This is a genomic window from Pseudoalteromonas sp. 3D05 (genome assembly GCF_002723455.1).
In the GTDB taxonomy this organism is placed as follows: Bacteria; Pseudomonadota; Gammaproteobacteria; order Enterobacterales; family Alteromonadaceae; genus Pseudoalteromonas.
This window is the reverse complement of the sequence record NZ_PDUS01000007.1, coordinates 518-115,860: the sequence shown is the minus strand read 5'-3', so window position 1 is coordinate 115,860 and position 115,343 is coordinate 518. Positions and strand designations below refer to the sequence as shown.

Annotated in this window: 113 protein-coding genes (1 of these 113 cut by a window edge); 40 read left to right on the top strand and 73 right to left on the bottom strand. The window is 41.0% G+C overall.

Going from position 1 to position 115,343, the window contains the following annotated elements:
* Positions 1 to 517 carry the beginning of a biosynthetic arginine decarboxylase gene (speA, locus tag CSC79_RS09515; RefSeq protein ID WP_099295581.1) on the bottom strand. The gene continues 1,361 nt to the left of window position 1, outside the view, so the window shows 517 of its 1,878 coding nt (coding positions 1-517); it begins with the start codon at positions 515 to 517; its stop codon lies off the left edge, out of view.
* A gap of 200 nt (positions 518 to 717) precedes the next feature.
* Here speA and speE point away from each other — a divergent pair, with 200 nt between their 5' ends.
* Positions 718 to 1,581, top strand: a complete 864-nt coding sequence (gene speE, locus CSC79_RS09510) for a polyamine aminopropyltransferase (RefSeq protein ID WP_099295580.1) — start codon at positions 718 to 720, stop codon at positions 1,579 to 1,581.
* 83 nt (positions 1,582 to 1,664) lie between these two features.
* On the opposite strand, the gene CSC79_RS09505 is transcribed toward speE, so the two are convergent.
* The 3 genes from CSC79_RS09505 to CSC79_RS09495 all read right to left on the bottom strand — a co-directional run bounded on the left by CSC79_RS09505 (position 1,665) and on the right by CSC79_RS09495 (position 5,173).
* Entirely contained in the window at positions 1,665 to 3,266 is a 1,602-nt protein-coding gene (locus CSC79_RS09505) for a methyl-accepting chemotaxis protein (RefSeq protein WP_099295579.1), read from the bottom strand.
* A 67-nt stretch (positions 3,267 to 3,333) separates the two neighbouring features.
* Positions 3,334 to 4,563 carry a hypothetical protein gene (locus tag CSC79_RS09500; RefSeq protein ID WP_099295633.1) on the bottom strand — a complete coding sequence of 410 codons (1,230 nt, stop codon included), beginning with the start codon at positions 4,561 to 4,563 and terminating at the stop codon, positions 3,334 to 3,336.
* The gene (locus CSC79_RS09495; RefSeq protein WP_099295578.1) at positions 4,553 to 5,173 is read right to left on the bottom strand and encodes a methylamine utilization protein; all 621 of its coding nucleotides are present in this window, start codon (positions 5,171 to 5,173) and stop codon (positions 4,553 to 4,555) included. Before CSC79_RS09495 ends, CSC79_RS09500 begins: the two co-directional genes overlap by 11 nt.
* Positions 5,174 to 5,351: 178 nt before the next feature.
* On the opposite strand from CSC79_RS09495, the gene CSC79_RS09490 reads away from it, so the two are divergent.
* On the top strand, positions 5,352 to 7,394 hold the full coding sequence (locus tag CSC79_RS09490) for a glycoside hydrolase family 97 protein (protein ID WP_099295577.1): 2,043 nt from the start codon (positions 5,352 to 5,354) through the stop codon (positions 7,392 to 7,394).
* Positions 7,395 to 7,984: 590 nt separating this feature from the next.
* On the opposite strand, the gene envZ is transcribed toward CSC79_RS09490, so the two are convergent.
* Positions 7,985 to 9,283 (bottom strand): two-component system sensor histidine kinase EnvZ, encoded by a 1,299-nt coding sequence (gene envZ, locus CSC79_RS09485; protein WP_099295576.1) that lies wholly within the window; start codon positions 9,281 to 9,283, stop codon positions 7,985 to 7,987.
* A 6-nt stretch (positions 9,284 to 9,289) separates the two neighbouring features.
* Positions 9,290 to 10,009 carry a two-component system response regulator OmpR gene (ompR, locus tag CSC79_RS09480; protein WP_058561494.1) on the bottom strand — a complete coding sequence of 240 codons (720 nt, stop codon included), beginning with the start codon at positions 10,007 to 10,009 and terminating at the stop codon, positions 9,290 to 9,292.
* A gap of 163 nt (positions 10,010 to 10,172) precedes the next feature.
* Here ompR and greB point away from each other — a divergent pair, with 163 nt between their 5' ends.
* The 4 genes from greB to CSC79_RS09460 all read left to right on the top strand — a co-directional run bounded on the left by greB (position 10,173) and on the right by CSC79_RS09460 (position 14,229).
* Entirely contained in the window at positions 10,173 to 10,652 is a 480-nt protein-coding gene (gene greB / locus CSC79_RS09475) for a transcription elongation factor GreB (protein ID WP_099295575.1), read from the top strand.
* Between the two features lie 143 nt (positions 10,653 to 10,795).
* A complete protein-coding gene (locus CSC79_RS09470; RefSeq protein WP_099295574.1) occupies positions 10,796 to 11,107 on the top strand; it encodes a hypothetical protein in 312 nt (103 codons plus the stop codon).
* Positions 11,108 to 11,157: 50 nt separating this feature from the next.
* Positions 11,158 to 11,739, top strand: a complete 582-nt coding sequence (locus CSC79_RS09465) for a CBS domain-containing protein (RefSeq protein ID WP_099295573.1) — start codon at positions 11,158 to 11,160, stop codon at positions 11,737 to 11,739.
* A gap of 156 nt (positions 11,740 to 11,895) precedes the next feature.
* On the top strand, positions 11,896 to 14,229 hold the full coding sequence (locus CSC79_RS09460; RefSeq protein ID WP_099295572.1) for a Tex family protein: 2,334 nt from the start codon (positions 11,896 to 11,898) through the stop codon (positions 14,227 to 14,229).
* Positions 14,230 to 14,290: 61 nt separating this feature from the next.
* On the opposite strand, the gene CSC79_RS09455 is transcribed toward CSC79_RS09460, so the two are convergent.
* The 4 genes from CSC79_RS09455 to bioH form a co-directional block, all read right to left on the bottom strand.
* Positions 14,291 to 15,019 carry an outer membrane beta-barrel protein gene (locus CSC79_RS09455; RefSeq protein WP_099295571.1) on the bottom strand — a complete coding sequence of 243 codons (729 nt, stop codon included), beginning with the start codon at positions 15,017 to 15,019 and terminating at the stop codon, positions 14,291 to 14,293.
* A 146-nt stretch (positions 15,020 to 15,165) separates the two neighbouring features.
* A complete protein-coding gene (locus tag CSC79_RS09450) occupies positions 15,166 to 16,038 on the bottom strand; it encodes a putative metalloprotease CJM1_0395 family protein (protein WP_099295570.1) in 873 nt (290 codons plus the stop codon).
* 6 nt (positions 16,039 to 16,044) lie between these two features.
* Entirely contained in the window at positions 16,045 to 16,353 is a 309-nt protein-coding gene (locus tag CSC79_RS09445) for a hypothetical protein (RefSeq protein WP_087532549.1), read from the bottom strand.
* Between the two features lie 102 nt (positions 16,354 to 16,455).
* Positions 16,456 to 17,193 (bottom strand): pimeloyl-ACP methyl ester esterase BioH, encoded by a 738-nt coding sequence (gene bioH / locus CSC79_RS09440; RefSeq protein ID WP_099295632.1) that lies wholly within the window; start codon positions 17,191 to 17,193, stop codon positions 16,456 to 16,458.
* 58 nt (positions 17,194 to 17,251) lie between these two features.
* Between bioH and CSC79_RS09435 the strand changes: the two genes are divergently transcribed.
* Positions 17,252 to 17,953, top strand: coding sequence for a phosphoribosyltransferase family protein (locus CSC79_RS09435; protein ID WP_099295569.1), 702 nt, complete (start codon positions 17,252 to 17,254; stop codon positions 17,951 to 17,953).
* A 1-nt stretch (position 17,954) separates the two neighbouring features.
* On the opposite strand, the gene CSC79_RS09430 is transcribed toward CSC79_RS09435, so the two are convergent.
* A complete protein-coding gene (locus CSC79_RS09430; protein ID WP_099295568.1) occupies positions 17,955 to 20,504 on the bottom strand; it encodes a M14 metallopeptidase family protein in 2,550 nt (849 codons plus the stop codon).
* A gap of 413 nt (positions 20,505 to 20,917) precedes the next feature.
* On the opposite strand from CSC79_RS09430, the gene nfuA reads away from it, so the two are divergent.
* From nfuA to CSC79_RS09415, 3 genes are all read left to right on the top strand, one after another.
* Positions 20,918 to 21,493, top strand: coding sequence for a Fe-S biogenesis protein NfuA (gene nfuA, locus CSC79_RS09425; RefSeq protein WP_099295567.1), 576 nt, complete (start codon positions 20,918 to 20,920; stop codon positions 21,491 to 21,493).
* Positions 21,494 to 21,498: 5 nt separating this feature from the next.
* Entirely contained in the window at positions 21,499 to 21,768 is a 270-nt protein-coding gene (locus CSC79_RS20210) for a hypothetical protein (protein ID WP_099295566.1), read from the top strand.
* Positions 21,769 to 21,913: 145 nt separating this feature from the next.
* Positions 21,914 to 23,539, top strand: coding sequence for an endonuclease (locus CSC79_RS09415; RefSeq protein ID WP_099295565.1), 1,626 nt, complete (start codon positions 21,914 to 21,916; stop codon positions 23,537 to 23,539).
* Positions 23,540 to 23,628: 89 nt separating this feature from the next.
* Here CSC79_RS09415 and CSC79_RS09410 read toward each other — a convergent pair whose 3' ends face one another.
* From CSC79_RS09410 to rpsJ, 12 genes are all read right to left on the bottom strand, one after another.
* Positions 23,629 to 24,393, bottom strand: coding sequence for a hypothetical protein (locus CSC79_RS09410; protein WP_099295564.1), 765 nt, complete (start codon positions 24,391 to 24,393; stop codon positions 23,629 to 23,631).
* A 278-nt stretch (positions 24,394 to 24,671) separates the two neighbouring features.
* Positions 24,672 to 24,929, bottom strand: a complete 258-nt coding sequence (rpsQ, locus tag CSC79_RS09405; protein WP_058561414.1) for a 30S ribosomal protein S17 — start codon at positions 24,927 to 24,929, stop codon at positions 24,672 to 24,674.
* Complete coding sequence (rpmC, locus tag CSC79_RS09400; RefSeq protein WP_004588692.1) at positions 24,929 to 25,120, bottom strand: 50S ribosomal protein L29; 192 nt, start codon at positions 25,118 to 25,120, stop codon at positions 24,929 to 24,931. Before rpmC ends, rpsQ begins: the two co-directional genes overlap by 1 nt.
* Entirely contained in the window at positions 25,120 to 25,533 is a 414-nt protein-coding gene (rplP, locus tag CSC79_RS09395; protein ID WP_054206129.1) for a 50S ribosomal protein L16, read from the bottom strand. Before rplP ends, rpmC begins: the two co-directional genes overlap by 1 nt.
* A 12-nt stretch (positions 25,534 to 25,545) precedes the next feature.
* Entirely contained in the window at positions 25,546 to 26,247 is a 702-nt protein-coding gene (gene rpsC, locus CSC79_RS09390) for a 30S ribosomal protein S3 (protein WP_004588691.1), read from the bottom strand.
* A gap of 11 nt (positions 26,248 to 26,258) precedes the next feature.
* A complete protein-coding gene (rplV, locus tag CSC79_RS09385; RefSeq protein ID WP_087532558.1) occupies positions 26,259 to 26,591 on the bottom strand; it encodes a 50S ribosomal protein L22 in 333 nt (110 codons plus the stop codon).
* 14 nt (positions 26,592 to 26,605) lie between these two features.
* A complete protein-coding gene (gene rpsS, locus CSC79_RS09380) occupies positions 26,606 to 26,884 on the bottom strand; it encodes a 30S ribosomal protein S19 (protein ID WP_004588689.1) in 279 nt (92 codons plus the stop codon).
* Between the two features lie 15 nt (positions 26,885 to 26,899).
* Positions 26,900 to 27,724 carry a 50S ribosomal protein L2 gene (rplB, locus tag CSC79_RS09375; protein ID WP_004588688.1) on the bottom strand — a complete coding sequence of 275 codons (825 nt, stop codon included), beginning with the start codon at positions 27,722 to 27,724 and terminating at the stop codon, positions 26,900 to 26,902.
* Between the two features lie 17 nt (positions 27,725 to 27,741).
* Positions 27,742 to 28,044, bottom strand: a complete 303-nt coding sequence (rplW, locus tag CSC79_RS09370; RefSeq protein ID WP_099295563.1) for a 50S ribosomal protein L23 — start codon at positions 28,042 to 28,044, stop codon at positions 27,742 to 27,744.
* On the bottom strand, positions 28,041 to 28,646 hold the full coding sequence (gene rplD, locus CSC79_RS09365; protein ID WP_058561416.1) for a 50S ribosomal protein L4: 606 nt from the start codon (positions 28,644 to 28,646) through the stop codon (positions 28,041 to 28,043). Before rplD ends, rplW begins: the two co-directional genes overlap by 4 nt.
* A gap of 17 nt (positions 28,647 to 28,663) precedes the next feature.
* The gene (gene rplC, locus CSC79_RS09360) at positions 28,664 to 29,299 is read right to left on the bottom strand and encodes a 50S ribosomal protein L3 (RefSeq protein WP_058561417.1); all 636 of its coding nucleotides are present in this window, start codon (positions 29,297 to 29,299) and stop codon (positions 28,664 to 28,666) included.
* Positions 29,300 to 29,326: 27 nt separating this feature from the next.
* On the bottom strand, positions 29,327 to 29,638 hold the full coding sequence (gene rpsJ, locus CSC79_RS09355; RefSeq protein WP_002957900.1) for a 30S ribosomal protein S10: 312 nt from the start codon (positions 29,636 to 29,638) through the stop codon (positions 29,327 to 29,329).
* A gap of 389 nt (positions 29,639 to 30,027) precedes the next feature.
* Here rpsJ and plsB point away from each other — a divergent pair, with 389 nt between their 5' ends.
* Positions 30,028 to 32,466, top strand: a complete 2,439-nt coding sequence (gene plsB / locus CSC79_RS09350; protein ID WP_099295631.1) for a glycerol-3-phosphate 1-O-acyltransferase PlsB — start codon at positions 30,028 to 30,030, stop codon at positions 32,464 to 32,466.
* Positions 32,467 to 32,527: 61 nt separating this feature from the next.
* Here plsB and tesB read toward each other — a convergent pair whose 3' ends face one another.
* Positions 32,528 to 33,385: an acyl-CoA thioesterase II gene (gene tesB / locus CSC79_RS09345; RefSeq protein ID WP_099295562.1), complete on the bottom strand. Its 858-nt coding sequence runs from the start codon at positions 33,383 to 33,385 to the stop codon at positions 32,528 to 32,530.
* Between the two features lie 74 nt (positions 33,386 to 33,459).
* Here tesB and CSC79_RS09340 point away from each other — a divergent pair, with 74 nt between their 5' ends.
* On the top strand, positions 33,460 to 33,957 hold the full coding sequence (locus CSC79_RS09340) for an EVE domain-containing protein (RefSeq protein WP_099295561.1): 498 nt from the start codon (positions 33,460 to 33,462) through the stop codon (positions 33,955 to 33,957).
* Positions 33,958 to 33,973: 16 nt separating this feature from the next.
* Here the strand turns inward: CSC79_RS09340 and CSC79_RS09335 are convergent, their stop codons facing one another.
* Entirely contained in the window at positions 33,974 to 34,189 is a 216-nt protein-coding gene (locus CSC79_RS09335) for a hypothetical protein (RefSeq protein WP_099295560.1), read from the bottom strand.
* Positions 34,189 to 35,256, bottom strand: coding sequence for a potassium channel family protein (locus CSC79_RS09330; protein WP_099295559.1), 1,068 nt, complete (start codon positions 35,254 to 35,256; stop codon positions 34,189 to 34,191). The genes CSC79_RS09335 and CSC79_RS09330 overlap by 1 nt, the downstream gene beginning before the upstream one ends.
* A gap of 169 nt (positions 35,257 to 35,425) precedes the next feature.
* Here CSC79_RS09330 and CSC79_RS09325 point away from each other — a divergent pair, with 169 nt between their 5' ends.
* The gene (locus tag CSC79_RS09325; protein ID WP_099295558.1) at positions 35,426 to 36,376 is read left to right on the top strand and encodes a chemotaxis protein CheV; all 951 of its coding nucleotides are present in this window, start codon (positions 35,426 to 35,428) and stop codon (positions 36,374 to 36,376) included.
* Positions 36,377 to 36,454: 78 nt separating this feature from the next.
* Positions 36,455 to 37,768 (top strand): TIGR00366 family protein, encoded by a 1,314-nt coding sequence (locus tag CSC79_RS09320; protein WP_099295557.1) that lies wholly within the window; start codon positions 36,455 to 36,457, stop codon positions 37,766 to 37,768.
* Positions 37,769 to 37,826: 58 nt separating this feature from the next.
* Here the strand turns inward: CSC79_RS09320 and CSC79_RS09315 are convergent, their stop codons facing one another.
* Positions 37,827 to 38,843 carry a site-2 protease family protein gene (locus CSC79_RS09315; RefSeq protein ID WP_099295556.1) on the bottom strand — a complete coding sequence of 339 codons (1,017 nt, stop codon included), beginning with the start codon at positions 38,841 to 38,843 and terminating at the stop codon, positions 37,827 to 37,829.
* A 144-nt stretch (positions 38,844 to 38,987) separates the two neighbouring features.
* Here CSC79_RS09315 and CSC79_RS09310 point away from each other — a divergent pair, with 144 nt between their 5' ends.
* Complete coding sequence (locus tag CSC79_RS09310) at positions 38,988 to 40,199, top strand: EAL domain-containing response regulator (protein WP_099295555.1); 1,212 nt, start codon at positions 38,988 to 38,990, stop codon at positions 40,197 to 40,199.
* Positions 40,200 to 40,201: 2 nt separating this feature from the next.
* Here the strand turns inward: CSC79_RS09310 and CSC79_RS09305 are convergent, their stop codons facing one another.
* Complete coding sequence (locus CSC79_RS09305) at positions 40,202 to 41,266, bottom strand: hemolysin family protein (protein ID WP_099295554.1); 1,065 nt, start codon at positions 41,264 to 41,266, stop codon at positions 40,202 to 40,204.
* Positions 41,267 to 41,348: 82 nt separating this feature from the next.
* Between CSC79_RS09305 and CSC79_RS09300 the strand changes: the two genes are divergently transcribed.
* Together CSC79_RS09300 and CSC79_RS09295 are read left to right on the top strand one after the other, a co-directional pair.
* Positions 41,349 to 43,844, top strand: coding sequence for a S9 family peptidase (locus CSC79_RS09300; RefSeq protein WP_099295553.1), 2,496 nt, complete (start codon positions 41,349 to 41,351; stop codon positions 43,842 to 43,844).
* A gap of 148 nt (positions 43,845 to 43,992) precedes the next feature.
* Positions 43,993 to 44,697 carry a response regulator transcription factor gene (locus tag CSC79_RS09295; protein WP_099295552.1) on the top strand — a complete coding sequence of 235 codons (705 nt, stop codon included), beginning with the start codon at positions 43,993 to 43,995 and terminating at the stop codon, positions 44,695 to 44,697.
* A gap of 16 nt (positions 44,698 to 44,713) precedes the next feature.
* Here CSC79_RS09295 and CSC79_RS09290 read toward each other — a convergent pair whose 3' ends face one another.
* From CSC79_RS09290 to dinF, 6 genes are all read right to left on the bottom strand, one after another.
* Positions 44,714 to 46,225 (bottom strand): YifB family Mg chelatase-like AAA ATPase, encoded by a 1,512-nt coding sequence (locus CSC79_RS09290; RefSeq protein WP_099295551.1) that lies wholly within the window; start codon positions 46,223 to 46,225, stop codon positions 44,714 to 44,716.
* 35 nt (positions 46,226 to 46,260) lie between these two features.
* Positions 46,261 to 46,875, bottom strand: coding sequence for a trimeric intracellular cation channel family protein (locus CSC79_RS09285; RefSeq protein WP_099295550.1), 615 nt, complete (start codon positions 46,873 to 46,875; stop codon positions 46,261 to 46,263).
* 72 nt (positions 46,876 to 46,947) lie between these two features.
* Positions 46,948 to 47,319 carry a hypothetical protein gene (locus tag CSC79_RS09280; RefSeq protein WP_099295549.1) on the bottom strand — a complete coding sequence of 124 codons (372 nt, stop codon included), beginning with the start codon at positions 47,317 to 47,319 and terminating at the stop codon, positions 46,948 to 46,950.
* Positions 47,320 to 47,365: 46 nt separating this feature from the next.
* Positions 47,366 to 50,863: a hypothetical protein gene (locus CSC79_RS09275; protein ID WP_099295548.1), complete on the bottom strand. Its 3,498-nt coding sequence runs from the start codon at positions 50,861 to 50,863 to the stop codon at positions 47,366 to 47,368.
* A gap of 578 nt (positions 50,864 to 51,441) precedes the next feature.
* Entirely contained in the window at positions 51,442 to 55,455 is a 4,014-nt protein-coding gene (locus tag CSC79_RS09270; RefSeq protein WP_099295547.1) for a two-component regulator propeller domain-containing protein, read from the bottom strand.
* A 107-nt stretch (positions 55,456 to 55,562) separates the two neighbouring features.
* Positions 55,563 to 56,897, bottom strand: coding sequence for an MATE family efflux transporter DinF (gene dinF, locus CSC79_RS09265; RefSeq protein WP_099295546.1), 1,335 nt, complete (start codon positions 56,895 to 56,897; stop codon positions 55,563 to 55,565).
* Here dinF and CSC79_RS09260 point away from each other — a divergent pair.
* Complete coding sequence (locus CSC79_RS09260; protein WP_099295545.1) at positions 56,874 to 57,905, top strand: polysaccharide deacetylase family protein; 1,032 nt, start codon at positions 56,874 to 56,876, stop codon at positions 57,903 to 57,905. The genes dinF and CSC79_RS09260 overlap by 24 nt on opposite strands.
* A gap of 44 nt (positions 57,906 to 57,949) precedes the next feature.
* Here CSC79_RS09260 and CSC79_RS09255 read toward each other — a convergent pair whose 3' ends face one another.
* The 13 genes from CSC79_RS09255 to CSC79_RS09195 all read right to left on the bottom strand — a co-directional run bounded on the left by CSC79_RS09255 (position 57,950) and on the right by CSC79_RS09195 (position 70,694).
* Complete coding sequence (locus CSC79_RS09255; RefSeq protein ID WP_099295544.1) at positions 57,950 to 58,987, bottom strand: chemotaxis response regulator protein-glutamate methylesterase; 1,038 nt, start codon at positions 58,985 to 58,987, stop codon at positions 57,950 to 57,952.
* Positions 58,988 to 58,996: 9 nt separating this feature from the next.
* Entirely contained in the window at positions 58,997 to 59,614 is a 618-nt protein-coding gene (gene cheD / locus CSC79_RS09250; RefSeq protein WP_099295543.1) for a chemoreceptor glutamine deamidase CheD, read from the bottom strand.
* A complete protein-coding gene (locus CSC79_RS09245) occupies positions 59,607 to 60,428 on the bottom strand; it encodes a protein-glutamate O-methyltransferase (RefSeq protein ID WP_099295542.1) in 822 nt (273 codons plus the stop codon). Before CSC79_RS09245 ends, cheD begins: the two co-directional genes overlap by 8 nt.
* 373 nt (positions 60,429 to 60,801) lie before the next feature.
* The gene (locus CSC79_RS09240) at positions 60,802 to 63,495 is read right to left on the bottom strand and encodes a methyl-accepting chemotaxis protein (protein WP_099295541.1); all 2,694 of its coding nucleotides are present in this window, start codon (positions 63,493 to 63,495) and stop codon (positions 60,802 to 60,804) included.
* A gap of 40 nt (positions 63,496 to 63,535) precedes the next feature.
* Positions 63,536 to 64,021 (bottom strand): chemotaxis protein CheW, encoded by a 486-nt coding sequence (locus CSC79_RS09235; RefSeq protein WP_099295540.1) that lies wholly within the window; start codon positions 64,019 to 64,021, stop codon positions 63,536 to 63,538.
* Positions 64,018 to 66,102: a chemotaxis protein CheA gene (locus CSC79_RS09230; protein WP_099295539.1), complete on the bottom strand. Its 2,085-nt coding sequence runs from the start codon at positions 66,100 to 66,102 to the stop codon at positions 64,018 to 64,020. Before CSC79_RS09230 ends, CSC79_RS09235 begins: the two co-directional genes overlap by 4 nt.
* A gap of 15 nt (positions 66,103 to 66,117) precedes the next feature.
* Positions 66,118 to 66,480: a response regulator gene (locus tag CSC79_RS09225; protein ID WP_058561442.1), complete on the bottom strand. Its 363-nt coding sequence runs from the start codon at positions 66,478 to 66,480 to the stop codon at positions 66,118 to 66,120.
* Between the two features lie 9 nt (positions 66,481 to 66,489).
* Positions 66,490 to 66,762: an STAS domain-containing protein gene (locus tag CSC79_RS09220; RefSeq protein ID WP_099295538.1), complete on the bottom strand. Its 273-nt coding sequence runs from the start codon at positions 66,760 to 66,762 to the stop codon at positions 66,490 to 66,492.
* 169 nt (positions 66,763 to 66,931) lie between these two features.
* Positions 66,932 to 67,537, bottom strand: a complete 606-nt coding sequence (locus CSC79_RS09215) for an SCO family protein (protein ID WP_237113992.1) — start codon at positions 67,535 to 67,537, stop codon at positions 66,932 to 66,934.
* Positions 67,534 to 68,442 carry a heme o synthase gene (gene cyoE, locus CSC79_RS09210; protein WP_099295536.1) on the bottom strand — a complete coding sequence of 303 codons (909 nt, stop codon included), beginning with the start codon at positions 68,440 to 68,442 and terminating at the stop codon, positions 67,534 to 67,536. The genes CSC79_RS09215 and cyoE overlap by 4 nt, the downstream gene beginning before the upstream one ends.
* Before the next feature lie 9 nt (positions 68,443 to 68,451).
* The gene (locus CSC79_RS09205; protein WP_099295535.1) at positions 68,452 to 69,441 is read right to left on the bottom strand and encodes a COX15/CtaA family protein; all 990 of its coding nucleotides are present in this window, start codon (positions 69,439 to 69,441) and stop codon (positions 68,452 to 68,454) included.
* Positions 69,442 to 69,462: 21 nt separating this feature from the next.
* Positions 69,463 to 69,957 carry a transmembrane cytochrome oxidase associated protein gene (locus tag CSC79_RS09200; RefSeq protein ID WP_099295534.1) on the bottom strand — a complete coding sequence of 165 codons (495 nt, stop codon included), beginning with the start codon at positions 69,955 to 69,957 and terminating at the stop codon, positions 69,463 to 69,465.
* Positions 69,954 to 70,694, bottom strand: coding sequence for an SURF1 family protein (locus tag CSC79_RS09195; protein WP_099295533.1), 741 nt, complete (start codon positions 70,692 to 70,694; stop codon positions 69,954 to 69,956). The genes CSC79_RS09200 and CSC79_RS09195 overlap by 4 nt, the downstream gene beginning before the upstream one ends.
* Here CSC79_RS09195 and CSC79_RS20340 point away from each other — a divergent pair.
* Positions 70,648 to 71,010, top strand: a complete 363-nt coding sequence (locus tag CSC79_RS20340; RefSeq protein ID WP_343255774.1) for a DUF2909 family protein — start codon at positions 70,648 to 70,650, stop codon at positions 71,008 to 71,010. The two genes, CSC79_RS09195 and CSC79_RS20340, sit on opposite strands and share 47 nt — an antisense overlap.
* On the opposite strand, the gene CSC79_RS09185 is transcribed toward CSC79_RS20340, so the two are convergent.
* The 6 genes from CSC79_RS09185 to CSC79_RS09160 all read right to left on the bottom strand — a co-directional run bounded on the left by CSC79_RS09185 (position 70,910) and on the right by CSC79_RS09160 (position 77,018).
* Positions 70,910 to 71,785 carry a cytochrome c oxidase subunit 3 gene (locus CSC79_RS09185; RefSeq protein ID WP_099295531.1) on the bottom strand — a complete coding sequence of 292 codons (876 nt, stop codon included), beginning with the start codon at positions 71,783 to 71,785 and terminating at the stop codon, positions 70,910 to 70,912. The two genes, CSC79_RS20340 and CSC79_RS09185, sit on opposite strands and share 101 nt — an antisense overlap.
* On the bottom strand, positions 71,782 to 72,324 hold the full coding sequence (locus CSC79_RS09180) for a cytochrome c oxidase assembly protein (protein WP_099295530.1): 543 nt from the start codon (positions 72,322 to 72,324) through the stop codon (positions 71,782 to 71,784). The genes CSC79_RS09185 and CSC79_RS09180 overlap by 4 nt, the downstream gene beginning before the upstream one ends.
* Entirely contained in the window at positions 72,324 to 73,925 is a 1,602-nt protein-coding gene (gene ctaD, locus CSC79_RS09175; protein ID WP_099295529.1) for a cytochrome c oxidase subunit I, read from the bottom strand. Before ctaD ends, CSC79_RS09180 begins: the two co-directional genes overlap by 1 nt.
* Entirely contained in the window at positions 73,922 to 75,067 is a 1,146-nt protein-coding gene (coxB, locus tag CSC79_RS09170; protein ID WP_099295528.1) for a cytochrome c oxidase subunit II, read from the bottom strand. Before coxB ends, ctaD begins: the two co-directional genes overlap by 4 nt.
* 468 nt (positions 75,068 to 75,535) lie before the next feature.
* Complete coding sequence (gene lexA, locus CSC79_RS09165; protein WP_099295527.1) at positions 75,536 to 76,153, bottom strand: transcriptional repressor LexA; 618 nt, start codon at positions 76,151 to 76,153, stop codon at positions 75,536 to 75,538.
* Between the two features lie 94 nt (positions 76,154 to 76,247).
* A complete protein-coding gene (locus CSC79_RS09160) occupies positions 76,248 to 77,018 on the bottom strand; it encodes a hypothetical protein (RefSeq protein ID WP_099295526.1) in 771 nt (256 codons plus the stop codon).
* A gap of 113 nt (positions 77,019 to 77,131) precedes the next feature.
* Here CSC79_RS09160 and CSC79_RS09155 point away from each other — a divergent pair, with 113 nt between their 5' ends.
* Positions 77,132 to 77,575, top strand: coding sequence for a PaaI family thioesterase (locus tag CSC79_RS09155; protein ID WP_099295525.1), 444 nt, complete (start codon positions 77,132 to 77,134; stop codon positions 77,573 to 77,575).
* On the opposite strand, the gene CSC79_RS09150 is transcribed toward CSC79_RS09155, so the two are convergent.
* Positions 77,572 to 77,952 carry a hypothetical protein gene (locus CSC79_RS09150; protein WP_099295524.1) on the bottom strand — a complete coding sequence of 127 codons (381 nt, stop codon included), beginning with the start codon at positions 77,950 to 77,952 and terminating at the stop codon, positions 77,572 to 77,574. The genes CSC79_RS09155 and CSC79_RS09150 overlap by 4 nt on opposite strands.
* 189 nt (positions 77,953 to 78,141) lie before the next feature.
* Between CSC79_RS09150 and CSC79_RS09145 the strand changes: the two genes are divergently transcribed.
* The 4 genes from CSC79_RS09145 (at position 78,142) to CSC79_RS09130 (ending at position 81,675) form a co-directional block, all read left to right on the top strand.
* The gene (locus tag CSC79_RS09145) at positions 78,142 to 78,858 is read left to right on the top strand and encodes a hypothetical protein (protein WP_099295523.1); all 717 of its coding nucleotides are present in this window, start codon (positions 78,142 to 78,144) and stop codon (positions 78,856 to 78,858) included.
* A gap of 72 nt (positions 78,859 to 78,930) precedes the next feature.
* On the top strand, positions 78,931 to 79,584 hold the full coding sequence (locus CSC79_RS09140) for an endonuclease (RefSeq protein WP_099295522.1): 654 nt from the start codon (positions 78,931 to 78,933) through the stop codon (positions 79,582 to 79,584).
* 95 nt (positions 79,585 to 79,679) lie between these two features.
* Entirely contained in the window at positions 79,680 to 81,311 is a 1,632-nt protein-coding gene (locus tag CSC79_RS09135; protein WP_099295521.1) for a S41 family peptidase, read from the top strand.
* Entirely contained in the window at positions 81,304 to 81,675 is a 372-nt protein-coding gene (locus CSC79_RS09130; protein WP_099295520.1) for a hypothetical protein, read from the top strand. Before CSC79_RS09135 ends, CSC79_RS09130 begins: the two co-directional genes overlap by 8 nt.
* A gap of 41 nt (positions 81,676 to 81,716) precedes the next feature.
* On the opposite strand, the gene hmpA is transcribed toward CSC79_RS09130, so the two are convergent.
* From hmpA to CSC79_RS09115, 3 genes are read right to left on the bottom strand one after another with little or no spacing between them, the layout of a single operon-like run.
* Positions 81,717 to 82,898, bottom strand: coding sequence for an NO-inducible flavohemoprotein (hmpA, locus tag CSC79_RS09125; protein ID WP_099295519.1), 1,182 nt, complete (start codon positions 82,896 to 82,898; stop codon positions 81,717 to 81,719).
* A 27-nt stretch (positions 82,899 to 82,925) separates the two neighbouring features.
* Complete coding sequence (locus CSC79_RS09120) at positions 82,926 to 84,158, bottom strand: NnrS family protein (RefSeq protein WP_099295518.1); 1,233 nt, start codon at positions 84,156 to 84,158, stop codon at positions 82,926 to 82,928.
* Positions 84,158 to 84,424 carry a hypothetical protein gene (locus CSC79_RS09115; RefSeq protein WP_058561461.1) on the bottom strand — a complete coding sequence of 89 codons (267 nt, stop codon included), beginning with the start codon at positions 84,422 to 84,424 and terminating at the stop codon, positions 84,158 to 84,160. Before CSC79_RS09115 ends, CSC79_RS09120 begins: the two co-directional genes overlap by 1 nt.
* Before the next feature lie 159 nt (positions 84,425 to 84,583).
* On the opposite strand from CSC79_RS09115, the gene norR reads away from it, so the two are divergent.
* Positions 84,584 to 86,143 carry a nitric oxide reductase transcriptional regulator NorR gene (gene norR / locus CSC79_RS09110; protein ID WP_099295517.1) on the top strand — a complete coding sequence of 520 codons (1,560 nt, stop codon included), beginning with the start codon at positions 84,584 to 84,586 and terminating at the stop codon, positions 86,141 to 86,143.
* On the opposite strand, the gene CSC79_RS09105 is transcribed toward norR, so the two are convergent.
* Positions 86,138 to 87,031: a LysR family transcriptional regulator gene (locus CSC79_RS09105; RefSeq protein ID WP_099295516.1), complete on the bottom strand. Its 894-nt coding sequence runs from the start codon at positions 87,029 to 87,031 to the stop codon at positions 86,138 to 86,140. The two genes, norR and CSC79_RS09105, sit on opposite strands and share 6 nt — an antisense overlap.
* Positions 87,032 to 87,173: 142 nt before the next feature.
* Between CSC79_RS09105 and CSC79_RS09100 the strand changes: the two genes are divergently transcribed.
* Positions 87,174 to 87,743: an NADPH-dependent FMN reductase gene (locus tag CSC79_RS09100; RefSeq protein WP_099295515.1), complete on the top strand. Its 570-nt coding sequence runs from the start codon at positions 87,174 to 87,176 to the stop codon at positions 87,741 to 87,743.
* Between the two features lie 3 nt (positions 87,744 to 87,746).
* Here the strand turns inward: CSC79_RS09100 and CSC79_RS09095 are convergent, their stop codons facing one another.
* A complete protein-coding gene (locus CSC79_RS09095; protein ID WP_099295514.1) occupies positions 87,747 to 88,190 on the bottom strand; it encodes a TerB family tellurite resistance protein in 444 nt (147 codons plus the stop codon).
* Between the two features lie 136 nt (positions 88,191 to 88,326).
* On the opposite strand from CSC79_RS09095, the gene CSC79_RS09090 reads away from it, so the two are divergent.
* Positions 88,327 to 88,653, top strand: a complete 327-nt coding sequence (locus CSC79_RS09090) for a hypothetical protein (RefSeq protein WP_237113993.1) — start codon at positions 88,327 to 88,329, stop codon at positions 88,651 to 88,653.
* On the opposite strand, the gene CSC79_RS09085 is transcribed toward CSC79_RS09090, so the two are convergent.
* Complete coding sequence (locus tag CSC79_RS09085; RefSeq protein WP_099295512.1) at positions 88,650 to 89,258, bottom strand: hypothetical protein; 609 nt, start codon at positions 89,256 to 89,258, stop codon at positions 88,650 to 88,652. The genes CSC79_RS09090 and CSC79_RS09085 overlap by 4 nt on opposite strands.
* 181 nt (positions 89,259 to 89,439) lie before the next feature.
* Between CSC79_RS09085 and CSC79_RS09080 the strand changes: the two genes are divergently transcribed.
* A complete protein-coding gene (locus CSC79_RS09080) occupies positions 89,440 to 89,751 on the top strand; it encodes a hypothetical protein (protein WP_099295511.1) in 312 nt (103 codons plus the stop codon).
* Positions 89,752 to 89,793: 42 nt separating this feature from the next.
* Here CSC79_RS09080 and CSC79_RS09075 read toward each other — a convergent pair whose 3' ends face one another.
* The 6 genes from CSC79_RS09075 to fabR all read right to left on the bottom strand — a co-directional run bounded on the left by CSC79_RS09075 (position 89,794) and on the right by fabR (position 97,868).
* The gene (locus tag CSC79_RS09075; RefSeq protein ID WP_143483826.1) at positions 89,794 to 92,133 is read right to left on the bottom strand and encodes an Ig-like domain-containing protein; all 2,340 of its coding nucleotides are present in this window, start codon (positions 92,131 to 92,133) and stop codon (positions 89,794 to 89,796) included.
* Positions 92,134 to 92,181: 48 nt separating this feature from the next.
* On the bottom strand, positions 92,182 to 92,781 hold the full coding sequence (gene leuD, locus CSC79_RS09070) for a 3-isopropylmalate dehydratase small subunit (protein ID WP_099295509.1): 600 nt from the start codon (positions 92,779 to 92,781) through the stop codon (positions 92,182 to 92,184).
* Positions 92,781 to 94,181 carry a 3-isopropylmalate dehydratase large subunit gene (leuC, locus tag CSC79_RS09065; RefSeq protein ID WP_099295630.1) on the bottom strand — a complete coding sequence of 467 codons (1,401 nt, stop codon included), beginning with the start codon at positions 94,179 to 94,181 and terminating at the stop codon, positions 92,781 to 92,783. The genes leuD and leuC overlap by 1 nt, the downstream gene beginning before the upstream one ends.
* 61 nt (positions 94,182 to 94,242) lie before the next feature.
* Positions 94,243 to 95,319 carry a 3-isopropylmalate dehydrogenase gene (gene leuB / locus CSC79_RS09060; protein WP_099295508.1) on the bottom strand — a complete coding sequence of 359 codons (1,077 nt, stop codon included), beginning with the start codon at positions 95,317 to 95,319 and terminating at the stop codon, positions 94,243 to 94,245.
* Entirely contained in the window at positions 95,316 to 96,869 is a 1,554-nt protein-coding gene (gene leuA / locus CSC79_RS09055; protein WP_099295507.1) for a 2-isopropylmalate synthase, read from the bottom strand. The genes leuB and leuA overlap by 4 nt, the downstream gene beginning before the upstream one ends.
* 381 nt (positions 96,870 to 97,250) lie before the next feature.
* On the bottom strand, positions 97,251 to 97,868 hold the full coding sequence (fabR, locus tag CSC79_RS09050; RefSeq protein ID WP_099295506.1) for an HTH-type transcriptional repressor FabR: 618 nt from the start codon (positions 97,866 to 97,868) through the stop codon (positions 97,251 to 97,253).
* A 126-nt stretch (positions 97,869 to 97,994) separates the two neighbouring features.
* Between fabR and CSC79_RS09045 the strand changes: the two genes are divergently transcribed.
* On the top strand, positions 97,995 to 99,128 hold the full coding sequence (locus CSC79_RS09045) for a fatty acid desaturase (protein WP_099295505.1): 1,134 nt from the start codon (positions 97,995 to 97,997) through the stop codon (positions 99,126 to 99,128).
* A gap of 13 nt (positions 99,129 to 99,141) precedes the next feature.
* Positions 99,142 to 100,569, top strand: coding sequence for a Si-specific NAD(P)(+) transhydrogenase (gene sthA / locus CSC79_RS09040; protein ID WP_099295504.1), 1,428 nt, complete (start codon positions 99,142 to 99,144; stop codon positions 100,567 to 100,569).
* An 81-nt stretch (positions 100,570 to 100,650) separates the two neighbouring features.
* On the opposite strand, the gene hemE is transcribed toward sthA, so the two are convergent.
* A complete protein-coding gene (gene hemE, locus CSC79_RS09035) occupies positions 100,651 to 101,715 on the bottom strand; it encodes a uroporphyrinogen decarboxylase (RefSeq protein WP_099295503.1) in 1,065 nt (354 codons plus the stop codon).
* A gap of 498 nt (positions 101,716 to 102,213) precedes the next feature.
* Here hemE and rsd point away from each other — a divergent pair, with 498 nt between their 5' ends.
* Positions 102,214 to 102,684 carry a sigma D regulator gene (rsd, locus tag CSC79_RS09030; RefSeq protein ID WP_099295502.1) on the top strand — a complete coding sequence of 157 codons (471 nt, stop codon included), beginning with the start codon at positions 102,214 to 102,216 and terminating at the stop codon, positions 102,682 to 102,684.
* 56 nt (positions 102,685 to 102,740) lie between these two features.
* Here rsd and fkpA read toward each other — a convergent pair whose 3' ends face one another.
* Entirely contained in the window at positions 102,741 to 103,493 is a 753-nt protein-coding gene (fkpA, locus tag CSC79_RS09025) for an FKBP-type peptidyl-prolyl cis-trans isomerase (RefSeq protein WP_099295501.1), read from the bottom strand.
* A gap of 202 nt (positions 103,494 to 103,695) precedes the next feature.
* On the opposite strand from fkpA, the gene CSC79_RS09020 reads away from it, so the two are divergent.
* Positions 103,696 to 104,694, top strand: a complete 999-nt coding sequence (locus CSC79_RS09020) for a hypothetical protein (RefSeq protein WP_099295500.1) — start codon at positions 103,696 to 103,698, stop codon at positions 104,692 to 104,694.
* Positions 104,681 to 104,893 (top strand): SlyX family protein, encoded by a 213-nt coding sequence (locus CSC79_RS09015; protein ID WP_087532623.1) that lies wholly within the window; start codon positions 104,681 to 104,683, stop codon positions 104,891 to 104,893. The genes CSC79_RS09020 and CSC79_RS09015 overlap by 14 nt, the downstream gene beginning before the upstream one ends.
* A gap of 8 nt (positions 104,894 to 104,901) precedes the next feature.
* Here the strand turns inward: CSC79_RS09015 and CSC79_RS09010 are convergent, their stop codons facing one another.
* Positions 104,902 to 105,105, bottom strand: a complete 204-nt coding sequence (locus CSC79_RS09010; RefSeq protein ID WP_087532624.1) for a YheV family putative zinc ribbon protein — start codon at positions 105,103 to 105,105, stop codon at positions 104,902 to 104,904.
* A gap of 122 nt (positions 105,106 to 105,227) precedes the next feature.
* On the opposite strand from CSC79_RS09010, the gene CSC79_RS09005 reads away from it, so the two are divergent.
* The 5 genes from CSC79_RS09005 (at position 105,228) to CSC79_RS08990 (ending at position 109,491) form a co-directional block, all read left to right on the top strand.
* On the top strand, positions 105,228 to 107,150 hold the full coding sequence (locus CSC79_RS09005; RefSeq protein WP_099295499.1) for an ATP-binding cassette domain-containing protein: 1,923 nt from the start codon (positions 105,228 to 105,230) through the stop codon (positions 107,148 to 107,150).
* Entirely contained in the window at positions 107,137 to 107,550 is a 414-nt protein-coding gene (locus CSC79_RS09000; protein ID WP_099295498.1) for a TIGR02444 family protein, read from the top strand. Before CSC79_RS09005 ends, CSC79_RS09000 begins: the two co-directional genes overlap by 14 nt.
* A gap of 444 nt (positions 107,551 to 107,994) precedes the next feature.
* Positions 107,995 to 108,141 (top strand): hypothetical protein, encoded by a 147-nt coding sequence (locus tag CSC79_RS20205; RefSeq protein WP_167850831.1) that lies wholly within the window; start codon positions 107,995 to 107,997, stop codon positions 108,139 to 108,141.
* 124 nt (positions 108,142 to 108,265) lie between these two features.
* Entirely contained in the window at positions 108,266 to 109,246 is a 981-nt protein-coding gene (locus CSC79_RS08995; protein WP_099295497.1) for a hydrolase, read from the top strand.
* A complete protein-coding gene (locus tag CSC79_RS08990) occupies positions 109,243 to 109,491 on the top strand; it encodes a YheU family protein (protein WP_099295496.1) in 249 nt (82 codons plus the stop codon). The genes CSC79_RS08995 and CSC79_RS08990 overlap by 4 nt, the downstream gene beginning before the upstream one ends.
* On the opposite strand, the gene CSC79_RS08985 is transcribed toward CSC79_RS08990, so the two are convergent.
* From CSC79_RS08985 to CSC79_RS08975, 3 genes are read right to left on the bottom strand one after another with little or no spacing between them, the layout of a single operon-like run.
* Positions 109,492 to 110,223, bottom strand: coding sequence for a LytTR family DNA-binding domain-containing protein (locus CSC79_RS08985; protein WP_028834815.1), 732 nt, complete (start codon positions 110,221 to 110,223; stop codon positions 109,492 to 109,494).
* Positions 110,213 to 111,271, bottom strand: coding sequence for a histidine kinase (locus CSC79_RS08980; protein ID WP_099295495.1), 1,059 nt, complete (start codon positions 111,269 to 111,271; stop codon positions 110,213 to 110,215). The genes CSC79_RS08985 and CSC79_RS08980 overlap by 11 nt, the downstream gene beginning before the upstream one ends.
* 56 nt (positions 111,272 to 111,327) lie before the next feature.
* The gene (locus tag CSC79_RS08975) at positions 111,328 to 111,972 is read right to left on the bottom strand and encodes a hypothetical protein (RefSeq protein WP_099295494.1); all 645 of its coding nucleotides are present in this window, start codon (positions 111,970 to 111,972) and stop codon (positions 111,328 to 111,330) included.
* 193 nt (positions 111,973 to 112,165) lie between these two features.
* Between CSC79_RS08975 and CSC79_RS08970 the strand changes: the two genes are divergently transcribed.
* Positions 112,166 to 113,353 (top strand): dipeptidase, encoded by a 1,188-nt coding sequence (locus tag CSC79_RS08970; protein WP_099295493.1) that lies wholly within the window; start codon positions 112,166 to 112,168, stop codon positions 113,351 to 113,353.
* A gap of 213 nt (positions 113,354 to 113,566) precedes the next feature.
* Here CSC79_RS08970 and CSC79_RS08965 read toward each other — a convergent pair whose 3' ends face one another.
* On the bottom strand, positions 113,567 to 114,244 hold the full coding sequence (locus CSC79_RS08965; RefSeq protein ID WP_099295492.1) for a hypothetical protein: 678 nt from the start codon (positions 114,242 to 114,244) through the stop codon (positions 113,567 to 113,569).
* A gap of 153 nt (positions 114,245 to 114,397) precedes the next feature.
* On the opposite strand from CSC79_RS08965, the gene CSC79_RS08960 reads away from it, so the two are divergent.
* Positions 114,398 to 115,327 (top strand): alpha/beta hydrolase, encoded by a 930-nt coding sequence (locus CSC79_RS08960; protein WP_099295491.1) that lies wholly within the window; start codon positions 114,398 to 114,400, stop codon positions 115,325 to 115,327.
* Positions 115,328 to 115,343: the final 16 nt, after the last annotated feature.

Genomic DNA, 115,343 nt, shown 5'->3' with positions numbered 1-115,343 from the left:
GCTTTTCGACCACTATTTTAACTTTGTGCCCCATCGCCTGACCAATACATGCAAGGCGTAAAAACTCACTGTCTTTGTAACCATTGCAGACAATTGTAATCGGTGAGGTGGCAACGCCGAGTATTGCCATAAGCTCAGGCTTAGACCCAGCTTCAAGCCCGACTAAACCACTTGGGTGAGCCAGTAACTTGCTGACAACAGAACGTTGTTGGTTTACTTTTATTGGGTATACACAGGTATATTGACCTTGGTAATCACGTGCATCACGTGCTTTACAAAATGCACTAGTGAGTGTGTCTACTCGATTTTGTAAGATATCAGTAAACCGCACTAGCACGGGTAGTGTTAACCCTTGTTTCTTGAATTGCTCAGTTAATTCGCTTAACGAAATTGCCGTTTTAGTTTGATCGCCATCTGGATAAGCGACCAACTCGCCTTGGCTGTTTATATCAAAATAACCGTCACTCCAATGTGCAACGTTATAAGTAGCGCGTGCTGTGTCTAAACCCCAAGTCATGGCAAATCTTCTTAAGTTAACTGTTTGGCGGAATCGGTTATTTTAATACGTCATAACTTCCTACGCTAACAAAAATTAACCTTTAAGCCAAAGCGAGAAGAAAATATTCGCTATACTGGTAAAAATTTCATTGAGCAAACCGCCAACCACTGGCAGAATTGCCCCCTTTTTCTTACTCAACTAAAAGTGTAGCTAGCGACATGGCAAATTTAGATCAAAGCAAATGGTTTACCGAAATCAGCGAACGCGACGGCAGTGCGTTTTCTCTACGGATAAATAAAAAATTAGACGAGAAACAATCTCCTTTTCAAAAAGTGGAGATGTTCGAGACCACAGATTTTGGCAACTTAATGATTATCGATGGTTGCACAATGGTAAGCAGTCGTGAAAACTTCTTTTATCATGAAATGATCAGCCATCCGGCATTGTTAGCACACCCGAATCCTAAAAATGTCGTTATTATTGGTGGTGGTGACTGCGGCACGCTTCGTGAAGTACTAAAACACACAAGTGTTGAGTCTGTAATACAAATTGATATCGACGAAGTCGTTACACAAATGTCGCTTAAGTATTTTCCCGAGCTATGTGAGGCAAACCAAGACTTGCGCGCAACAGTAATGTTTGATGACGGCATAAAGTATATGCGTGAAGCTGCACCTGAGTCCATCGACGTTGTTATTGTTGATGGTACGGACCCTGTCGGCCCAGGCGAGGGATTATTTAATCATGCTTTTTACACCAGTTGTTTAAAAGCATTACGCCCTGGCGGTATCATGGTGCAACAAAGTGAATCACCACTAATGCACATGCCATTACTTGTTGAGATGCGTGATGCGATGACCGACGTTGGCTTTAACGACTTACAAACATTACCATTTCCGCAACCTATTTACCCAAGTGGGTTATGGTCGGTAACACTCGCTCGCAAAGAAGAAAAATTTGCAGGATTTAGGGAAGATGCAGCAACTGAACTTGCAAAAAGTACAGAGTATTACAACAGCGGGATTCATTATGGTGCGCTTGCAACACCAAACTTTATGAAACGCGCATTCGATAAAAAATAAGCGGGTAACCCCGAAGTTGAATTGAATTTACATGTCGTGAAAAAGGGGCTTTGTAGCCCCTTTTTACTGTAATAGATTTATTTTTATACCTTAAAGCGTTTCACTAAATTACTTAACTCATCCGTTAACTGGTTCACCCTAAGTGCGACATCTTCAGTTGACCGGGCAAGCTCTCCACCCTGAAGTGTTTGATCATTAAGCGATGATAAGTTATGACTAATCTCCCGTGCGACAGTTGTTTGCTCATCAGTTGCATGTGCCGTTTGCATCGCCATTTCATTAACTTTAATAGAAGAGCTTTGCATCGCATTGAGTACATCGTTAGTTTGGCTAAATGACGCTACGGCATCCTCTGCAAGCCCTTTGCCACTGTTAATTGCCGTTAAAGACTGATCTACACTGTTAGCAAACTGCTCAACCATATTTTGAATATCATTGGTGCTTTCTTGAGTGCGCGTTGCCAACGTTCTGACTTCATCAGCCACCACAGCAAACCCACGCCCTTGCTCCCCAGCTCGGGCCGCTTCAATTGCAGCGTTAAGCGCGAGCAGATTAGTTTGCTCTGCAATCGCACGTATTACCTCTAATACCTTAGCTATGTTGTCAGAGCTTTGCTGTAACTCAGTTGATTTATTACTAGCGTGTTCCATGTTTTCAGACAACGCGATAATTTTATTACTAGAGCTAGCTACTGCACTGAGCCCATCTTTTGCCAAAGACTGAGAGTTATCAGCTTCTTTAGATGATTCCTGAGCTACACTTGCAACCTCACGACTGGCAACACTCATTTGATGGACTGCACTGACAATAGATTCTGATGCTTGGTTGAGTTTTTGGTTAACATCACTATTTTGGTTTGCAAACTGACTTAACTCTCCACCTAAGCCGTTTAATTCATTCGCTTGCATTAAAACGTCGCGGATAAGCTGCTGCAAGTTATCTAGAAAGTGATTAAATGCGGTTGCAAGCTCTGAAAACTCATCTTGGCTTTTAATTGTTATACGCCCAGTTAAATCCCCATCACCCGATGCTATTTCATTAATTCTATTAGTGACATAATTTATTTGCTTAGTCAGCTGACGAGGTATTTGATAACTAAACCACCCTGCAATTATTAAAATGAATGCAGACATTAGCAGCAACCACCACTTGGTACTGTTAATTTTATCAATAAGCTTTTGCTTTTCTATTATAGATACAGATTCAGCCTGCTCTCCTGCTTTATCTAAAATATCACGTAAGGCATCAAACTCACGATTAGCCGCCAGTTCTTGGGCTGAACTTTGAGGAGCACTTATATAGGCCTCGGAGGCAGATAGCCAACGAGAAAACGCCATATCAAAACGGCTAAAATTAGCCGTAATCTCTGGGTAAATAGACAAGTAATTTAAGTACTGACTGAATCGTTCAGCCACCTGCTGCGCATTTTCACTGTGGTTTTTCAGCTCTTCTGCGTCACCTTTTTTATTTGTAACTAAGTTGAGCTCTGATACTTTTGCTTGGTAAAGATCTCTGTCAGCATTTAACACAACCGAAATCGCTTTTAAGAAGCGCTCTGACTGGTTATCAAGCACGACCTTTTGCATGTTTATTAAGTATGTGTAACCGACAATAAGAACAACAATAGCTATACCTAAAAGCAAAATAGGTAAAGAGCTTTTGAAACGAATGCTGTGTAACTTCATTTATCACCTCAACATACTCACGACATTAAAGTATAAAGGTAGTTGATAAAAATAATATTGCCTAAAATCAAAATCGCCACTGCGCATTTAATGCAATTTGCTGCTGGGAAATGTGTGATGATATCCCCATTGATTGGCGATTATCAGCTTGGCTACGTAACGCTGAGCCCTCTACGCCAAGTTGCCATTGGGAGTTTAGTTGGTAACGCCAAGTAGCTGTGATGCCCTCCCCATGACTCGCATTCGGGTCAAACGCCCAATCATCTTTATCGGTCACTTTAAAGTAGTCATAACGTATAGATAACCGATGTTGAGCCATTTTATGACTTAATAAAACAAAATGGCTGTAAAAGCGATTATCTACTCCACGCCTAGACCCCATTGCAGTACTGCCTGACATCGCTTGTGCAATTAATCGCGTATTAGCGGTAAACTTGTAAAGCCACGCAGCACTTGAAAAGCGCGTATCCCATGCGTATTGCCCTGTGCTGTAATTAATTGCACTGGGATCGCCATTATTATCGTAATAATAGAACCTAAACTGAGACTGTTTGAGGTAGTCCCAATGGATGCCAGCATAATAGCCATAACGCCCGTCCACTTCCTCAAACGGTAAAACCTGATTAGCCTGAAACTGAAGCTGCGGTGTGTTTAACGAAGTAACAGGCGCAAAGGCAATGCTCTCGTTAAATGTGGTTTGTCGATCGTGCATTGCAAAGCCCCGCCAAGCCAATAAAGTACCAGCAGGATCATTACCTTTAAATGTTGCACCAATAAACGAAAAGCTATGCGCACTATTAAATCTGCGTCCGGGGCGCTTTATTGTAGCCTCCACACCCAAAGTGCGAAGCTCTTCACCCACCCAAGAGTTGATAGCCGAGTTAGTGTAATTATAGGGAGATAGCCACCCTATTTGAGGGTTTTCAAGTGATAATAACGGGTAAAAACCGCCAACCCGAACGTGCCATTTATAGTTACTCTGGGTAAGCGGTTTATATTGTAAGTACGCTTGTGTGAAACCCAATGTTGGCTCAGGATCTTGATAAGCATTTATAACCCCATGCGCAGACCATGCAGAGCTTAAATCAGTTCGAAAATCTAGCACCCCTTGTGAAAGCACTAAACCATCAGTGTTATGATCAAATCGATATAAACCAACGCCACGCTCCTGCCAGCTCGCTTGCGAATCGCCCTTTACTGCACTTACTTGCACCAATCCTTTGACTTGTGCATTTACATTAAAAGCAACAACCACACCAAACAGAGTAATTGCACGCAAAATGTGATTAGTAATCATCATATTCATCTACACCTATTGCAACTCGTGGTATCAAAGCTTGCTTGAGTTGATAGCGTACCTCAGCACTGTTAATGGCCATAGCTTGCGATTCTGTTGAGCTAATATCACTAAACCCTTCATGCCATGTATTGATGGTGTAATCACCCTGTGGAATATCTAATGTTAACTGCCCTTGTTGATCCGTAATACCATAGTATGGACTGTCAACGACAACAATATAACCTAGCATCCAATCGTGTATGTTACATCCAAGCTCAACCACACCAGTTTGGTCGAAAATGATTGGATCTTGAGGTTGCTCGCGATAAAGCTTAAGTTCAAACGACTTACTTTTAGAAAACGAATACACATGATGCATAATCGAGTCAGCGTTTGGAAAATCAACTTTGCCATTTTGCTCTACAACTAATATATGTGGAGTGAATTGTCGGTCTTTTTGCTCCATCACAAACGTTGTTTCAGGCTTAGGGGGCTCTGCAATGGGGGTTGTAGGTTGTAACCACACAACAACATTGGGTTGTACTTGTTTGTTTTGGTTACTAACAATAAGAGTGACTGCTTGACTATTGAAAGCCAACAACAATGCAAAAGTAATTAAAAGCTTCATCTTGAGATAATATTATTATTTGATTTATTTTATTATAGGCATATTTAAGTCGTATTTTCAGATATTTTAATTATCACTTAATAAACGACAGCCGACTGAATACGTATGCAACCACCTCGTCAAACTTCGCTTGGTCATTTATTCTAACTGCGCACCCATCAAATCAGTTGGACACACAATGCGATTATCTCTACTACTACTAGTGTTAATTTCCAGCAGCAGCTTTGCCAAGCAAGCTATTGTTGAATCCCCTAATAAGAAAATAAAAATAACCATTTCAGATCAAAGCTCTGCACCTCACTATTCAATTAGCTTTAATAATAAAAATGTAATTGAAAACTCATCACTAGGGTTTGAGTTTAAGCAGCAAGCTGCATTTGATGAAGGCTTCACAATCACCAACATTACAACTAATCAGGTCCAGAGCAAATGGCAACAACCATGGGGAGAACGCCAAACGGTTGTTGATCATCATAATGAAGTAGCAGTCACTTTTAGTAAGTCATCCCCTCATGGTGGGACATACACTGTACGTTTTAGAGCGTTTGATAGTGGCGTAGGGTTTCGCTATGAAGTACCGAAACAAGAGGGCTTTGAAGATATAGAAATAACCAAAGAGCTGACCGAATTTGCAATAACCGCCGCAGATAAAGCAACAGCTTGGTGGATCCCCGCACGCGGCTGGAATCGCTACGAATATGTTTACAACACAACACCTTTGCAAGACGCGGCATTAGCACATACACCATTTACATTTAAAAATGCTGACGGCGTGCACGTTAGTATTCATGAAGCAGCATTGGTCGATTATGCAGCCATGGTACTGAACCAGCGCCGACCTGGTACATTGCAAGCAGACTTAACACCTTGGTCAGATGGCATTGCCGTTAAAAAGCAAGGGGCGTTCACTACTCCTTGGCGTACAGTTCAGATAGGTGAGAAGGCCATTGATTTAATCAACTCTGACATTATCTTAAACCTAAACGAGCCGAATAAATTAGGGGATGTTTCCTGGGTGAAACCAGGTAAGTACGTTGGCATTTGGTGGGGCATGCATATAAACGAAACCACATGGGGCAGTGGTGAAAAACACGGAGCCACCACGCAAAACACTAAATATTACATGGACTTTGCCGCCCAATATGGCTTTGACGGAGTACTCGTTGAAGGCTGGAATCTAGGCTGGGACGGAGATTGGTTCTTTAACGGCGATGTATTTAGCTTCACTCAACCATACGATGATTTTGATATAGCCGAGCTAACGCGTTATGGTCAACAAAAAGGTGTGCAACTTATTGGCCACCATGAAACCTCTGGTAATGTGACAAACTACCGTAACCAAATGGAAGATGCTTACGCATTATATGAAAAATCAAACGTTAGCCAAATAAAGACCGGTTACGTTGCTGATGGCGGTAACATCAAGCGTATTGATGAAAATGGCATTGTTCGAAAAGAATGGCATGACGGCCAATTTATGGTCAACGAATACCTACACAGTATAAAACTGGCTGCTAAACACAAACTTAGCATTAATACTCACGAGCCAATTAAAGACACCGGCCTGCGCCGCACTTACCCTAACTGGATTGCCCGTGAAGGTGCTCGAGGCCAAGAATTTAATGCATGGGGCACACCACCTAATCCACCAGAGCATATTCCGATGCTTGCCTTCACTCGGATGTTAGCGGGCCCAATGGATTTTACCCCGGGCATATTTGATATGGGATTTAATGGTTTAGGCGCTGATACTAACCGCCCGCAAACGACCCTAGCTAAGCAACTGGCTTTGTATGTGGTGATGTATAGCCCAATTCAGATGGCCGCAGATTTACCGCGTAATTATTTAGCCAAACCAGATGCATTTCAGTTCATTCAAGACGTACCCACTGATTGGCAGCAAAGTATCGCATTAGCAGGTGAAGTTGGCGACTACGTGGTGTTTGCCCGTAAAGAACGCAAACGTGATAATTACTCAGGAAATGATTGGTATTTAGGCGCTGTGACGGATGAGCATGCACGTACGATTGATATCAAACTCGATTTTTTAGAGCCGGGTAAAGTATTTGAAGCGCAAATCTACAAAGATGGCGATAAAGCAGAGTGGAAAAATACTCCTTACGATATCAAGATAGAACAACGAATTGTAACAGCCAAAGATACGTTATCGCTTAAGTTAGCGACGAGTGGTGGCACTGCAATTAGGTTTAAAGCTATTTAAAATCAGAGCTACGTTTAAGGCGCAGTTAACATCGCGCCTTAAACACTTGCACTGAATCTTATTTAACCTGAACTCTGGTTAAGAGATGTACTAAATTAGATCACAAATATATTTATTAGTCTCCAGCCGGAAACGTTTAGCGATAACAAGGCGAATTTACGCGTCAATAGCTGGCCTATTGCAAGTAAATTCAACGCAGTTAGCGGTGAAAGTAGCCGCTGGAGATAGATTTATTATCCAGAGTTCAGGTTATTTACATACTCCATGACGGAGTCACTCACTTAGGTGATAGACTTGGCGTATTGTTTACCTAAGTAAGAGCACATAAATACCCAAACCACCTATCGGAAACAAAATAAGCAAGAGCGGTAATATATCAAAAAAGCGGCTTCGCCTAAAAAACCTGCATTAGCGAAAACAAAATAGCTGTTGAAACTCCCCAACCAAGCACACCATATACCAAGATATAATGCCACTTACCTTTGCCCATTAGCTGCTTTGATTTAGTAAATTTACCATCGTCGATTTTGTCTACAACCCCTGTATTTACTTGAATACTCCATCAGGTTACGTACCTGAGTTTAAATCACTTATTTAAAAGGGAGAAAAATCTGTGCACTTAATCCCCCTTGAGGGCGGTTCACTAATTTTACTTTTCCGTCATGCATATCAATAATTCGTTTGATAATAGCTAAACCAAGCCCACTACCTTCACTCCCTCGGGCTGTGTCGCCTTGTTTAAAGGGCTCAAACACTGTTTCAAGCTCACTTTCTGGAATACCTGGGCCATGGTCGTTAACCATTACAATGGCATACTTTTTATCGTGACTCAGCGCGGTTTCAACCTCTATATCGTCATCAGAGTAACGAATGGCATTTTCAATCATATTGGTTACTACGCGCTTAATTGCCACCATACTTAACGGTACGTTATCGAGATTTGGATTTTCAATAAAGCGAATATTACGTTGATGCTTTTGTTCAGAATGCACCACTTCAGAGACAATCGCATTTAAGTCTTCGAGCGCAAGCTCTTCACGTTTATGGTGGCGTAAATATTCAATAAATTGGTCGATAATGGCATTCATATCTTCGATATCGTAGATGATCCCCTCTCGTAGGTAATCTTCTTCTGCCGACATCATTTCGGTGGCAAGGCGAATACGTGTAAGTGGTGTGCGTAAATCATGAGATACACCCGCCATTAATAATCGTCGATCGTTCTCAAGTGCAGCGATACCACGCGACATTTGATTAAAGGCTCTGGTTACTTCCATAACCTCAATCGAACCATGCTCTTCAAGCTTGGTCGAAAAATCCCCTACACCCACCTTCACTGCAGCCTGCTGTAGCTCTTTTAATGGTCGATTCAAATGTCGTGCAAATAGCCACCCACCTAACACACTTAAAAAGCCAATACTTGATAGGTAGAAAGTTAAAAATTCGAGGTTATTATCTTTGAATCCTGTCAGCGGAACTTTGACCCAATAGCCAGGGGCCTGAGGTGCTTCAACCCAATAAACCAAAGGACCTATTTGACTGATCCGCACTCTGGCTGAGCCGTTTAACTGCTCAGACATACTTCGCGACAGCATCGGGTATTCACGAGTTTGTCCCAACCCTTCAGACATTGCTTGGCGCTGAGTCATTACTTCTATACCGGTGATCTCGAAAAACTTATTCGATACTTCATTGCTAATTTCGACACCGTCTTCCCAGTCAATAAACACTGTTTTAACTTGTTTAGCTAAAATAAGATTTACCTGCTCGATCGTCGGCTTAACGACATACAGACTCACCGTGATGTACGACACAACTTGGTTTATAAGCAATAATGCCGCCACCAAAAACACCGTTTGACCAAATGCACTTTTGGGAAACATACTCATAAAAGGTTATTTTTCACCGTCTGGAACAAACACATAACCTAATCCCCATACAGTTTGAATATAACGGGGATTAGCAGCGTCTTCTTCAATCATTCGGCGCAATCGTGACACTTGTACATCAATGCTACGCTCAAGCGCGCTGTAATCTCTGCCTCTCGCTAAGTTCATTAATTTATCACGGCTAAGCGGCTCTCTTGGGTGAGTAACCAACGCTTTTAACACCGCAAACTCACCACTGGTTAACGACATTGTTTTGTCGCCATGAGTCATCTCTCGTGTGGCGAGGTTTAGTGCAAATTCACCAAAACTAATTTCATTCTCTTCAGCGGCAGGCGCGCCGGGTACTTCTTTTGCGCGACGGCGTAAAATTGCTTTAATACGTGCCAATAATTCACGTGGGTTAAAGGGCTTGGGGATATAATCATCAGCGCCGAGCTCTAATCCAATAATACGATCAACTTCATCACCTTTAGCTGTTAGCATAACAATAGGAATTTCATTCTCTTTTTGACGCAGACGCTGGCAAATAGATAAGCCATCTTCACCAGGCAACATTAAATCAAGTACCATTAAATGAAAGTTTTCACGCTCTAAAAGCCTGTCCATTTGCTCTGAATTAGCGGCGCTGCGTACAATAAACCCTTGCTCAACTAAGTAACGCTCTAATAAACTGCGCAATCGCATATCATCATCGACGACTAGTACTTTTGTAGTTTCGTGTCCCATAACTTTCATTCTTGTTGTTTTTGACTTGTTAATAGTTAATATAAATGAAACTTTACGAATAAAAAACTAATTGCTTAATTAGATTGTTACACAACATTTCAAACAACTAGGACAAGTCAGGCTGATTCTTATCCCTTTTGATTAAATATTTTGAGAAAAAACAGTGAAAACCAACTTAATCACCCGCGAAGGGTACTCACAATTACAACAAGAGCATGACCACCTTTGGAATGTTAAACGCCCTGAAGTCACAAAAATCGTAAGCTGGGCAGCGAGCCTTGGCGACCGTTCTGAAAATGCAGATTATCAATACAATAAACGATTACTTAGGCAAATAGACCGCCGAGTACGTTATTTACGCAAGCGTATGCCTGATTTGCAAATCATTGATTATTCACCAGAGCAAGCAGGTAAAGTGTTCTTTGGCGCGTGGGTCGAAGTCGAAAACGAACAAGGTGAGGTATTAAAGTTTAGAATTGTCGGTCCAGACGAAATTTATGACCGCAAAGACTATATTTCTATCGACTCCCCAATGGCACGAGCTTTACTAAAAAAACAAGTGGATGATGAGTTTTATGTCACTACCCCACAAGGCAAAAAAGAATGGTACATCAATCATATTGAGTATCCAGGAGAAAAATAAGCAAGCAAACACTGAGCTAACTGTGAGCTAGGATAATTCAGATAAGGTTAATAATTGATTGTATAATGTGTGTTAGTGGACTATAAATAAAGTTACTCAAGTAAAGCATTTTGCACTTGATGTTGTATTTGGAAGGTCGTGTTATGTCAAACTTAATGCATCGCATAATTAATAATGCCGTGTTATTTACACTCTTAATGAGTGTGAGTTTGTCTATTTTTGCTCACGATTTTGATGACTCTGAAATATCAACCACCCACTCAATACACTTTATTGCTTGCGATATCCCCGACCAAGCAAACCTTGACGTTGACATCGATACACATGCCAACGGATTCAATTTAGGGGCGCTTCAACCACCTCCTGAATTAATACTCTCACATTATGTGAAACCTCAATTAGCCACACTTTTTAATCGCGCCTCAGTACGAGGGCCGCCAAGTCATTTAATTTAGTTAATCACTTTTCTCACTAATAAATTAAATAAACTTAAATGGTGGCTATTATGTCTAATTTTAAAGAATTACGTACCCAAGATGTATCTAAAGGCGTGTTATCTCATGTTTATAGCGAAACACAACCGCTTATTGACTTAACCTCTCCAGCGCTAGAAATGGTTAATAATTTTACGCAAAAAGATCCACTGCGTGCTCACTTTGATACCAGCATTATCGATGCTCTATATCAAACAAGCAGCCAGCACACGGACTTTATTTTGGTTGTTGATGACAATGAAAAACTCATAGGGTTAGTATCTAGTGCTGATTTGCAAAGCGCTAAAATTATGATGCTTGCACAACGTTTAAATGTTAATCGTGCTGATGTTAGCTTACGCTATGTGATGACCCCTATTTCTCACTTAACAGGCGTTAGCATGCAAAGTTTAAGCTACGCCTGTATTGGTGATGCTCTGCAAACTATGGAGCATCACGGCGCTATGTTCTTATTAGTAACGACGGCAAACAATGAAATTTGCGGCTTAATTTCAGCCAGAGAAATTACCAAAACATTTTCAATCCCATTGCACATTAGCCCGATTGCACATACTTTTAGTGAAGTTTTAGAGCATGTGGATCACCCACATTAACAACTCTTTTTGTGCGTTGTGACAGTGATTTTAATAAGGCCTTAAAAGCTCAGCTTTTAAGGCCTTTCCATTGCTTAGTACTGTGATATTATTCAACCAGTCTATTGTGCCAGTAGAGTAATACTGGCTTTATTTTTCGTTTGAAAAGGTTTATGCATGAGCACACTCTCTGCACGTTTAGCCACTGAGCTAAATGCTCAACAGCAACAAGTTGTTGCTGCAATAAAGTTACTTGATGAAGGCGCGACTGTGCCTTTTATTGCACGCTATCGTAAAGAAGTAACCGGTGGCTTAGATGACACCCAATTACGTTTATTAGAACAGCGCCTATCTTATTTACGCGAGCTTGAAGAGCGAAGAACGTTTATATTAGCTACCATTAAATCGCAGGATAAACTCAGCGCTAGCCTTGAAGCTGATATCAATAATGCAGATAGTAAAACTGAGCTTGAAGACCTTTATCTTCCTTACAAGCCAAAGCGTCGTACTAAAGGTCAAATTGCCATTGAAGCGGGTATTGAGCCACTCGCTGACAGCCTATTTAAAGACGCATCACTAAATCCTGAACAACAAGCAGAGCAATTTATTAATAGTGATGCAGGGTTTGCAGATACCAAGGCTGTGCTCGAAGGCGCGAAATTTATTCTGATGGAGCGCTTTGCTGAAGATGCAAAACTGCTCGCTAAATTCCGTAGTCATATCAGCCAACACGGCCAAATTGAAGCTCGCGTGATTAAAGGGCAAGAACAAGCTGGTGCAAAGTACCGTGATTACTTTGAACATCAGGAGCCGTTAAAGAAAACCCCTTCTCATCGTGCACTTGCTATGTTGCGTGCACGCAATGAAGGTATTTTACAACTAAGTATTAATCCTGAACCAAGCGCCGAAGATGCAGCGATTGTTTGCGCCATAATGATTGCCGACCATTATCGCTTAGATATAAAAAACCAAGCGGCCAGTGCTTGGTTAATGACAGTGGTGCAATGGGCATGGAAAATTAAGCTGAGCTTACATTTAGAAAACGAGTTTTTAGCTGCTATGCGTGAAAAAGCAGAAACCGGTGCGATTGATGTTTTTGCTAAAAATTTAAAAGACTTACTAATGGCTGCACCTGCGGGAGCACGCACAACACTTGGACTTGATCCTGGCCTTCGTACTGGTTGTAAGGTCGCGGTGGTTGATAGCACAGGTAAGTTACTTGCTTCGCAGACTATTTTTCCTCATGCTCCACAAAATCATTGGGACAAATCACTGCGCACTTTAGAGCAGTTGTGTCGTCAACATAAAGTGGAACTTATTGCGATAGGCAATGGTACGGCTTCTCGGGAGTCTGATAAGTTGGTTGCTGAGCTAATCAAAGCCAACACCGAGTTGAAGTTAAATAAGATCATTGTCAGCGAAGCCGGTGCATCGGTGTACTCAGCGTCTGAGTTTGCGGCAAAAGAGTTCCCTGATTTAGATGTATCTATCCGTGGTGCGGTTTCTATTGCCCGTCGCTTACAAGATCCACTAGCAGAGCTTGTTAAAATTGAGCCTAAGTCAATTGGTGTAGGTCAATATCAACACGATGTTTCACAAAGTCAACTTGGCCAAACGCTAACGGCTGTTGTTGAAGACTGTGTAAACACGGTTGGTGTTGATTTAAACATGGCGTCAGTTCCTTTGCTGACCCGTGTATCTGGATTAAATAAAACGCTTGCGCAAAATATTGTAAATTACCGTGATGCTAACGGCTCATTCGCTAAACGTTCAGAGCTTAAGAAAGTTGAGCGCTTAGGGCCTAAGGCATTTGAGCAAGCAGCGGGTTTCTTAAAAATAAGTAACGGTAAAGACCCTCTGGATAACTCATCTGTTCACCCTGAGGCTTACCCTGTCGTGAAGCGAATTAGTGAGCAAACTCATTTAGATATAAACAGTCTGATTGGTAATTCTGAAGTACTCAACAAGCTAGTTGCAAATGACTATATTGATGACAAATTCGGCCTACCCACCGTCACTGATATTATCAGCGAGCTCGACAAACCAGGCCGTGATCCACGTCCTGAATTTAAAACCGCTGAGTTTAAAGCCGGTGTTGAAAAAATCTCTGACTTAAAACCAGGTATGATCTTAGAAGGTGTTGTATCAAACGTAGCTAACTTTGGTGCATTTGTAGATGTAGGCGTACATCAAGATGGCCTCGTGCATATTTCAGCGATTACTAATAAGTTTATTTCTGATCCACGCGAAATCGTGAAGGCCGGTGACATAGTTAAAGTTAAAGTCGTTGAAGTAGATGCTGCACGTAAGCGTATTAGCTTTACCATGCGCTTAGACGATGACATTGACACTAGCAATAAACCGGCAGCTGCTGCTAAGCAAAAGCCGCAAAATAACTCACGTAGCACTAACCATCAAGCGCGTGCCGCAAAGCCTAAGCGCGATTCGGGTAATGCGATGATGGGCAATGCGTTTGCCGATGCGTTTGCTAACGCTAAAGTGAAAAAGTAAACCAAAAATGCCGCAACGAATGTTGCGGCATTTTAAACACTTTAAACGCGTTGTTTATGTATTAAAAATTATAACGTAACGTAACGCTCAAATCAGAATACTCATTAACATTGCGATATGCCGCACCTACGATTGCTTTTTCAGTAAATGCGTAGTTAAAGCCAGCTTTTAAAACAACGTTATTATCACTTTCGTCATCATGTAGACGCTCATAGCCTAAGCCTGCATTCACTTCGAACTGGTCAGTTAATAAATGTCTTACTTGTACATTCGCAGAAAGAATATCTGCGCTATTTGAGTCCGAACCGCCATCAGAGTATGAATCAAATGCTACTCCATTAAACCTTTCTTCGACTACAAAAGCATTTTTCGATTCAAACTTAAGTCTGCCTAAATTAATGCTGTAATCTAAACTTGTCACTGCTGATAATTGTTGGATATACCCTAAACCAAGCTCTAAACGCGTAATATCAATTTCTATACTTGATTCTGTGTACAAAGTTGAATTGCCAACATAATCACCATTTTGAAAAAGCTCACGATAATCCAGCGATTCGCTCTCAATAAGATCATCTGATGTGCTGGCGTATAAACCTGTTAGATACCAATTATCGCTTACTTGCTTGCTAAGCTTTACAACATAACCATCAAAGTTAAGCTTATCAATGTCATCTACGTCCATTTTAGCGTAGCCTGCTTCAACATAATCATAACTTAAAAGTGATGTTTCATTTGCGGCGGCGGTGATTGAGAAAAGAGATAAAGCCCCTGCTAATACTGCATATTTCATTTAATTGTCTTCCTTAATAAAAATCGCAGGGAAAATAGCAGTTTGATAATATTTAAACAACTGAATATGCACTCAAACGTAAACAAATGTGAAACTGAATAAGTAAGGAAAAGGGATTGATAATTAAGAGCAAAAAGCAATTAGACTTATATTGTCGCTGAAAACCCTGATTGCCCATAGGGTGAAGTAGCTCCTTGATAAAACTGCGCAACTCTTACAGCACGAGCGTCAACATCGGCGTCACGCTTTGCAGTTGCTGTTTCAGGGCTAGAAGTTTTGATAGCTTGGTCATCATCCGTTAATGCACTGTCAACTTTAAACGTTGCACCAGCTTGCTCGCTTTCGTCATTATTGGATTTACTTGTGAGCTCAACTTGAGCTGCTGACAGTTTTTGCGTGGCATCAGCGGCAATGGCTCTGTCAGCACCTGAAGGCTCTGCTGGCGCAAGCGCTGCAGCTCGCACGGTTTGCATTTTTTCGATCGTTGCTTGCGGGTCACCTTCTATTTCAGCAACGTCGATTTGTACTTCACCACCAACCGCATAATTTTGACCGTCAGGGCCACGCTGATATTCATAGCTTGGGGAGCCTGCATATTGACCGCCAACGGAGGCATGAGCTTGCTCATGAACTCGCACTTCGGTGTCACGTGCTTTTAGTTCTTTAATCTGTGCAGCATCAAGTTCTTCTTGTTCTGTGACTTGCTGCTCTTTTTTTTCTTCTTTTTGCTGCTCTTTGCTTTGCTGCTCATTATCATCAGGGTTTTGCTCACCTTGCTGACGTTCCTGAATAACGCTTTCATCAGCTATTTTGCCTTTAGCATCATAGGTGGCATTATCAGCAGAACCCGGTAACTTTGCCTTTTCGTTGTCACCGAGCGCTTTGTTTTCGGCATTACTTGGTTTTGTTGCAGCAGGGGGAGGGATGATTTCGCGAAGCTGATTGTCACGCCGAGCACTTTCCGTATAAACATTTGCGCTGTTTATATTTACATTAGGAAATGGCGTGACAATGTTCATACGTAACTAAACTCGCACATCAATAAGCGTGCCTAACACTTCATCCGCTGTTTGTATTGATTGCGTATTTGCTTTAGCGTTAAATTCTTCAACCTTCAAATTAACTAAGGCTTCATCTATTCGAGCAGGTTGAGACACAGGGGCTGTGACGGCCTCTTCTGGGCGCGCAGCCTGCAATTGACGTTGCTGGGCAAGTTGCGCATCATCTTGTTGATCAATACTGGCACGGTTAATCTCGGCGCTGGCCTTTTCAATACCTTGGCTAGCACGGTTAAACCCTTCTACTCCATTATTAAATACGGATCCGATTGGCATATTACACCTCCACCAATGATAGACTTACTTTAATTATCGCTCATAAAACAAACAAAATAAAGTATAAACCCCTTATATTTACTGGGTTGTGGTAGTTAAATTTTAAAGCATTGATTTGATGGCAGATAAAAACTCATCTTTATGTGAGATAAATGGCGCATGTGATGCCTTATCTAACACTTCGTATTCAAAGTCATCGTTCAATGCCTTAATCTTACTGATTACACGATACGGAACCAATGCGTCAAGGCGGCCAAACACGCCTCTCAAAGGGACCGAGATATCTTTAAGTAAATCGCGCAAGTCATCTTGTTGTAAAATATCAAGACCAGCAGTTAATGCAGTATTTTTAGGCGCAGGAAGCTCACTTAGTAGTTGCTTTAGTTTTTTTATATCATCGCGGGCGCTGTGACTACCCATCGCTTGAATTGCTAAAAAGCGTTCAATGGTTTTTTCTCGGTGTGTCACCAATTGCTCTTTAAAGGCATTCAACACATCCGGTTTAATACCTGGCCAGTCCGCTTGCTCGGCGAAAAAAGGGGTCGATGCAACTAAAATAACCTTCGCAACTTTGTCAGGCCAATGTTTTGCAATATACAGTGCAAATAAACCACCTAATGACCAGCCCATCAAAGTGGAGTTGTCTTTTAGCTGCTCACTTATTTGCTTAGCAGCCTCATGCAACGTATAGGGCGACGGGCAATGCTGATTTTCACCATACCCCGGTAAATCAATGCATCTTACGGTACTGCCATGTAAAAACTCTAACTCAGGTAAGATGATTTGCCACACTCCTTGGTTCATCCCCCAGCCGTGCAACAACACTAGCTCATTTTGCATTTTTACCATTCCTCATCCAAACTTAGCGCTCATAATAGCGTTTAAAGGAATGAATGCAATGACAAGCTTAAAGAACCAAGCAACTGGTATCCTTGATTGGTTTTTTCCGTCTTTTTGTGTGCAATGCAAAATCCCCGTTAGTACTCATGTTGGGATTTGTCAGCACTGCCTTACTGATTTGCCCCTATTTGATTTAAGCACTCACCCAAATTTACTTTACCGGCCAGACATAGCAGAGCTATTTCCAGACTGTCAATTTGATCACTTAATGGCCTGTGCATGGTATCGCCCACCCTTTGATGGTTGGTTAAGTCAACTTAAGTTTAGTAACCAAATTTTTTATAAGAACGTACTACAACAAATAATTACTCAACAAGTGAGTACAGTAAAAGCACATTGTGAAAAGTGGCCAGAGCTTTTTATTATTATGCCGTTGCATCATGAACGCTTTTTACAGCGAGGCTATAATCAAGTTGCTCAAACATGGATTAACTGTTTACCCACCGAAAACGTCAAAATTGACTATTTAGTAAGACACAAAAAAACCAATGCACAGTCTTCATTAACCAAAGCGAAGCGCATTAAAAACCTGCAAGATGCATTTATTTGTCATCAAAATTTAGAAGGGAAGACTGTGGCGGTTGTGGATGATGTTATGACCACAGGTGCAACACTCAATGCTGCAACAGTGGCCTTAAAAAAAGCTGGCGCTAAACAAGTTTGGGCATTTGTTACTTGTTTAACGCCACTCGGTCACTAACTTATTCGCTGCTAGCTCTAAATGCGTGGCCAAAGAACAACGCATTACTTAATAAACGGCTAGTGCCATACCAGTACCCGCGAAATACAGGATTATCTGTCATACCAATAACATTACCACGGCCGTATGAGTGCGCCACAAGACCTGCTGCACCCGCAACCTGCTCAACATTAATATCATCAGTGAAACCTGCTAATAAAGGCTTTTGGGTATACTCTAGAACGTTTACAAACGGTGCTTTAGAGGTTTCTAATAACCATGTACTATTTTTGAACACGGGTAGTGTATTACGCTCTAACGAATACGTGAGTGGATGAGTCAAATCAACACTCGTGTTAAAAATAGCGCCTGCAATACGCTGCCTACCCGCTAAGTCATCTTTATCACCATAACTGAGTCCATCCGTCTTAAACGCACTCGCAATATCTTGACGAGACAGGTAGCTTGTTTTTAATAGTTGCTGATCAACTAAAAACTTAGCGCCCCCTTTGTGACCCCAAATAACACCACCTTTACGTACCCATGTTTTGATAGCTACCTTGTCCGCATCGCTCAAGCTATTATAGTTACCATGTGCCAGCACTATATGGCTGTAATCACTGAGCTCTAAACGACCTAAACGCTGCATTTCAACAATGGTAGGCGCAACCCCAACAAAACGGTCAAGGTAATACCACACTTCACCCACTTCATATTGGCTAGTCCCTCTGCCTCCCACTAATAACACTTTTGGTGCTTTAACAACCGCCAGTGAGCGTGAGCCCAAATCGGCACCTTTTGAAGTTAGTCCAGAAGTAATAGGGGTTATTTCAATACCAAATTCATTTTGCGCTGCATTTAATAATTCAACCCAATTGCCTTGATCCTGAATACCTGCAGGAACAATAATGCTGCCTGCTGAAAAATCGACACTGCTGGACACTGATTTAGCCGATAGTGGGTTAAGTGCTACTCGTGCCTTTACGCCTTGGCTCAATAGCGTGTTAAGCATTTTCGGTGCTAAATAGTTATCCCACTTAAAACCAAACGCATACTGCTTAGTCAGCGGAGAAAAAGTCGCTTTGTCTTGTTGCTGCCACGCGGTAGTGCCTACATCAAGTCCCCAGCTACTTTTAACGGCTGCAAACTCAAGATTAAATGCATGTGCTAATGTCCAACCCGATACGTCATAAAACGTATTATCAACGAAGCGTTTTTGCTCACTAAATACGGCCTTTACTAAACGAAATTGCGCCTGTGCTAAAGGAATAAAATAACTTTGCTCAGAGAAGCGCTTACCTTCAACTTTGAGTGCTTTATTAAGTGGGTAGGCAGTAATTTTATGTTGCTTTAAAAGATCTAAAAACAGTGAAAAACGTGCAGCGTCTTTTCCTGCATCAACAACATACCCTTTAAAGTCTTCTTCATTTGCCAGATCCACGGCCTGATTATAAAATTTAGCTTGGTAGTCGAGTAACGCTTTACGATTATCAATCGCGGCTTGGAACGTAGACATACTCGTTAGTAGCTGGTTTTTGATAGTAAAAGGGAAAGTTAAAGTACCATTTTGCGTTTCTTGCACATGACCACGAGAACTTGCTTGTTCAAATAAAATGCCCACGCCACCATTTACGTCAGGGTAAGTAGAACCTTTACCATAGTAAAAGTCATCGAAGCTTTCCTCAGTAAAATACAATGCATTGTTTTCATCTAACGTTTTTGCGTGATAATTTGCAATCGCCTTGGTTAGACTGACATTCTCATCAGGGGTAATAGGGTGCTTACGAGTTGGAATACCTGGCTGAAAGAAGTAGGTACTGTTTGGGCCCATCTCATGAAAGTCAGTTAAAATATTAGGCTTCCAATGATGGAATTTAGCAATACGTGCACGCGATTCAGGGTGCTGTAACAACAACCAATCACGATTTAAATCAAACCAATAATGGTTCGTACGGCTACTTGGCCAACTTTCTACGTGCTCACGAGTCTGTGGGTCTGACGATAAGTTCATTCCACGATTACTATTTGCCCAATTCGCAAAACGCGCGAGGCCATCTGGATTAAGTGATGGATCAAGTAGAATAACCGTGTTGTCTAATAAGGTTTCAACTTCTTTACCTTGTGCAGCAGCGAGATAATAAGCCACCAGTAACGCTGTATTACTGCCTGATGATTCATTACCGTGAACACTGTAACCCATCCACACAACAGCGGGCTGATCTTTATCTGATGTTTGCTTGCCTTTTAAACGTGCTAAATGCGCTTGACGAGTCTGCTCTACGCTAGCCAATTTATCTGCCGACGTAATTGTCAACATTACCAAAGGACGTTGCTCATGGGTGCGGCCAATGACTTCAAAGTTAATACGGTCACTTTTTTCTGCAACCACTTCCATGTAACGAACAAGCTGATCATGCCGAACATGCCATTCACCCACTTCATACCCTAATACTTCCTTCGGCGTTGGGATCGCTGGGTCAAATTTTACGTCGTCTTCAAAATAATACGACAGCGGCTGAGCGATACTTGAAAAGCTCAAAAGTAGTGTAAAGATTGTTATTATCAAACGCATATAAAACACTCATAAAATGATTAATGTTTGCACGCTAGCATTGCTAAAATTAGATGCCAACTTTTTACGCTCAACACTGGCGACAACGCGATGAGCGGAGTATGATACTCAGTATCCGAGTAATGAAGAGCGTATTGACCTTTCAGGATTGGATTTGTTCAACCTAGGAATTCCTTAATCGCGGCGCGAGGGCTGTAGCATAGTTTTTCTATGTAAAGTCCGAGCAACAAAGAGCAAGGCATTCCTAGGCAGAACCCTTAGGGCAGTGCGTGTTTGGCTTTTATACTGCGTTATCACACGATTTAAGTAGAGCAACTACACTTCACGTGTTCCGCCTTGCCTAAAAACCAAACACACTACTGCAAAAAGCAATCTCGAAAGGTCAGTACGCTCTAAACAAGTATAGTTGTTTTATGATTTCTATTTCCGAAACCGCACAATCACATTTTGCAAAATTATTAGCTGACCAAGCTGAACAAACCAATATTCGCGTATTTGTTGTTAACCCTGGTACATCACAAGCTGAATGTGGTGTTTCTTACTGCCCAGAAGATGCTGTTGAAGCGAGTGATATTCGCCTTCCTTTTAATGGCTTTGATGCTGTAGTTGACGCAGAAAGCGCCCCATTCTTAGAAGAAGCAGAAATTGATTTTGTTACTGACAAAATGGGCACGCAATTAACACTTAAAGCACCTAATGCTAAAGCCCGTAAGATTGGTGATGACGCCAGCCTTAACGAGCGCATTCAGCACATGCTAGAAACTGAAGTTAACCCACAACTTGCCAATCATGGCGGTCAAGTAAGCCTAGTTGAAGTAACAGCTGAAGGTATTGCTGTTCTACAGTTTGGTGGCGGTTGTAATGGCTGCTCTATGATCGATGTCACTTTAAAAGAAGGCATTGAAAAAGAAATGCTCGCTAAATTTGAAGAAATCACTGGCGTTGCTGATATTACAGATCACCAAGCTGGCGATCACTCTTACTACTAAGTATTGTGATAAAGCCGCTGATATATCGTTTAGGCTCCAATCCTAAGCTCAGCTTAAAGCGCTTTTTACGCGGCCTAGCACTGTTTGTGCTGGCCGTTATATTTATAGCGCTGGGCTACTTTAGCCACTACACTCTTCAAGTCATTGGTTTGGTTATTCTTCTTGTCGCCCTGTTTTTTGCAGCTTGGGGGTACGTTGGAATGTTTGCCAATCGCTTTTCACAAGTCTTAAATAAAACCACGTCTAAACATGAAGACCCCGATCTTTGGAAATAATCTTCGCTATCCTTTTTTATACCCAGCATTTTAATTAACTATTTTGTAACATTGTTCCTATAAGGTATATTGGTATTGCTCATTTAGAGCAACAATCACAACTGTATTTTATTCAGTTGTTCCAACCACGTTACAAGGAATAATTATGTTACACGGGACATATAAAAAAAATACCCTTGCTGCAGCGCTATTACTAACAACAATACCAAGCTACGCGGTAGTTTCTAACGTGAGCTTCGAAGATTGGACTGGTAATACACCTAATAATTGGAGCACCATTGATTCAGGTATCACTGTATCAGCAGCCAGTAATATTGTTAATACAGACACGCTTGCTGCAAGAGTTGTTGTTACAACTGGCAGTCAAAGCAACACCGATTTATTGCAAAATGTGCAATTAGAATCAGGCCAAACCTATACCTTTTCAACTTGGGTCTATCACACTGAGGGAGGTGTTAAGGCTCGCTTATTGGTTAATGGCTATCAAGGATACTCAAATCCTGCATTATTGAATCAATGGCAAAAAGTCAGTTATCAATATACAGCCTCTGCAAATGAAACAATTGCTGTTGGGCTTCGCTTTTATGATGTTACAGGTTTTGATGGCAACGAAACTGTTTACGTTGATAGCTTTAATCCAAGTGTTATGTCCAACCCACCCAGTAATGGCTGCACTGATAACACTGTTGATATATCATTACTTACTGATAATTATGGCGAAGAAACCAGCTGGCAAATAACCAATAGCCAAAATATGAATGTTGCCACTGGTAATGGCTACAGTGCTAACACTCAATATGAAGAGCAAGCTTGCTTAACCGATGGGAATTACACCTTCACTATTTTTGATAGCTATGGGGATGGTATATGTTGTACTTATGGCAATGGCAACTATGCACTAACCAGCAATTCAAAAGTACTGGCAAACGGAGCTAACTTTCAAAGTTCAGAATCAGCCCCATTTACACTCGGTTCAGACTCTGGTGGTGGAACTAAGCCCCCTGAACCTACAGGCTATTATGTTACTGCTCAAGGGTTAACCGGATACGCTTTAAAAACTGAGTTATACAACATCATTAAAGGCCATAATTCGCAAGGGTATTCGGCTATTTGGAATTTTTACGATAGTGCATCGCGCGATACATCGTTCGAAAACGACAATTCAATCCTCGATCGTTATTCAGAAAACCCAGCTGGACAAGATAGCTTTAGCTATGTTGCGGTCAGTGACCAATGTGGTACATACAGTAATGAAGGCGATTGTTACAACCGCGAGCACTCTTTCCCTAAAAGTTGGTTTGGTGGCAAAGTAGAACCGATGAATTCAGATGTTCATCATATTTTTGCAACTGATGGCTATGTAAACTCTAAACGCAGTAACTTCCCATTTGGTGATGTAGCCAGCGCAACTTACACTTCAAGCAACGGCAGTAAACTCGGTTCCGCAACGAGCTCATTAAATTACTCTGCTACCGTATTTGAACCGATTGATGAATTTAAAGGTGACTTTGCCCGCGCATATTTTTATATGGCAACTCGCTATGAAAATGTAATAGGAAGCTGGCAAAACAATACAACATACAGTGATGCTGTACTCAATGGCACATCAAACCAAGTATTCGAAAATTGGGTTGTGAGCATGCTTATTCAATGGCATACAAATGATCCCGTAAGCCAAGTAGAGCTTAACCGTAATCAAGCGGCCTTTGAACATCAAGGCAACCGCAACCCATTTGTTGACCATCCTGAGTTTGTAGAGATGATTTGGTAACCCCCCGTTTAAGCCCTCTTCCAAAGGGGGCTTTATTCACTTACGTATTGCTGCTTAATAACATATTGGGTAAATAGCGCAGCTACTTGCTATTGTTTTTTGTTCCACTTATCCATTATTTTATCGAATAAAATAGCATCGTTATCTTTACATGGTCTTGGTGACCCTTGTGGTAAACCTACTTTGCCCATCACACCATTGAAGTCAATTTTGTAGCACATACCTTTATACATTTCCATGCGCTTACTTCCATCAGCGTTTTGCCATAATATCTCTGATTCAAATGAACTTGAATGTTCTTTAGGGACTGTTACCCTCTGCTGTGTGTTTTTAATTTTTTCGCTAAACTGTTCTGAGAAATCAAAGGAGACTGTTGCTGTAGTTGAAGGTGTAAAATTAGGTATAGGTACATAGGGATTCAGCTTTTTAAATGATTGCTGTAAGCCTTGCTGATCAACTTCTCCCTTTTGGTTATCAATCACAACTTGGGCCACTGAGCTCTCAACCCTAGATGAGCTTGGTCGCGGGTTTATCTGAGTGTTTGCTTCACCCATGACCGATGTCGCATCCGCGTGCACCGGAGCCTTATGTTTGGGCTGCTGAGCTTCTGGTTGCTCCCCTGATTGCTCCCCCTCACTTAATTTTGTCTCATTTTCAAGGACGGTGGCTGCAAAGGCAGGTTGCATACTACTGTTAATCTCTGGCATTTTTGTAAGATCAACCATGACGTAGGCTTGCACGACTTTCACTTTTTCAGGTTGCTGAACCGCTACCGTTTGCCTTGAGACTAAATAAATAATAACGACATGCAAGCCAATAGAAATACACCACGCTTTATAGTTATTTTTAAACACTTAAGCTCCCTGTGAACAGTTTGCTTTATGAGTGTTTAAATACAGATTTAGTTCAATGGGCTGAGCTTAATTAGGGACAAACCTAAAGGCTTTTATCAATGTATGAATAATTGCAGCATATTCGTGGCGTTCTTATTTTCTCGGGTTTCGTAATACTAAACCCAAGCTACGGGGCTTAAATTCACTGCAACCAGCTGATGGCTGAAAGCTTATCGCTGTGAAAACAAAAAGCCCCGGCTAATGCCAGGGCTTTTTAGTAAAGTAAACTTAATTAAAAATTAAGCTTTCTTTGGACGCTCAACAACGTCTACTAAAGTCCAAGATTTATTCTTAGAAATAGGAGCACACTCACGGATAGTAACTACGTCACCAGCCTGAGCTGTATTGCTTTCGTCATGTACGTGTAATTTAGTCGTACGTTTGATGAATTTCCCATAAATTGGGTGCTTCACGTAACGTGCGATAGCAACAGTGAAAGATTTTTCCATCTTGTCGCTGATTACACGGCCTTGAAGAGTACGGATTTTATCGCTCATTATTGACCTGCCTTCTGGTTAATAATTGTTTTTACACGCGCGATATCGCGACGTACTGTTCTTAGCGTGTGAGTTTGAGCTAACTGACCAGTGCTTGCTTGCATGCGCAGGTTAAACTGCTCACGAAGAAGTCCTAGAAGTTCAGCATTAAGCTCTTCTACGCTTTTGTCTTTTAGTTCGCTAGCTTTCATTACATCACCGTCCGAGTTACGAAAGTTGTTTTGAATGGTAATTTACGTGCAGCAAGGTTAAACGCTTCACGAGCAAGCTCTTCAGAAACACCTTCCATTTCGTAAAGTACTTTACCAGGCTGAATTTCAGCAACCCAATATTCAACAGAACCTTTACCTTTACCCATACGAACTTCAAGCGGTTTGTTTGTAATTGGTTTGTCTGGGAATACACGAATCCAGATTTTACCTTGACGCTTGACGTGACGTGTCATAGCTCGACGAGCTGCTTCGATTTGACGAGCAGTCATGCGGCCACGACCAGTAGCTTTCAAACCGAAAGTACCGAAGCTTACTTTGTTACCGTTTTGCGCAAGACCACGGTTGCGGCCTTTATGCGTTTTACGGAATTTTGTACGTTTTGGCTGTAACATTACTCGCTACCTCTACTTAGCACTTTTCTTGGCTTTCTTTGGTGCGCGTTTAGCTGGCTTCTCTTGCTCTTGTACTAGTGGTAAACCACCAATAACTTCGCCTTTGAAGATCCAAACTTTAACACCAATGATACCGTAAGTGGTTAAGGCTTCAGAAGTTGCGTAGTCGATATCAGCACGAAGAGTATGTAGAGGTACACGACCTTCACGATACCATTCTGAACGTGCGATTTCTGCGCCGCCAAGACGACCGCTAACTTCAACTTTGATCCCTTTAGAACCGATGCGCATTGCATTTTGTACCGAACGCTTCATAGCGCGACGGAACATAACACGACGCTCTAGCTGAGAGGCAATGCCGTCTGCTACTAGTTGTGCATCTAATTCTGGTTTACGTACTTCAGAAATATTAATCTGAGCAGGTACACCTGCGATCTTAGTTACCGCTTGACGTAGCTTTTCAACGTCTTCGCCTTTTTTACCGATAACAACACCCGGACGAGCCGTGTGGATTGTTACGCGGATTGATTTTGCTGGACGCTCAATAACGATTTTAGACACAGAAGCCGCTTTTAATTCCTTTGTAAGGAAAGTACGTACTTTGTGATCGCCAAAAAGCTGATCAGAGAAATCTTTAGAACTCGCGTACCAGGTAGAAACCCAAGGTTTAGATATACCTAGGCGAATACCAGTAGGATGAACTTTTTGTCCCATTACTTATACTCCTAGCTATCTGAAACCACAACAGTGATGTGGCTTGTACGCTTAAGGATGCGGTCTGCGCGTCCTTTAGCACGTGGCATAATACGCTTCATTGTAGGACCATCGTCCACAAAAATCGTGCTTACGCGAAGCTCATCAATGTCAGCACCTTCGTTATGCTCTGCGTTAGCAATAGCAGACTCAAGTACTTTTTTAACTAATACAGCCGCTTTCTTTGGGCTGTACGCCAGGATTTCTAGAGCGCGATCGACAGGTAACCCGCGGATCTGATCTGCAACTAGACGAGCTTTTTGCGCCGAACCAGAGGCGAATTTATGTTTAGCTAATGCTTGCATTTATCATTCCCCTCTTAACGTTTCTTCGCTTTCTTATCCGCAGCATGGCCACGGTAAGTGCGAGTTGGTGCAAATTCACCTAGTTTGTGACCGATCATTTCGTCAGAAACGAAAACTGGTACATGCTGGCGACCATTATGGACAGCAATGGTCAATCCGATCATGTTAGGTATGATCATTGAACGACGGCTCCAAGTTTTAATTGGCTTCTTTTCACCGCTTTCCAAAGCTTTCTCTACCTTCTTCAGCAAGTGTAGGTCTATAAAAGGACCCTTCTTGAGAGAGCGTGGCATGGCTATTCCTCAATATTACTTAGTACGACGACGTACTATAAATTTATCCGTACGCTTGTTCTTACGCGTCTTAGCACCTTTAGTAGGCTTACCCCATGGAGACACAGGATGACGACCACCAGATGTACGACCTTCACCACCACCGTGTGGGTGATCTACCGGGTTCATGGCAACACCACGAACTGTCGGACGAATACCACGCCAGCGATTTGCACCTGCTTTACCAAGTGAACGAAGCATATGCTCAGCATTGCCTACTTCACCTAGTGTTGCACGACAATCAGATTGTACTTTACGTACTTCGCCAGAACGAAGACGTAGAGTTACGTATTGACCATCACGCGCAAGGATTTGAACGTATGCACCAGCAGAACGTGCGATTTGAGCACCTTTACCTGGTTTTAATTCTACGTTGTGAACAGTCGAACCTACAGGCATGTTACGCATAGGTAATGCATTACCAGGCTTGATTGGTGCATCAACACCAGACTGGATTGCATCGCCAGCTTTTAAGCCTTTAGGTGCGATAATGTAACGACGCTCACCGTCTGCATATAATACAAGAGCGATGTTTGCGCTACGGTTTGGATCATATTCCAAACGCTCAACAGTGGCTGGAATGCCATCTTTAGTACGTTTAAAATCGATTAAACGGTAATGATGCTTATGACCACCACCGATATGACGAACCGTAATACGACCATTGTTATTACGACCACCTGATTTAGAGTTTTTCTCTAATAGTGGTGCGTAAGGTTTACCCTTATGTAAATCTGGGTTAACCACTTTAACTAGGTGACGACGACCCGCAGAAGTTGGTTTACACTTTTGAAGTGCCATAATTCTAACTCCCCTTATTACTCGGCGCCGCCGACAAAGTCTAGCTCGCTACCTTCTTTAAGAGTAACGTAAGCTTTTTTCCAGTCGCTACGACGACCGAAACGTGCGCCAGTACGTTTTGTTTTACCCTTAACGTTTAGTGTGCGAACACCAGTTACTTCCACTTCAAAAAGCTTCTCAACAGCTGATTTGATCTCAGCTTTAGTTGCGTCATTTGTTACTTTGAAAACAATCGTGTTGTTTTCTTCAGCAGCAATTGTGCTCTTTTCAGAGATATGTGGAGCAAGGATCACTTTTAAAAGACGTTCTTCACGGATCATGCTAGCGTCTCCTCAAGTTGCTTAACAGCAGCAGCTGTAATAAGTACCTTGTCGAAAGCGATTAAGCTTACAGGATCGATACCAGCTACATCGCGCGTGTCAACCTTGTACAGGTTACGTGCCGATAAGAATAGATTTTCATCTACTTCTTCAGTCACGATAAGAACATCTTTAAGCTCAAGTTCTTTAAGCTTAGAAACTAGTTCTTTAGTTTTTGGTGCTTCAAGACCAAAACTTTCAACAACGATTAAACGCTCTTGACGAACTAATTCAGATAAGATGCTTTTGATCGCACCGCGGTACATTTTACGGTTTACTTTTTGGCTGTGGTCTTGTGGTTTAGCTGCGAAGCTAACGCCACCTGAACGCCAAATTGGACTACGGATTGTACCAGCACGTGCACGGCCAGTACCTTTTTGAGCCCATGGTTTTTTACCACCACCGCTTACTTCAGAACGTGTCTTCTGAGCACGAGTACCTTGACGAGCACCTGCTGCGTATGCAACAACTACTTGGTGTACTAATGCTTCGTTAAACTCACGTCCAAAAGTAGCTTCAGAAACTTCAAGAGCGCCAGAAGCGTCTTTAATTGCTAATTCCATCACTAAATCTCCAGGACTTATGCTTTAACAGCTGGTTTAACGATAACGTCACCGCCGATAGCGCCAGGTACTGCACCTTTAACTAAAAGCAAATTACGCTCAGCGTCAACGCGAACTAGTTCAAGGTTCTGAGTTGTTACTTGCTCATTACCCATTTGACCGGCCATTTTCTTACCTTTAAACACCTTACCAGGTGATTGGTTTTGACCGATTGAACCAGGAGCACGGTGAGATAGAGAGTTACCATGTGTAGCGTCTTGCATGCTGAAATTCCAGCGCTTAACACCACCTTGGAAACCTTTACCTTTAGAAGTACCGGTTACGTCAACTTTGTTGATTTCGTTGAATAATTCAACAGTAAGCTCTGCGCCTACTTCAAAATCGCCTTCACCACCATTTAGGCGGAATTCCCACAGACCGCGACCCGCTTCAACACCAGCTTTAGCGAAATGACCCGCTGCTGCTTTGTTTACACGGCTTGCTTTTTTAGTGCCTGCGGTTACTTGAAGTGAGTTATAACCGTCTGTTGCTTCAGATTTGATCTGAGCAATGCGGTTAGGTGTCGCTTCAATAACTGTCACAGGGATAGATACACCATCTTCAGTGAAGATACGTGTCATACCCACTTTACGACCGACTAGACCTAATGCCATTTTCCTAAAACCTCTCTAATCTTCCGATTAACCCAGGCTGATTTGAACATCAACACCAGCAGCAAGATCTAAACGCATAAGAGCGTCAACAGTCTTGTCAGTTGGTTCTACGATGTCGATCAGACGTTTATGGGTGCGGATCTCGTACTGATCACGCGCGTCTTTATTAACGTGCGGTGAAGTAAGTACAGTAAAACGTTCAAAGCGTGTAGGTAGTGGAATTGGACCACGTACTTGTGCGCCAGTGCGTTTCGCAGTTTCCACGATTTCCGCCGTTGATTGGTCAATCAAACGGTGGTCAAAAGCTTTTAGGCGAATACGAATGCGTTGATTTGACATTCTTAAACCTCAATATAAAGAGCATTTAAAGAGCATAAAAAAACGACCGAAACAATCTTAATAATTAAGATGCCGGTTGTTGATTTATATCTACGTTGAGTTCCAAATCGGAACTCCTGTTTTATTAGCTTGAAATCCAAGCTTAATGTTCCTTCCAAGTTCCCGGGGGAATTTTGAAAGCCTGCGTATTATAGTGATATTGGTGATAAATGCAACAACTATTTCAATAATACCCCTACCATATTAAATTGTTCATTAAAAACACAATAAACTCAACGCAGTATTGGCTATAATAGATACGAGCGATAACTATCTTAATGGTCAGTCCAGTTATAACTTGGTATTATCCTCGCTTATTTTGCTTTTTAACCCTTAACTTTGGTGAGTTGATGCGTATTTTTAGTCGTTGTTTAAACTTTTTCTCTATGGTGATGAACCGCTTACTAGTTAAAAGTAAGGTGCTGCCTGAAAACCCAATCGAACAATATAGTCTCGACCCGTCATCGCCCACCTTTTATATTGTTAAACTCAATGCGCGCTCTGACTTAGCCGCACTCGCCCGCGTTTGTAAAAAACATGGCTTGCCAAATCCAACCGAGCAACAGTTATTAGGTAATACTGAACTAGACCGTTTTATTGGACTGCAAAATCCACCACCATTATTTGGTGATAAAGCAAAACCAACCGATGCCTTGCAAAAAGGCAAACTAATTATTGAGCAGCTGATTGCCAGTAACGAGCAAAACGTACAAGTTATCCCTGTCACCATTTTATGGGGCCGCAACCCCGGTAAAGAAAAACCAGGTTTAGGGACTTTAGTATCTCACTCGTTAACACCAAGCTGGTTTCGTAAGTTTTTTGTGCTGTTGTTTTCAGGGCGTGATAACTTTGTAAGGTTTAGTCAACCTCTCGACTTATCGTTGCTTGTAAATGAAAAAGCAGATGTTGATGAGCTACCACATAAACTACTGCGCGTAGCGCGCGTTCACTTTCGTCGGCAAAAACTGGCGGCAACGGGGCCAAAAATGCCCTCTCGTGAGCAGCTATTTAGTTCGTTACTCGCTTCGCCAACCATCAAAAAAGCCATTCAGACAGAAGCAAAAGAAAAGAATATTAGCCATGAACAAGCTCGTCAAAATGCGTTAAAACTACTTGATGAAATTGCCGCAAACTACAGTGATGCCACTATTAGGGTTGCAGATCGCGTCCTTACTTGGCTTTGGAATAAACTGTATAACGGTATTGATATTAAATACACCGAGCAACTGCACGACTTAACGAATAAAGGCCATGAAATAATTTATATGCCGTGCCATCGCAGCCATATGGATTATTTATTACTTACCTACTCTATTTACCACCTAGGCTTAGTCCCGCCGCATATAGCAGCAGGCATTAATCTTAACTTTTTCCCAGCCGGTGGCATATTCCGTCGCAGTGGTGCGTTTTTCATTCGCCGCTCGTTTGCCGGCAATAAGCTTTACTCAGCGGTATTTAAAGAATATTTAAGCCAGCTATTTATTAAAGGCTATTCAGTTAAGTTCTATACTGAAGGTGGCCGTAGTCGAACTGGGCGCTTATTACCGCCTAAAACAGGTATGTTGGCAATGACACTGCAAGCTATGATGCGCGGAATAGACCGACCAATCTCTATAGTGCCCGTGTATATCGGCTACGAGCACGTAATGGAAATTAATACCTACCTCAAAGAACTGGCTGGCAATGATAAAAAAGGCGAGTCTATATTTGGTATATTTAAAGCGATTAAAAACCTTAAGAATTATGGCCGAGGCTACTTAAATTTTGGCGACCCGATTTCTGTTAATCAATATCTAAACGAGCATCAACCTGATTGGCGTGAGTCTATCCATCCTACCGATGTTCAAAAGCCACAATGGCTTGGTCCACAAGTAGCAAATTTAGCTGATAAAGTGATGGTAAACATCAACAGTGCAGCTGCACTGAACGCTGTAAATTTATTGGCGATGATTTTACTGGTAAATGATAAACAAGCATTGAGCAAACCAAAGCTATTAGCGCAGCTAGACTTTTATTTACATTTGCAAAAAAGTGCCAGCTATAGCGATAAAATTAGTGCTCCTGACGAAAATGCAGAGCAATTATTAAACCATGCTTTAAAGCTTAATAAATTTGATGTAATAAGTGATGAGTTTGGTGAAATCATAGCCATTAATGATAAAGAAAAAACCCTCTTTAATTACTACCGTAATAACATTTTACATGTGTTTGCCGTGCCAAGTTTACTTGCACTGCATATATTTAAAAGCCATAAAACCACACTGAGTCAATGCCAAGAATTGATCAGTCGCTTCTACCCATTATTCGCTAAAGAGTGGTTTTTAAATGAATTGGACGAAAATTATATTTCTCGCATATTGGCAAGCTTTGTTGATCAAGAGCTAATTGAAATAAATGGTGACGAGATAAAAATTACCAACAGCAATGACTGCCTAGCAAAACTTGAGATGTTGGGTCGTGCCCTTAGTTTAACTTTACAACGCTACGCTATCGTCATTGGTTTTATTCAAACAAGTAAAGGGATTGATCGCGCCGAGCTTGAACGTGAGAGCCAAGTATTAGCGCAACGACTGGGCACATTACATGGCATTAAAAGCCCTGAGTTTTTCGATAAGAAAGTGTTGATAGGCTTTATTAGCAATCTTCGTCAACAAGCGCTTATTAGCGAGTCAGATGCTGGACTGCAAGGCAGTAACGACCTGTGTGAAGTTTATATGCACCTCAAAGCGTTATTACCTGCCCGTATTTGGCAATCAATTACTGACATTGTTCAAAACCAAAGTAGTTAAGACATTAGAAGGTTAGGTGTTGCTACACCTAACCTTTTGCTTCACGTATTTATAGCGCTGCTTAACGCTGTCGCATCACACCTTCTTGTATCGTTGAAGCGACTAAATTGCCTTGGCGGTCAAAAAACTGTCCACGCACTAAACCTCGCCCCGAGCTCGCACTTGGGCTATCGATAGTATATAAAATCCAGTCATCCAACCTAAATGGGCGGTGAAACCACATTGCATGGTCAATGGTAGCAACCTGCATATTCGGTTGCATAAATGACACGCCATGCGGTTGCAGCGCGGTAGGTAAAAACTCAAAATCAGAAGCGTACGCCAACAAGTAGTTATGAATCCGTTGATCGTCCGGCATATCACCATTGGCTTTAAACCAAATATGCTTCACCGGTTCTATCACTTCAGGCTTAAATGGATTATGAAAAGTGACCGGACGCATATCGATCGGTACTTCACGAATAAATTTATTTCGGATAGCCTCAGGAATATGATTAGCATTTGCTTGATAAAATTCTAGCGATGATTTTAGCTCTTCAGGTGCTGGTACATCAGGCATAGTGGCTTGATGTGAAAGCCCTTCTTCAACACCTTGGAAAGAGGCCGTCATATAAAAAATAGGCTTGCCATATTGAATTGCTTTTACACGGCGCGTACTAAAACTTTTACCGTCACGAATGTTTTCTACATCGTAAACTATCGGTTTTGCAGCATCTCCAGGGCGGAGAAAATAAGAATGCAAAGAATGAACTATGCGCCCCTCAGGCAATGTTTCTTTAGCCGCAGACAGCGCTTGCCCCATTACTTGGCCACCAAATACTGCTCTAAACCCTAAATCTTGACTTTGCCCGCGATACAAGCCCTGCTCAATCTCTTCTAAAGTTAATAACGACAACAAATCATCTAAAACTTGGCTCATTTTTATATCCTCAATCCCGACAAGGCTCTCATAATACTATAGACTATAATTATGTAAATCTTAGGGAGATAACAATGGCTTATTGGCTATTCAAAACCGAGCCTGATGCATTCTCAATTGCTGATTTAAAAAATGCGCCACAACAAACAACGCAATGGGAAGGTGTGCGAAATTATCAAGCACGCAACTTTATGCGCGACAAGGTTAAGGTGGGCGATCAAGTGATGATTTATCATTCTAGCTGCAAACATATTGGTGTTGCTGGATTAGCAACTGTTACACGCGAGGCCTACCCTGATCCCACTCAGTTTGATTTAAGCAGTGATTATTTTGATGCCAAAGCAACGGTAGATTCACCCCGCTGGGTGGTTGTTGATGTGACTTATCAGCAGCATCTAAATAAATTAGTTAGCCTTAAAGCAATTAAAGAAAACGATGCAATCACTGACATCGCATTGAAAAAAGGGGGACGCTTATCAATAATGCCAGTGACCAAAAATGATTGGGATGAGATAACTAGAATGGGACAAGCTGTAAGCGATAAGCTGCAGATAAAGACCGAAAGACCATAAAACTAAGGGCTAAAATCTAAGTTTTTCGCTTCTTTTCTCGGCCTTTTTTCTTTTTATGGCCATGCTTTGGCACAATAGCAAAGTACATGACAAGCGCTAACCACGAGAAAAAGATAATGCCTATAAGCCAGCCGTTCTTTTCATGACCTTGCGTTCTTTTACTGTTTAATACCAGCACTATAGGCAAAATGTATGCGCTTAATATAATAATTAGAAACGCTACTTCATTCATTACTTCGTCAACTTCTGCCAATCAACTTCATTACTTAACACCCGGTCAATCGCTATGTAATGAAGTATATCACCACTGTTTACCGGGTAGTTGAGCGGCGGATTCAAATCCATATTTTTAGCACTCAGGTTATGTGCAACACCGAGTAAAATGGCATCGTGATCATGTTTAAAATGATGAAACAACTTACCAAATTCCATTTGTGCTAAATCAGCAGGTATCACCAAGCTAAATTGTGTATCACCATGCAATGTTGATAACAGCTCTTCCTGCACTCGGCTTGAGCCTGGATCTTGCATCGAACGCACTAAAATTTCTGCTGACTTTGCACTTGAACATTCCACATTGTGGCAATGCTCTAATAGCATTTCTACTTTACTCTCATCGTTAAAGTGCGCACTAATATGCCCGCCATCCTTAACTAGTTTGCTAATACGTAACGCCGTGGTAAAGGTTTGATCGTCATCTTGACCATCAATAATCACTTTATCAGCATGGCTGATAGCCACCCGTTCAAGTTGCGTACAATCAGTAAAGCTGCTTAAACGCACAAAATCGACGTGCTCATTAGTCAAAAATGGGTGCTCCATTTGCTCTGTCACTGCTAATAAAATCCGTCTTTGTGTGCGTTTTTGATCTGCTAAAATGTAATCAATCATCTTTTTTGTTCGTGTTTGGTGCCAACCAAAAATAATGATGTGATTATTAAAATGCGAAAAGTTTTTATCACCTGTCATAGCGCGCCTAATTAAATATGTCACTGTTTGCCCTGTTTTACCCAACAGAACGCCAAATAAAGCTAACCCAAAAGGGATTTGTACAAGTGCAACAACCCACCGCCCTAAATCTGTAGTGGCGCTAAAGTCGCCATATCCTACAGTTGATGTTGTCACTATATAGTAATACACAAATGTACTTATTGGAGTGAGCGCCCCCTCACCTGCTAAAATAAGTAATAACCAAGTCAGGGCCATATGTACCAGAGTAGCCAAAGCGACCGCCTGCCAACTAACTTGATCAATGTGACTTCTCACTAATAAAAAAAATCGTTTAAATATAAAAGGCATGCCCACACTTGGTAATTCTGCTATTAATTATCTGATAAGTTACTGTAATGGCGAAATGATGGCAATGGTTGAAACATGTATAAGGGCGAAGATTATTTTCTAGGCTGCTTTTTTAAAGCAGAACAGTGTAAGCTATACTTGTTTTATTAATTACAAAGACGGGTGTGTTATGTCGGGTGTATTAGCTTCTGTAGATCAACGAACTCAGCTGGTCGGCGAAAATCGTCTTGAGCTGTTGCTATTTTATTTACATAGCCGTCATCTTTTTGCGCTTAATGTATTTAAAATTAAAGAAGTTGTGAAACTTCCTCACTTAAATATAATTCCCCACGCTCACCCTAAAATATCTGGGGTTGCCAATATAAGAGGCGAATCTATTCCTGTTATAGATTTACGACAGGCGATTTGCATGCCCGCGGCAAAAAATACCGAGGACAGTAATCTAGTTATCACCGAATACAACCGAACTGTGCAAGGCTTTTTAATCGGTAAAGTTGACCAAATAATGAATATGACATGGTCAGATATTATGCCGCCCCCCACATCCGTTGGCAAAAACCATTACCTTACTGCACTGACAAAAATTCAGCGTGATGGGCAAGAGCAGCTAGTTGAAATTATAGACGTAGAAAAAGTACTGGCCGAAATTGTTGAATATGAAATCCACATATCGGATGAAGTACTAGATAAAACAATTGTTGATGAATTTGCAGGCCGTAAAATTTTACACGCTGACGACTCCCCAACTGCGCGTAAACAAGTAAGCGATACGTTGTCCCAGCTGGGCATTGAAATTATTCCCGCAACAAATGGTCTTGAGGCATTAAATATGTTGAAAAGCTGGGCAGATAGAGGTGATAACGTAGAGCAAGACTTACTTATGGTGATCACCGATGCTGAAATGCCCGCAATGGATGGATACCGACTAACGCATGAAATCCGCAATGATGACCGCCTGAAGAATTTACACGTTGTGCTAAATACATCGTTAAGTGGCAGTTTTAACCAAGCCTTAGTTGAAAAGGTAGGCTGTGACGCCTTTTTATCGAAATTCCAACCCGACTTACTTGTTGAAGAGGTTCAAAATCGCTTAAAAGCTGTATTAGATCAAAACCGCTAATACATTGACCTACTTGCCAATTAAGATCTTTCATGCTTAATTGGCTATACGTGACAATTACAACAATACACTCTCACTATGCTAAATCGTGTTGCAAAACCCTTTACTCAATTAGTTGAACGCTACCTACCCGACCCCTTTATATTTGTTATTCTATTAACCCTGCTTAGCTTTGTAATTGCGAGCCTATTCACTCCAGCAACTTCAGTAGATGTACTCGTGGCATGGGGAGGTGGCTTTTGGAACTTACTACAATTTGCGATGCAAATGCTATTGGTGCTACTCACCGGTTATATGCTAGCAAGCACCCCTATCGTCAACCGATTGCTCGCTAAGTTAGCCAGTATGGCCAACACGCCAGCCAAGGCAATTATTTGGGTCACGCTAGTCGCATTGTTGGGCAGCTGGCTTAACTGGGGGTTTGGCTTAGTAATAGGCGCTTTGTTTGCCAAAGCAATAGCAAGGCAAACAAAAGTGGACTACCGATTATTAGTGGCCAGTGCTTACTCTGGATTTATTGTATGGCATGGTGGCTTAGCAGGTTCAGTACCTTTGACCATTGCCACAACGGGGCATTTTTCAGAGCAAAGTATTGGCGTGATAAGTACTGCTGATACGCTATTTTCAAGTTTTAATATCGCAATCGTGGTTGGCTTATTTATCATTATGCCGCTGGTAAACCGCGCTATGCTCCCTTGCGATAAAGACAGCGTGTACGTTGATAAAAGCAAACTCATAGAGCCTGAAAACAAGGATGTCACATTAACTCGCCCAGCAGATCATATAGAGCACAGCCGCGTGTTAGGTATGACCACAGGCTTACTTGGCCTTGCATATTTAACGTATTATTTTATTTTCAATAATGGCTCAATTAATCTAAACAGTGTTATAGGGCTGTTTTTATTTGCAGCAATATTATTACATCAAACACCCCATAACTTACTTAATAGCTTACAACAAGCAGTGCCCAGCGGCGCAGGTATTATTATCCAGTTCCCATTTTATGCAGGGATCATGGCAATTATGATTGATACCGGTTTAGCACAACAAATTTCACAAGGCTTTATCGCCATAGCCAGCGCAGAGTCATTGCCCTTTTGGAGCTTTTTGAGTGCTGGCCTGGTGAATATATTTGTACCATCAGGTGGTGGCCAGTGGGCGGTGCAAGCACCGATAGTAATTCCCGCCGCAGAGGCGCTAGGTGCTGATATGCCCCGCGTGGCCATGGCGGTCGCGTGGGGAGATGCTTGGACTAACCTGATTCAACCCTTTTGGGCACTCCCTGTACTTGCCATTGCAGGCCTAAAAGCCAAAGATATTATGGGTTTTTGTTTAGTGCAATTAATTATTACCGGTGTATTTATTGCGTTGATGCTGACTTACTATCCGTAAAAAAGTGACATTAAAGCGCAACATCGCGTTGCGCTTTGACAGTTCAATATGCACTACATTAACTCGATAAGATTTTCATAGGTAAGCTTAATATCGGATTTTCAGAATCGGCAAAGTGCATCATCACCGCGACATGCCCTGCAACGACAAGTGCATACATTACCGCAGAGAACCCTTGGCCGTATTTATCCAGCGGTACTAGGTGTGAGAAGTGACGACCGCGCCATTCAAACACAATTTCCAGCGCGCCAATAAATAAAAAGAACACTAATAGCATTAAGCCAAAGGTGTAACTTATCCATAAACCAAATAACACCCCTAAAATACAAATACTTAAGCCAACCCATGAGCGCATTGAAAAGCTGATACTTTTTAATACATGTCCCCCATCGAGCGGTAGAATAGGCAGTAAGTTAAATAAATTAAGCAATGCACTGAGTACCGCAACACCGGCAAAAATTTCCATCTCGGTGGCGTAATAAAGCACCACCCCCAATACAGAAGTGATTAGACCAAACGCGGGTCCCATTAAAGAGATCACCACATCTTGCCAGCGAGTGGTAATCTTTTCATCTGATACAGCAAGGCCCCCTACAAAAGGAATTAAGTAAATACCTTTGGTTTTTATGCCAAAGTACTTCATTGCTCTTACATGCCCGTATTCATGAATGACTAAACACGCAATAAGCATCAAAGCAAATTCAAAAGTAAAAAGCCACGCATAGCCTGCAACTGACGCCCCTGCTAATGCCGCTTTAACCACTTTTGCACTCTTAAATACTTTAAAGCCTAGGGCAAATAAACCCAATAGTCCTTGCTTAGGCTTGGCTTTTTGTACTTCAGGGATCGCAAGCTTTTGTACCAGATGGTCATTAATATACAGCAATAGCATTTGCTCATGGACTTCGCTGGTATCTATACCAACTCGATTCCCCTCTAGCTCAAATTCAACGTAGTGTGTTCGTGGGTTATCAAAACTAATTGCTTGGTCAGATTGAAAAATTTGCACAATTTTTTGCTCTGCAAGCATTAACCTAAATGCCTGCTCTGCAAGAGTTAATTGTATTTGAATCATAATACTTAAAGCCTAAAAAACAGTGGCGTTAGTATACCTATTTTTCGGTTTTAATTTGTGAAATTATTTTATCCTAAATACTGACTTTTTCTTGGTTAGCAGCTACTTTTATACTAATACCTGCTTTAAATTCAAGGAGTGAATATGACCAAATTAGCCAAAAATATTCTCGTAGTTGATGATTCCAAAGCTATTTTAGTGGTGATGGAAGCTATTCTAAACGAACTTGAAATCCCCAATATTACAACATGCTTAAGCGCGCAAGAGGCATTGTATAAAGTAAAAAACGCCTCATTAAAATATGACGCAGTTTTCACTGATCTTAATATGCCTGATATGGATGGAATGGAGCTTATTAGGCACTTAGGTGATATGAATTATCCTGGTGCGATTGTTATTATTTCTGAGATGGATCATAAAGTTATTGATTTAGCAGCAGATCTAGCAAAAAGAAGTAATGCACATTTAATCGGTAACATAGTAAAACCAGTGCAGCTAACTCAAGTGCACACGTTACTTAAAAAACTAGACCATTTAGCTTCGCACATAGAAAAGCCCATTGAATCTATAGATGAATCACAGTTATTACATGCCATTAGCCACAATGAAATAACCCCCTTTTATCAACCAAAGATTAACCGCTACAAAAATAAAATCACCAGTGTCGAAGTGCTCGCGCGAATTGTCACTGCAAACGGGCAGCAGTTATTACCCGATCATTTTATTAGTGTTGCTGAAGATCTTGATTTAATTAATTTAATCACGTTTCAGCTGTTTGAAAAAGCCACTACAGATTTTATCGCGTTGAAAGAATGCTTAGGTTATAAATTTAAGTTAGCTTTCAATTTGTCGCCTTGTCAGTTAGAAGATTTAAGCTGCCCCGACAAGCTAGCACTTATACTAAAGCTTAATAATTTAACGCCTAGCGAAATAATTTTAGAGATAACAGAACAGCACGCTCTCTGTAGCAGCGCGCAACTAGAAACCTTGAATCGATTAAGAATTCGCGGTTTTGATATTTCTTTAGATGACTACGGCATCGGCTTTACTAATGTAAATCAACTTAAAACCTTGCCCTTTAGTGAAGTGAAAATTGATAGGACTCTAATTAGCCATATTGAAACCGACCAATTCTCTCAAGTAATCACCAGTAGCTTGGTTAATATTGCCATACAGGAAGGAATTTCAATTGTTGCAGAAGGCATCGAGCGTATAGAAGAGCTCGAATACTTAGACCGCTTCAAAGAGTTTATCTTGATGCAGGGCTTTTTAATTTGCAAACCTAAATCAAGATCCGAATTCACTGTATGGGCAAAGTCATGGTTACAAATGGTTAAGGACGCAAATCAACACTGACTTTATTTTTTATCGTCGTCTTCGCTAAGTAATTTGTCAGTATTGGCTAAACGCTGCCGCCAACGTTGCTTAGCGACCATTTGCATATCCGCCGATTGGTCACGTTCATCCATAATATTAAGCCCCATTAATGACTCAATCATGTCTTCGAGGGTTACAATACCTTGCACATCGCCATATTCGTCAATTACCAAACAAATATGCGTTCTTTGTGCCAGTAAGGTGTGCAGTAATGTAGGCACATAAAGTGTCTCTGGAACTGTATACAAAGGTTTAACTAACTTACTTATCTTGTAGTCTTCACCCAGTCGATGGTATGCCAACATAATGTCGTTTTTATGCACAAAACCAATAATATCATCGCCATCTTTATCGTAAACTAACACGCGTGAAAATGACGAAGAGCCATGTTCAGCCAAGTATTGGTGTACAGTGATATCTTTATGGACTTTAAATAAAACAGTACGCGGCGTCATTATTGAATCGAGCGTAGCATGCCTAAAGTGCAACAAACTACGAATAATTTCGGACTCTTCTTGATGTAGCGCGCCCGACTCAGTGCCAATATCAGCCATTGCTTCAATTTCTTGTCGAATATAAAACGCTTCATCGTAGTTACGTCCCATCAAATTCGTTAGCTTTTCAGCAAACCATACAAAGGGTTTTAATAAAATGACTAAATACACCAGTCCTCGAGCTACAACTGGGGTCAATGCACGCCAATAATTAGCACCGAGTGTTTTGGGGATTATTTCTGATAATACCAATACAAGTAGTGTCATTATGGCTGATGCAATACCCACTGCTGCATCAGAGAAAACAACAGCTGCTTGCGCTCCTACACCAGCAGCACCTGCGGTATGCGCAACAGTGTTTAAAGTTAAGATAGCTGCTAATGGTTGATCTACGTTCTTTTTTAATTTTTCAACACATTTAGCAAGCTTTGGATTTTGTTTACGCAACAAAGCAACATAGCTTGGGGTGATGCTCAATAACACGGCTTCCATAATAGAACATAGGAATGAAATTAAAATAGCAACACACATGTAAACAATTAATAACGTCATTAAATCACTCTCATCGTTGGACTAATGAGCATCCTACCAATACATGATATATTTATCCAAATTATCGTTCGAAGGCTTAGCAATGACTTTCAATTTGTCTGCAAAATTATCAAATAAACGTGTGTTAAACGCACTCAGTGCACTGGCTTTATACTCTGTCTCAAGCTCTGCTTTGGCTGCAGTGTTGGATAAGAATAACATCGCTTTTGTTGGCCCTTTGGCTGAACAAATGCAAGTAAAACCTTACCAAACTCCCCACCATGATGCGGCTATTAAAAACCTACTCCCGAGTTTACAAGCTAATAGCTCCCACATTTCAGTCTTTGGTGAGCAACATAAATGGCAAACGTTAAGTAGTATAAATGCGCTTACACTCGGTGGGATACAAGCATTAAAATTTACTATACACACTGAACGTTTTAGTGAGGGTGCACTCAAGCTTAGCGGAATTGAAAAAGCCAAGTTGTTTATCGATGGCGAAGAGCTAACTGCCACCGAGCATACTTATCAACTGGCATTAAGTAATGGCGAGCATCAAATTCTGATCATTGCAGAACAAGTCGCTAATTGGAATGAGGTGTCACTGGATTTTGAGCCTAAGTCAGAACATGACAAAATCACCATAAGTCAAAACGCGAGTAAAACTCTCTCTGCAAAGCAATTGTTTGATGCGCCGACTATAAGCATGTTGTCACTGTCACCTGATGCAGAACACTATATTGCCAGCACTCGCTCTTACAATGATGCTGCAGGCAATCAAGCACAAATAACAACGGTGCTTAAAGATCAAGACAACACAGTGCTTTATCGCTTTGAATCAGGCCAACCAAGTAATGTAATTTGGAGTCCTGATAACAAATCTGTTGTGTACTTAATTGACGGTAAATTAAAGAAATTAAATCGCAAAAACTTAGCACTTGATGTTATTGCTGAGAACTTAGAGGGCGCGAGCGGCTTTGCGTTTTATAACAACGATAGCTTAATTTTTACTTGGTCTAAGTATCCCAAAGCCGATACCAGCTTAACCAAGCATTACAGGGGTCTGCAAGATCGCTGGTCATATGCTCGCACCACTTCACAAGCTTATCTACTTGATATCAATTCTGGTTTAAGCAAAGCAATCAGCGAAGGTCCTTTAAGCCATAGCATAGAAGACTTCAACAGCGAACAAGGTACGGTCTTATTAAGCCGAAGTGCTCACGCTATGGAAGCATCTACTCACCCTATCGCAGAGCTAGTTGAAACAACCCTTGCGACAGCAAAGCACAGTGTTTTAGGTCAATTTAAAACCTTTAATCAAGCTAAGTACACCGATGAAGGTATCTATGTTGTTGCAGGACCTGACTTTAAAGATGGTTTAGGCCGTAACATCCCACAAGATATGCTCGCCAATAACTATGATGGGCAGCTATATTTACTTGACTCTGATGGCAAAAAGGCCAAAGCATTGAGCAAAAACTTTGATCCAGCTATAGGTCAACTAAATGTGCTTAACAACGGTGATGCTGTTCTAAAAGTTACAGAGCAAGATACCCAACAACTGTATTTATTTGATTTAAGTAAAAACCGATTTAGCAAACTAAACACTAAATTAGATGTTGTTGAGCAATTTAGTGTTTCTAAAAACCGCTCACCCGCTATTTTGTTCAGTGGCACAACAGCATCCTCACCACAGCAATTAAAATATTTAAAGATCAGCAAAAATAGAGCAAGCACACTATGGGATTCGAAACCTTTAGCCTATGCTAATACGCAAATTCCAACGCTTGAAGAGTTTAACTTCACAAATAAACAGGGCGTTGAAATAAAAGGCCGCGTCTATTTACCAACAAATCTAGATAAATCTAAAAAGCATCCAGCTTTGATCTATTATTATGGTGGTACATCTCCGGTTTCGCGTGGTTTTACTGGTCGTTACCCATTTAACTTTTGGGCAGCTAATGGCTATGTTGTCTATGTTGTTCAACCAACTGGAGCAACAGGGTTTGGTCAAGAATTCTCAGCTAAACACGTCAATGCATGGGGTGAACATACTGCTGAGGACATTATGCAAGGCACTCAGGCATTACTTGCGCAGTACTCATTTATTGATAAAAATCGTTTAGGTAATTTAGGTGCATCCTACGGTGGCTTTATGACCATGTTATTAGCGACTAAAACCGATATGTTTAGCGCGTCTATTGCCCATGCAGGTATTTCTAATATTACCTCGTATTGGGGTCAAGGTTGGTGGGGCTATTTATATTCTGGAGAAGCATCTAAAGGCAGCTTCCCGTGGAATAACAGTGAACTTTACAGCCAACGAAGCCCTGTTTTTCATGCAGACAAAGTAACGACACCACTGCTTTTACTGCATGGAGACTCCGACACTAATGTGCCAGTTGGCGAAAGCCATAACATGTATACTGCACTTAAACTTCTTGGTAAGGATGTTGATCTGATTGAGTATAAAGGTGCTGATCATCAAATTTTTGCTCGCGATAAACGCTTTGATTGGTGGAGCACAATGCTTGCCTACTTTGATAAGCATTTAAAAGATGAACCGCAATGGTGGCAATACTTATACCCTGAAAAATAATAAGGTATGAAAGAAAGGAAACAAAGCTTTCCTTTCTTCTATTATTTGAGTTTATGCAAAGAAACTATCATAAACAGTACTTCAGTTGTTCTCTCCTTACGCTAATGAGTGCTAATATGGAGACATCAATATAGGTAATTAAGATACTATGACTATTAATGTTTTACTGGTTGAAGATGATGAACTATTGGTTAAACGCATCATTAAACACTTTGCCCAGACTGAATTTCACATTGAAAATGATGCAACAGGTGCTCAAGCGCTTGAAATTGTTAGCTCACGTGAACATAGCAATAGTGCCATTTCACTTGCCATTGTTGATATTGTTTTACCTATGCGTGACGGGCTCCATTTAGCTAAAGAGCTCAACACCTTAACTGATATCGGTGTGATTATGCTTTCAAGCCGCGACTCACAAGCCGATAGAATTGCAGGCCTTGCCCAAGGCGCTGATGATTATATTTGCAAGCCAGTTGATCTTTTAGAGCTAGAGTTACGCATGCGTGCACTGCACAAAAGGTTAAAAGGCAGCACTGATAATGACGAAAGTGAAGAGTTTATTGAATACGCCGACTTTAAACTCCACCCAGATAATCGCACACTGATTACTGCAAATGGCATTGAATCACGTTTAACTGAAGCAGAGCATAAAGTCCTTATATGCTTAATTTCGAACGCAGGTAAAGCGACACCTAGAGAAAAAATATCAGAAGAAATTGGTCAACCTGATTGGAGCCCCAACGATCGTACTGTAGATGTTCTCGTTGGCCGTTTACGCAAAAAGCTCAGCGATGAAAAAGACCAAAAACGCATCGTAACTGTACGTGGTAAAGGGTACATGCTATCAATTTAAGCAGAATATCCAGCCGCTAATACTGTGATAACTGCGAAATCAAACGCTCAAAGGCGCGATAATTAAGCGCCTCTTTCAATTGCGCTAATCCTATATTTTCCTGGCCTTTTAAATCACTAATTGTGCGCGCAACCTTTATTACCCGATGATAAGAACGTGGTGACAATGACAGCTTTTCACTGGCTTTAGCTAAAAACTGTAACTCCGCGGGTGCTAATTCGCAGAATTTACTCATTTCTTTATTATTAAGCCGTGCATTCACTTTGCCTTGTCTGGTGAGTTGAATATTATAAGCAGCTTCAACCCGCGCTCTCACCTGAGCACTGCTTTCTTCAAGCTCAGTACTTTGTAACTGATTGCTACTCAAGCGAGGCAACTCTATTTGTAAATCAATTCGATCTATAAAAGGGCCTGACACTCGGGATAAATATCGCATAACTTGATCTGGGGTTGCCCGTTTATCATTATGACACCCTGTGGGACTTGGATTTAAAGCAGCAATCAGTTGAAACTGGGCCGGAAACTCCATTTGCCGCGCAGCCCTTGAAATAGTAACCGTGCCGGTTTCCATTGGTTCGCGCAGTGAATCCAATACTTTTCTTTCAAATTCAGGCAACTCATCTAAAAACAACACACCATTATGAGCCAGAGATATTTCGCCTGGTTTAGGGTTTGAAGACCCCCCAACCAAAGCGACAGCTGAGCACGTATGATGAGGACTACGAAACGGCCTTTTACGCCAATTGGTTAAGTCGATTGATTGACCAATAATAGAATACAACGCGGCACTAGAAAGGGCTTCTTCATCAGACATACTTGGCATTATGGTGGGCATACGCTGAGCAAGCATTGACTTACCTGTGCCAGGAGGCCCTAAAAAAAGTAAATTATGACCCCCAGCGGCAGCTATTTCCAATACCCTTTTAGCACCCGGCTGACCTTTAACATCACTTAAATCGTGAATAAAATGAGTGCTTTGAACACGCTCTTCATACTCAATGTTCAGTGGCAATGGTTGCTGATTCAGTAAATCATTCCACACATCCTGTATTGAGTTAACTGCTTTGCGCGTTACACCATTCACCAAGCTAGCTAGACTGTCATTAACAGCAGGCAGAAAACAACAACGCCCTTGCTCTTTAGCGGCCAATACCGAGGGTAAAATGGCGTTCACACCTCTAACTTCGCCATTTAACGCAAGCTCACCATAAAACTCATAGCGCTCTAATTCATTACAAACCACTTGCCCTGAAGCGACCAAAATCCCAACTGCGATAGCTAAATCAAAGCGGCCACCCTCTTTTGGTAAATCTGCAGGCGCAAGGTTGACCGTAATTCTTTGATCAGGGAAACCGAACTGAGAGTTTTCGAGCGCACTTCTTACTCTGTCTTTTGATTCTTTAACTGAGGCCTCTGGCAAGCCGACAATATGAAAGGCTGGCAAACCATTGCCTAAGTGAACTTCAACCATCACCTCTGGTGCTTGAATTCCCACCTGCGCACGAGAATAAATACGAGCTAACGACACATCCTTTGTCCCTGTAATGTACTTTTTATTACAGTCTAGTCAGGATATTTAAAAATATGTAGTGTAAGTTGCCATTTCATTGCTGCAAGACGTAATAGTAAGGTCGTTAGCATTGCTAAAACCATCGCAATTTCAGTCATCGCATTCAATGAAACACTCTGAGTATAAACTAACCCACCAGCAATACACGTAATGGCGTAAAGCTCACCTTTTAACAACATCGGGATATTGCCAGCCAATACATCGCGTATCATGCCCCCAAAACAGCCTGTGATTATTCCCATAATTATGGCTGTGGTTGCAGGCATGCCTGCAAGCAGCGCCTTTTGCGTGCCCATAACAGCAAAAAACGCTAATCCAAATGCATCTGCAATTTGTAAGTGGTAAAGCGGAATCGATTTTTGCTTGTTGATCAATCTAGCTGTAATAAATACAGCGGCAAAAATAGCAATAAAATAACTTTGATCGTGCAGCCAAAATACAGGGACATCCAAGATCAAATCACGCACTGTTCCCCCACCAATAGCCGTAACAGTGGCGAGTACAAAAACTCCAAAGCCATCCATTTTTTTATCGTAAGCAATCAACGTGCCTGATACTGCAAATACGGCAACGCCAATTAAATCAAACCAGTGGTAAAGTTCAGTCATAGTTGTCGCTAAAAAGTGAGCTAGGGATGTGTTGTAACACAATCACCTGTCACTTTTAAACAATCTTAATAATTAATCTGCTTTTGCCGTCAGTTCGATAAACTCAAGACTATGCGTCATAATATTTTCGGCTAGTGTACCATCTGAAAAAATCGATTCTTTATCAGCTGCTGAATCAGGGTTTGCGACCAGTTTTTGATAATCACTTTCAAGCTCAGCCCACACGCTTCGCTGCTGTGCATTTAGTGAAGTCGTTTGCTTTCTTACCTTGCTTGCTTCAGAGTATGCTTCCTGCGCCTTTTCAAACGCACTCACGGTATCCTCTTTATTGCCAGAACTGGCAAACAGGTTGTTGCTGAACTCACTGACATCCTGCTGTACAGATTCAACGGTTTCACAGCCAGAAAGCGCGACAAGAGACATAGCTAATATGACCTTATACATTTTTTCACTCCCAAAAATAAACGGAGCCGCTAGGCTCCGTTAAATGTTATTGCTTTATCAAGCTACCCATTACACTAATGTGTAGGCTTGTGTCCTCTTTAGAAGGATGCTCTCCAGGCACAGTGACGCTAAAGGCTGCGACACTATACCCACTTTCCAATAATGATTTAGGGGTAAATATCATACCAAAGGTCGCATCTTGCGATGCCGTCTCTGGGCTGACTAACTTTAAGCTACCCAATTCAAGTGACCACTCTCCCTCTCGAACCGTGCCATCTAAATCAAAGCTTGCGGTTCCATTACTACGAACTTCAATCGCGCGTTCAGTAATAGCCCCTTGCTCCATGAAACTAAATACATAATTACCAATAATATCTGCTTCACTAAATTCGATTGGCTCTACGACATCCGTAACTCGTTTGTCCACGCCAAAGCCATTACCATCAAGCCATATTAAGCGATTACCTTCCCCTTTTAAAACAACATAAGGGTCAACCTCACCGGTATCCATTTGATTTAGGTAGTAATCCAATGTAACACTTAATAACTCTGGGTCACCGGAAGGATCCGCTGTGGTAGTGTAGTTACCTGCACTTATTACAGGAGATACGCCTGCCTCATGATCCATCTCAATAAAATAACCATCCCCTTTAAACACCGCAAAGTAAAAGTCATTATCTGCAATTGAACCATTAAAGTAGCCCCCTACTAATGGGTTGTTTGAATCATAAACACGCTGCAATAAGAAATCCCCTTCACCGTTAAATGTAAGAGTGAGGGTATCGCCTTCAACACTTGCCTCAACAGTTTCTTCTTCGTCAAAGCCAAATGTTCCATTTGTGTCTTCAGTTAAAGTAACCGCAAACTCGCCAGTTTCTTCGTTCCAGGTAAAGTCACCTATTTCATAGCCAGCAAACGCATCATCTACACCGTCATCAGCTTCGCTTTGCACATGTATCCACTTACCATCTCGAAGTATAACGACTACATCAGGTTCATCTTCTACCTGCCAAGCGCCATCGAGTGGGTGGACTGGTTGAGGGCGAACAGCCTGTACATTATCTGCGGCCATTGCTTCATCAAAATACCAAGCTTGGGTATTTGCCTGATTACACACTCCGCTCTGTTCATAAATACACACAGTGAGGTAGTTGCGATCAAAGTCCATTATTTCGATTTGCTGATCACTGTATAAAAGTTTCCCAGAAGCTAAACTATAATCATATGACTGTGTAACACCTGCGTTAGTAAAGCTAATTGTGTAACTACTAGGCTCGCCTTGCTCGTCATAGTTTGTCGCAATAGTGATTGTTTCCACCCCCTTGCTATTGGGCGTATACAGTTCGATATAATTTACATTGGTTGGGTATCCGTTTTCATCAAAGCCTGGGTTCTCTTGAATCCAATAGGGTGCAAAACGTGTGACACCATACTCACCATTTGCAACTGAGAAATTACGAAGATGGGAGGAGTAATTTTGCGGCCTTTCTGAACCATCAAAGTTATAGAACCGGTATTTACGATAGGTAAAGTTTTGGTCATTGGCTGTTGCCAATAAACGTTGTGAAAACTCGCTATATACTTGGCAGGTTTGGCCTTCAGGACACACTGGTTGAACACCGTTATCAGTGAAGTAGTTATAACGTAAAAACTCACCCTCACTGCCGATTTGCCACGAACGATAATCTTGGTTTAAATTAAAGTTCATTAAGCCATCATCATAAACATCGTAATGTAAATCAGTCTGTGGCGCGTTGTACCCCTGATAGATTGTCCACTTGCCCAGTAATTCGTTTGTAGTAAATGCTAATTGATTATCTTTGACCATTAAACCAGATGAAGTACGTGTTGATTCATCTGCTTTGGCGTTTAGTGATGACACAAATTGATACCCTACTTGAACATCCTTTATCAACCAAAACTCATAATCAAACACGGCCTCTTCATTGGTGTTGGTAATCACTAAGCGATTATCAATTATTTGCCAAGTGATACTAACAGGTGCTTTATCATTATCTCTGAGCGTTCCCGCACCGCCAGCAAGTAAATCAAATGATACGGCACTTCTTAAACCTTGAAATTCACTTGCACCATCAACAACCCAGGTGCCTATGAGTTTATCGGCCGTAATGGCTATCGTCTGTTGCTTTTCAATTAAACTAAAGTTGGTTGTGCCTTCATATGAATCGTGAACATCACCTGTGCTGCTCCAGCGTCTTTCAAACTTTCTGTAAAGTTCAACGGTTTTATTCACATCGTTCTCAAGGAGTATGGTCATCCCTAACTCCACTAGATACTGACAACTCTCCTGCTGCTGATTATTCTCATCCATCATCATGGCGCAGCTCTCTAAAGCGGCCTCATCAAGTACCATGCTTATCAAGGGTCCAGTTTGTTGCCAGGTAAAGTTCGTTTCAAAACCAGTAAAGCTAATGTAACCCTTTTCCTCATCAAGCAGATGTAATTGCGCCGCAGCTGCGCGGTAAGATTGTGGCATTGTCAAAATGAATTCACCTGTTACATCACCAATGGTTTTGTCAATCAGGTCATCATCGTCTTTAATCGCTTTTTTAGTGGCCTCGATTAAGTCAGGGTCTTGACTCTCAACAGTGTTCACGAAGTTGTCAATATCGTTTGCATTAGATACTAACGCCAATGTTGAATCCACGCCTTCTGGGAGTGTGTAGTTTTCATCATCTACAATAATTTTAATTAATGCCGATAATAAAAGCTTTTCATCTGCATCAACCGCTAACAACGCATTTGAAAGTGAAGCTTCGTCTTGCACATCACCATTATCACGTTTTACCAAAGCATATTCAGCAGTACTCACATTGGTAATGTTAACGCCGAAGTTTTCATTTTTTGTCAAGGTCGCATCATCACCCGCTTGTGTAATTAAAGTTGCAACTGACTTTAACTGCGATACAAATTCAACCTCTGGGTTGATAGCGTTGTTCCCCAGTGCCACTAACCTTACAAGCTTATTAGCAAACGAGTCATCCACTTCAACTTTCACTGTGTATTGACCCGTTTCATCGGCGGTGACTTCAAAAAGGTCATCACCCACTTGAACAGCTATATTTGAAGAGACAATAGGCTCATCTGTGACAATTCCTGTAATAGTCACACTGAGCACTTCACGCTTTATATTAACCGTGATTTGAGCACTTTTGGTCGCACCTTCATTATCAGTCACCGTCACTTCAAGTACTAAATCGGTATCTTCTTCGATATTAGGCGCAGTAAAGCTAACATTTTCACTATCACTACCTGCTAACGTGACTGTAGGCCCTGAAATAGCTTGCCATGCATAGCTTGTGATACTGCCATCACTGTCGCTGGCAACAGCGGTCAAGGACAACTCTTTTCCCTCGTTAACTTCTGCGTCACCAGAAATACTCACAGTTGGGCTGTTATTACTTATAGCTGGGGGCGTGGAGTCGCCACTATCGCCGCCTCCGCCACCACAACCTGTGATAATAAAAGCACTCGTCAATAGTGCCAAAACACCCGAACGATGAAGCCTATTTGATACACTCATTTTGTTTCCTTTTTCCCTGTTGCTGGCCCTATGTAAATCAATAAAACTGATTACACGACACAGATAAGCCAAATGAATAAATCAATAAATGAAAATAGAATGACGAGATACATCTTTTGCAAAATTAATTGGCAAATCCACTTATGCAATTGAGCCGCTATTCCATTACTCAGGTATCAATTTTTGGAGCACCTTTTCTACAAAAAGTAACTGGGATGATTCTAGTTTAACTTACTAAACACGGTGACTACATATGCGACCAATTTGTACTCATTCCCGACAAGTTTATAATTTTCAATATAATAGAGGCGTGAAATACTTGTGATATGAAATCTTCTAATCAGGTATTGGCAAAGCAATAAAAGAAAAATAGCAGAGGCTAGCCTACTCTCCAGCCTCCACTTAAGGAGAGAAATTCGATGATTTATACATATTTACTATATGTAAGTGTCAGACCCATTAAAGCGAAGGGAGTTACATGCTAAAAAGGATGAACAAAGCATACCGCAAGACGCAAAAAAAACAGCGTCCATATCCGACCAATTTGTCTCCTCACACGACAAAGTAATAACTTTCAACTAATTAGATAACTGATATTCCTTTGCTGTCATCCCATATTTAGCTTTAAAGGCCTTAGAAAAATAAGAACGCGAGGTAAAACCGACATCTTCTATTACTAAATTTATCTGCCGACCCTGCAGTAATAAGTCTGCAGCCTTAGTAAGACGAAAATCTCGGATGAACTCAGTTGGGGAAAGGTTAATAAGCACTTTCAATTTTCGCTGAAATTGACGTTCACTAAGCGCTAACTCTTTTGCGCAACGTGGCACCGTCAGCTGCGTATCCGAGTAATGTAGATCTAGAAACGCATTTAAATTAACTAATAATTGTGTGTCTTTGGGATCTCGATTCACCGTACCACTTTTTGTTGATTCAGCTTGAATCTCATGTGGAGTATGTTGATGATATGTATTTATCCATGCAATCCAATTATCGACTTTAACCAATAGTTCATCACGGTCAAAAGGCTTAGTAATGACATCGAGCGCAAAATGATTAAGTCCTTTTAAGCGGCTTTCGTGATCGCCTTTAGCGGTTAAAATAATAGCCGGAATATGGCAAGTAATACGACAGTTATGCGCTTCTTTTAATAGAGCAAATCCGTCCATTTTTGGCATCATCAAATCTGTAATTAATAAATCAGGTACATGCTTTTGCATTAATTCCATCGCAACTTTACCATTACTGGCCATCAGCACTTGATATTTAGCAGCTAACTCATTGTAAAGGTAATGCCTTAATTCATCATTATCTTCAGCAACTAACACGGTTGCCAAATCATCTTCGTTAAGATGTTGCTTAGTTTTGATTTGAAGATTATGTTGACTTTGCAATTGCTTAGGAGCACAAACCAGAGCGAATTTAACACTAAATTGAGTGCCTTTGAGCAATGTACTTTGTAGCTCAATTTGTCCAGCGTATTTATCTACGAGCTTTTTAACAATAGATAAGCCTACACCGCTGCCTTCTACATTTGTATTGCCTGCTGTTCGGTAGAACAAATCATAGACTTTACTGGCTTCCACCTCAGCAATACCCCGTCCAGTGTCTTTAAACTCTATTACTGCCTGTTGCTGCAAAGCATAAACCTTTAACTCAACTCTGCCTTGTGTAGTAAATTTGAATGCATTGCTTAGCAGGTTATTAAATATTGTGATTAACCCTTCTCTGCTAGCGTGGATATAAAGAGCTTCTTCAATATCATATTCGAACACAATACCTTGCTCACCTAACACACTAAACTGCTCAGCAACCTCTCTGGCTATTGCCGACAATGAAATAGTTTTTAGTTCTTCATCATTGCTTTGATCAAAGCGCGTTAACGTAAGTAACTTATCTACTAATCCCTCTAGCCGTCGTGAATTGCGCAAAATTAAATCCAGATTAGCTCTTTTATTAGGGTTACTCTCATTCGTTAACAATGCCTGTGTTGGTGCAACAAGCAAGCTAAGCGGGGTTCGTAGTTCATGAGATGCATGAGTAAAAAAGCGAACTTTGCTTTCTAACGTGTGCCCAAGCGCAGTAGCTTGCTTTTCAATCACTGACTTTTGCGACTCAATCTCTTGGGTTCTTAATACCACGCAACGCTCTAGTTCACTCTTTTGATTACGTAATCGCTGTGTCCATAGACTAATACATATCCAAACAAATATTGCACACAAGAGGCAATAAATAAAATAAGCCAATGAGCTTTGCCACCACGGAGTAAGTACATGTAGGTTTAACATCAACGGAGCGAGTGCTTTCCCACCTAAATGTGAATTTGCTTCAACAACAAGCTGATAATTTCCTGCCGGTAAATTTGTATAATCAATCGAAAGGCTTGCTCCTTTCGCTGAACGCCATTGTTGTTCAAAGCCAATTAATCGATAGCGATAGACATTGGTTTTAGGTTCTGAGAAGTGCAAAAGGTTAACGGCAAGCGAAATACGCTTTACTGAGTGAGGGATCTCCAGTTGACGATTTTTCTCAACCTCATAATGCATACCTAATTGGCTACCCATGCTGTTGCGTAGAGGCTGGTCATCAAACTTTAGCTTGGTTAATGCTAGTTTAGCAGGTAGTTGAGGTTGGTATTCATCGGACGAAAAAACGGTTAGGCCTTGTGTTCCGCCAAAAATGACTTTTCCTTGCCGCGTTTTGAGATACGCCCCTGCATTAAACTCATTTCCTTGAATGCCATCTTTTGCTTTAAAGTGCCTAATGAGGCCAGTCGAGCTATTAACTTTAGCAAGGCCATTGTTAGTACTGAGCCAAACCGATTCCTCGCCTTGTGCAACCAAACCATATACAACTTGGTTAGGTAAGCCATCATCCAACCCGATGTGTGTAATTTGCCCTGTGCCTGCTTTTATAATATTGACCCCATTAGAGGTTGCCAGCCACATATCTCCATTATCACGTAGTAAGAATGCTCGAACTGTATTGTGGCTTAACCCTTCGCCTGAAGGACGCTTTGTAAAATGGGAGAGGGAATCTAACTCGGTATTATACTTATAAGCACCAAAGCCATCTGTCGCAATCCAAAGCTCATTATTTTGCCCGTGATAAAGGCTGGTCACTCTTGGGGCATCAATGAGCAAAGTTGTATTGGGTTGCGGCTTACTGTAGCTAATAAATTTTTGCGATTGAATATCAAATTTGAATAACCCCCCACCATTCGTTCCCACCCATACATTGTTGTTACTATCGGCTAATAAGCTATAGATACTATTCTCATACAACCCATGCTCCCCCTCCTCTGCATGATAGGCGATCAATTCACCTTGTTTGGTGATAACATTAATGCCGCGCTCCCACGTTCCAATCCACGTATTGCCTAACCCATCTTGGGTAATGACTTTGATTGCGTTGCTTGATAATGCTATTGGGGATGAATGCTTATCTAGGTGGTCTACACGGTTAAAGTTTTTATCAAGGATATCAATACCGGCCCCCCAACTCCCATACCACAGCCGCTGCTTAGAGTCTTCATGAAGAGCCCAAGCATCATTGCTGGATAAAGGGGCTGGTTTACGTAATTTAGTAAAGCTCAACGAGGCTGGATCTAACTTGCTAATACCATTCGCTGTACCAAACCACATAATACCTGATTGATCTTTAAATACACTGTACACACGATTATGCGCTAAGCTGTAGCGATCAAAAGGGTCATGTTTTAAATGAGTGAAGCGCTGTGTTTGCTGGTGATAAATACTGACACCACCACCACGTGTTGCAAACCAAGTTCGGCCTTGCTCATCGAATTCAATATCACGGATTTGGTTACTTGAAATGCTCTCAAAATCTTGTTCACCATGGCGCCAATTGGTAAATATCCGTTTTGTTAAATCGATTTTATAAGCGCCGCCTCCTTGGGTTGCAATCCATACGTGAGCATTAGCATCTTGCTTAATGGCATAAATACTTGGATAGATAGGCTCAGCTTTAAAGATGTCTTCTAACATAGTAGGCAATAAGGTGTCGGTTTGTAAATCATAGTGGGTTAAACCGCTACCATTACTGCCAATCCATAGAATATTATCTATTTTTTCAAGTGCGTAAATCGGCTTTTTTAGATTATCGACGAGCGTATCAATTTTTGATGAGTCACGGTTTATACGATACACAACACCGTCAAACGTACCAACAAACAGCCATTTTTCATAAAGGAGTAGTGCAGTAATGCGCTTTTCATTTAACAAAGGAGTAGAAAAAGCGTAATTAAATAAGTTTAACTGATTAACCCCCCCATAGCGCGTGCCAATAACTAACTGATTTTGATTATCTAGGGATAATGGGTAAATGTAATTGTTTGCCAACGAATTACTATTTTTATCCGAAGCCTTAAACACTTCGAAACGGTCCCCATCAAAACGGTTTAAACCATCTTGTGTTGCAAACCACATAAAACCAAGTTCATCTTGCTCTATGCTAAACACTATACTTTGAGACAAGCCATCTTCTATTGTGTAATGCTCAAAAGCCGCTAAGGCATTACTTAATTTGAGTAAGATTAATACACCAAGTAAAAACCCTAGCTTTAACCGCATCAAAAACCCTTTACTCTACTCATTCCATATAGGTAAAGCTTAGCCGATACTTTTTATTTACACACGTAATTAAATGTGATTAAAGCAAAGTTACCCGTATTGAATACTTAGTAAAGTAAGCGCCCCGCTTTCTTTAGCTGCCTATAACGTACAATTAATGTAATACCTCTTAAGAGCATAAAGCAGGTCATTGCTAGCCATAAACCATGATTTTGCCAAGAGTGAAAAACCAAAAATACACCCGCAAAGCCGACACTCGCTGACAATAACATACTATTGCGCATGTCTTTTGCTCGCGTTAACCCAACAAATACACCATCAAATAAAAAACAACTCATTGCCGCAACGGGCAACACGACAAGCCAAGGCAAGTACAGTGTAGCGGTAGCAATAACCTCAGGTACATCAGTTAGTAAAGCGATAATGTGCTGTCCTAATAAGGCAAAGAATACACTATATGCTAAAGCAAACATTGCTCCCCAAAATAAACTAACTTTAACCCATAAGTGTATTTTGCGTTCACTATTTTGACCCTTAGCTTGACCGACCTTTGCCTCGCTTGCATAAGCAACTCCGTCAAGAGCAAAGCTCACCAGCATTAAAAAGTTAAGCAATACGGCATTTGCAGCCAAGGTTATATCGCCTATACGCGCCGCATAAAAGGTCATAAAGCTAAAACACAACTGCAAAATAAGAGAGCGAATAAAAATATCACGGTTTAAACTTAGTAATGCCACCATCTGCGAAGCACTAAACCAACCACTAATAAACAATGGCACCGACTTTTTAGCGGCTAAATTTAAAACCAAAACAGCAGCAAATATGAACGCGGTATAATCTGCAATCACTGAGGCCCATGCTGCGCCCGCCACTTGCCAATCTAAGTAAACAACGAAATAAATGTCGAGCACAATATTAGTAATATTAGTTGCTAACAGTAAATAAAAAGGGCCTCGGCCGTAATGCACGCCCAACATCCACGCCAATAAAACCAAATTACATAACGCAGCAGGCGCACTAAAAATACGAATATCAAAATAAATATACGCCTGCTCTAGCACTGCATCACTGGACCCTGATAAATACGCAATTAAATCTTTTATCCACGGTGATGCAGCAAGTAAAGTAAACGCAACAACAAGGGCTAACAATAAACTGCGTTTTAATAAGCTTGCCAGCAGTGCTTTATCCTGACTGCCATACGCTTGAGCAACCAAGCCTGTGGTACTCATTCTTAAGAAGCCTGCCAGCCAAAACAATAATGAAATGACTGTCGCGCCCAGTGCTATACCTGCTAGATAATGCGCACTCCCTAAATGCCCAATGACAGCCGTATCAACTATTCCTAACAGTGGCACGGTTATATTTGATAAGATCATCGGACCCGCTAATAACAACAAGCTTTTATGGTGTGCTTTATGAACTTTAAGAAATTGTTTCACTGTGTTTTATTTATCCTTTTTTACCTATCGTTTTCTGTAAAAAGCGCAATTATTTTACAGTATCATCATGTTAGCGAAACGCTGCCCGCAGTTACTAGCATCAGTGCTAAAAACTTTGAAGCCCATTTAAGCTACCTTAAACAACATGACTTTAATGTGATTCCATTAAATGAATTAGTAAACTCTTTACAACAAGGCAAAAGCTTACCTGATAAAACGGTCGCAATTACTTTTGATGATGGTTACAACAACAATTATGACCAAGCCGCTCCTATACTTGAAGCATTTAATTACCCTTATACCATTTTTGTAAACCCAAAATTGATTGATGAAGGCAAAGGGTATGTTATGGGCTGGGATAAACTTAGAGAGCTTGCCAAAAAAGGGGCGCTGATCAGCAATCACAGCTCACAGCACGATTACCTGCACCAACGCCAAAGTGGTGAAAACGACGCGCAATGGAAAGCACGAATAAAAGACGATATTTTATTTTCGCAAAAGCGCATTAAAGAGGAAATTGGTCATGATTTTAAATATTTAGCTTATCCTTATGGTGAGTTCAATAACCAGCTTCAAGAATTGGTAAAAAGCCTTGGTTTCATTGGCATTGGCCAACACTCAGGAGCCATTGGCGTAAACTCTGATTTTACCCGCCTGCCACGCTTTCCAGCATCGGGATTTTATAGCAAATTGGATACTCTCAAAACCAAACTTAGCTCTCGCCCATTTACAATTAAAGCGCTTACATACTCTGATAGCGTAACTAACGAAAACCCACCTATCATCAGTATTCAATTTGAAATGGGTGACTTTCATAAAAGTCAATTAGCCTGTTACGTGTCTGGTGTTGGACAAGCTCAGCTAGATTGGGTTACAGCTGATACAGTAAAAGTAAACTCTCCTAAAAAGTTAAATTTAGGTCGCTCGCGGTTTAACTGCACAGCTCCATCAAAGACACATAAAGGAAGCTATTACTGGTTTTCTCAACCATGGGTACTTACAGAGTAAACAAAATGGGTTAACTTGAGCCAAGAGCATAAAGCTCAAGTTACTTATTTAAGCTGTTTTTGCGCTTTTTTCAATAGATGCTCTGCCACTTTTTCTAGTGGCAAAACATCATCAGCAGCCCCCAATTCAATAGCCGCTTTTGGCATCCCCCACACGACTGATGTGAGTTCATCTTGTGCAATTGTATAAGCCCCACAGCCCTTGAGCGCTAATAACCCTTTGGCGCCATCATTACCCATACCTGTAAGTAATGCCGCCACGGTATTTTTAGGATGTATGTTTACTAGTGAGTTAAACAGCACATCGACAGCAGGGCGATGGCGATTAATAGCAGCCGACTCATCTAAGTGACAGATTAAATGGCTACCACGCTTTACTACACTCAGGTGCTTACCTCCTGGAGCTATGAATGCCCAACCTGCTGCTAACTTATCTCCATGCTCAGCTTCTTTAACATTAATTGTGCAAGTTTTATCCATTCTTAGAGCAAACGAGCTGCTAAATACAGGTGGAATATGTTGTGTGATTACAATAGGAGGGCAATTTTTAGGCATTCTAATCAACACTTCTTTAATCGCTTCCGTTCCACCTGTTGATGCGCCAATGGCTAAAATAGCAGAAACATTAAAGTTTGAAATTACGCTAGGTTCTATAACCTGGTTACTTGAAGGTTTGCACGGACGTACTCTTGCGCTTGCCGCTGTACGCACTTTTTGCTGCAGCACCGCCGCATATTGGTTAAATTGCTCCGATAAATTGACAGTGGGCTTAGCTATAAAGTCAACAGCTCCAATCTCTAATGCCTCTAAAGTAACAGGGGAACCTTTCTGAGTTAATGTTGAGATCATAACGACGGGCATTGGACGTAACCGCATTAAGTTTTTTAAAAAACTAATGCCGTCCATTTTAGGCATTTCAACATCGAGCGTTAATACATCAGGCTTTAACTGCTTGATCATTTCTCGTGCTTGATAGGGATCTGCTGCACACCCAACAACCTCCATATCGGCTGGCTCGCACAAAATATCTGTTAATATTCTCCTTATCAAGGGTGAATCATCAATAACTAAAACTTTGATCATGAAGAACTCCTAAAAGAGCTCGATATCTGTATTCGAGTCTTGTTTTTCAATATCATGCAAGTAGCGCACTTCACGCTTTTCTAATGCATCGCTGTGCATTTCTCGTAATTTTTTAACTTGTGCCCTACCCGTCTGAGGATTAAAGTTGACCTTTCTAGGCCAAGGCCCCCCCACATCATGGGAAACAAGGTCAAGCTTCTCTTCCTGCACATAGGAATAGGCAAAACGAATATTACCTAAGCCTATGTCTGTCATAGAACGAATAATTTTTCCACCACCAAACAATTTAATTTTTAAGTTACTGCGAGAGCCTCCATTTTTCAGCACTTCATTAATTAAAAATTCCATTGCCCAATTACCATAACGACAGTTTAAGCTGTGCGCATTTGCTTGCTCAACTCCTTTCTCTGCAGGCAGCATAAAATGATTCATACCACCAATCCCTAATTTATCATCGTAAACGCACGCAGCAATACATGAACCTAATACAGTACTAATTAATTCGTCATTTTTGGATACATAAAACTCACCCGGTAATACCTTTGCAACTACATGTTGCTGTCCAGCATCCCAGAACCGCTTTACGTGCTCAAAACCAGGCAGCACGGTTTTAAATTGGTTACTCATTAGCCACCTTTTGATACATTGTTTTACCTAGGTTTCTAAATTCACTGTGCTCCTTACCCATACTTTCTGAATGACCTAAAAATAAATGGCCTCGGGGGGCTAAAATGTCACAGTAGCGTTTAAACAGTTGATCTTTTGTTTCTTTATCAAAGTAAATAACCACATTTCGGCAAAAAATCACATCAAATGAACCTTTCATGGGCCACTTTTGCAATAAGTTAAGCCGCTTAAAATGCACTTTTTTTTGTAACTCAGGCTTCACTTTAAACGTTTCACCATCTTTGCTTTTCAAAAACCAGCGCTTTAAATGGTGCGACTCAAGGCCATTTACATTCGCCGCGGTATAGCTGCCCAGTTGTGCCTTATTTAATACATTAGAATCTAAATCGGTCGCTAAAATTTTAACATCCCAATCGCTAGGGAAAACACCATCTAAGGTCATTGCTAATGTGTAAGGTTCTTCTCCAGTCGAGCAGCCAGCAGACCACACTCTCACTCTTTTTGTTGACCTATTAGATAGTAATAGATTGGGGATAATATCTGACTTTAAATAATCGAAATGATGTGATTCACGAAAAAAGGAAGTGAGGTTAGTCGTTATTGCATTAATAAAATCGCTAAATTCTTGCTCTTCATGTGCTTCTAAATAGGCTAAATACTGCTTAAAATTATTTAACTGCAGAGAGCGAATACGTCGTGCTAAGCGTGAATAAACCATTTCTCGCTTATGATCACCGAGCACAATCCCGCATGCATCATAGACTAGTTTGGCAATAGTCTTAAAATCATTATCTGTCAGCAAAAATTCTTTCATTGAACATTCCCGCACTTAAGAAAACTAAATTAGTGTCAAAATCCATTTATACCAATTCGCTTAATTAAGTGACCTATTTTGAGGGTAGAAAAACGTGTTGATAGCAAGGCAAAAATTCGCTATTTAGATATCCTAAATGAGAATTTTTTAACGCAGGTAGCGACACGTCTAGCCCCGCAAAATGATTAAGTATTATTGCGGATTGGTATTATATACAAGGTAGCTGCGACATAACGAGACAGGACCACCTGAGCACGGCATAAATAGTTAATAGGGCTTAAAACTGTATAAAAGGCATGAGGGTCGCAATATATGAAACCCTCTTAGGCTCAATACCCAAACAGCTGTACTAATTAACTAGCACATAACTTATTTAAAACTCTTCCCACTCATCTGATGAATCAGCAAAGTCATTACCTCTAGGAGCACTTCTTACTTTACTAGTATGCAATGTTGGTATTGATTCAACGACAGGAGGCTCTGTTTTAAGTGGTGCCTCTTGCTGATTCAGAGAAAAGAAGGTGAGTAAGCGGCGCATATCGTTTGCCTGCTCTGACATCGACTCTCCCGCTGCTGATGCCTCTTCAACTAATGCTGCATTTTGCTGCGTCATTTCATCCATTTGCGAAATCGCTTTATTAACTTGCTCAATGCCGGAGCTCTGCTCAACTGACGCTTCTGCAATATCAGAAATCATTTCCGTTACTTTTTGCACTGAGCTGACAATATCTTGCAGCGTTGCACCTGACTCATTCACTAACAATGTACCGTCTTCTACTTTACCAACACTGTCTCTAATTAATTCTTTAATCTCTTTCGCTGCACCCGCTGAGCGTTGTGCTAGATTTCGCACTTCACCAGCTACAACAGCAAAACCACGGCCTTGCTCACCCGCTCGAGCCGCTTCCACTGCCGCATTCAGTGCAAGTAAATTGGTTTGAAAGGCGATTTCGTCAATCACACTAATAATATCTGCAATCTTTTTACTCGATTCATTGATTGCTGACATACTCGCTACAGCTCGGTTAACAACCTCACCACCTTCTAATGCTTTGTCGCGGGTTTCTTCAGCCAATCCATTCGCTATTTTTGCATTGTCAGCGTTTTGACGCACGGTACTTGTCATCTCTTCCATGCTTGAAGCGGTTTCTTCTAATGAAGATGCTTGCTCTTCTGTGCGCTGACTTAAATCGGTGTTGCCCTGCGAAATTTCCTCTGCACCACTTGCAACCAAGGTCGCCGATGAGTTTATCCGATGCATCACTTCTGTGAGTTTATCAGCCGTGGCATTTGCGTCTTTTTTAAGCTTATCAAAAGAGCCTTGATAATCCTGCTCAATACGTTTTGATAGATCCCCTGTAGCCATTGCACTAAGCATCAGAGCAGTATCTGAAACTGCATCGTCTACGATACTAACTAAGCTATTTAAGCCAACGGCTAAGCGCTTAAAGAAGCCATCTTTATCTTGCTCACTAATACGTTGGTCTAAATCACCACGCCCTGCTGCCTTTACAAGGTCATTGACTTCCTTCTCTATGGCAACCTCACCGGTTCTGTCCTCCCATTCAACAACAGTGCCTATTCTTTCGTTTTCTGGTGTGAATATAGGATTTGCAACCAAGCCAAATGTTCTTCCCCCAACTACAATTTCCGCGCTATACGTATCCGTTAAGGTATTTAATAACCCCCTCTGATGCGATGGATTTTTATGGAATACATCTATATTTTGGCCTAATAAATCATTACAGTTAAAGTTCGGTAAATCTTTACGTAAATCTGATTCTGCAATACGCATCATATTCTTAACAGATTCGTTGAGGTATATAATATTATTGCCCGTATCAGCAATCATTGTATTTGTAGCTACTCGATCTAAAGCGCGACGAACACGTAAATTCTCTTGCGCATTCTTTTTCTCTTCTTGCGCTTTTTGCTCGCTCTGCGTTATATCTTGCCACTCAACAATTGTACCTAACCGTTTGCCATCATCATTTACCCATGGCGTCGCAATCAGCTCAAAAATAAGTCCTGCTAATGTTAAACGAGCATGATGAGGTTGTTTAAGGTCTTTTAAAAGCTGACGCTGATGAGATGCTTGCTTGTGAAAGTCATCAACACAAGTACCAATTAAATCAGCGACAGAGAAACTAGGTAGCACAGTCTTTAATTGTGCTTCTCTAGCACTGAGCATTTTTTTAACTTCTTCATTCACAAAAATAATTTTAAGATCATTATCTGCAATCATTACATTGGCTTGGCACACTTTTAATGCGCTTGCTAAATCAGCACTAATACGCGCTTTTTCAGATATCTCTTTTTGCTCAGAAATGTCGCTCGCATACTTAATCACTTTAACAGGGTTGCCATTTTGGTCAAAAATTGGATTGTATGACGCTTGGATCCAAACTTTTTTTCCTCCTTTGCCTAAACGCAAATACTCACCTGAATCAAAATGCCCATTACCCAGTTTCTGCCAGAATTTCTGATATTCTTCTGTCTTAGCGTAATTAGGATCAACAAACAGACTGTGATGCTTGCCTTGTATTTCAGATAAGCTATAGCCGACGGTCGCTAAAAAATTATCATTAGCCGTAATAATGATGCCATCTAAGTTGAATTCGATAACCGCTTGAGACCTATTAATGGCTTGTACTTTACTGGTGGCGTCCACAGTCTCTTTTTTAAGAGCAGTAATATCTGATGCGAGTAGAACTATTTTAGTAACATTTCCCTGCTCATCTATAACAGGGCTGTAATTTGCCTGAAGCCAAACTATCTTTTCATCATTGGCTAAAAAGCTAAATTCACCGTTAATTGGCTCACCGCTTTTCACTCGTTGCCAAATCGCTTCACTTTGATTTTCTTGTGTTTCATTAGCAATAAATACACTGTGATTTCGGCCTTGTAACTCTTCTAGGCGATAACCCATCATATCTAAAAAGTTATTATTTGCTGTTATCACTGTGCCGTTTGGCTCGAACTCAATAACAGCAAATGATTTTTTTAATGCAGCTATTACTAAATCATTTTCTGATTTTGGCTGCTTTGAATTACTAAACCACCCCATGCCCATCACCTTTTATTGCTTCATTAACTAAAATGAACAGTTAAATATCCATCGTTTTTTTCAGATCTAATAACGCAACCATCTTTTCTCCAACATTAACCAGTCCTGCAACAAATTCTGAATTGTCTGAATCTGTAAATGTTGGAACCATTTTGGCGTTCTTTTCAATAATGCTATAAACATCAGATACCGCATCAACAACCATACCCATTATTTTTGTTTTCTGTCCTAAATCGACCTTTATCACAATCACGACTGTGAGTGCGCCATATTCGATTCTTGGCAAACCAAATCGCAATCGCAAATCTAAAATTGGTACTATGGTGCCTCGAATATTAATGACTCCTTGAACATAATCTGGAGCATTAGGAATAACGGTTATTTCTTCCCAACTGCGGATTTCTTTCACCGTTAAAATATCAACCCCATACTCTTCTTCGGCCATAATAAAAGTTAAAAATTGCCTAACTCCTTGCTCTTCTTCAAGGGTCAAATTACTATTTAACTCATTCAGCAAAGCGCTCATGACGCCTCCAAATTAGCTTGCGATTCAATAATTAATTCTTGGCTGCCTGGCTTTCTGAGCCCTGACATTTTTATTAATCCGCTAATATCTACTATCAGTGACACTCTGCCATCACCTAAAATTGTGGCACCTGAGACACCATCAACTTTCTGATAATTGGCTTCTAAGCTTTTAATGACCACTTGCTGCTGTGATAATAAATCATCCACCAACAGTCCAATTTTTTGGTTGTCACTCTCCACTACGACTAATAGCGTTTTATCTAATGTTTCAATCGCTCCTTGATGTTTAAAAATGTTGTACAACCGCAAAATAGGGATGTACTCATCACGAAGTCTTAATACATCAAGGTCTTTACCTACTCGGCTCACTTTTGTTACATCAATCTGTAACGACTCTACAATCGAAATAAGCGGGATAATATAAGTATGCTTTGCAACTTTAACGAGTTGTCCATCCAAAATCGCAAGTGTTAGCGGTAATCGAATCGTAAATGTTGAACCTACGCCAGGCGCTGATGCCACTTCTACAGAGCCGTTAAGTGACTCTATATTACGCCTCACGACATCCATACCTACCCCTCGGCCTGATAAGTCACTCACCGCGTCGGCAGTAGAAAACCCTGCTACAAAAATAAGCTCATTTATTTCTTTATCTGATAATTCGTCTGTCTCAGAAATCACCCCATTAGCAATCGCTTTTTCTTTTATTTTTTGCGTATTAAGTCCTTGGCCATCATCCATAATTTCAATAACGATGTTGCCGCCTTGGTGAAATGCATTTAGTGTTACAACACCAACAGGGTCTTTTCCTGCGGCTATTCTTTGATCAACCGTTTCTAAACCATGGTCAAGGGAGTTTCTAACTAAGTGCACCATTGGGTCTGATATTTTTTCCATTACCGTTTTATCAAGCTCAGTTTGTTCACCCAGTAATTTCAATTCAACTTGCTTATTTAATTTTTGCGAAATGTCTCTAACCAACCGAGGAAATCGGCTAAATACAAAACTGATTGGCAACATTCGAATGCCCATTACGCTCTCTTGGAGATCTCGAGTGTTGTGAGCTAATTGCGCTAACCCTTCTTGTAAGGAAGCAAACGTTGCTTCTGTAACTTCCTGTTCGCCAAGCTGGCTTAACATTGCTTGTGTGATGACAAGCTCGCCTACCATGTTAATTAACGAATCAACTTTATCTATCCCCACACGTATAGAGGTTGACTCTGAAGATGATGCCCCTGAACTTTGAACTTTTGCAGAAGTGCTAGGTTTAGCTTTGACTGCCGTTGCCGCTTTGGGTGAAGTATCAGCTGGTTGAGATTCTTTTTTATCTTCGCTTTCAACAGAGTTTTCGTCTAAATCTTCAAATAAACCTCCGCATAGACTTATGGTGATATCGGCATCATCTTCCACCCACTCAAATACTTCTTTTATTGCAGTTTCAGGTTTTTCAGTATTAAGGAAAAAACGCCATGATAAATAACAATCATCCGGTGCAAGCTCTTTAATGTCAGGTACTTCGTTATGAAAAACAACTACGTCTAAATCACCGAGTTCGGCGAGTTCACTCACCATATAAAGTGGCTCATTGCCTGTTTTAAATAGGTGATGATGTGGCTTAAAGTCAATTTGAAATGTATTTAACTCTGCGAGCGGTTCAGAGCTATTTGTTGACTCATCATTTGAGCTTTCATCCAGTTCAAGGATGTGTTCGAACTTTTTACGTAACTCTATAGATTCGCTTAGGTCTGGCTCTTGCTCTGCTTGCAAGGCACTTAATAAAGCTCGCAAACAATCGATAGACTTAAGTAATAAATTGACGTGCTCGGCGGTAAGAGGGCGAGATCCATCACGAATTTGATCCAAAAGCGTTTCTAATACATGTGTAAAATCTGCGACCGAGTTAAAACCAAATGTACCACTGCCTCCTTTAATTGAATGCGCAGCACGAAATATTGTGTTTATCGCTTCTGAATCTTCTTCGCCGGGAACTAAATTTAGTAATTCTGCTTCCATGGCATCCAAGCCTTCAAAGCTTTCTTCGAAAAAAACTTCAAAAAATTGACTTAAATCTATACTCATGCCCCGCTCCCTAGATTAGCGAATCACTTTTTTTAATACTGCTAATAATTGCTCAGGGTTAAAAGGTTTGACTATCCAACCCGTCGCACCTGCAGCTTTGCCTTCTACTTTCTTATCCATTCCAGACTCTGTAGTAAGCATCAATAATGGGGTAAATTTATAATTCGGGAGAGTGCGTAATTCTCGTATTAAAGTAATACCGTCCATTACGGGCATATTTACATCCGAAATAACGGCATCAAAACCTTGCTGCTTGGCAATACTTAAAGCTTCGCTTCCATCTTTCGCTTCCGTCACATCAAATCCTGCTTTTTTTAATGTAAAGCCAACCATTTGACGCATCGACGCAGAGTCATCCACAGCTAAAATTCTTTTCATATAAACTCCTTAATCTGCATTATCGAGTACTAAATATTCACTTAAACCCAACTGGGTAATAACACTTTTTAGCGCATCACTTTGGCCAACCCAAATAATTTTATGCTGCACTGATAGTAAATGTTTTTGTAAAGAACAAAGTAATTGAACTGACGCTGTATCAGCACGAGTAACATCGCTTATATCTAAACAAACATCATCATTGCCGCTTAATTCATTTAATAAATCTTGGTGTAAGATTTCAACTTGGTTAATCGCTAATTCCGCTGGAAGTTTGATCATATACTTTGTGCTTTGCGTGTTTTACCAATTCATTACAAAAGCTTAGACGGACTTACCGAAAATGCCATAAATGCATCAAAAAAAGAGTAAATTAGTTTTCCAACCGTCTGAAAACAAAAAAGGAGCTATTCGCTCCTTTTATATTTTATACGCCCAATTTATCGCGTGTTTATTCGTAATAATCTGCAATTATTTTAAATTCCTTAAGCATTTTTTTGGTGTTTATCAGGGGCACACTTCCTTGCTTAAACTCAGGTTTGAATATTGCCCTTACAGCCCCAGTTGAATCAACCAATGCAACTGATGCGCTATGATCTACGGCGTATTCTTGTTCTGTACTATCACTAATGGCATAAATAAGCCCAAGCTCCCTTACAAACGGGAACAGTGCTTTATGCTCTCCTGATACGGCTAAAAAGTTAGGATTAAAATAATCTATGTAGGCTTTTCTTTTCTTGGCAGTATCACGTTTTGGATCCACTGATAAAAACCATATTTGCAATGCGTACTGATCACTCAGTGATTTATGGACTGCGTTTAGTTTTGCTAACGTGAGTGGGCAAATATCTGGGCAACTGGTATATCCCAGAAATACGAGGTTCCATTGCCCCTCAAAATTAGCGTTTGTCACTTCACTATTGTGTTGATCATTTAATGAAAATTCACTGAGTGGTTTTGCAGTTTCATAAACTAATGCATCTACGTTTGGCTTGCTCTTATCACTACAACCTACCAATAACAAAAAACATAAAACCACCGTTACCCATATTTTCATATAACTAGCCATTTATCAGCAAATAAGGCTATGAAGAGTAACATCAAATGGATAATTGAAAAACGAAATAGATCCATCGCAGTTCCCTCTTCAGGTGCTACTTTTAATTTAATCGCTTTATAAATGAAGACTGCGTTTAATAAGCTAGAAGCGGTTAAGTAAATCTCTCCAGACATGCCTATTAAATACGGTAGTACACACACTAATGCTAATAAAATAGAATAAGCGATGACACACGTTTTACTAAATTCAATACCATGTGTAACGGGCAGCATAGGGATTTTAGCACGTTCATAGTCACTTTTTCGTGCAATGGCTAATGCCCAAAAATGAGGCGGCGTCCACGTAAATATTATCATCACTAATAACCAAGGTGCAGCCGCCATTTGACCTGTTTCAGACACCCAACCCAATAAAGGGGGCATTGCACCGGCAAGCCCACCAATAACTATATTTTGTGGTGTAGCCCGTTTTAAAAACGACGTATAAATAAAGGCATAACCCACCAGCGCAAAAAGTGTTAGTACAGCGGTAAGCAGATTAGCCCACATAACCAGCATAACAAAACCGCTCACACCAATGACTGCTGCAAAAGAAAGAGCGTGCCGTTTTGATAAACGCCCTTTCGCCACTGGGCGATGACGCGTACGTGCCATTTTGCTATCAATTTCGCTATCAACTACATGGTTTATTACCGCAGCGGCTGCTGATAACAGACCTATGCCCAATAAACTAATAAATTGTACAGCAACCCCTCGGCCCACATCAGGGGCAAGTGCCAGGCCCACCCAAGCAGTTAAAACCAGCATTGCCACTACTTTAAATTTACTAATTGCCAAATAATCTTTTAATAAATCGGACAGTTGGTGAGGTGTGACTTTTGTTATTGTTAATGATTGTGCCATAACAGCCTCCTAGCTACGTGCTTTTAAATAGAAACATAAACGAATAAGCGTTATTAATAGTATGGCAGCCATTAAATTATGTGCCAGCGCTACCCCTAATGGAAAATGCCAATGCACAACAGCCAGCCCTAAACTTATTTGACACACTAACGCAACCAATACAGTGATCGTGCAATGTTTAATTTTTGCTGATAAGGCATGGCTATAAATTCGCCACATTACGAGCGCAAGCACAACACACGTCACTAAAGCCCAAATTCGGTGCAATAAGTGAATCGACATTCTTGCTTGCTGTGACAGCACGCCATATTCATACGTACTGTGTTCTAACGGAAGTTGAAACACACTACTTAGAGAAAAGGGTTGCCCATAACTACACAGTGGTAACCCGTTGCAATGTGGTGCAGCATAATTTGCCGCCAGCCACCCCCCTAATGCAATTTGAATAACCAATACAACCAATGCGACTAGGCTCAAGTTAAAATGACGTCGTGCAGGCGCATCTCCTCCTGCTATAGGTTTAGCGGTTAGCCTTAAATACAACAAAGCGACTAATGACAAAATACTAAAGCCGCCCAATAAGTGGCCCATTACAATAAGGGGCTGCAGATTCATTGTTACAGTCCACATGCCTAACGCTGCTTGAAATATAACTAACACTAATAAAAAAAAGGGTAATTTAACGGGGGATTTTGAGTGCTTACGTTGAATGAACGCGAAAATAAATAGCGCTAAAATCAATACCCCTAGGCTGCCAGCAAAATAGCGATGGATCATTTCTTTCCATGCTTTTGCGGTTTCAAACATCATATCTGGGTAAGTTTGTTCAACATGTGCTAAATCTGCTTCATGTTTTGGTACTGTCAAAAAGCCATAACAACCTGGCCAGTCAGGGCAACCCAACCCTGCATCACTTAAGCGCGTATATGCGCCTAATCCGACAACCACAATAGATAAAAAGAAGGTTGCTACTACTAAGTTTTTATAATTTTTATACATCATCAGCCCCTTTTAATGGCATTAGCTTGAGCGCGAATAATTGAGTAACTTCTTTAAGTCTTTTAATAGCCCCTTTTGTGTTAAGCGGTTTTGTTGTGGTTCTTGCTTATATGGGTAATGCAAAACAACTAACCCCATGTGATCAATTAGATATAAACTTGCAGGCTCAAGCTGATCTGTTTCTGCTAATTGCCGCCATGGTGTTGCGGTGTCTTTTGGTTCTCCTAAAATCACCATGTCTACTTTGCCCTGGTTTTTACCCAGTGCGACATATAAATTATCCAGTGCACTTAATTGCTCAGCACACGCTTGCGAGCATTGCTGTGGGTGATTAAGTGCAATTGTCCATTGTTTGTGTTCTGTTTCTCGCCACTGCCTGAGTTTGATCTCTGTTGTTAAAAATTCACCATTGTTACTTATAGCGGGTGAGATCCACTCAAACTTGAGTGCCAGGTAGGCCATTATCAAAGGCACTAAACAGCATCCAACAAAAATAACCATCGGTTTGTTTTTCATTTTAAATCCTTCTTTTTGCTTGCAAATACAGCAACCCCAACGCATGCTAAACCAATTAATAGCCACTGCACTGCATAGCCATAATGTTTTTGCGGGCTCATTACAACAGCTTGGTAATGCGGTATACCTAGCTCATCGCCTGCGCCTTGCCGATAACCAATAAAATCAGCCATCAACGTTCCTGTTTGTTTAGAAAAAATGTCTAAATCAATATTTTGAATTCGCTTAGGCCAACCATCTGACTGGACTGCATCACTATTTTCTAAAGTAAAACCTGATAGTTTTCCTTGCTTTAATTGCACTGTCATTTCAATAGGTTGCTTTGGCAGATTAACGGATGGGAGCTGTTGACGTGTAAGTGGCGCTTTTATCCACCCCAAATTAACGACAATGGGGGTTTTACTGTCTATGGGTGTAAATAAAGTAAGCACATCGTAGCCCACTTGTCCTTGGTGTATTTGATTATCCAACAACCAATAATACTGACTTGCGACTTGACCTGTAAGAGTGACTTTGATGCCAGTTTTATTCCAGGTAGCTGGTAATGCTTGCACGTTAGACCATTGCATAACCCCTTGGTCTTGCACACTATCAATATGTGCAAGTTGCAACGACTTTGCCTGTGCACGCTGTATTTGCCAATAACTCAAACGCAAACAAACGAATACCACAACTAACACCACGCAAACGATGAAAATTGAGCTAAGCTTTTGTTTACGCCATAAAACTAACTGCATAAAGGTGAACCCAGTGATTATAAAAATTATTATTGTACTGTTGTTATTGTTTATACTTTTTAACTTATTTCGTGCGCTATTTATTATGGTTTCTGGTCGTGATAAAGGACGGCCTATGTCTCATTATTTAGGCCGTCGCGTGTTATTTTCAGTTGTTGTACTTGTTGTTGTTATTGCCGCGTTCAAACTTGGCTTTATCAACCCAAATGCAAACCCTACAGCACATATACAAACACAAATAAACACAACCAAACCACATCAACAAAATGCCAGTACCAAGCAGCAGCTTGAAAAGCAAAATGCTTTTTGGGACTAAAATGGCCTTTTAAAATTCTAAAGAATACAACTAATAAAATAATTGTACCCAAAGTCACATGCATGCCATGAAACCCTGTTAGCAAGAAGAACGTATTGCCATAAACACCTGAGTCTAAGGTTAATCCTAGATCTTGATAAGCATGAATATACTCTTCAACCTGTAAGCCTAAAAATACAACCCCTAATAAAATAGTGGCGCCTAAAAAGACTTTTAACGGGCCTCGTTTATTGTTTTCCATTGCCACATGGGCAAAATGCAGCGTCACAGATGAGATAAGCAATATTACTGTGTTTATTAAAGGTAGCCCAAGCCACCCCATTGCTTGTGTTGTATCTCCTGCCGGGGTAGTCACTAATGGCCATACAGCTTCAAACGTTGGCCATAGCACCTCATTAGTCATCGCATTGTTACCTGCGCCCCCTAACCAAGGAACAGATATCATTCGGGCATAAAATAATGCACCAAAGAAAGCCATGAAAAACATTACTTCAGAGAAAATAAACCAACTCATCCCTTGACGAAATGATCGATCCATCTGGGCTGAATACAAACCTTGATGCGATTCTTCAATCACATTTTTAAACCAGCTGAATAACATATAGAGTAAAATAGCAATGCCACCGTACAATATGTAATGTCCATTACCGCCCTCTTCGCTCGCTTGCATGACCGTTAGCGCAGCACCTACAGCGATCAAGAACATCGCGACAGCACCCACAATTGGCCAAGGGCTTTGATCAGGCACATAATATTTTTCGTAGTTTTGATTCATCTTACTTGCTCCTTATTACTAGCCAAAAATTGACTACTAATATCAAACACGGTGTATGATAAAGTTAGCTCTTCAACATCACTTGGGAGCTCAGCATCGACATAAAAAAGGAGTTTAAACTCAACCTCTTCTCCCGCTTTTAGCGGCTGTTGGTCAAAACAAAAACACGCCATTTTATGTAGGTACTTAGCTGCTTTACCTGGTGACACGGAGGGAACTGCTTGCATAACTTTGTCTTGGTTACTGAGGTTTTTTGCCTTAAATAATACTTCTCGCATTGCACCAGGTTTTACCACCACACTGTATTCATGTGATTTCACTTCAAACGGCGCGCCACTTTGAGCATGTGTTGTAAAGCTCACATCAACTTCGCGGTTATCAGTAATGGTTTTACTTTGCTGTGCTTGCTCTAGAGAGGGCTTACCATTTAAGCCTGTGATATCGCAAAAAACATCATATAAAGGCACCAAAGCAAAAGCGAAAGCAAACATGCCTATGCATATTAATACCAGTCGTTTAAGCAAAGGTGCATGCGTCATTATTTAATCTCCGGTGGCGTATCAAAGGTATGATATGGCGCTGGTGATGGGACTTCCCACTCTAACCCCTCTGCGCCATCCCACACTTTTGCTGGCACTTTGTCACCGCCTTTTGCACACTTATAAACCACAACAACAAACAATAACTGTGACAAGCCAAAGGCAAAGCCGCCAATACTAATAATCGCGTTAAAGTCAGCAAATTGCAGCGCGTAATCTGGGATCCGTCTTGGCATACCAGCCAGTCCCACAAAATGCATTGGGAAGAACAACACGTTTACACTCACCAAAGATAGCCAAAAGTGCCACTTTGCCAAGGTGATATTAAACATATTACCCGTCCACTTTGGCAGCCAATAGTATGCCCCCGCCATTATCGAGAATACGGCTCCGGTCACTAACACATAATGAAAATGTGCCACCACAAAATACGTGTCGTGATATTGAAAATCAGCAGGTGTAATAGCTAACATCAAGCCTGAGAAGCCACCTAGAGTGAACAGTACAATAAACGCAATACTGAACAACATGGGCACTTCAAAACTAATCGATCCTCGCCACATAGTGGCTACCCAGTTAAACACTTTTACCCCAGTAGGCACCGATATCAACATCGTTGCATACATAAAGAATAGCTCTGCTGCAACGGGCATCCCTGTGGTAAACATGTGATGTGCCCAAACGATAAAGCTTAACAGCGCAATCGAAGAAGTTGCATACACCATAGAGGCGTAGCCAAAGAGTTTTTTACGGGAAAAGGTTGGAACTATCGTCGAAATAATGCCAAATGCAGGGAGTATCATGATATACACTTCAGGATGGCCGAAGAACCAGAAAATATGCTGGAACATAACCGGGTCTCCCCCTCCAGCAGCATCAAAAAAGCTGGTTGCGAAGTATTTATCCGTTAACACCATGGTGACCGCACCGGCTAACACAGGCATTACTGCAATCAATAAAAACGCTGTGATCAACCACGTCCAAACAAATAACGGAAGCTTCATCCACGTCATGCCAGGTGCGCGCATATTAACGATAGTGACAACCACGTTGATGGCACCCATAATGGAGCTAATGCCCATTATATGCACCGCAAACACAAATAGAGCGGTATTATCATTGCTATACGTTGTTGAAAGCGGCGCATAGAATGTCCACCCAAATGCAGGGCCACCGCCTGGCATAAACAACGATGCTAACAAAATCAAAAACGCGAAAGGTAAAATCCAAAAGCTCCAGTTATTCATTCTAGGTAGGGCCATGTCCGGCGCGCCAATCATTAATGGCACCATCCAGTTTGCCAATCCAGTAAATGCAGGCATTACTGCACCAAACACCATAATTAAACCGTGAACTGTGGTCATTTGATTAAAAAAATGAGGGTCGACTAACTGTAAACCAGGCTGAAATAATTCAGCGCGGATCACCATGGCCATCGCACCACCAATTAAAAACATGGTGAGTGAAAATATTAAATATAAACTACCAATGTCTTTATGATTAGTTGTAAACAACCAACGTTTAAAGCCCTTTGCAGGCTGATGATGTCCTGCATCGTGATGCGCAGCGTCGTTGTTATGCTCGTCTGTTATGCTACTCATGGCTTAGCCTCCGCAGTTTCATCAATCCATGCCTGAATATCACTTGGCTGAACTACTTCACCTGTATTGTTACCCCATGCGTTACGTTTATAGGTAATAACAGCGGCAAGCTGTTTAATTGATAGTTGTTTTACAAACGCCTGCATGGCTGTACCTGGGCTACCATGTACAACAATATCGATGTGATCTTTAATATCTCCCAATACGATAGGGCTTCCTTTCAGAGCAGGGAAAACACCTGGTAACCCCATGCCTGTGGGTTGATGGCAGGCAGCACAACTGGCCATGTATACTTGCTCACCAAGTACCATAAGTTCTTCTTTTGGTAGGGTTTGGTCTAATAGTGCAGCATCAGCAGCTGCGGCTTGTTGCTTAGCTTGCTTAGCGTTGGCTAACCAAACATCAAAGTCTGCCTCAGACTTGGCCTCTACTACGACGGGCATAAAACCGTGGTCCTTGCCGCAAAGTTCAGCGCACTGACCTCGGTAAATACCCTCTTCATTAATTCGGGTCCATGTCTCATTGATAAAGCCTGGATTAGCATCCTTCTTAACAGCAAAGTCAGGCACCCACCATGAATGAATAACGTCATCAGAGGTCATTAAAAAACGAATTTTTTTGTTAATTGGTAGCACTAAAGGTTTATCAACCTCAAGTAGATAGGTATCCGTTTTTTCAGCTTGATTTGCAATTTGGTCACTTGGTGTTGAAAGAATAGAATAAAAATCAACATCCTCTCCCATGTATTCATAATGCCATTTCCACTGCGACCCCGTCACTTTGATAGTGATGTCAGCTTTGCTGGCATCCTCCATTGCGATTAAAGTTTTAGTGGCTGGTACTGCCATGGCTATAAGAATGACAAAGGGAATTGCCGTCCAAAGTATTTCGACTTTTGTACTTTCATGAAATTGGGCAGGTACCGCCCCTTTCGATTTACGATGATGTATTAATGCCCAAAACATAACGGCAAATACAATCACCCCAATCACACAACATATTATAAAAATTGTCATGTGCAGTTGATAAACATTATTACTTATATCGGTTACACCTTCGCGCATATTAAATTGGCTGTTTGCCAATAATTGCTGCGGAAGCATTAGTAATATAAGCCACAAGGTAGAGCTCAATTTACCCATGTGACAGCTCCTTTTGATGCTATTGCAAGACGCAAAGCGAAGAGGCGGCACTGCTTTATTCGCGCCAATTCGTTATTTTTTATTGTTACTGATGCTATTTATGTCTTTTGACGCCATAGGGCAAAAAGATCACTAATTAACACAGCGTATTAACCAATTAGTTAAAAAATAAACAATTAGCAAGTTTTAAGGTAAATAAAATTCTATTTTGGTGCAAAAATAACAATGTTAAATCAGGGCGTTATTTTGTTTTTGGGAAATAGTGTAAGGGCTTAAAACTAGCGGATAACGAGCTATGATAAGGGATAAGACACTACATAGAAGTGTAAGATACAGTAGCTAAAGTTGTTAAAAAAATAAAAGCACCAAATTTCACTTATTTGGTGCATTGAGCATAAAACTTAATAAGGCAGTAACTATCTAGGCAAGCGTAATGTTTATCATTGGCTTGAGTAGTAAAAACAGCTCTTACATCCAATCAGCGTTACGAATCACGCCAACTGCCAGCCCTTCAATATTAAATGATTCATGTTCAAGATCGACCTCAATCGCAGAGAACTCTTCGTTCTCGGCGTGCAATAAAACTTTACGTCCGGCTTTTTCGAGCCGTTTTACAGTCACGTCTTCATCAACACGCGCAACAACTACTTGGCCGTTTTCAGCCACTTGCGTTTTATGTACAGCAAGCAAATCACCATCCATAATACCAATGTCTTTCATACTCATACCTTGTACACGCAATAAAAAATCAGCGGCTGGCTTGAACATTAAAGGGTCAATCTGACAATGGCTTTCAACATGCTGTTGTGCAAGTATTGGTTCACCAGCTGCGACTCGGCCAATGAGTGGTAATCCAAGTTGCTCGGGTTCATCCTCTTCTACCAGCTGAATACCACGGCTTGCACCTGGCTTCATTTTAATAACACCTTTTTTAGCCAGTGCTTTTAAATGCTCTTCAGCAGCGTTTGCGCTTTTGAAACCTAAAGTTTGCGCAATTTCAGCACGCGTAGGCGGCATACCAGTATCTTTGATAAACACTTTGATTAATTCAAGAATTTGAGCTTGACGATTCGTTAATGGGCGCATACAACTGGTTTTCCATACAGTACATTTAACTGTGAGTATATACAGTTATTTGAAAATCGCAAATTTTAAATTAGTTACCTTTAGCCCTTCTTTTTTACCATCTAGTACTTAACAATAAAGTGGCGCTATTTAAACCATCATCAGATTTAAAAGATGCGCCTAAACCAAACTTTAACGCTATATGCTCATTAAACCAGTACTGTGTTTGCAACTCATAGTTATCCGTATTATTGCCATGGTCACGAACATTAGCGACCAAAGCAACAGACCAATCTTGATTTATATAATACGCTACCCGCCCTTGAACATACCGATAGCGCTCAACTAACTGCTTAGCTTGTAGATCCCAGCCTTTATTATTCGTTAAGCTGGTCCAACGCACATACGGCGCATAACTCCATTCAACCGACGTTACATTGTCTTTTAAATAATAGCCTCTCCCTTGAAAATAGTTGTAAAAAGCAGTTAAGCCTATTTGTAGTTGATCATTTACCTGGTTTCCAATTGAGGCCGTCACTAAAGAGCTGTCTGATTGCCAATGGCCGCCATCATCATCAACATGCCGCAAGCCAGCCGCTAAAATTAAGCCATGTTGCCAATAATAAGTCGCATCACTGGTAATATAATAAAGGTTGTCATTCGCAAAGCCACCTAACGCAATATTGTTCACTCGGTGCAAGTGACTTTTTAGCTCTTGAGGACCAGATAAGGCGGTTAAGTCATCACTAAAATAACGGTATCTCGCACCTAAAAATGCTTTATCGAAGCCACTTAAATCAGTGAACCCGAGATCAACCTGATGATTAATATCTGCATAGCTGGATAACGATAAACAGCTAATTAACAGCATTATTCCTTTTTTCATCTTGCGTTCCTAAAATGTAACATTAGGTATATTTTAGCTATTTAGATGATCTTAACTGTAGGAAAGTGTACAAAAGTGTAGACTGGTTTTAAATTTTTAATTGAGGATACTCCATGGCTATTTGGTATCACCCAATCACTCTAGCGCAGTGTAAACAACTTGATGAAGGCATTAATGGCCAAGGCACGTTAATGAAAACAATGGGTATAGAAATCACTGAGATTGGCGACGACTATTTAGTGGCAACTATGCCTGCAATACCTGGACACCACAATCCCATTGGAATGGTTCATGGCGGAGCAAATGTTGTGCTTGCAGAAACAGTTGCCAGTTATGCTGCTAATTTTGTTATAGATTTCACAAAATTTTACTGTGTTGGCCAAGAAATAAATGCCAACCATTTAAAAGCATCGCGCAATGGCATGCTTACAGCAGTTGCAAAACCTATACACATAGGCAAACGGACATCGGTATGGGAAATTAAAATAACAAACAGTCGAGGCGAGCTGTGCTGCGTATCAAGAATGACCGCAGCAGTGGTTGAGCGTAAAAATTAACTTTCCATCGGATAAATCGTTATCTCAACGCCTGCACCAATAGCAGATATTCGCAGCAGCGTATCTGCTTGCAGCGCTTGATTAAAACATTTTGGTGAAGTGCCTGATTCAAAGCCTATATCAAACGTGCGCCGAGAACACGCTAGCCATTGTTTTAATGCATTACGTGAACAGGATTCAATTAATTCACACATATGGTTAATGGCTTTATCTGGTGTAGACACTTCAATATTCGCCTCAATACGCGCTAATTGACGATATTCATCTTTGTCATAGTGTAAAACTGTGGCAATTTTTTTTAAGTCTGCCACTAGTGCACTAATATCTTGTTTAGACTCAAGCTCTAGATCTACATTTAAAAATTGAATTTCCGACATGCTATTGTTTTACCCCGCGTTAATTACAACGCAAACTTTAACCTAAATTTGCGTTTATACCAAACCCTATCCCTTGCAAATTAGACCATCACCTACGTATCTAGCCCTACTGCGACAATTTGCCACATGGTCAAACACTGTATACTTTGTAAAATACTGCACAAAAAAATAATAACAAATGAGTTCTTGATGAATAAACGTATTTTTAAGCACGCTCGTAAATATCATAAATGGCTTGGATACATTCTTGCTTTGCAAATTTTTGCATGGCTATTAGGTGGTTTAGTCATGAGCGCTATTCCGCTTGAAAAAGTTCATGGTAAGCATTTGGCAACTCGAGCTATCGATAATCCATTTACTCAAGCAGATTACCCAGCATCGCTCGACAAAATAGTTGCTCAAGTCAAACAGCCTAAACAGATTACCTATTCTCATTTTTTAAACACCCCAATCATTACGCTAAAAACTGACACAAAAGAGCACCATTTTGATGGGGTATCGGGGCAACCATTTAGTAACCCCAATAAAAAACAAATTACTGCAAATGCAAAAGCCCACCTACTAATTGACGCTGAGATTAATACGATAAATCTACTTGAAACAGGGCCTCGAGAAGTTGGCTACAAAGAAAATATATGGCAAGTGAGTTTTAACGACACTTTTAATACAACACTCTATTTATGGGCAGATAGTGGTAAAGTAATCACAGTTCGCAGCACAATATGGAGAATTTTCGACTTTTTTTGGATGTTGCACATAATGGACTACGATGAACGCGAAGACTTTAATAATCCATTATTGATTAGCTTCTCTGCAAGCAGTGTTTTATTTTGTTTAACTGGCTTTGTTCTATTGTTTCAAAATGTGCGTTTACGCAACCGTAGACAACCTAGAATAAGCTCCTAATAATTCATTATTTACCCATTAGATTAATCACTCTAAAATGGCGTATCCTGTAGTTCACTAAAATGATTGGATATGCCTTACTTTATTATTGCGCTGATAGCTTCACTTGTAAGCTTTAACCTCCACAGCGAGCAATTTACTCGCTTCTCAACAGCAAAAAGACATTTAATAAAAACGTTACCCAGTGATGCCAAAAGTATTTACTGTGGTTGTGATATAAAGCGCCAAGGTAAAAAGCTAATACCCGATCCAAATGCGTGCGGTTATATACCGCGCAATGCCGTGACTCGTTCAGGCAAACCGAACGCGCGAGCAGTGCGAATTGAATGGGAGCATATAGTCCCAGCATGGGAGTTTGGCCACCAGTTACAGTGCTGGCAAAATGGCGGGCGAAAAAACTGCGTGAAAACCAGTGCCCAATTTAGAAAAATGGAAGCCGATATTAATAACCTTGCGCCTGCAATCGGTGAGATTAACGCTGATAGGTCGAATTATCGCTTTGGTATGATTGCAGGTAGCGCCACACAATATGGTAACTGTCAGGTAAAAGTTAATTTTAAACAACGAGTTGTTGAGCCACCCGCTTATTCACGAAAGCGTATCGCAGATGCATACTTTTACATGCAAAAAACCTACGGATTAAAAATATCTAATAAGCAACAGCAGTTATTTAGAGCATGGCAAAACCAGAGTTTAGCGCAAACCAAAAATTCTCAGCATCTTTAACTCTACAAATGTTTACATTATAAACATATTTTTGTTGCCTATCTTGGGCTGTATTGATATTTTCGAAACAAGTATTTACAGGAACGTAACTAAGTATGTTTAATAAAAAAAGAATCTCTACTGCTATTCTCATTGCTTTTTCTGGCCTTGCAATTACAGCATGTGGAGGCGGCGGTAGCCTAAATAAAGATTCAAATGATACAGACTCTACCAATGTGGTAACACCGCCACCACAGTCTAATGAGGTTGAATGGGTTGCGGGTGAATTTGACGCATCAAGTACCTTTAAGAATCAATGTGATGTGCCACGCACAGGCAACGATCCATACAATAATAATCAACCATACCCTGATAAAGCGGGCTCCACGCTGACAGAAAAAATGTGGCTGCGCTCTTGGAGTGATGAAACATACCTTTGGTATGATGAAATCACAGACAAAAACCCTGAAAGCTTTGATACTGTCGCGGCATATTTTGCACAATTAAAAACTGAGCAAACCACAGATTCTGGTGCTAAGAAAGATAACTTTCATTACAGCGAACCAACAGAAGACTTTTACAAAGAAGCACAATCAGGTGTGGTATCAGGTTACGGCATTAACTGGTCATTTATTTCAAATACGCCACCAAGAGTGTTAAGAGTTGCCTATCTTGAAGATAATTCACCTGCTCAGAATGCAGGGATCCAACGTGGCGATACCGTTCTCTCTGTAGATGATGTAAGCATAGATACCAACACTCAAGATGGAATTGACTCGCTCAATAGTATTTTGTTTGGCCCAACGGCTGGCGAAGCTCATAACTTTAGAGTGCGCAGTAATGATGGGACTGAAAAATCAATCACTATTACTGCGGGTAATATCGCCAAAACCCCGGTACAGAACGTAAATACGTTTACTACACAAAACAATACACGTGTCGGTTACATGCAGTTCAATAGCCATATCGGTGTTGCACAAGAAGGTTTAATCGATGCCGTTAATAAGTTTAAGGCTGATCAAGTCGACGAATTAGTCATCGACTTTAGATACAACGGCGGTGGTTTGTTAGCCATGTCATCACAATTAGCTTACATGGTTGCTGGCCCTGCTAACACCGAAGATTTTTACTATTATCAAACCATTCAGAATGACAAGCTACCACAAGAACTACCTTTGTCATTCATTAATCAAGAAATTGATTACTCAACATTTGAAGGCAAGCAAATACTTTTACCTGATTTAAATCTATCAAAAGTTTATGTGTTGAGTACATCAGGTACCTGCTCTGCCTCTGAAGCCTTTATTAATGGCTTGAAAGGGATTGATGTTGAAGTGGTATTAATTGGTGATACAACATGTGGTAAACCTTATGGTTTTACGCCTACACACAACTGTGCAACTACTTACTACACGATTCAGTTTAGTGGTGCTAATTACAAGGGCTTTGGTGAATATTCAGATGGTTTAACACCCACCCCTTCACCCCAGTTTTCAGCTGATGTTAAAGGCTGCCCTATTGCTGATGACTTTGATCATCAACTAGGTGATACAAACGAAGCACTGCTATCGACGGCGTTATACCATATTACAAATAATGGCTGCCCTGAAGTGCCACAAAATGCAAAACAACAACCTGCCAGCTATTCACCAAGTAATGAAACTGGTTTATCGCTTGAGATACCTCAGTCGCTTTACAACACAAATATGGATTTAACCTGGCCTAGTACAGGGGATGCAAATGACTAAATACATGCTAAGTGCTGTTTGCGCAGTAATACTAACCGGATGCAACAGCACACAGGCTTTAGAGCCTCAAGATGCAACTCTAACACGAGTAAATCCGGGCATTGTTACACAGCTGCAACAAGCAATTCAAACTGCAAAAGGTGGTCCTTTAGTGACTCTTGCGGATGATGTATTTACTAAAAGCGCACAGCTTTTGATAGATCACGGCACGACTAAAGGCCCTGATGGCATGCCTATCATGGGCGCACATAACATCCCTTCAGAAAAGTTTGTCTTGCAAAAATCAGGGGAGCAATGCTTTTTATTTTACCCTAAAAAACAACTGAGTATTCCACTTAGCAATGTCGAATGTGAAGTTATTTAAAACCAAAAAGGCGCATTAAGCGCCTTTTTACTATAAGCGGATTAAAGCGCTTGGTGTGGACCAAACACCTCGTAATGTATGCGCTCAGCATCAACGTTTAAAGCAAGCAACTGTTGCTTAATTGCTGCCATAAAACCTGTTGGGCCACATAGGTAAAAATCGCCTTCTAGCAATGGAAGTTGATCTGCAACAGTGCTTATATTCATTAACCCTCTGAACACTTCATCCTTAGTTTCTTTATTATACCAAGTGTAATGCTTTAAAGAGGAATGCACGGCAGCAAGATCTGTTAAATAATCGGCAAACGCATGATGCTCTGCATTTTCACAGGCGTGTAAATAAAAGGTGTTTGGGCTCACTTCATCCTGTAATAATGTTTGCAGCATCGCGAGCATAGGAGTTTGACCAACACCAGCCGAAATTAGCACTGTTGGTTTTTTACTGTCTTTTAAAAAGAAATCACCAGCTGGCGGAAACAGCTCTACAGTATTACCCACATCAAGTGAGTGTAAGTAGTTGGAAACAATACCAGGACCCGGTAAGCATTCTTTTTTCACACTGATTCGGTAGTTCTGTGTATTACTTTGTTGAGAAATAGAATATTGTCTAATTTCATTATATTGCATGTCATTAGGTTTAACTTTAATACCTAAATACTGCCCAGGTTTATGAGTTATTACCGCCTTGTTATCAATCGGCGCAAGTATAAAGCTGGTGACTAACGCAGACTCAATGTGTTTTTCTTTAATAACAAATGGACGTGTGCCTGACCAACCTCCATGTTTAGTTTTACTGTGCTCGTAAAGTGCGGCCTCTTCGGTTATACAAATATCAGCAAGTAAAGCATACGCCTCGCGCCAAGCGTACTCCACTTCAGCGGTGAACTGCTCAGGTAATAGCTCTTTTAAGGTGCCAATCAAATGCCCACCCACAATGGGGTAGTGCTCAGGCAAGATATGCATACTGGCATGTTTATGATTAATTCGTGCTAATGCCTCTTTTAACACATCTAAGTTATCAATGTGTTGTGCATACGCAGCTAACGCATTAAATAATGCAAACTGCTGACGGCCGCTGCGTTGATTGGCCATATTAAAAATATGCTGTAACTCAGGGTTGTGACTAAATAGCCGATTATAAAAATGTTCTGTCACAACTGTCCCTGCTTGGGCCAGTAAAGGTGCTGTACTTTTTACAATCGAAATGGTTTTTTCAGATAACATACTACGTTTCCTAATAACTTAAAAAAATTAACCCCGACGCCCATCAACACGACGCTGTGTCAAAATAGGTGTGAAATGGAGCAAGAACAATAAAAATGCCACCAGCCAACATAATGCGCTAAGCTGCCACGCAGTAGATGAGCCAATGACGGTGGGAAGTAATGAACGAGTTATCGCCGCAATAATCATTAAAATGAACGCAGCCGATATAGCGTGTGGAACACAAAGAGAACGGCCTGTATGACCCAGTGATACACGACTCATCATGGCTAAAATCATCATGCTAATCGTGCCGATAGTGATCATATGCAGCGCGTCGCTAAATAAGATAATTGAACTGAAAAAGCTCAGGGCAACTAAGGTTAAACCCACACCCAAAGCAAAATAAGACACATGCAGTGACCACAAAAGCGGCACTGTAAATACCTTCTTATTCCACCATATAAAGGAGCGAGTTAAGTGCAAAGCAGCCACGGCGCTCATTATCCAACCGGGGTTTAAACTGCTCACAAATACCTGACTAATGAAAAAAGCAGAGACACCCAGCACCGCGCAATACAGCAATATTTTATCTAATCGGGGCGAGCGCACTTGCTCGCTGAGCTCTAAGCCTCGTGCTGTAAAAAAGGGCACAACACGCCCGGCAATGACCCCAACTAATATCGTCATTACTAAGATGGCGGTATCAACGATTGATAATGCCAAGGCACTCTTTTGTAAATTGACTAACCATAGATAGGAAATATTTAAAGCTGCTAGCGCACTGAGCATAAATAGGAATACATAGTTATTGTTACTTTTAGCCGCAATCAGCATGTTGGCTAAAACGATAATAGCGCCAAGCCACCATAAAAACTGTAATCCAATTACCAGATATACATTAATATCGCTAACACCTGGAATTGAGATGAAAAATGCACCGCGCGCTGTTAACCAAATCAAGGTTAATCCCATCAAACGCCATCCACTGATACTAGGCACGCCGGTCCAGGTTTGAGCCGCGGTTAATAAAAAACCTACAGCAACAAAACCTGCAAAACCAAACATCATTTCATGAGCGTGCCAGAATGTTGCAGGCATACTTAACTGCCAATTTGCATACCCAGTTAAAATAAGTAACCAATAGCCAATAGAAAAAAGGGCAAGCAAGCCCGCACCTAAGAAAGCAGGGCGAAAAGCGAGGTTCCAGATTGGCCATTGACTAATTTGATAAAAACGCACATTTTCAGCCGCCGGCTCAGTTAAATTTATTGGGCGCATTAGCGTACCTCTCTACCTAAGCTACTTAATGCTATACAGCGCAACACATAACTAATTTTTAAAATAGTCGCTGCGATAATAGTGGAAATATGCGCCACTATTTGCAGCTTAATTGAAAGTAAATCAGCCAACGGGTAACTAAATAAAACAGTCACTCCAAGGGACAGGCAACTCAGTAAAAGCGCCCAGTTAGCGCCTCTTAATAAACGCAGGTAAAAATCAGTATCTGTGGCTAAGTTGCTGCAAACAGTGTTGTAGTAAGACATAAATCACCCTGTACATTATGGATATACACCTTGTATTGCACAGAGTGAGCCAACAATTAAAGTCATTAATTATCAGTGCCTTAATATTTAATTATTGACTTATATGTCATAATGACACACCATTAAAAACAAAATAAAACACATTAGAGTCAAATTGACATGATAGATACTACTGTCCTTTTAAACACCGCTTTGCAGCTAGGCTCTATTAAGGCACAAGCCAATCACTATCAACATATTATTGAGTGTGTAAAAGGCGTAGTCTCCAGTGATGCAACTGCATTGCTTATTAGTCAAAACAACGTGTTAAAACCAGTAGCCATCGATGGCTTAATGCCAGATACATTAGGCAGACGATTTGTGATCAACGATCACCCCCGCTTACAGGCTATTTGTCGCTCAGGACAACCGTTACAATTTGCTCAAGATTGCTCGTTACCTGATCCTTATGATGGGTTACTTAACCCTCAAGAAGGGGATATTCCCGTACATGCCTGCCTGGGTATGCCATTATTAGAAGGCGACACTTTATTGGGGGTGATTACATTAGATAGCCTAAATGCCCACGCCTTTGATGACTTTGATATGCAACAGCTCGCCATACTTAGTCAGCTGTGTGCAGCACAGTTAAAAACCGCCCTTTTGTTACAGCAGTACCAACATCATGCCCAACATAGTCATGCATTAGTACAAGAGTTAAATCGTGAAGCACTCACCCGAGATGGGGTTGAAATTATTGGCCACAGCCCAGTAATGCAAACGTTAAGAAATGACATAAAACTGGTTGCAAGTTCTGAGTTCAGCGTATTGATACAAGGTGATACAGGAGTTGGCAAAGAGCTGGTTGCGCGCAATATACACTTACATTCCAAGCGCAGTCAGCAACCTCTGATCCACTTAAACTGTGCCTCATTACCTGAAAACCTCGCCGAAAGTGAATTTTTTGGTCATGCTAAAGGGGCGTTTACCGGTGCGGAAAGTGCACGCCAAGGGAAGTTTCAACTTGCTGACGGCGGCACGTTATTCTTAGATGAAATAGGCGAATTACCACTTACGATGCAAAGTAAATTACTGCGGGTATTACAAAGTGGTGAAATTCAAACGCTCGGCGAAGATAAGATAAAATATGTTGATGTACGTGTGATCGCCGCAACTAACCGTAATCTTAAAGATGAAGTGGCACAAGGTCGCTTTAGGGCCGATTTATATCACCGGCTCAGTGTGTATCCTTTACATGTACCGACATTAAAACAACGTGAAAACGACGTGGTACTTCTAGCCGGTTTCTTTATCGAAAAAACAGCCAGAAAACTAGCCATTAAGCAACTAAAACTGAGCGTCGAGGCGCAGCTGACATTAACTCAATACTCTTGGCCTGGCAATGTTCGAGAGTTAGAGCATGTTATAAGCCGCGCAGCATTAAAAGCCAAACAAAGCCAATGGCAGCAGGCCATCATTACTATAGAGGCTGAACACTGCGAGCTAAACCTTAATACACAGACTCAGGCTCTGCTTACAACACCTACCACCGTGTCGGAAAATAGCCCGCAACTGTCATTAAAACAAGCAACAGATACCTTTACGCATAACCTTGTTAGTCAGCAGCTTGAACAGCATAATTTTAACTGGGCCGCGACCGCACGCACTCTATGTGTTGACCGCGCTAATTTAATCAGACTGGCAAAAAGGCTCGGCATTGAAATTAAAAAATCGTTATGAAGTTATCTCTTTAAAATACGCTTTTAAAAGTTGGCTAAAAGCCTGCACCTTCGCTGTACGATGTACCAGATGATGTGTAACTAACCATAAATCGGTAGGCCAACTTAACTCACTCGCTAATACTGGCACTAAATCGGGGTATTGCGCAGCCACATCATGTTGTAAGCCACCAATACCTAATCCTTTCACAATAGCGCGTGTTGCTTCAGAGGTTTCAGACACGCGTAATTTAACTTGTGATGCGGGAATATTTTCATCCACCCAAGCAAAGTAAGGCACCTTGGCATTGTAACCTGCTACGCCCGAAACAAAATTATGCAGCTCTAACTGCTTTAATGACTTAGGCAGCCCATGCTTCTCTATATAACGTTTAGATGCATAAAAGCCCGATGACAAATGAGCTAAGTGCTGAGCAATATAATCCCCTTCATCAGGCCGGGGACCTGCACGCACTGCGATATGCGCTTGACCATGATCTAAGCGTAAACGTTTTTGGTCAAGAATGACTTCTAACTGCACTTGCGGGTGTAAACTCTGAAACTGCTCGCACACATCGCTCAGTACATCAATGAAACCACTTACAGTGGTAAGCAATAAACTGCCTCGTAAAGTGCTATCTGCTGCAATTATGTCATTATGTAAGCGCTCAAGGTCGGTATTAATAGCCTGTGCAGTAGTGAACAGTTTTGCACCGATTTCTGTGACTTTATATCCTCGAGCATGGCGGTGAAACAGTCGTGCATTTAAATTCTTTTCTAAATTATTTATCCGCCTAAGCACTGTGCTGTGGTGTACGTTCAAATTTTCCGCAGCGGCAGTCAATGTCCCTAACCGCGCAACTTCATAGGCAACTTTTACATCTTGCCAATCACCAAAGTGTATCGCCATGCTTACTCATAATTTTAACTGTGCATATATGCACATAAGTTTTGCGTTTATTTGGCTTTTCTGCAAGTAAATATTTGCTAAAGTAACTAACAGACAAACTAACCTGAACTCGGGTTAACTAAATAACATTAAGGCGAACACCATGACTGCACCAAAAATTATTGCCTTAGCAGGCAGCTTACGTAAAGACAGCTTTAACCAAAAATTGATTAATGAAGCAGCCCGCTTTGCACTAGAAAGCGGTGCAGAAGTTGAAGTGCTTAAATTAGCTGATTTAAATTTACCAATGTTCGATGAAGATATTGAAGCACAAGGTACACCACAGGGCGCACAGCTTTTGAAAGACAAACTACGTGCTGCAGATGGTATTTTGCTTGCAAGTCCTGAATATAACGGTTCGATTACCGCCGTACTTAAAAACGCTATTGACTGGGCATCACGTACAGAGCAAGGTGCAGTGCCTGCATTTCGTAATAAAGTAACTGCGCTTTATGCCTCTTCGCCTGGTGGTTTAGGTGGTCTGCGCGGATTAAACCATGTTCGCGATATTCTATCGGGTATCGGTAGCTTAGTGCTGGCTGACCAACTTGCAGTGCCAGCCATCCACACTGTACTTGATGAAAATGGCCGCATTAATGACCCTGCTACAGCAGAAAAAATAGCCGGCCTTGCACAGCAGTTAGTAAGCGTTGCCAGCAAACTAAACAAGTAATTGCTAAATTTTGGTCGCTGCTAACTTAGCAGCGATAAAATCCTCATGGGTAACATATAATAAGTTTGCTACCCTGCGAATAACATACTCTTCTTGTGGGTCTAACTCACCATCGGCATACGCTAATCGCCATAATAACTCCACGATATCTATGCGCTGCTGCGCGCTGCACTGATTATTAATTTGTTTAGAAAACTGAAAGTAGTCAATCGCTTCATCTAAGCTTTTACCCGCACTTTGCATAAGCTCATCAACTTCTTCATCCGTTAACTGAAAATACTTTTTAAGTGTGAAAGTTAACGTTTTAAGTTCATCGTCCTGCTGCTGGGTATCAGCGCGCATTACTTCAATCAATAGTGCCGCTACAGCCGTTTTCAGATCATGTTCTTGCATCTGAGTTGGCTGTTCATTAAAAGTTGAAAATAGCTGTTTTATTTGTTTGAACATCACATTTTCCCTTTTTGGGTGTTAGACTTAGATCATGATTTACCACTGTAGTTAAATCGCCGACGCAATACAATAATGGAGTGTAAGGTTTATGAGAGGAAAGATAGCACGGAACTTAAAATTAAGCGGTAGTTTAATGCTATTGGTAAGTTGTGCCGTGACACACGCAGAGGTTGGCAAAACCGAAAAGCGCTATGATTTTGATCATGAAGTGCATTATCACCAAACTCAAATTGACGATAATAACTATCGCCTCGAAATACAATCAGACAGCTATCAGCACTTCCAAAAACAATCTGTGTTTTTACTACGCCATGCTCAGCGCTTATGTAAGGGCAGCTCTTTTATGTTAAAAGTGACTGATGGCGTACAAGAGTATGAGCGCTTCCCTAGCAAACCTCGCCCCTATCAGCCACCTTTAACAGTATTACTGCAATGTGAGACAGAACCCACAAAAGATTAATTTTTACTTTTTGAGTCTTTATAGCCCCAAGGCGCAGCAGGTGGTGTAATTGGTTTAGTTAAATCAAAATCAACGCGGAACTCACGGCCTTGACGAATCAAGCGATAAGTAAATTTTTCAGGGTAAATATACATCTGCCACGTATTACCCATTGATTGCGGTATACCTTGGCTCACAAACAATTCTTTTGAATATTGATCTGCAGGAAATGACTGCACGCTTTCAAAGCCCGCATCAACCGTATGACCACCATACATAGTTGATACATCATCAGTGCCGTCTTTATGGCGATGATCGTGCTTTAAGCTCAAACCACTGCCTGTTTTTGTGATGATCCACGTACGTGACGCATCATCGCCAACATGAAACGGGACTTGAAGCTCTCGCTCATCACAACGGCGAACATGCATAACCAGCTTTTTACCCGCAAACGAGCTAGGACCAGCAGCATTATCAACCGTAACTTTACCTTCATACGCTTTACCACAATGAGCGGCTATATTGTCAAAAAAGCCATCATGGCTTGGAATAGACACCAAAGGCGCAGGGCGCGCAAATGCCGCGGTAGATGCCAACAATAAAGTCGCAGCAGTTAATAATTTCATAGCATGTTCCTAAAAATATAAAGTCCTAGCTTAGCGTTTTTATAAAAGCAAAGGAAGTAATCGCGGTGAATGGCCATTAAGATATAAGTTAGCCTATCAGCGATAGTTAAAAGAAGGCTTCAGCACTTGCGCTTGGATGTAAAAACTTATGTTTTATAAGAAATAAATTGAGAGTGATGAGATGGAAAACTACCCTTTGTTGGCGTTCATTTTAATTTATGCGCTATTCATTATACAAAACCGAAAATATAACGCATTACTGACTTACTTAGAGCAGACATACCCAACTCAATGGGAACAATTAGCGAAAAATACACTAGGCGATACTTCGCGCTCCGCTATTGCTGCTAACTTAAATGAATCACTAAAAAGTGGTATGTTCTCAACCCTAGATGACCCAAAAATTAGCCAATTTAAAAAGCTTAAAACTATTAGTATGACTATTTGCTTTGCACTTGCAGTACTAGGTTTGACGATTGCTTATATGTATTAACCACAAAAAAACGCGGCCTGAGCCGCGTTTCATTATTTATAATTATGGATTCAAAGGCACTGCTGAATTAAATCGGATATAGCCCTTTAATTCTGGAGATTCACTGCTCTCACAACTCTGCTTAATATTTACAGCCAATTTTTGGATTTCATTTTTAGCATTTTCTTCTAACTCAAAAATCTCAAATTGCCCATAAAGCCTACCACACCCTCGATGCTCCCCAGAGAGATCTAAACCTGCCGACGATTCACCTTGAAAAGGGTAACGGGTAGCATTTAAATACTCTCCAACAGACAAGCTTGCATCACCAGGGGCTTTTAGATTTAAACTCCAACTGCTTTCATCACTTTCAAAAGTAAATTCTAAATGAGATTGATTATTTGAATCACGCGACACAGAGAAATTACCTTTTTCCTGCGTCTTTATGATCTTCTTCCCTAAGCTAACATAATCATCTTTTATGCCATCTATAAAAAGATACGTTCCTGAGTAAGGCAAATACTGTAAAGTTATTCTTTCCTTTGCAAGATCGCCTAAGTCATTAGTAAGTATCACTTCAACGGTGATATCTGATTTAATTCCTTCTGGTAAACTAAAACTTGTAGAAACTGCATTTTCGTCATCAAATTCAATGCCTACACCATTTAAATCAACCCATTGATAAGATAGAGCCTGCCCTTTATTTAAAATACTGTCCTCAATACTCAACGTAGGATATTGATTGTCTTGATAGAAATAATTGGAGCTTGTTAAATTAGGAATAATACTATCTGTTGTTTTTATATCTAAAAATATCCAATCATGCTCTTGCCCTGTGACACTTGTAATACCCGAAACCTGTAAATCATAGTCTGTATCAGCCTTTAATGGCTGTTCTGGGTAAATATTTATTAACGCGCCAGCAACCTCAACTCTACCAGGAATATTGATATAGTCGTACCCTGATTGAGTTTGGAAATGTACAGAAGCAGAAGTGTCAGCTGCTACAGCTCTTGAAAAAATTAGAGGTACGGGGCCATCCAACTGAACTGAATTATTATTAACACTTCCAGGATCAAGTACTCGATCAAAATTATCTGCACGAAATGCTCTGATATTGTTATACATATTAAACGTAGACATAGCTTCGGGAAGGAAGGTGGACCAATGAAGCTGGAGCTGTTCTTCACCATAGCTAATGTTTAACTTATCAGAATCTGAAACAAAATTACTGGCTAGTAGTATCGACTCTTTTTCTGAGCTAACTTTAATAGAGCCCTTATGTGGATATTCCATAAAATACCCATACCAAGCCTCTTCTTGAGAAAAGCTGAATTCACCATTCAAATTTGTATCATCAACAGTACCATTTGTTTTTATGCTGTATGTTGCTGTATCAAAGTCAATTACCTTCTCTATCGTTAATTCTTTAATGTTGACATGATAAAAAGTTTCATCATAACTAAATGGCTTTAAAGCTTTTCCTTTAAGTTTTTCATTTACAGCTATAGCAATGGTTCGAGTGCTCGGCGAATATGCAAAGCGAGTTGAGTAACTTCCCTTAAACGTCATTAGCTCATTATATGAGTAAGTACTTTCCAAGGTTTTAATATCATCATTATTGACACTAAACTCAATGATGCCATTTTGTAAATCAGCGTCTAAAATCGTGACTACTCTGAGGCCACTTAATGCATTCCGATAATTATCCGAGCAATCCTGAAAAGATTGCTGCAATATATCCCCTCCTGTAATAGTGCTGGAATCATCATTATCCAGATATGAAAGTGTATATAAGCCCCCGTTTTCACACACTTTGTCGAGCTCTATATCTTCTCCATCAAGCTTTGCTAATAGCTGATTACTAAAAGTTTGCGCTTCTTCTAGTAACAAATTTTGTATTAACAAAACTGTTTTTGCTGCATCTTTTGGTTTCTTTTCAACATTAATACGGTGTTTTACCTCAATTGTATGTTCAATCTCAACTTCTTGCCCATTATGAGCAACGTACAATTTATACACCGCAGAGGTATCCTCTGTTACATCGAATGGCTCTATGTTCAATGTAGCCTCTTCACTGATGAGGCTTCTTCCAGAGTCATACCAATGCACCACAACATCAGTACCACTTTTATTTATATTGGCTTGTAAGGTAAACCCGTCATCCTCCGATACACTATCTGGACCATCTATTGAAACCGTTAATGACTGCTCAACGGGAGTTTCTGCGCCACCTCCACTACCACCACACCCAGCAATCATTAAAGCAGCGACTAAAAGCGCCCAAAAATTTCTTTGCAACTTACAATTCACGTAATTCACCTGATTTTTATCATTAGTATATTGTGAATTGTACCCATAAAATAAAAAAATGTAATGCTGTAAATTAATTCCTTGACTCACAAAAAACGCGACTTTCGCCGCGTTCATTGTTTAATAACTTTTAAACCTCTACTGCCAAGGGCGCTCGGCGTTAAGCTTTGCTTCAAAGGCGCCGATTTGTGGGTTTAGGGTTTCGGTCACGCCGATAAAATCTAAGCCACTTAATAAGCGCTCTTTTACATCTTTACGGATATCAAAACTGATTGGTGCAAACTTGTTACTGGTAAGCATTTGATTTTCAAGATCGATGTCGATATGAATATCGTCGTGCTGTTCACTCAGTACAAATAAGTCTTCCAATGTTTGCGCTGGTAATGCAATCGCAAGCATTTGGTTATTACCGCAGTTATTAAAGAAAATATCAGCAAAGCTTTCTGCCAAAATCACTTCAAAACCGTATTGTTTAAGTGCCCACGGTGCATGCTCACGTGATGAGCCACAACCAAAGTTATCGCGCGTTAACAAAATTTGCGCGCCTTGGTAGCAGGGGCGGTTTAAAATAAACTCCGGGTTTGGCTCGCCGTTATCTAAATAGCGCCAATCGTAAAACAGTGCTGCATCAAAGCCGTCACGGCTGGTTGATGTTAAGAACTGCTTAGGAATAATTTGGTCAGTATCAACGTTGTTTTTATCTAGTGGGGCCATTAAGCCGCTAAAATAAGTGCTCATTAAGCCTCTCCTCTAATATCAACAAAACGACCATGTATGGCTGCCGCTGCGGCCATTGCTGGGCTCACCAAATGTGTACGTCCGCCGCGACCTTGGCGTCCTTCAAAATTACGGTTTGAGGTAGATGCACAGCGCTTGCCTGCACCTAAACGGTCATCGTTCATGGCTAAGCACATTGAACAACCCGGCTCGCGCCATTCAAAGCCTGCGGCTTTAAAAATATCAGCTAAGCCTTCGTCTTCGGCTTGTTTTTTCACCAAGCCTGAACCTGGTACAATTAACGCTTCAACACCCGCGGCTACTTGTTTGCCTTGCACGATATGAGCAGCTGCACGTAAATCTTCAATACGGCTGTTAGTACATGAGCCAATAAATACGGTATCAACGCTTGCTGATGACAGTTTTTCTCCCGCTTTTAAGTCCATGTATTTAAGTGCACTACGAATTGCATCGGCTTTAATTAAATCAGATTCTTTATCTGGATCGGGTATAAATTCATCCACACCAATTACTTGCTCAGGGCTCGTGCCCCACGTAATTTGCGGTTGAATGCTACTCGCTTCTAGTTCCACTTCTAAATCAAATTGCGCGCCTTCGTCGGTTTTTAGCGTTTCCCAATAAGCAACCGCGGCATCAAAATCAGCGCCTTTTGGTGCAAACGGGCGACCTTTTAAGTAATCATACGTAATTTGGTCAGAAGCTATTAAACCGGCTTTCGCGCCCATTTCAATACTCATGTTACACAGCGTCATACGCGCTTCCATTGACAGTGCTTCAATGCCTTCACCACAAAACTCAGCTACATAACCTGTACCACCGGCGGTACCAAGCTTGCCAATCACCGCCATGATCAAATCTTTAGCTGTCACTGTTGGGCGTAAAACGCCATTAATTTGAATTTTTAATGACTTGGCTTTTTTCTGCTGTAGCGTTTGCGTCGCGAGTACATGTTCAACTTCAGAGGTGCCAATACCGTGAGCCAATGCACCAAATGCACCGTGCGTTGAAGTATGACTATCACCACAGACTATGGTAGTGCCAGGCAAGGTAATCCCTTGCTCAGGCCCCATTACATGCACAATGCCTTGATTAATAGAATTTAAATCGTAAAGCGTAATGCCAAATTCTTTACAGTTTGCATCAAGCGCCATTAATTGGTTTTTTGATACTTCACTCGCGGCATCAAGTGATCGGCTTTTAGTCGATACATTATGATCCATGGTCGCGATGGTTTTTTCTGGGCAACGTACTTTACGATTTTTTTCACGTAGGCCTGCAAACGCTTGCGGCGAGGTTACTTCGTGCACTAAGTGACGGTCAATATAAAGTAAGTCGGTTTGCTCATTAATACTGGCCACTACATGTGCTTGCCAGATTTTGTCGTATAAAGTTTGGGCCACTTGCTCATTCCCTAATGCTGTTTTGAGCCGAAGCATAACGGTGCTTCGGCTATGAAAATATTTAGATGCGTGAAACGATTGCTGCTGCAACATCACTGGTCGTGTATCCGCCATTTGGATAAATATCTGGCGTACCAACGCCTGCCTCAACGGCTTCAGCGACTGCTTTTTCAATACAACGCGCCGCTTCGTCTTGGCCTAGCGAATAACGCAACATCAGTGCCGCACTTAAGATTTGTGCGATTGGGTTAGCAATGCCTTTGCCTGCGATATCTGGCGCAGAGCCACCAGCAGGTTCATACATACCAAAACCCGATTGATTCAAACTGGCTGATGGTAATAACCCCATAGAGCCGGTGATCATCGCGCATTCATCTGACAAAATATCGCCAAACAAGTTATCGCAAAGCAATACGTCAAACTGACTTGGTTGCTTAACCAATTGCATTGCTGCGTTATCAACATAGATGTAATCTAGGCTGACTTCTGGGTAGTCTTTGCTTACCTCTGTCACCACTTCACGCCATAATACACTTGATGCGAGTACGTTCGCTTTATCTACTGAGGTAACATGATTGCTACGCAACTTTGCCGCTTCAAAGGCAAAACGCGCAATGCGTTCTATTTCTTTACGCGAGTAGGTTTGTGTATCGAATGCAGCTTCATCAGCACCTTCACCCGTACGGCCTTTATCACCAAAATAAATACCACCGGTTAATTCACGCACACATAAAATATCAAAGCCACGCTCACTAATATCTGCACGCAGTGGTGATGCTGCACTTAATGCTGGTAATAGTTGAGCTGGGCGTAAATTACAAAACAGTCCAAAGTGCTTACGCAGTGGCAATAAAGAGGCGCGCTCTGGTTGTTCATCTGCCGGTAAGTGCTCCCATTTGGGGCCGCCGACTGAGCCAAATAAAATCGCATCGGCTTTCTCACAGGCTGCAAGCGTTGTATCTGGTAATGCTTTACCAAATTCATCAATCGCGGCGCCGCCAATCGCATGAGGATGGCGAGTCATGGTAAAGCCAAACTTGTTACTTACAGCATCCAGCACACTTTCTGCTGCTGCCATTACTTCTGGGCCGATACCGTCGCCTGCTAATACCGCAACGCTATAATTTGTTTGACTCATCCTGCTTTCCTTTGTTGTTTTAAATCAGACACTTTTTGTGCACGATAAATTAAGTTATAAACACGGATCATGGCGCGTACTGACGCTTCAACCACATCCGCTGCAATGCCCGCACCGTGATAAGGACGACCATCGTATTTAGCTATAATATTGACTTGCCCCAGTGAACTTGCGCCTTCACCGGTGGCTTCTAAATTAAACTCTATCATTTCAACAGCCATACCCGTTAAGCGCTCAATCGCTAAGAATGACGCTTCAACTGGGCCATTGCCGGTTGCGGCTTCTTGTTTCGATTCGCCACCGATAGTCATGCCAATAGTTGAGCTCGCCACTGACTGCGAGTTAGAGGTAGAGTTAACAAACTCTAATTGGTATTTTTCGTCTTTATCACTGATTTGATTAAAATAAATCATCGCTTCAAGATCATAGTCGTAAACCGTGCCCTTCTGATCAGCTAAGGCTAAGAAGCTTGCATACAAGCTATCCATATCGTAATCAGACTTTTGGTAACCTAGCTCCTCTAAACGATGTTCAATAACGTGGCGACCTGAGCGTGAAGTCATATTTAATTGGTTGTTTGGTACACCTACGCTTTCTGGCGACATAATCTCATAGGTATTTTGCGCTTTTAATACACCATCTTGGTGAATGCCAGAACTGTGCGCAAAGGCGTTTTCGCCCACAATCGCTTTGTTAGGCTGCACTGGCATATTACAAATTTTTGCCACTTGACGTGATGCGCGGTAAATTTCTTCACTGCGAATATCTGTGTGTACTTTTAAGTGGTCTTGGCGCATTTTCATAATCATCGCCACTTCTTCAAGCGAGCAGTTACCCGCACGTTCGCCAATACCATTGATAGTACACTCAATTTGGCGTGCGCCAGCTTGAACAGCGGCAACGGAATTTGCAACTGCCAACCCTAAGTCGTTATGGCAATGCACACTCAAACGGGCTTTATCAATATTAGGCACATTATTCATTAAATGATGGATCATCGCCGCGTACTCGTCTGGTGTTACAAAACCAACGGTATCGGGTAAATTAATTGTTGAAGCACCCGCATTGATGGCCTGTTCAACAATTTTGCATAAATCCCAATGCGGTGTACGGCCGGCATCTTCACATGAAAATTCCACATCATCGGTATAGTTACGAGCAAGCTTGATTGATTTAACCGCCATGGCTGTAGCGTCATCTAAGCTCATACGTAATTTGTGCTCTAAGTGCAATGGGCTGGTAGCGATAAAAGTATGAATACGGCTTTGCTGTGCTGTGCGAAGTGCTTCGCCGCAGGCTTCAATGTCTTTAGCAACAGAGCGAGCTAAGCCACAGATAATAGGACCTTTTACTTCAGTCGCAATGCGTTGTACTGAACGAAAATCGGCAGGGCTCGAAACCGGAAAGCCCACTTCCATCACATCCACATTTAGGCGGCTGATCGTGTGTGCCAGTTGAATTTTATCATCTTCAGTTAGGCTTGCTTTAAGCGCCTGCTCACCGTCACGTAATGTGGTGTCGAAAATCCATACCTTGTCTTTATCCTGCATAATCTACCCTTAATTCTCAGCTACCCTAATTGCGAGATAAAAAAAACCCCGCATTTTGCGGGGTCTTTTAATGTTTTTTAATGAAAATACACTAATGCCCGCTCACATACGTTAGCAGCAGGAGGTTTAGTTTTAATGTAATTAAATGTGTATTTTGCATCATCTTTACTAAATGTGTGTGTTCAGTGAAGCCTATTTTTAACACTTCAAAACAACACAAGCAAGCATAATATCACCTCAAAACATCATTAAAACCAACACTAGAAGGATAAATAATTCAAATTAAAAATTAAAGTGGATATAATAATACACAAAGGTAGTTTTTTGAGCTTTTTAAACTAGTGCTTAACCTGTCATTGCTTAGATTAACTATTTATAGTTTTAGCTATTATTGTGGTCTCTAATGTAATTACTCGCACCGCGGGTAATGTAACGTAACTGCCAAATCACTCGCTCAACCAACTCATCACGTTGTTGGCCTTCCAAATCAAGGGCTTCTGCTCCTGCATTAAATACCAGGGTAACCATTGCTTCTGCTTGAATGTATGCTTGAGTTGCATCACAAGGTGTTTCGCTTTCAAGGTAATGTGCCAGCTCTAAAATAAAATGCTTTATTTCTCGGGCAACGGCTGCTCTGAATGCTTTTGATGTCCCCGAACGTTCTCTCAGAAGCAATCTAAACTGATTACTTGAGTTATCAATGAACTCCATAAAAGTCACCACGGAGGTCGTGATCACACTGCCACCGCTAGCGATACGTCGGCGCGCTTGGCGCATCAATTGACGTAATGTTAGACCAGCTTCATCAACCATGGTCAAGCCCAGCTCATTCATATCTTTAAAGTGGCGATAAAACGAAGTAGGCGCAATACCCGCTTCACGAGCAACTTCACGTAAACTGAGGTTAGAAAAACTATGATCAGCACTTAATTGATTAAATGCCGCCTCAATTAAGGCTTGTCGTGTTTTTTGTTTTTGTTGCGCGCGAACACCCGACATGAACTACTCCTGATTTAATTTAAATCAAATTATGGTGACTTTTAGCTTAATTCCCCAGTCTAATACTTGACGGCGAGAGAATGAAATACTATTTTAGCGTACAAGTGTACGCTCAGATTTTTAAAGATGAAAAAACCACCGATAATTTGGACCAATGTCCTATTTTTTAGCCTGACCTTTTTGGCTGCTGTTACCTTAGTTCCTTGGTATGGAATTACCCATGGATTTACCAGTGCGCATTGGATTGCTTTTGTTGCGTGTATGTTTTATGCCGGCATGTCGATAACTGCTGGCTATCACCGCCTATGGGCACATAAAACCTACGACGCTCACCCTGTCATAGAGGCTTTTTTTGCTTTAGGTGGTGCTTTTGCATTACAAAATAGCGCACTGCATTGGAGCAGCGATCACAGAATTCATCACGGCCAAGTAGATGACCCTGTAAAAGACCCATACGCTGCAACTAATGGCTTTTGGTATAGTCATATAGGTTGGATGTTGCGTGATTATCAAGGTGATAGCTATGGTGATTACAGCAACTGCCGTGACTTACAACGCAATAAAGTAGTTATGTGGCAGCATCGTCACTATATGAAATTGGTATTGGCAACAAACATTGGTATTCCTTTAGCCCTTGGTTTAATGGTCGGCGATGTATTTGGTATGCTATTATTAGCTGGATTGTTGCGTTTAGTGTTAAGCCAACATTTTACATTTTTTATTAATTCAGTGGCGCATATTTGGGGCTCTCGCCCTTACACTGAAAAAAATACAGCCCGTGATAATGGCTTTTTAGCGCTATTCACCTATGGCGAGGGGTATCATAATTTTCACCATATATTTGCCAGCGATTACCGCAATGGCATTAGATGGTTTCATTATGATCCTACAAAATGGTTAATTCGCTCGCTTGCAGCATTAGGCTTAGCACATAAGTTGAAACGTACGCCGGTCGAACGTATTGAAAAAGCGAAGGCCGAAACGCTCATGAATAAAACGCAAATTCGCTTAGCTAAATTGCCACTAGCGCAAGATAAGCTAACATTGTTGCAGCAAGAATATGATTTATTGTTGAAAAAATTACAGCACTTTTGCGCCCTAAAAAAACAGGTGCTAGAAGTTAAAAAGAATAACATGCTGCAACAATGCGAAAAATCAGCTTTAATTACACAATACCATGAATTAGAAGCCGCTTGGGAAAGTCAAAAGCAAGCATGGCTAGCACTGAATGCGAGGTTATTAAAAGCCTCTTTTAGTTAATGTAGGAGTGGCAGTGGCCAAACAACAAGTAAAGAAAGAACAGCCATCATATCAATATGATGCAATTATTATAGGCACAGGACCTGGCGGTGAAGGTACCGCCATGAACCTGTCTAAAAGCAACAAAAAAGTAGCCGTTATCGAACGCCAAGAAGGCGTAGGCGGAGGCTGTGTGCATTGGGGTACCATTCCATCAAAAGCCCTACGCCATTCAGTTAGCCGCTACATTGAATACAAAGCAAACCCGCTATTTAGCATGGGTGAACGCCCCACCCGCTTAACTTTTCCCGATATTTTGCGTCACGCAAGCTCGGTGATCTCAAAGCAGTCTAACTTGCGTAGCAGTTTTTATGATCGTAACCGCATTCATTTATTCCAAGGTGATGCGAGCTTTATTGATAAAAACACCGTTGAAATTACTCGCCTAGATGGCTCAACAGAGCGCTTGACGGCAAAGACCATTGTTATTGCCACAGGTTCACGCCCGTATCGCCCACCTGAAGTCGATTTTACTCACTCGCGTATTTACGACAGCGACACAATTTTAGGGCTTGAGCATGACCCTCATCGCGTTTTAATTTATGGTGCTGGTGTAATTGGCTGTGAGTATGCGTCTATTTTTAAAGGGCTCGGTGCTAAAGTAGATCTAGTTAACACTCGCGACCGCTTATTGGCGTTTATGGATGCTGAGATATCAGATGCATTAAGCTACCACTTTTGGAACAGCGGCATTGTTATTCGTCATAACGAAGAGTTTGACCGCATTGAAACCCGTGAAGACTGCGTAATAATGCATTTAAAATCAGGTAAACGTGTAAAAGCGGATTGCATTTTATTTGCTAATGGCCGAACTGGTAACACCGACGGTTTAAACCTTGAAGCTGTTGGATTGAAAGCTGATGGCCGTGGCCAGCTAAAAGTCAACGAAACATACCAAACCGAAATCGATAACATTTACGCTGTGGGTGATGTAATTGGTTACCCAAGCTTAGCCAGTGCGGCGTTTGACCAAGGCCGAATTGCAGCGGATGCCATTGCCTGTGGTAATTGCGATGAAAAGCTGATCATTGATATTCCGGCGGGTATTTATACTATCCCTGAGATGAGCTCTGTGGGCAAAACTGAGCAAGAGCTTACTGCGGCTAAAATACCTTACGAAGTAGGTCGCGCGCAGTTTAAACACTTAGCTCGTGCACAAATTGCAGGCACTGAAGTAGGGAGTTTAAAAATATTGTTTCACACTGAAACCAAAGAAGTACTCGGCGTACATTGCTTTGGTGAGCGTGCCTCAGAAATTGTTCACATTGGCCAAGCCATTATGGAACAAAAGCATGGTGGTAATAATATCGATTACTTTGTTAATACGACCTTTAACTACCCAACCATGGCTGAAGCCTATCGCGTTGCGGCACTTAATGGCTTAAACCGTTTATTTACATAATCCGTATTTAATAAGCGCTTAAAGACAATAAAAAGCCCGCTAACGTTAGCGGGCTTTTTAAATTATAAACGCTAATAGCCTTTATTTATGATATTGCGCACTTAACTCATGTACCGCATTGATGAATACACCTGCATTTTCAGGATCAACATCCGGTGTTATACCGTGGCCTAAGTTAAATACGTGACCATTGCCAGTACCAAAGTCTTCTAAAATCGTACCAACTTCTTGACGAATACGATCATGCGTACCATGCAGCATTGATGGGTCCATATTACCTTGTAACGCTACTTTATCGCCTACACGACGTTTAGCATCACCAATGTTGATAGTCCAATCAAGCCCAACAGCATCACAGCCTGTTGCCGCGATTGCTTCTATCCATTGACCACCGTTTTTAGTAAACAATGTTACAGGCACTTTACGGCCGTCATATTCACGGATTAAACCATCAACAATTTTATGCATATACTGCAGCGAGAATTCGTTGTAATCACGTGGGCTTAATACTCCGCCCCATGAATCGAAAACCATAAGCGATTGCGCACCCGCTTTTACTTGTGCATTTAGATAATCAATCACTGAATCAGCTAGTTTATCAAGCAATAAATGCAATGTTTGCGGCTCTGCAAACGCCATCTTTTTGATTTTACCAAATACCTTGCTGCTACCACCTTCAACCATATAAGTGGCCAAAGTCCAAGGTGAGCCAGAAAAACCAATAAGTGGCACTTCACCTTTTAGCTCACGACGAATAGTGCTTACGGCGTTCATTACATAACCAAGTTCATCCGTTGGGTCGAGCTTTGGAATTTTCTTAACGTCAGCTAAAGATGAAATTGGACGTTCAAATTTAGGGCCTTCACCGGTTTCGAAGTACAAGCCTAAGCCCATTGCATCTGGGATCGTTAAAATATCGCTAAATAAAATAGCTGCATCTAGCGGGTAACGACGCAATGGCTGTAAAGTCACTTCACAGGCAAGTTCAGCATTTCGACACAGGCTCATAAAATCGCCCGCTTGTGCACGTGTTGCGCGGTATTCAGGCAAATAGCGGCCAGCTTGGCGCATCATCCATACCGGAGTCACATCAACAGGTTGTTTTTGTAATGCACGTAAATAACGGTCGTTTTTTAATTCGCTCATAGCGTAAAGGATCCTAAAACTTGTAGATATTGCGCAGATTGTATCACCATATGGCACAGCGCTCTATCGCAATAATTGTAAAACACCCCTGTATAGATTTAGATCAAAGGTTTTATGCAACGTAGAAAAAATGCCCGAAAAAGAATGTAACATTTAAATTTTTTTATTAATAAGTTTGCAACATACAAAAAACCTTGGTATAACTTGTCCCGCGTTAACAAAAACAATAATAAAAATTGTATAACAACAAAAATAAAAATCTTCCCAAAACAAAAAGAAAGCTTGTTTTAACAAGTCATGGAAAAAGAAATTAAACCACCATTTATGGTGGTTTTTTCTTGCCTTAAAGAAACTAAACACATTTTTATTTAACTTTGATAAGTTACTTTAAATCAACAACTTAAAATTTTGTTACTGAATAAAGAAAAAAATGTGTTGATCTTTTCTCCATATTTCATTGTTATATAAACAAAACCAACCCGGCTTAGGAGAATAATCATGCTGACGCGTTTGGAAAAAGCTCAACAAAAATGGGGCGGGAGCCACACAATTATCGATAAATGGCTTACAGAGCGCCAAGAGCTACTCGTGCTTTATTGTAAAATTGCTGGTTTTTCACCGTATGACAAAAAAGATCACGCTTTACCCGATCAGCTGCAAATTCAAACCTTTTGCCAAATTTTAATGGATTATTTGTCTGCTGGACACTTTGAAGTGTATGACGACATAGCAAAAGCTTGTGAGCAAAAAGGTCCTAAAAGCCAACAACTTGCCAATGAATTATACCCTCGCATCTCTGACACAACGGATATAGCATTAGACTTTAACGACAAATATGCCGAAGTTGCAAAAGATGATTTGTTGAATCAATTTGATAATGACTTATCTAAGTTGGGTGAAGCGTTAGAACTACGCTTTGAGCTAGAGGATGAACTCATCGATAACCTATATTCAAATCACTCTGAATAAAAAGTAATTTATACAAAAAAGGGGCCAATTGGCCCCTTTTTGCTAGCTTGAGTAAATTACTCAGCTGCTGCTACTTCTTCTTCACCTTGAATTTCAAGTAATTCTACTTCAAAAACAAGTGTTGAGTTAGCAGGGATCTTACCTAAATCACGTTCGCCATAAGCAAGCTCAGATGGAATAGTGAATTTGTACTTAGACCCAACAGGCATAAGCTGTAAACCTTCAGTCCAACCTGCGATAACACGGTTAAGTGGGAATGTTGTAGGTTCATTACGTGAATAAGAGCTATCAAATTCTGTGCCGTCTAGTAAAGTACCTTTGTAATGTACTTTAACAACGTCAGTCGCTACAGGCTTTTCACCGTCACCCATTGACAGTACTTCGTATTGAAGACCTGACTCAGTCACTGTTACGCCTTCTTTTGCAGCGTTATCAACTAGGTATTGTTCACCCGCAGCTTTGCTTTTCTCTGCTTCAACTTTCGCCTGAGCTTCTTGCTTAGTACGTACAGATGTATCAAGTGCAGTTAATACTTCACGGATTTTCTCTTCATCTAGCTTAGACTCGCCAGCAAGCGCATCTTTAAAACCGCGCATAAGTAATGCTTGATCAAGCTCAACACCTAGCTCAGTTTTGTCAGCTAAGTCTTTATTTAAAAAGTTACCTACAGATGCACCAATACCGTATGCTTGTTGTTGTGCTTCAGTTTCTAACTTTACAGGTGCTTGTTCTTGTTTTGCTTCTTGATTACAAGCTGTAAGCGCTAAAACTGACGCTGCAATCAATGACAATTTAATCGTCTTTTTCATTTTAAATCTCCGACACACTTTGCAGATGTCATTTATTGTATTATTACTAGTTAAAGATTAACGGCCTACGTGATAGGCTGCTTATCTAATTACTGAGTAAGGCAATATGCCAATTTCAAATCATTAGATAAACGACCTCGACCTTTATCGCGTCCTAGTCTAACCTCTCAGTCAATAAGAGTTAAGGGGAAATACCTGTAATATGTCGATATTTCGTACTTTTTTGTATCTTCTGTGCTGCACTTTATTAATTGCCTGCTCAGAACAAAAAGAACACGCGACTGCCAGCTATGAGCACGCAGCAAAGGGCGCATTTGCCTCTGCCCTTTCTCATGATGGCCGGTATAGCCTGATCTCATCTATACACCATGGGGTCGCCCTATGGGATAATCAACAGCAGGTATTAAAATACCAATGGTTTCAGCAACAAGACCAAGATAGTTTGGTACACACTGTTGCCATCGCCTTTGATAACAGCCATGCCGTTACTGCTGAAAAAACCACGTTTGCCGTTTGGGATATCAACACGGGTGACAACGTTGGCTACTACAAAATAAAAACCGCCACCATTCGCGATATCGCTATTAGCAACAAAGGCCGCAGTGTTTTGTATGGCCGTAGCGACAATGTTGTGGTTTACCTCAACTTAGAGACCGGAAGGCGCATTGAGTTCCTTGGCCACCAAGAAAAAATTAACGTGGTAGATCTTTCACCCAATGGCCGCTTCGCATTAAGTGGATCAAATGATTATGTTGCCTATTTTTGGGATACGCAAAGCGGCCAAGTTATTCACCGTTTTAATCACCCCAACCGTGTTACGCAAGTAGCCCTTGATCCACAAGGTCGCTATGCCTTTACCGCAGACAGTATGGCACAAGCACATGTATGGCAGCTGACAACAGGTGATCTTGTTAGCAAACTAAAGTATATTGCCCGTCAGAAAATTTTTACTGCGGTTCGATTTAACGAACAAGCAACGTTGCTGTTAACTGGCTCACCTAACCGCTTAGTTGATTTATGGCAAATAGCCGATGGTGAAAATATTCAAAGCTGGCGAGTCACTCCGCGAGAAGGCAGTAAGCCTAAATCTGCGGTGGTATTAGATGTCGCGTTTACTGATAACGATACTGCGTTGTTAACCGAAAGCTCCAGCGGAATCGCTGAGCGCTTTACTATACGAGAAGCTAATGAACACAATTGAACATCGCTTAATGGAGCTTGAGGCCAAAGTAGCCTTCCAAGACGAGACCATTGATATTTTAAATGATGAAATTAAAGCTCACCAGCAGCTGTTGGCTAAAATGAAACGCCAAACAGAGCTACTGGCTGAAAAAATAAAAGAGTCGCAACAACCCTCTTTAATGTCGCAAATGCAAGAGCCGCCGCCACCGCATTATTAAACAAACGGTTAATCGCCCGGCTTAAACACGCCAATCACTTGTTCAAATTGGCGTGTTGATGCTTGCACAGCTTGCTCTGGCTGAGTCATTTTATGACCGCACTGAACGCACTCAACCTTTTCAACGTCATGCTCTTTATAAAGCATCATCATGTCCATGGTTTTACATTCAGGGCAGGTTGCACCCGCAATAAATCGTTTTCTCTGTTTCACACCATTTCTCCACAGTTTTAACTGCTTTCATTTTATCCTAATACAGATACGATTGATAACCATAAGTCGATCCGTGCTATGATGTGGGCAATTAAATCAGGGCACAGTAAAGTAACGTATTCATGATCCAAATTTCAGAAATAGAACTTCTGCGTGGCGGTAAAGCACTATTAAAAGATGCTTCAGCAACCTTATTTCCAGAGCACAAAGTAGGCTTAGTCGGTGCAAATGGCTGCGGTAAATCTACCTTATTTAGCTTATTAAAGTCAGAGCTTTCGTTAGATGCGGGTAATTACACCATCCCTAAAGATTGGTCTATTTCGTCGGTAAAACAAGAAACTCCAGCGCTTGAAATAAGCGCGATTGATTACGTATTACAAGGCCACCCTGATTACTACGCGCTGCGGATTGCATTACGTGAAGCTGAGCAAAATAACGACGGCGATACACAAGCCAAAGTGCATATTCAGCTTGAGAACATTAAAGGCTACAGTATTGAAGCCAAAGCAGGCGAACTATTGCACGGTTTAGGCTTTGCCAATAATCTAATTGAAAACCCAGTCAGTGCGTTTTCTGGTGGTTGGCGTATGCGTTTAAACCTAGCCCAAGCACTGATTCGCGATGCCGACTTGCTACTGCTGGATGAGCCAACTAACCACTTAGACTTAGATGCCGTCTATTGGCTAGAACGTTTTTTACGCGCTTACACAGGCACGCTGGTATTGATCTCTCATGACCGTGAATTTTTAGATGCGGTGGTTGATCAGATTTGGCATATCGACCAACAAAAAATCAATGTATATAAAGGCCACTATTCGCAATTTGAACGCCAAAAAGCCGAGCGCTTACTGCAACAACAAGCGATGTTTGAAAAACAACAGGAGCAAATTGCCCACCTTGAGCAATTTATTACACGCTTTAAAGCCAAAGCCAGTAAAGCTAAACAAGCACAAAGCCGTGTAAAAGCCCTTGAGCGTATGGAAAAACTTGCCCCAGCACATGCCGATTCGCCGTTTGATTTTGAATTTGCCGAGCCACTTGCCTTACCTAACCCGCTTATGACACTTGATAAAGCCAAAGCAGGTTATGGTGATGTGACTATTTTAGATAGTATAAAACTTAACTTAGTACCGGGTAGTCGTATTGCACTTCTTGGGCGTAACGGTGCGGGTAAATCAACACTTATTAAACTCCTCGCTGGCGAGCTACAGCCACAAGCCGGTGAAGTATTTCAACACCAGGGTTTAAACATCGGTTACTTTGCGCAGCACCAATTAGAATCCTTAGATTTAAAAGCCAGTGCCGTTACACATATCCAGCGCTTAAATCCAAAAGCCAGTGAGCAATCTCTGCGTGACTTTTTAGGCGGCTTTGCATTTATAGGCGACAAAGCGCTTGAGCCAGTTGCGCCATTCTCAGGGGGTGAAAAAGCCCGCCTCGTTTTAGCTATGCTGGTTTATCAAAAACCTAACTTACTGCTGCTGGATGAGCCAACCAACCACCTTGATTTAGAAATGCGCCACGCTTTAGTGATGGCGTTGCAAGGCTTTGAAGGTGCTATGGTTACGGTATCGCATGATCGCCATATGCTCAAAAACACCGCCGATGAATATTACTTGGTTGATAACGGCGAAGTCACGCAGTTTGGCTATGACTTAGATGAGTACTATCAATGGTTACTCAATGCCAATAAAGAAGCCGCAAAGGTTAGGCAAACTGATGACGAACCAAAAGCAAACTCACACGTTAACCGCAAAGAGCAAAAGCGTTTAGAGGCAGAATTTAGAAAATCAATTCAGCCCCTTAAAAAGCACATTGAAAAACTTGAAAAACAACTCGATAAACATTCAGCAGAACTAAACGAAGTTGAAGTTGCACTGGGCGATAACACCCTTTATAACGATGACAACAAAGCCAAACTAAAAGAGTTAATAGCAAAACAAGCGACATTAACACCTAAAGTAAACGATATCGAAGAAGAGCTACTCATGGCCCTTGAAGAGATGGAAGAAAAAGAACAAGCGTTTGCCGATGAACTTGCTTAACTGCGATGACTTTTGGCAATTTGCATGTGACCTTTATAGCAAAGGTGACATGCAAACGCGTCTGTTGGATTATCAAAACCAGCAAGGTAAAAATGTAAACCTGTGTTTGTTACTGTATTACCTAGACTCTCTCAAGCTAGCAGTTAGTCAAACTCAGCTAAACAAGCTTGAACAATCAATTTGTGAATTTGACCAGCAGGTATTGAAGCCCCTTCGTGCTACACGCGCCTATCTAAAAGCAAATCAAACCGAGATTGCAGATTACGCTGTAATTCGTAAAGAGCTGCTCAGTACTGAGCTCAAGCTCGAGAAACAACAACAACAGTTGTTAATAACCACAATTAATAGCTTTACCCTAACACCTTGCAGCACGCCAAATAACACAAGGCTCTATTTGTAAAAGCTCTCATGTAGGTCGTGCTTTAGCGCGTTAACTTTAATAACGACATAATTTATGGCTAAAGCCATTTCCTACGAGTAATTAAATTTTGTATTCACTCATTTACTTCTCATGCTCTTCTCTTTGTGCAAAAAGATCTTTAAATGACTTATTCACAAAGAGGCTAAGAGGCGCTGCGCTTTAGAGGAAAACAAAGCCGTGATTTAGCTCAGCAAACTTACAATAAAAGTTATCGCGATAAATAACCACCTACAGTAATTCATTACCTTGAAACTGCTTTTTATCATTAATTCTCGTTGGGTTTCGCTATGCTCTAGCCAACCTATTTGATCCAAATCAACTTCTTTACGGCTCTTTTAATAATCAGGAAAATAGCTTGATCTGGATCAGTTCAAAGCCGCAAAAATAGACCTATGATTACCCCATAGACATCAGGAGGCAATTATGGACGTATTCTTTAGAGATTTTTTTAGCGACCCAGTATTATTTTTATCATTTGGTTTTCTAGGAGTCGTTGTTAGTTTATGCCTTTTCTTTGTGTATTTTTTCATGAAAAAAGTACACGATGCAGATATTAACGAACAGCATTAAGCACGACGCGCAAAGCCCCTATCAACCTAGTTGATTAGGGGCTTTTTATTTACCTCATTACCTTGGCTATACGAGTGAAAAATTTGTTACACTAATCCCTCGATTAGCTGAACAGTTACCAAAAATGCTTTCTCATTTTAATCCTGCATGGTGGATGCGAAACCGTCATGTGCAAACTATCATACCGCGTTTCTTTCGCCCTTTTCATAATACGCGTTACCAATTAGAGCTACTTGATACTCCTGATGGCGATTTTTTAGAGCTTGCGTGGTCGTTACCTAAAAACGATGATGCTCCGCTTGCTATCGTACTGCATGGCCTTGAAGGCAACATTAATAGCTTTTATGCCAAAGGCATGATGAAAGCATTAAAAAAGCAAGGCTATCAAGTAGTACTAATGCATTTTCGCAATTGTTCAACACAGGCTAATAAACTGCCCCGCGCTTATCATAGCGGCGAAACAGGCGACCTTGATTTCTTTGTTAAACAACTTAAACAACAGTTTCCAAACCGTCCTATGGTTGCGGTTGGCTTTTCATTAGGGGGGAATGTACTCGCTAAGTACGTAGGCGAACAAGGCGCTGACTGTTTACTTGACGGCGCAGCGGTAGTGTCTGCCCCTTATGATTTATCACCATCGTGCCAAGTTATTCGTAAAAGCTTAGGTAAAATTTATCAAAAATATTTACTCGACCGGATGAAAAAATCAATGCGTCGCAAACTGCCGCAAATTAAACAACAAATCGAATTAACCCCCGAGCAGTTGATGGAGATTGATGATTTATGGCAGTTTGATAATAAACTCACCGCCCCTTTGCATGGTTTTAAAGACGCGGAAGATTATTACCAACAAGCCAGCGCAATGCCGTATTTAAAACACATTGCGACCCCAACCTTGGTTGTACATGCTAAGGATGATCCAATGCTGTCGATTAAAGCGGTTCCGAGTAGGCAAGATGTGAGCGAGCATGTTACGCTACGCATCTCTGAAAAAGGGGGGCATGTAGGTTTTATATCAGGTAAAAACCCCTTTAAGCCTATTTTTTGGTTAGAAAAAATAGTTCCTGAGTACTTTAATCAAGTCGTTATAAAAGGGCCACTATGATCATTCCACACCAGCAACTCGATAAAGATACACTTTATAACTTAATTGAAAGTTACGTTTTACGCGAAGGCACCGATTACGGTGAGCAAGAATTAAGTATTGAAAGTAAAGTAGCGCAAGTCAATCAGCAGCTAAAAAATGGTGAAGCCATGGTATTTTTCTCTGAGCTGCACGAGTCGGTCACCATTATTTCAAAAAACGAGTTCAAAGCCATGCAAAGTGAAGAGCAACATCAGCAGCAATAACTATAAATTAAAGCTTAATTGTTGCTTTAATTTACTTGCTTGACGACGAGATATTTCAACTTGCGCACCATTACTGAGCTTTGCTAATAGCCCATAGTTAATAGTTTCTTCGAGTTCTATTATCGCGTCTAGTCGTATTATGTCACTGCGGCTAGCTCGTAAAAAGTAATCTGGATTTAAGCGAGCTTCAATTTTAGTTAAAGAGCTATGAATATAGGCCTTCCCGAAAGCAGTATAGATCGCCGCATGATTACCAATACTTTCAAACCTTAAAATATCTGCCAATTTGATAATTTTCATGTTCTCAGAAAATTTAACCATCAATTTAAAGTTATCATCTAAGTAACTAACAGGGCGCTGTGTCAGTTGCCCTTCCAGCTTTTCTAAGGTGCCTTCTAAACGCTCTTTTACAATGGGCTTTAGTAAATAGTCAACGGCATTAAGACTAAAGGCATCTACAGCAAACTCGTTGTAGGCTGTGCAAAATATAATAGGTGTCTCACCTGCAAGCTGCTCTGCAAGCTCAATACCTGTGCCGCCCGGCATTTCAATATCAAGAAAAACAACATCAGGCTTATGCTTTTTTATTAATTCATTGGCATGGCTAATATTTTCAGCCTCATCAATTATATCTATGTGCTTATAAGGCTTTAATAACCGAGCTAACTCATTTCGAGCAAGGAGCTCATCATCAACAATTAATGCTGTTATGGTTGGCTTATTATGCAGCATAGGGCACCTCCAAAGTTGCATTAAACTGACCGCTCTGTTTTTGAATGAGTAATTTACCTCGTTGCGCAAACATTAGTTCAAGTCTTGATTGAATATTCTGTAATCCTAATTTGGTGCCGGACTTAAGTTTCGTTTCATCAAAAGGGTTACTCACTGTAATCGTGACAGTTTCCCCTGTTCTCACTACATTTACTTTTATTGCTCCACCCTCTTTTAAATGAGCAATGCCATGCTTTGTAGCGTTTTCAATTAAAGTTAATAAAGCCATACTCGGTAATACGACTTTTTTTAACGCGTCATCACACTGCATTGAAACGTGTAGCCGTTTACCAAACCTTACTTTTTCAATCGCTAAATAATGTTCACATACCTTCCACTCTTGATCAAAGTTGACGTGGGTTTGTAAGTCTGTGGTGAGGTTATATCTAAATAACTCCGAAAGCTGAGTAACAATATCAGCAGCTTTATCTTGATCTTGGTAAATCATGCCGCGAATTGTATTTAAAGTATTGAATAAAAAATGAGGGTTTATTTGGTTTTTAAGGCTTTCAAGTTGCTGCTCTTTCAGCTGGCTCATAATAAGCTTTTTCTCTCTTCGCGATACAACAGCTAAGTAACAACCACTCCATATTAAACTCATTACTAATGCATTTAAAAAGCTTGAGATTATTCCGGTAAACTGTTTCTCATTTAAATCTACGGCTGTTTCTCCATACATTTGTATGCTCATACTCGACGCGCTCTCAGGTAAAATGAAAGGCGTAAAATAAATCACATTCAGCGTCTGCATTAGCGCTAACAAAATAGACAATGCACTTAGCAAAAAAATATTGAGTCGGGCTATTTTTAACTTACCACATAGCCTGTTACCTAGGGTGTAAAGGATAAAATGTGTCAATAAAACAAATACAGATGCATGCGAGATAGTCCTTAAAAGCAAATTAGCATGGTGCTCAATTGACGTATTTAATAACGCAACTCCTAAACCATAGTTTATAAGCACAATACTAATAAAAACTAAAAACTGACAAAGCCAATAAGTTCGCATGGGTACACTCCTTTGATAATACACAGCATTGTACCCAAGCTATGTTAGTTTGCTACTCAAAACTTTGATATTAAAGTAAAAAACATTGATTGATTATTACCTACACTTAGGTAACCCGCGCTAAATAAAGCATATTTTGCCTTGGTTGTCTCAAGTGCCAACTTATACCCGGTCTCGTTTTTTAACGCATCACGATGCTCTAGAGCCGCATTCACCACAAAATCCTTATAAAAATTATATTTGCCACCGAGACGCGTAATATTAAATGTTTGAGAACCAACGCGATTATTAACTTCAAGTTGCTGCTTCATTAATGCACTTTCGATATAAAAATGTGTCTTATCTGAATATGCCCAATTAACCCCTAAGGTGATTTCGGTTTGAGTTAAATTAGATTTACTGCCCTCTTCATTTATTTGGTGCTGCAAACGCCCATAAAGATCAACCTTACCATTAAGCTGGTCTTCTGAAAGCTCGCTCAATGAAGCTTGGTAATTAATACCAACACCGTTACCATCAAACACGTCTTTTATTTTGGCTGTTTGAAAGTCAACAGAGAAACCCTCATGGAATTTAAGCACTAAATCGGTTTTATCATCTGTTTCATTGGCGTAACTAATTGATGACAATCCCAGTAATAATACTGCTAAGGTTGGTTTTAAAGATAGTTTGCACTGCTTATTGTTGATAGTAAATTGCATAGTGATACCCCTTAAATTGCAGTACGCCTTAGATGTATACTGAGTCTTTGTTGGCTAGGACTATAACGATTACGCTTGATACCTAAGGGTAATAAGTGATTAATGGCTAAAAAAGAGGATAAACGGATAGTAGGCAGGACGAATCGATTGTTGTTACAATCATTAGCATTATTATAATAAAACAGGTAAGAACATGAAATTACGTCTAGCACTTAGCGCCATCGCACTCACCGTTGCAGGGGCACACGCTGCGCAAGTTACCCCTTCGGATAAAGCAATCAAGCTTGCTCACGATACCATTTTAATCGACACCCACATTGATGTACCTTACCGTATTCATGATAAATGGGCAGATGTAACTAAAGCCACTGAGGGCGGTGACTTTGACTACCCACGCGCGGTTGAAGGTGGTTTAAACGCCCCATTTATGTCGATTTATATTCCTGCTCATTTAGAGTTTGAAGGAAAAGGTAAAAGCTATCAATTAGCAAACCAGTTAATTGATGGGATGGAAGCGATTGCACAGCGCGCCCCTGACAAGTTTGCTATTGCTGACTCTACAAGCGATATAGAACAACAGTTTAGAGACAAAAAAATATCAATCGCAATGGGCATGGAGAACGGCTCACCTATTGAAGGTGACATGAAAAACCTAAAACACTTTTTTGACCGTGGTGTAAGGTATATCACGCTAGCTCACTCTCAAAGCAATCATATATCTGATTCATCGTATGATATTCGCCGTAAATGGAAAGGCTTAAGCCCATTTGGTAAAGAGCTAATAAAAGAGATGAATAACATTGGCATGTTGATTGATGTATCACATATATCTGATGATGCGTTTTACCAAGTTATGGCGCTGTCGAAAACTCCTGTTATTGCATCACATTCATCATTGCGTAAGTACACCCCTGGTTTTGAGCGCAATATGGATGACAAGATGTTATTAGCACTGAAAGAAAACGGCGGCGTTATTCAGATAAACTTTGGTTCAAGCTTTGTTACCTCAAGCTCGCGTAATTGGTACGATCAATTAAATGACAAAAAAGACGCGGCAAAAAAGCAAGGTACTAAGTTAAGCAAAGATTTTGATGCAATGTACCGCGCTAAAAACCCATTCCCTTTTGCCAGCCTGGAGCAAGTACTTGCTCATATTGATCACGTTGTTGAGTTAATTGGCATCGATTATGTAGGTATTGGCTCTGATTATGATGGTGTAGGTGACTCGCTTCCTATCGGCTTAAAAGATGTTTCTACTTACCCGAACCTAGTACAAGGATTGATGGATAGAGGCTACAGCGACACCGATATTAAAAAGATTTTAAGCGGTAATACGCTTCGCGTTTGGAAACAAGCGGAGCAATACGCACAGCAACATTAGTTTACAAGCCCAGTTAACCTGAACTCTGGATAATAAATCTATCTCCAGCAGCTACTTTCAACGCTAACTGCGTTGAATTTACTTGCAATAGGCTAGCTATTGACGCGTAAATTCGCCTTGTTATCGCTAAAAGTCTCCGGCTGGAGACTAATAAATATATTTGTGATTCAGTATCAATATATTAGTACATCTCTTAACCAGAGTTCAGGTTAGTTAATTAGGGCTTTGCTTTGGTGAAAGCGATTGAATCAGCGTTTTCACCACAACTTCTTGAGACTCTATTCCCGCTTTTTTGATTAACTCATAAAGCGCATCATTGTCAGGAAATGCGTCTAACGTACAACTGAACTGCTTTTTTAAGTCATATTGGTAATGTTCAGCCTCTAAAAGCAGCTCACCCGATGATAATTGGTATAAAACGCCTCTCGCGTTAGTATTGAGTGCGTTATCCTCAGCGTAGTAACCATCTTTTGAACGGTATTCAAACGTACCACTAAGCACTAATAAAAGATCAATTTCTAAGCGCTCTTTAAGCTTGATGTTAGTAAATTGAGATGCGCCTATTTCATCATTGATAAAAGATAGCGTCTCCCGATTCAATGGCTTTAACACGACACCATCGGTAGCAAACTTGGTCACAGCATATTGCACTAACTGCTCATTTAATGCTGCTGGCAGTAAATAGCGTTGTTCCTCGTTACTAAATACTGTGAAGCCGGTATGTTCACACTGTAGCGCATCGCCAATTATGGAAATGACCCCTATTGTTTTGAGCGTGTTCGATGTCGCTGGCGGTGTAATCGAACTTTTGCTTAGCCGCGTTTGATTAGTGGGTGCTGTTTGGATTGTACAACCCGTTAAAAAAAATAAAATAAACAACCACCTAAACATATATTTCCCTTCGTTTGTGTTTGAGATCTGTATAACTATATTCAGCATATGAGCGAGGCTATGACCATAAAAGTTCATAATAGATGCGATGACCCTTCGGGCTAATATGACTATACTAAAAAGCGTAGAGTCAGAACATATTAAATGTCGAGTATGCTTACAATAAAAACACATAGTGGTATTACTATACATTACCAAGATACAGGTAATAAAACCGCTCCTGTTATTATTTTAATTATGGGTCTCGGTGCGCAACTCACGGTATGGCCTGATGAGTTATATTTAGGCCTTGTAGCTAAAGGCTTTAGAGTAATCCGTTTTGATAACCGCGATGCCGGGCTTTCAAGCCAACTTGATCAATTTGGTAGCCCTAACCTATTTAAAATCTGGCTAAGTAAACGTTTACCTATTAAAACCCATATTCCATATACGTTAGATGATATGGCAAATGATGTATTAGAATTAATGGCCGCATTAAAAATCAAAAAAGCACATTTAGTGGGTGCATCAATGGGAGGAATGATTGCGCAATTGATTGCCGCAAAAAATAAAAAGAAGGTTCTAAGTTTAACCTCCATTATGTCGAGTTCTGGCAAGCCAAAACTCTCTGCATCGAGTTTAAAACTATTTTTACAGCTGGCAAAACACCGTCCGCGTCAATTTAGTCGTGATAGTGCTATACATTATAATATAAAGCTCAATCAATTAATTGGCAGTCCAGCGTACCCTCAAAACGAACAAGCTTTGCGTAAACAAGCCACATTAGGAGTAGATAGAGCACACAACCCACAAGGCTTTAACCGTCAACTCGCCGCCATTGCTGCTAGTGATTGCCGGCAACATTTAATGCCGAAAATAAACGTTCGCACCCTCGTTATACACGGCAGTTTAGACCCTGTCATGCCAGTCGCCGCCGGAAAGCAAACCGCCCAACAGATTCGCAAATCAAAATTAAAGATAGTAAACGGTATGGGCCACGACTTCCCGCCAGCATTAATGGCAAAAATGACTAAATGGATCAGCAAACATGTTAAAAAAGCAGAACAAAAGCGCACACAGAAAAAGTTAAAGAACAAACCATAAGCTATCAGCTATCAGC

Excerpts from the sequence above, each read along its gene's own strand:
- CSC79_RS09505 (WP_099295579.1), bottom strand. The coding sequence starts at position 3,266 with ATGAAGTTACACAGCATTCGTTTCAAAAGCTCTTTACCTATTTTGCTT.
- bioH (WP_099295632.1), bottom strand. The coding sequence starts at position 17,193 with ATGCAAAATGAGCTAGTGTTGTTGCACGGCTGGGGGATGAACCAAGGA.
- CSC79_RS09180 (WP_099295530.1), bottom strand. The coding sequence starts at position 72,324 with ATGACGCATGCACCTTTGCTTAAACGACTGGTATTAATATGCATAGGC.
- CSC79_RS09090 (WP_237113993.1), top strand. The coding sequence starts at position 88,327 with ATGCTATTGGTAAGTTGTGCCGTGACACACGCAGAGGTTGGCAAAACC.
- CSC79_RS09015 (WP_087532623.1), top strand. The coding sequence starts at position 104,681 with ATGAACACAATTGAACATCGCTTAATGGAGCTTGAGGCCAAAGTAGCC.
- CSC79_RS09140 (WP_099295522.1), top strand. The coding sequence starts at position 78,931 with ATGCCTTACTTTATTATTGCGCTGATAGCTTCACTTGTAAGCTTTAAC.
- CSC79_RS09450 (WP_099295570.1), bottom strand. The coding sequence starts at position 16,038 with ATGAACATTGTCACGCCATTTCCTAATGTAAATATAAACAGCGCAAAT.
- CSC79_RS08995 (WP_099295497.1), top strand. The coding sequence starts at position 108,266 with ATGCTTTCTCATTTTAATCCTGCATGGTGGATGCGAAACCGTCATGTG.
- tesB (WP_099295562.1), bottom strand. The coding sequence starts at position 33,385 with ATGAGCCAAGTTTTAGATGATTTGTTGTCGTTATTAACTTTAGAAGAG.
- CSC79_RS09205 (WP_099295535.1), bottom strand. The coding sequence starts at position 69,441 with ATGTATAAAAATTATAAAAACTTAGTAGTAGCAACCTTCTTTTTATCT.
- rpsQ (WP_058561414.1), bottom strand. The coding sequence starts at position 24,929 with ATGAGCGATAAAATCCGTACTCTTCAAGGCCGTGTAATCAGCGACAAG.
- speE (WP_099295580.1), top strand. The coding sequence starts at position 718 with ATGGCAAATTTAGATCAAAGCAAATGGTTTACCGAAATCAGCGAACGC.
- CSC79_RS09270 (WP_099295547.1), bottom strand. The coding sequence starts at position 55,455 with ATGCGGTTAAAGCTAGGGTTTTTACTTGGTGTATTAATCTTACTCAAA.
- CSC79_RS09220 (WP_099295538.1), bottom strand. The coding sequence starts at position 66,762 with ATGATCAAACTTCCAGCGGAATTAGCGATTAACCAAGTTGAAATCTTA.
- CSC79_RS09320 (WP_099295557.1), top strand. The coding sequence starts at position 36,455 with ATGCTAAATCGTGTTGCAAAACCCTTTACTCAATTAGTTGAACGCTAC.
- nfuA (WP_099295567.1), top strand. The coding sequence starts at position 20,918 with ATGATTTCTATTTCCGAAACCGCACAATCACATTTTGCAAAATTATTA.
- CSC79_RS09285 (WP_099295550.1), bottom strand. The coding sequence starts at position 46,875 with ATGACTGAACTTTACCACTGGTTTGATTTAATTGGCGTTGCCGTATTT.
- plsB (WP_099295631.1), top strand. The coding sequence starts at position 30,028 with ATGCGTATTTTTAGTCGTTGTTTAAACTTTTTCTCTATGGTGATGAAC.
- CSC79_RS09095 (WP_099295514.1), bottom strand. The coding sequence starts at position 88,190 with ATGTTCAAACAAATAAAACAGCTATTTTCAACTTTTAATGAACAGCCA.
- rpmC (WP_004588692.1), bottom strand. The coding sequence starts at position 25,120 with ATGAAAGCTAGCGAACTAAAAGACAAAAGCGTAGAAGAGCTTAATGCT.
- CSC79_RS09300 (WP_099295553.1), top strand. The coding sequence starts at position 41,349 with ATGACTTTCAATTTGTCTGCAAAATTATCAAATAAACGTGTGTTAAAC.
- CSC79_RS09225 (WP_058561442.1), bottom strand. The coding sequence starts at position 66,480 with ATGAAAAGAATTTTAGCTGTGGATGACTCTGCGTCGATGCGTCAAATG.
- CSC79_RS09435 (WP_099295569.1), top strand. The coding sequence starts at position 17,252 with ATGACAAGCTTAAAGAACCAAGCAACTGGTATCCTTGATTGGTTTTTT.
- CSC79_RS09100 (WP_099295515.1), top strand. The coding sequence starts at position 87,174 with ATGACTGCACCAAAAATTATTGCCTTAGCAGGCAGCTTACGTAAAGAC.
- hemE (WP_099295503.1), bottom strand. The coding sequence starts at position 101,715 with ATGAGCGAATTAAAAAACGACCGTTATTTACGTGCATTACAAAAACAA.
- CSC79_RS20205 (WP_167850831.1), top strand. The coding sequence starts at position 107,995 with ATGGACGTATTCTTTAGAGATTTTTTTAGCGACCCAGTATTATTTTTA.
- CSC79_RS09455 (WP_099295571.1), bottom strand. The coding sequence starts at position 15,019 with ATGAAATATGCAGTATTAGCAGGGGCTTTATCTCTTTTCTCAATCACC.
- CSC79_RS09495 (WP_099295578.1), bottom strand. The coding sequence starts at position 5,173 with ATGAAGCTTTTAATTACTTTTGCATTGTTGTTGGCTTTCAATAGTCAA.
- CSC79_RS09155 (WP_099295525.1), top strand. The coding sequence starts at position 77,132 with ATGGCTATTTGGTATCACCCAATCACTCTAGCGCAGTGTAAACAACTT.
- ompR (WP_058561494.1), bottom strand. The coding sequence starts at position 10,009 with ATGGGACACGAAACTACAAAAGTACTAGTCGTCGATGATGATATGCGA.
- cyoE (WP_099295536.1), bottom strand. The coding sequence starts at position 68,442 with ATGGCACAATCATTAACAATAACAAAAGTCACACCTCACCAACTGTCC.
- leuA (WP_099295507.1), bottom strand. The coding sequence starts at position 96,869 with ATGCAGGATAAAGACAAGGTATGGATTTTCGACACCACATTACGTGAC.
- CSC79_RS09235 (WP_099295540.1), bottom strand. The coding sequence starts at position 64,021 with ATGAGCGCTTTGCTGAATGAGTTAAATAGTAATTTGACCCTTGAAGAA.
- rsd (WP_099295502.1), top strand. The coding sequence starts at position 102,214 with ATGCTGACGCGTTTGGAAAAAGCTCAACAAAAATGGGGCGGGAGCCAC.
- CSC79_RS08970 (WP_099295493.1), top strand. The coding sequence starts at position 112,166 with ATGAAATTACGTCTAGCACTTAGCGCCATCGCACTCACCGTTGCAGGG.
- CSC79_RS09305 (WP_099295554.1), bottom strand. The coding sequence starts at position 41,266 with ATGACGTTATTAATTGTTTACATGTGTGTTGCTATTTTAATTTCATTC.
- CSC79_RS09135 (WP_099295521.1), top strand. The coding sequence starts at position 79,680 with ATGTTTAATAAAAAAAGAATCTCTACTGCTATTCTCATTGCTTTTTCT.
- CSC79_RS09245 (WP_099295542.1), bottom strand. The coding sequence starts at position 60,428 with ATGAAAGAATTTTTGCTGACAGATAATGATTTTAAGACTATTGCCAAA.
- CSC79_RS09445 (WP_087532549.1), bottom strand. The coding sequence starts at position 16,353 with ATGCCAATCGGATCCGTATTTAATAATGGAGTAGAAGGGTTTAACCGT.
- CSC79_RS08990 (WP_099295496.1), top strand. The coding sequence starts at position 109,243 with ATGATCATTCCACACCAGCAACTCGATAAAGATACACTTTATAACTTA.
- CSC79_RS09200 (WP_099295534.1), bottom strand. The coding sequence starts at position 69,957 with ATGAAAAACAAACCGATGGTTATTTTTGTTGGATGCTGTTTAGTGCCT.
- CSC79_RS09275 (WP_099295548.1), bottom strand. The coding sequence starts at position 50,863 with ATGAGTGTATCAAATAGGCTTCATCGTTCGGGTGTTTTGGCACTATTG.
- leuD (WP_099295509.1), bottom strand. The coding sequence starts at position 92,781 with ATGAGCACTTATTTTAGCGGCTTAATGGCCCCACTAGATAAAAACAAC.
- rplD (WP_058561416.1), bottom strand. The coding sequence starts at position 28,646 with ATGGAATTAGCAATTAAAGACGCTTCTGGCGCTCTTGAAGTTTCTGAA.
- CSC79_RS09215 (WP_237113992.1), bottom strand. The coding sequence starts at position 67,537 with ATGAAAATATGGGTAACGGTGGTTTTATGTTTTTTGTTATTGGTAGGT.
- fkpA (WP_099295501.1), bottom strand. The coding sequence starts at position 103,493 with ATGAAAAAGACGATTAAATTGTCATTGATTGCAGCGTCAGTTTTAGCG.
- CSC79_RS09120 (WP_099295518.1), bottom strand. The coding sequence starts at position 84,158 with ATGCGCCCAATAAATTTAACTGAGCCGGCGGCTGAAAATGTGCGTTTT.
- rpsJ (WP_002957900.1), bottom strand. The coding sequence starts at position 29,638 with ATGTCAAATCAACGCATTCGTATTCGCCTAAAAGCTTTTGACCACCGT.
- CSC79_RS09240 (WP_099295541.1), bottom strand. The coding sequence starts at position 63,495 with ATGGGGTGGTTTAGTAATTCAAAGCAGCCAAAATCAGAAAATGATTTA.
- CSC79_RS09230 (WP_099295539.1), bottom strand. The coding sequence starts at position 66,102 with ATGAGTATAGATTTAAGTCAATTTTTTGAAGTTTTTTTCGAAGAAAGC.
- CSC79_RS09315 (WP_099295556.1), bottom strand. The coding sequence starts at position 38,843 with ATGATTCAAATACAATTAACTCTTGCAGAGCAGGCATTTAGGTTAATG.
- rpsS (WP_004588689.1), bottom strand. The coding sequence starts at position 26,884 with ATGCCACGCTCTCTCAAGAAGGGTCCTTTTATAGACCTACACTTGCTG.
- CSC79_RS09160 (WP_099295526.1), bottom strand. The coding sequence starts at position 77,018 with ATGAAAAAAGGAATAATGCTGTTAATTAGCTGTTTATCGTTATCCAGC.
- CSC79_RS09085 (WP_099295512.1), bottom strand. The coding sequence starts at position 89,258 with ATGAAATTATTAACTGCTGCGACTTTATTGTTGGCATCTACCGCGGCA.
- CSC79_RS09000 (WP_099295498.1), top strand. The coding sequence starts at position 107,137 with ATGAACTTGCTTAACTGCGATGACTTTTGGCAATTTGCATGTGACCTT.
- CSC79_RS08980 (WP_099295495.1), bottom strand. The coding sequence starts at position 111,271 with ATGCGAACTTATTGGCTTTGTCAGTTTTTAGTTTTTATTAGTATTGTG.
- CSC79_RS09295 (WP_099295552.1), top strand. The coding sequence starts at position 43,993 with ATGACTATTAATGTTTTACTGGTTGAAGATGATGAACTATTGGTTAAA.
- CSC79_RS09325 (WP_099295558.1), top strand. The coding sequence starts at position 35,426 with ATGTCGGGTGTATTAGCTTCTGTAGATCAACGAACTCAGCTGGTCGGC.
- rplW (WP_099295563.1), bottom strand. The coding sequence starts at position 28,044 with ATGATCCGTGAAGAACGTCTTTTAAAAGTGATCCTTGCTCCACATATC.
- CSC79_RS09115 (WP_058561461.1), bottom strand. The coding sequence starts at position 84,424 with ATGTCTTACTACAACACTGTTTGCAGCAACTTAGCCACAGATACTGAT.
- CSC79_RS09005 (WP_099295499.1), top strand. The coding sequence starts at position 105,228 with ATGATCCAAATTTCAGAAATAGAACTTCTGCGTGGCGGTAAAGCACTA.
- CSC79_RS09430 (WP_099295568.1), bottom strand. The coding sequence starts at position 20,504 with ATGCGTTTGATAATAACAATCTTTACACTACTTTTGAGCTTTTCAAGT.
- CSC79_RS09020 (WP_099295500.1), top strand. The coding sequence starts at position 103,696 with ATGTCGATATTTCGTACTTTTTTGTATCTTCTGTGCTGCACTTTATTA.
- envZ (WP_099295576.1), bottom strand. The coding sequence starts at position 9,283 with ATGAGTATGTTTCCCAAAAGTGCATTTGGTCAAACGGTGTTTTTGGTG.
- CSC79_RS08960 (WP_099295491.1), top strand. The coding sequence starts at position 114,398 with ATGCTTACAATAAAAACACATAGTGGTATTACTATACATTACCAAGAT.
- CSC79_RS09280 (WP_099295549.1), bottom strand. The coding sequence starts at position 47,319 with ATGTATAAGGTCATATTAGCTATGTCTCTTGTCGCGCTTTCTGGCTGT.
- CSC79_RS09330 (WP_099295559.1), bottom strand. The coding sequence starts at position 35,256 with ATGCCTTTTATATTTAAACGATTTTTTTTATTAGTGAGAAGTCACATT.
- leuB (WP_099295508.1), bottom strand. The coding sequence starts at position 95,319 with ATGAGTCAAACAAATTATAGCGTTGCGGTATTAGCAGGCGACGGTATC.
- CSC79_RS09460 (WP_099295572.1), top strand. The coding sequence starts at position 11,896 with ATGAGCACACTCTCTGCACGTTTAGCCACTGAGCTAAATGCTCAACAG.
- CSC79_RS09150 (WP_099295524.1), bottom strand. The coding sequence starts at position 77,952 with ATGTCGGAAATTCAATTTTTAAATGTAGATCTAGAGCTTGAGTCTAAA.
- CSC79_RS08965 (WP_099295492.1), bottom strand. The coding sequence starts at position 114,244 with ATGTTTAGGTGGTTGTTTATTTTATTTTTTTTAACGGGTTGTACAATC.
- coxB (WP_099295528.1), bottom strand. The coding sequence starts at position 75,067 with ATGGGTAAATTGAGCTCTACCTTGTGGCTTATATTACTAATGCTTCCG.
- CSC79_RS09080 (WP_099295511.1), top strand. The coding sequence starts at position 89,440 with ATGGAAAACTACCCTTTGTTGGCGTTCATTTTAATTTATGCGCTATTC.
- ctaD (WP_099295529.1), bottom strand. The coding sequence starts at position 73,925 with ATGAGTAGCATAACAGACGAGCATAACAACGACGCTGCGCATCACGAT.
- CSC79_RS09490 (WP_099295577.1), top strand. The coding sequence starts at position 5,352 with ATGCGATTATCTCTACTACTACTAGTGTTAATTTCCAGCAGCAGCTTT.
- rplP (WP_054206129.1), bottom strand. The coding sequence starts at position 25,533 with ATGTTACAGCCAAAACGTACAAAATTCCGTAAAACGCATAAAGGCCGC.
- lexA (WP_099295527.1), bottom strand. The coding sequence starts at position 76,153 with ATGCGCCCATTAACGAATCGTCAAGCTCAAATTCTTGAATTAATCAAA.
- CSC79_RS09335 (WP_099295560.1), bottom strand. The coding sequence starts at position 34,189 with ATGAATGAAGTAGCGTTTCTAATTATTATATTAAGCGCATACATTTTG.
- rplB (WP_004588688.1), bottom strand. The coding sequence starts at position 27,724 with ATGGCACTTCAAAAGTGTAAACCAACTTCTGCGGGTCGTCGTCACCTA.
- CSC79_RS09195 (WP_099295533.1), bottom strand. The coding sequence starts at position 70,694 with ATGCAGTTAGTTTTATGGCGTAAACAAAAGCTTAGCTCAATTTTCATC.
- CSC79_RS20340 (WP_343255774.1), top strand. The coding sequence starts at position 70,648 with ATGAAAATTGAGCTAAGCTTTTGTTTACGCCATAAAACTAACTGCATA.
- CSC79_RS09260 (WP_099295545.1), top strand. The coding sequence starts at position 56,874 with ATGAACTTTAAGAAATTGTTTCACTGTGTTTTATTTATCCTTTTTTAC.
- CSC79_RS09310 (WP_099295555.1), top strand. The coding sequence starts at position 38,988 with ATGACCAAATTAGCCAAAAATATTCTCGTAGTTGATGATTCCAAAGCT.
- CSC79_RS09105 (WP_099295516.1), bottom strand. The coding sequence starts at position 87,031 with ATGGCGATACACTTTGGTGATTGGCAAGATGTAAAAGTTGCCTATGAA.
- hmpA (WP_099295519.1), bottom strand. The coding sequence starts at position 82,898 with ATGTTATCTGAAAAAACCATTTCGATTGTAAAAAGTACAGCACCTTTA.
- CSC79_RS09185 (WP_099295531.1), bottom strand. The coding sequence starts at position 71,785 with ATGAATCAAAACTACGAAAAATATTATGTGCCTGATCAAAGCCCTTGG.
- cheD (WP_099295543.1), bottom strand. The coding sequence starts at position 59,614 with ATGAGTAACCAATTTAAAACCGTGCTGCCTGGTTTTGAGCACGTAAAG.
- CSC79_RS08985 (WP_028834815.1), bottom strand. The coding sequence starts at position 110,223 with ATGCTGCATAATAAGCCAACCATAACAGCATTAATTGTTGATGATGAG.
- CSC79_RS09340 (WP_099295561.1), top strand. The coding sequence starts at position 33,460 with ATGGCTTATTGGCTATTCAAAACCGAGCCTGATGCATTCTCAATTGCT.
- CSC79_RS08975 (WP_099295494.1), bottom strand. The coding sequence starts at position 111,972 with ATGCAATTTACTATCAACAATAAGCAGTGCAAACTATCTTTAAAACCA.
- CSC79_RS09500 (WP_099295633.1), bottom strand. The coding sequence starts at position 4,563 with ATGATTACTAATCACATTTTGCGTGCAATTACTCTGTTTGGTGTGGTT.
- CSC79_RS09470 (WP_099295574.1), top strand. The coding sequence starts at position 10,796 with ATGTCAAACTTAATGCATCGCATAATTAATAATGCCGTGTTATTTACA.
- CSC79_RS09130 (WP_099295520.1), top strand. The coding sequence starts at position 81,304 with ATGACTAAATACATGCTAAGTGCTGTTTGCGCAGTAATACTAACCGGA.
- rplC (WP_058561417.1), bottom strand. The coding sequence starts at position 29,299 with ATGGCATTAGGTCTAGTCGGTCGTAAAGTGGGTATGACACGTATCTTC.
- rplV (WP_087532558.1), bottom strand. The coding sequence starts at position 26,591 with ATGCAAGCATTAGCTAAACATAAATTCGCCTCTGGTTCGGCGCAAAAA.
- CSC79_RS09045 (WP_099295505.1), top strand. The coding sequence starts at position 97,995 with ATGAAAAAACCACCGATAATTTGGACCAATGTCCTATTTTTTAGCCTG.
- norR (WP_099295517.1), top strand. The coding sequence starts at position 84,584 with ATGATAGATACTACTGTCCTTTTAAACACCGCTTTGCAGCTAGGCTCT.
- CSC79_RS09465 (WP_099295573.1), top strand. The coding sequence starts at position 11,158 with ATGTCTAATTTTAAAGAATTACGTACCCAAGATGTATCTAAAGGCGTG.
- rpsC (WP_004588691.1), bottom strand. The coding sequence starts at position 26,247 with ATGGGACAAAAAGTTCATCCTACTGGTATTCGCCTAGGTATATCTAAA.
- CSC79_RS09145 (WP_099295523.1), top strand. The coding sequence starts at position 78,142 with ATGAATAAACGTATTTTTAAGCACGCTCGTAAATATCATAAATGGCTT.
- CSC79_RS09255 (WP_099295544.1), bottom strand. The coding sequence starts at position 58,987 with ATGATCAAAGTTTTAGTTATTGATGATTCACCCTTGATAAGGAGAATA.
- fabR (WP_099295506.1), bottom strand. The coding sequence starts at position 97,868 with ATGTCGGGTGTTCGCGCGCAACAAAAACAAAAAACACGACAAGCCTTA.
- CSC79_RS09415 (WP_099295565.1), top strand. The coding sequence starts at position 21,914 with ATGTTACACGGGACATATAAAAAAAATACCCTTGCTGCAGCGCTATTA.